Below are 115,343 nucleotides of genomic sequence, written 5' to 3'. Positions count from 1 at the left end.
ATGCTTTCCGTAAAATCTATTTGCTCAAGCATATCCCCAAACTGAAAAGGACGTGTATCCGGATTGATCTCGTCTCCCTGGCCCGGCTTAAAGGTTTGATGATTCCCTTGTCGGCTCTTTTTCAGTTTACCAAAGATCTCTTCCAGACTTTTCTTACGAATGGTTTGCTCAGATTTAGCAGTGATAGAAAAACTGCCACTGGCCGGATCCTCTGATAGATATCCATTCTGTTTCAGATCTTCGATGAAATCCCCCATGCCGTATTCGTTATCGGTAAGTTTATATTGCTTATCGAGTTCATTAAGCCATTGCAGGGCTTCTGAAGCATCCCCATTGGTATAGGTGAGCAATTGCATGAAAAGATTCAACAACTGTTCAAACTTGGTTTGCCCATTCTCATTGGGATCGAAATGTATGAATCGGTGTCCTAACATGTTACTGCAATTTAACAAGCAAAGCAACAGGATGGTTTGCGAGATACGTAAAAGAAATGGTTGCTTTGGCGGCCAGTAAAAGCTTGGGGAAGATGATTTGAAATGATATATCCACAATCAGCGCATAAAAAAAGCCCTCTAAATTGAGGGCCTTTTTATTGGAATTTTTTATACTATTTCTGAGCGGCAGAATCAGCAGCCATCATTTTACCCGGAATTTGTAATCGTGGGTTATACATGGTTTGCATTTGCGAGATCGCCTGAAGATAATTCTCAGATCCGCGTTTTTCCGGCTCCATTAATTCAGCTTTGCGACCTGTCAGCGAATTATAGAATTTTATTTGCTGCTCGAGGTCTTTTTTAACAGAATTTGCCACTTTATTGGCCAGCGTACTATCGCCTGCTAAATAACATGCTTCCAGGAATAATAATGAATTTCTATTGTGCAGGTTTCCTCTGCTCGCCATACCGTAAGGCATATTTTCATCCAGCATCATTTTATCGATCTGGTTCAATACTTTTTTCGCTTCATCCTTACGATTCTTACTAGCCAGATCCAGTGCCAGATCCGCATAAGCAGAACGCAAACTATTCAATTGACGACGATTTTCTTCATCAAAGTAAACGCCCGGTACATTGGCACTACCAAACTTGAACTTATTGGTCACTTTATCGAGCATATAATCCGTATTCACGCGATCATTCTCAACAGGAACCAATCTGTAGGTCAAGCCATCTCTACGAAGAAATGTTTCGAATCCGATATTCTCAAGAGATGGTGAAGTGAAATAAATCGGACGCTGCCATTTATTAGCGGCAATGATATTCAATACTGCCAGATCATTCTTCATCAGGGTATTTCTACCGATCTCAAAACGAAGTTCATTAACGATGCTGTCAGTAGCATTCGCAGTTCCGTTTTTAATAACATCTTCACGACTTACTGGCAGAGATACTTTTTTTACCGGATAGCTATAGTTATTGTCTGCATTATCCGCTCCTACGTAATTCTTCATGAGATCGTACAGATCATAATAACGATTCTCCGGAATATTCGGATCAGGTCTGTATTCGATATAATCACGCTTTCCTCCTTCGATTTGCTCTGCTGTCCATATCACATCTATTGGAGCGCTTTCATTCACTTTGTATCGCAGCTGATTGATGTACCAATCGATTCCCAATAAGCTGTAGTTGATGACTCTCACATCTCTTCTCACACCTTCCACTTCCTGCGCATACCAAAGCGGGTAAGTATCGTTATCACCGAACGTAAATAAAATCGCATTAGGTGCACAGCTTTCAAGATAGTCGCGGGCCATATCCGGCGCTACTGTTTTTTTACTTCTGTCATGATCATCCCATTCTTGTTGTGCCATTAGAACAGGAACTGCGAGTAAGCAAATGACCGTTGCAAGCATAGCACTGAGGCTGGCTTGCTTCACAGCCTTGCTTAACCAATCTCCTACTTTCAGTACGCCCAATCCGATCCATACTGCAAACGCATAAAAACTTCCTACATAAGCATAATCACGCTCACGAGGCTGGTATCCTGGTTGATTGAGGTATAGTACGATCGCAAAACCTGTGAAGAAGAACATCAGGAAGTTCACACCGAAATCATCCCCACGCTTCTTGTAATGGTAAAACAGACCTAATAATCCCAGGATCAACGGAAGCGCAAAAAGTTTATTATTGGCTTTGTTATTCTTTAAAGAATCAGGCATCAGACTCTGATCACCATAGATAGCTTTATCAATGAAAGAGATACCGGTGATCCAGTTACCATCACGAACATTGCCGGTGAACAAACCTTGGTTATCATTTTGTTTACCTGAGAAATTCCACATAAAGTAGCGGAAATACATCCAGTTGATCTGATAGCCAAAGAAAAATTTGACATTATCAGCCTGTGTTGGTTCACGTTCCCAGCTACCGTCATTCATTCTGTTGATCCCTAAATAAAATGCATAGTAGTCCTGATGATTCTGATCATTATTCAGATCCCAAACACGCGGGAAAACCATTTTATCTTCTGCAGCAAATACATATCTACGGTCTTCACCCAACTCAATGTATTTATCTCTTGCTTTTTGATAGCGCATGCCGGTAGACTTAAGATCGATCGGACGAGCAGTAAATTTCTGTCCATACAACAATGGAAAATCTCCATACTGCTCACGACCCAGATAACCTACTAAGCTGATCGGATTATCTACATTATACATGTCTACCGATGGATTGGCATTACTACGGATCATGGTTGTTACGTAAGTACTGTAACCGATCAGCATAAATGTGATACACCATAATCCCAAACGTAAGTAAGCCCAGTTTTTACGAGCAGCATATTTTAATCCGTACCAGATCAATGCTGCCAATAACAAAAAGAAAAATGCAAATCCTGAGAAGAAGGGCAATCCGAAACCGTTGACAAACCAACGATCAAAAGTACCTGCAAACTTCACTGTATATTGGATAACACCTACCTGTACTGCACCTGTGATCACACATGCCAATACAAAGAAAATATAGATGCCGCCATAAATGGTTTTCTTTTGTTTATTCAATCCTTCTACCAAGAATAAAAGTCCAATGGCTGCAGCTGTACCCAGGATCATCAATCCCGCGAGTGTGCTGTCCATAGACGGATTTCTTTCCGATACTTCTCCTTTAGCTGCAACGAGTGCACCGATAAATGCCAATACACCGCCTATTGCTACCAAACGTAAGAACCATTTACGCAACAATTCATATTTGAAATTTTCACGCTTACGGAAATAATAAACCATGACGATCGCTGGAATGGTCAATAGGTTTAGTAAGTGTACACCAATGGATAATCCCATCATAAAGAATATGAAGACGATCCAACGATCGGCGCCAGGTTCATCTGCATGGTTCTCCCATTTAAGGATGGCCCAGAATACAATGGCAGTGAAGAAAGAAGACAATGCATATACTTCACCTTCTACAGCACTATACCAAAATGAATCACTGAAAGTATAAGCCAGTGCACCTACAACACCTGCACCCATGATACTCCAGAGTTGACCGCCATGAATGGTATCAGTAGTTTTAACATTGATGATTCTGCGTGCAAAATGGGTAATGGTCCAAAACAAGAATAAAATGGTAAAACCACTGGCCAAGGCACTCATGACATTCACTGCTTTTGCAGCAGCCATGGGGTTATCGCCAAAAACGATGATAAATATGCGACCCAATATTACAAACAGCGGAGCGCCGGGAGGGTGCGGAATCTGCAGTCGAAAACAACTGCTCACAAATTCACCGCAATCCCACAAGCTGCCACCAGCTTCTGCGGTTAAAATATAAACGGTACAGGCAATAAAACATACTACCCAACCCACCAGATTATTAATACGGGTAAACTGCATATTGGTTTTGGTTTTTAAAGACTGGCAAACATACCTTATTAATGCTAAAATTGAAAATGAGAGCGGGGGAATCATTTTTTTTAAGAAAATGTTATCAACCCAGTGATTTCATGTCTTATTCACTGCTTTTACGACCATTTGCGGGCACTTCACCATCTGATCAAAGTTTTTACACGGGTCATTCAAAATACCATCAAATCCGCTTTCCTTCCTACCTTTGCTCCCCATGAGTCAGAAGCGTAGCGTTGCATTTCATACATTAGGTTGTAAACTGAATTTTTCAGAGACTTCTACCCTTTCCCGTATGCTGGAACAGGAAGGCTTTGAAAAAAAAGAGTTTGATGATCTGGCAGATGTGTATGTCATCAATACATGTTCTGTAACAGATAATGCTGATAAAGAATGTCGTCAACTTGTCAGACGCATACAACGCCGAAGTCCGGAGAGTTTTGTGGTCATTACCGGATGTTATGCACAATTGAAGCCCAAAGAAATTGCTGAGATACCCGGTGTAGACTTAGTATTGGGCGCAGCGGAAAAATTCAATATCGCTTCTCATATTCAAGAACTGTCCAAAGGAGATCCTACCCGTATTTGTAGTTGCGATATTGATGAAGTCAGTGGATTCAATGCTTCCTTTTCACAGAATGACAGAACAAGGACCTTTCTCAAGGTACAAGACGGCTGTGATTATAACTGTTCATTTTGTACCATTCCTATGGCAAGGGGTAAAAGCAGAAGCGATAGTATCGAGAATGTGATCAAACAAGCAGAAATCCTGGCCGGCAATGGGGTCAAAGAAATCGTATTGACAGGTGTTAACCTTGGCGATTTTGGAAAGGGGCCGGATGGAGGCAGACATCAAGAAGATTTTTATACGCTGATCCAGGCATTGGATCAAGTGAAAGGCATCGAACGTTATCGCATATCATCCATTGAGCCGAACTTACTGACGAATGATATCATTGCTTTTGTATCGAACAGCAACAAATTCATGCCGCATTTCCATATACCCTTACAAAGTGGCAGCAATGAGATCTTAGGATTGATGCGCAGACGATATAAGCGTGAGCTGTATGCTGAGCGTGTAGCACTCATAAAAAAACTGATGCCCCACTGCGCAATTGGCGTTGATGTGATCGTTGGATTTCCCGGTGAGACTGACGCACATTTTCAGGAGACCTTTGATTTCCTTCATTCATTGGATGTATCCTATCTACATGTATTTACTTACTCCGAAAGAGATCATACCAAGGCATTGGAAATTCAACCTGTGATCCCGATTCCGGTTAGAAACGAGAGAAACAAAACATTGCGCAATCTCTCTTATATGAAAATGCAATACTTTACGGAACAGCATAACGGACAAACCCGTAAGGTGTTATTTGAAGCATTTGAAAAGAACGGAATGATGGAAGGATACACTGATAATTATATTCGTATCACAACTCCATACAGAAAAGAATGGGCCAATGAGATCGTGGATTGGAAGATCCAGTGAGTGATAGGTGGTGAAAAATAAATTGACTTTATTTCCTTTTTAAATTTCTGCTTCTCACAATGGTGATAAATATTCAGCAGGAAACTCAACCACCATCACTTGTCCTAAACTCTCGAGTTTAACATAGACTTTCTTCTTACCACCTCTGATCACAGTACCTTCATTACCCATGAATACCCCGTGGTTCACCATGATCTTCATTTCTGCCTGATAACCCTCTTCACTTAAGATAGCAAGACTTGCATCTTTTTCTGCGAGGTATTTTTTGATGGTCATCACTTCTTCATCCTTGATAACCGCCGGCTTACCGAGATAATAAACAAAATTTAAAACCCCTTCTGTCATTAAGACTTTGGTGCGTTCTGAAGGATCAATATGCACAAAAACGTAGGATTTAAAAAGAGGATCTTCAATGATCTTTTTTCGATCACTCCACTGTCGCTCAATTTTCTGAAGGGGGCACCAGCTCTCAATTCCTTTGCGCACTAATAAACTATCGATTTTTTTCTCCCATCTGGGCTTTGTATATAAGGCGTACCATTTTTTCTCGGGTTCCATGTGCTCACTTATATCTTTAAAAAGAAACAGGCGCTACAACCGTAGCGCCTGCAAACATAATAAAATCATTGTTATTTTACAGCAGCAGTAGCTTTTGTAAATTCTGATGCCAATCCACTAAGCACTTTCACAGTTTCGCCGATATGCATATCTGATTTGAGTGCTTTTAACCAAGCCTGGTAACGCTCTCCCTTATTCTTGTCTGGATTATTGAAAAATTTATCCTGATCAATTGTAGGAGGAACTATATTCATTTCTTCTTTAAGTCTCAACAAAGTATTATTCTGAGAAACAGTAGAACGAATTCTTTTTTGTAAGGACTTGTATTTATCAACATTCAGACTGGCGGGCTCTTCATTCAATTTAGAAAGCCAGATCAAATTGTCTTTTAAGAGATTCAGCGAAGAATTCTCTTTTACGCGTTCATTTTCTGCTTGTATCACACGATCATGTCCATAATCTTTATGCCAGGTCAGATAAGTAGCTTTTTGGATCTGATCCCAAGGCAAAGCATGAGGAACATCTTTCTCACGAATCTTTAGATACTCATAACTATCCGGAAGCACAATGTCCGGTTCAATCCCTTTTAGTTGTGTAGAACCCCCATTGATTCGATAAAACATCTGGAAAGTGAGTTTAACTGCACCCATATCTGTTCTACCACTATTGATATCTACTACATTACCAAAAGGCACTGTTTTCTGTACGGTTCCTTTTCCATAAGTAGAAGTACTACCAATCACCACACCTCTTCTGTAATCCTGAATTGCTCCTGCAAAGATCTCACTGGCAGAAGCACTCAGTTCATTCACAAGAACTGCCAATGGACCATCATATAAAGTACCCGGACGCTGATCACCATACACATTGGCCTTACCATCTCTATCACGCACTTGTACAACAGGACCCTGATTGATGAACAACCCAACCATCTGAATCACTTCGTACAAAGAACCTCCGCCATTATTACGCAGGTCGATCACTAGTCCGTTGATATTCTCTTTTTTTAATTTGATGATTTCTTTTGCGACATCATCAGAACAACGATTCCCATTTTCTCTTTCGTAATCCGCATAAAATTCAGGCAACCAGATATAACCGATTTTCTCATTGCCTTCATTTACGATCGCACTTCTTGCAAATGTTTCGTCCAATACGATCTCATCTCTTTGCAAAATGATGGTTTTAATAAGTCCGTCTGATTTTTTAACTGTCAAACGAACTTCTGTTCCTTTATTTCCACGGATCAATTTAACCACATCTTCGGTAGCATAACCGGCTACATCCACAGGTTCAGCCGTTCCTTGCGCCACTTTCAATATCACATCATTCACAGACAACTCTCCCGATTTAAATGCAGCACCACCCGGTTGTATGGAAGCGATCTTCACTCCATAATCATCTTCTGTTAATTGGGCGCCTATTCCATAAAATCTTCCGCTCATTTGTTCATCAAAAGATCTTTTCTCAACCGGAGCGAAATAGTCTGTATGGGGATCCATCAAACTGGTCACAGAGTTAATATAAGTGTTGAAGCGCTGCTCTTCTTTGATTGTACTTTTGATGCGATCAAATCTTTTGTTCATCGCTTTGAGTACTTTTTCACGGGCTTCTTTTTCTAAAGCTTCGTCTGATTTCACTTCGAAATCTTTCTTCCCTTTATTTTGTTCACGCTGGTCTTGCAATTCAACAAAACGCTCGAGTGTGTAATATTTCAATAATTTTCTCCAACGATCTTTTTGTTCTGCTTCATTGGCTGCATAGCCTAATTTATCACTGTCAAGCATAGCTGTTTCATCCACAGTGAAATCGAAAGGCTTTGATAAAATATCTTTGTACAAGGTCGCAACAGCATTCAAACGTTTCTCATAGATAACACCTGCTTCAGGTGCAAATTTGATCTCCGCACCTTTGATCTCATCATCCAGATTCAATTCATGTTTCTTCAATGCATTGATGTCTGACTGAAGAAAAAAAGATTTATCTCCATCCAGGTCATCTAAAAATTTCTGGAATAATTTTTTTGAGAAATCGTTATTGATATTTTTCGGACTATAATGCTGGGACTCTAACAATGATCCTACTGCCGACAATAATCTTTGTCTTTGAGAAAGTACGACATCAGTATAATCTGAGCCCGTATAACGGAATGCGAAAAAAAGCGCACCGAACAATACGACGGTGAGCAATAACAACCCTTTTCTACTCTTCATAAATTCCTTGAATTTTTGCATGATTCTTTCCAAAAATAACTGAAAACAGCTCTCCTTCCGCTCTCTGTAGAACCAATTAACAAAGGTTTTGATGAACGGTCGTTGTAAAAAAAAGGGCATTGAATGATGTATAAAATGTTGTTTTACCCTATTTTTGCACTCCCATAAAAACGGAGAGCGTAGCTCAGTTGGTTAGAGCGTCAGTTTGTGGCACTGAAGGCCGTGGGTTCGAGACCCATCGTTCTCCCCCTAGAAAACCTATAAGTTAACACCTTATAGGTTTTTAAATTTCTACACATGAGTTATATCCTTTTTCTGATCCCTGTAATTTCTGCATTTATTGGCTGGTTCACCAATTGGATCGCCATTAAAATGCTGTTTCACCCAAAAGAACCTAAAAAGATTTTGGGTATTACCATACAAGGCATCTTTCCAAAAAGACAACAACAATTCGCTGAAAAATTGGGCAAACTGGTAAGTCAGGAACTGCTCTCCTTTGCTGATATCGAGCAAAAGTTGATCCATCCTGATAATATTCAGAAGCTAATGCCCGTGGTGGAACAACATATTGAACAATTCCTGCGTCAAAAACTGGCTGAGGAAATGCCCGTGATCAGTATGTTCATTGGAGAAAACACGATCAAACAACTAAAGGGCGTTTTCATGAAGGAGTTGGAAACCCTGTTTCCCGTGATCATGCAACGTTATATGGGTCATTTACAACAGGAATTAGACCTGGAAAAGATCGTTATTCAAAAAGTTGCCTCATTTTCAAGCGATAAGCTGGAAGACATTCTTCAATCCATTTTATCCAAAGAATTCCGTTTTGTGGAGTTGGTGGGTGCAGTTTTAGGTTTTATCATCGGTTTATTACAAGTTTTATTGACCCTTTTAACATAGTCACCGAATAAAACTATGGTATCACCGAGAATACCCCTGTTACTGGTACGCTGGCTTCAAACTTTACCCCTTTAAAATTGTCTTACTACCGTCTGTATAAACAAACGACAGTTCCCAAATCATAGATGCAACTTTGCATCAGAATATTTCAACATATCATCATGAGTAAATTATTTACATTTTTCGCCTTCATTTTTGTGACTTTTTCCGCTGCTGCCCAGTTTCCGGGAGCCAGAATGGGAGGTGCAGGCGGCCCAGCCAATTTGAATGTGGGGCATTTTTATGGAAAAATCGTTGATAGCAAGACCAATAAGGGTATTGAAGGCGTGACCGTACAGATTACAGGTAATAAATTCGATACCGTTGCTAAAAAGATGGTTGAAGCAGTCCTCAATACTCAAATCACACGTGCAAACGGTGATTTCAGCTTTGAAAACCTTCCCATTTTTGGCAATTTTAAATTGAAATTCAGTGCTTTAGGCTATGCTAACCTGGTTCAAACAGTTACATTCGGCATCAAAATGCCTGCTCGCGGCGAAAGCCCCAATTTTCAGCAAATGGCAGGGATGACCGATAAAGACCTAGGTAATATCAAAATGGAAGCTGATGCTACCGATTTGGGGAATGTTACCGTTACTTCTTCGGCCAAACCTCAATTTGAAATGGGGATCGATCGTAAGATCTTCAACGTAGATAAGAACCTGGTGAGTGCCGGACAAACTGCTACAGAAATCATGAAAAACATTCCTGCATTGAATGTGGATGTAGATGGAAACGTGACTTTACGTAATGCAGCTCCAACGATCTTCATCGATGGACGTCCGACTACCATTACATTAGATCAATTACCGGCAGATATCATTGACAAAGTAGAATTGATCACCAACCCTTCTGCGAAATTTGATGCATCAGGCGGTAACGCCGGTATCTTGAATATCGTATTGAAGAAAAATAAGAAAGTAGGTTACAATGGCGGTATCAGATCTGGTGTTGATTCTCGTGGAAGAATCAATTTAGGCGGTGATATCAATATTCGTCAAAACAAGATCAACGCTTTTTTGAGTGGTACATACAACCAGCGTAAATCGATCACCAATACCATGAATGACAGAGATAATCTGTTCGCTACACCTAGTAGCTTGTATATCGTAGGTAAGGGTATTAGTACCGGTTTCTTTGGTTTCTTCAGAGGTGGTTTGGATTTTCTTGTAGATAACAGAAATACCATTTCAATAGCTGCCAACTACAACAGAGGGCAATTTGATAACACAAATACACAAAGAGCTGATTCAACTGTTGGAGGTGTATACACTTCTTACAATGACATCATCAACAATAGCCGTAGCAATTTCCAAAACTTTGGAACACAACTGAGTTACAAACACAACTTCACACGCAGTGGTGAGAATATCTCTGCTGATGTAAATTTTAACTCAAGCAAAAACGACAATAATTCGTTTGTGAACACAAGTACTTTTAGAACTGATAACAGTATCAAGTTCCCTGCTTTATTACAGCAGACATTGGGTGATGGTACCAATAAGTTCTACACTTTCCAAACAGATTATGAGAACCCATTGACAGAAAGCACCAAACTGGAATTGGGTGGTCGTGCTGCTATCCGTGATTTCGGAAATACCAGCAATCAGTTCAGATATGATTATAATACGAACAAATACACATTGATTCCTTCGATCAGCAATCGTTATAAATTCAATGACGCAGTATATGCCGCGTATGTATCATACAGCTTTAAAGTGAAAAAATTCAGTTACCAGTTAGGTTTGCGTGCTGAAAGTTCTAACTATACCGGTACCTTATTGAAAACAACCGGAGCAGATTCTGCTCAATTCAAAGTAGATTTTCCTTTGAGTTTGTTCCCAAGTGCGTTTATCACTTACAAGGTTAATGATAAGCAAGACCTTCAGTTTAACTACTCACGTCGTGTTAACAGACCTAATTTCTTCCAGTTAATGCCTTTCCCTGATTTCTCTGATCCTCAGAATATCAGTGTTGGTAACGCCGGATTAAAACCTGAATTCACCAACTCATTTGAGCTGTCATACAACAACGCATATAAGCGTGGTGCGAATTTTCTGGTAACAGGTTTCTTTAAATACAGCACAAACCTGATCACTCGATATTCTTATACCGGTAAAAATGAACTGAATCCGGCTGATACCAATCTGGTATTCTATAACTCATTCATCAATGCGGATAACAGCATCATTTATGGATTGGAACTGAGCAATAAAATGCCGGTGACCAAGTGGTGGGATTTAACATTAAGTGCGAATCTGTTCAGTGCTAAGATCAATGCAACAATTCCTGGTCAAAACATCAGCAATGATGCTAGAGTGAGCTGGTTTGCCAAAATGAACAGTGCATTCAAAGTTTCTAAAGGATGGTCTATTCAGTTCAGTGGCGACTATCAAGCGAAAACCGTATTACCTCCGGGAACCGGTGGTGGTGGCCGTGGCGGTGGTGGAATGGGTGGTGGTATGATGTGGGGCGGTGGTATGCAAGGAACTGCTCAAGGTTTCAACCTGCCTCGTTACGGATTTGATTTAGCGATCCGTAAAGAGTGGACCTGGAAAAACGGACAAAGCGGTTCTGTTACACTCAGCATGAATGATATTTTCCGTACTCAATTATTCGAGTCTTACAGTGAAAGTAATTTCTTCCAGCAAACCAGTCAGCGTAGAAGAGATCCTCAGGTTTTACGCCTGAACTTCAACTACCGCTTCGGCAAGTTTGATGCCGCTTTATTCAAGCGCAAAAACACCAAAGCTGATCAAGGTGGTGGAATGGATATGATGCAGCAGTAAGAACAGATAAACCCTGAAATAAAAAATGTCCAATATCGAAGTGATATTGGACATTTTTTATTTTAGCAAATCTTCTCTTGATGATTCAATATGCTACAATGATCATTGTTATCTATTCTTACCTGTCAGCATTGGTACGAAAGAGAATTCTTCAAAAGCTTCTTCCTGAAGAGAACCATCTTGCAATTTGGTCAATCGAAGCATCCGTTGGTTTTCGCCTTCATCAACCGGCAACACCATTACACCTCCTACTTTTAATTGCTGCACCAGTTTCGGAGGAATAAATGGAGCAGCGGCCGTAATCAGTATTTTATCATAGGGTTGAAATGCAGGTAAGCCTTCAAAGCCATCTCCAAAGAAAAATTTCAGATTCGGATATTTCATTTTGAAGACATAGGAACTATGTTGATCATATAATTTTTTTTGTCGCTCAATGGTGTACACTTTTGCTCCCATCTCAGCCAGTACCGTAGACTGGTACATACTTCCTGTCCCGATCTCCAACACTTTCTCCATCTTACTCACTTTCAATAATTGAGTCTGATAAGCTACCGTATACGGCTGTGAAATGGTTTGCCCTTCCCCTATTGGAAAAGCACGGTCCTCATAAGCAATTTTATCAAAGGCAGAATCCAGAAAAAAGTGGCGGGGTATATTGTTCATTGCGTCAAGCACAGCCTCATCAGTAATTCCCTTATCACGAAGTAATTGAATCAACTGACGCCTCAATCCTTTATGCTGGTATGTATCTTCTAGTTTTGGTTTCATAAGCGTTACGAATATACTGTTTCCCTATGGCTGTCCGTTCTGTTTTCCTCCGCTGTGAAAAGAAAAATCAAAATGATAATTTTCCCACATATTCATGTGATGCGAAAAACCTTTAATAGACAAATAAAACCGCAGATACAAAGCACTCTTTTGCAACAACAAGCCATGCTTAGCATTGCAAAAAAATAACATGAAAAAGATCATAGCATTATTAAGTATCGCAGGTTTCCTGGTGGCTTGCGAAAAAGAGACCACCAAGCCAACCCCTTACACACCACCCGCTAGCAGTTTTAAAGCTACCATTGCCGGCACTCAAGCTTTTATACCTGATACTGTTATTGCTACTTCGGAGCAGTTGGTACAAGGTGGTCCATTTATGTTGAGAATCTCTGCTGAGAAAAAAATCAATGCGGATAGTAGCACACTGATTCAATTTATTATCGAAGATTTTACAAGAGATAATTATACAGAAAATAAAACGATCACCCTTAGCACGAATAGACCCGCCTACTTTATGGAAGTGAATGATAAAGTAAATTCAACACGTATACAATACCATTTTTCTCAGAGTGGCACTTTATTCTTGAATAAGATCGGTGCAGATTACATCAATGGAACATTCCAGTTTACTTATTTCACATTCGACCAGTACGGCGCTAAAACAGGTGAGTTCCCCATCCAAAACGGTGAATTCAAATATTTAAAGATCAATCGAAAATAAAGTGTTGAAACAGACCAGGTCAATCATTAAGATCTTAACCAATTAAAATAAATGAAAAGGGCATCTGCTATTTAGATGCCCTTTTCATTTATTTCAATTTCATATCAGCGATGATTCGATCAATCTTCTGTTGCAGTGATGCATAAGTTGCATCAAAGTCAGCTTTATTTTTCAATGCAGTATTCACACTGAAATAAAATTTGATCTTAGGTTCTGTACCGGAAGGACGCGCTGAGATCTTACTGCCATCTTCTGTAATGAACTGCAGTACATTACTTTTCGGCAGATTGATGGTCCACTCTTCACCCGTAACCAGATTCTTACCTTTCTGAAGATCGTAATCCAATAATGTGATCACCGGAGAACCATCAATAGAAGATGGAGGCTGATTTCGGTAGTTCTCCATCATTTCAGCGATCTCTTTTTGTCCATTCATTCCCTTCTTGGTGATACTAATAAGGTTTTCATAGTAAAAACCATACTGTATGTACAATTCGATCATTTTATCGAATAAGGTTCTGCCTTTTGCTTTTTCATAAGCTGCCATTTCACACATCAAAGCAACTGCACTGACAGCATCTTTATCCCGGATCTTATCTCCGATCATCAAACCAAAACTCTCTTCTCCACCGATCACATAGTTTTCTTTTCCTTCTTTCTCTTTGATCAATTCAGCAATCCATTTAAAACCTGTAAGAACATTATAACAAGCTACCTGATTTTGTCTGGCCACTTCATTGATCATCTCAGAAGTTACGATCGTAGAGATCACCATATCATTTGGCTGAGCGATCCCTTTTGTTTTACGGGCTTCGATCATATAAGCAAATGCAAGTACTGCGGTCTGATTTCCATTCATCAGTACCCACTCACCTTTGTGATTTTTTACACCGATCCCTACCCTGTCTGCATCAGGATCCGTACCCAATAAAATATCGGCATCCATTTCTTTTGCTTTTTGCAAACCGATACTCATGGTTTCACTTTCTTCCGGATTTGGATAGATCACTGTTGGAAAATTACCATCTGGTTTAGCTTGTTCTTCTACCACTGTTACATTGGTAAATCCGAACGCTTTTAAAACATCCGGCACCAATGTTATACCCGTTCCATGTATGGGCGTATATACAATCTTCAGATCATGTTGCGCTGCGATCACGTCGGGATAGACACTGAGACCTTTCACCATTTTCAGATAGGCCTGATCCATATCAGCACCCATCAGCGTAATATTATTCTCTCCGCCTTCCCACAATACTTCATCAACACTGGTAATGGCTTCTACCTCTTTGATCACGTTTTTATCATGTGGTGGCACTAATTGTCCCCCATCATTCCAATAGGCTTTGTATCCATTGTATTCTTTAGGATTATGCGATGCTGTACATACGACCCCTGCATGACATCCTAAATGTCTGATCGAAAAACTCAATTCAGGAGTTGGTCGTAACGCTTCAAAGAGAAATACTTTGATACCATTGGCAGCGAATACATTGGCAGTGGTTTCAGCAAAAAAACGGCTGTTATTGCGGCTATCATGTCCAATAGAGACTTTGATCTCCTGATTCGGGTATGTCTTTTTCAAATAGTTCGCAAAGCCTTGTGTGGCCATTCCGATCGTGTATTTATTCACACGATTGGTACCCACACCCATGATACCTCTTAATCCACCCGTACCAAATTCAAGGTTACGATAAAAAGCATCTGCCTGCTCATCAGCCGGCATCTGTCGAATAGCTTCCTTGGTTGTCTCATCATAGTTACCTGAAAGCCAGGTATTCACTTTCTCTTGTATTCTAGCATCCATATAAGGCGGATTTTGAAATGATTGCTTTGATTGTTGAGCAAGTTTATCAATATTTTCCCAATTTTCATGGGTAAACATGCAGGTGGAAAGGATCGTCAGATCACAAATCCTTATCTCAGGAAATATATGCGCCTGTCACCTCACCATCCTTTACTTCTACTTGAATATGATCTTGCAGTGTTGTAGAAACTGACAACCCAACATAATCAGGTTTAACAGGAAACATTTTGTGCATCCTTTCTACTAGTACAAGGGTTTGAATGGTTTTAGGATGATAATTGAGTAAGGGTTTTAGTGCAAACAACAGGGTTCTGCCACTATTCGTGACATCATCTGTGATCACCACATGCAATCCGGTAAAATCGATGGGGGCACTTACAGTCACTTCCATTGGAGCTACTTTGTCCAATGTAATGGAAGCAGTCTGTATATTATTGGATATATATTTTTTCAGATGCTCAGCGATCTTTTCTGCGATCACCATACCACTGTTCCGAATACCCAAAATAATCAGAGGTGCATCATCCCCATTTAATTGTTCAGCCAATTCCAATGCCATCCTGTGCAGCTTACGTGCTGCTGCATCCTTGGTTAGGATATAATTCCGGTTACTCATACCTGTGATTTATGTTCAAATGTAGGAACATTAAAAGCAATCAACAATCCCATTTGCAACCAAGCAAAACTGCTATCTTAGCACCTTAAGACCGATTGTATGCAATATCTCCAGCAAATCCTTTTTGTGGCCCTGGCCGCCGTATCCATTTGGTTATTCGCTCGTAAAGCAGGGCAAATACGACGTAATATTTTTTTGGGGAAAGAGGAATCACTCAATGATCAACCTGCCCTACGCTGGAGAAACCTGTTACTACTGGCATTAGGACAGAAAAAAATGTTTTCGAATCCGTTGGTCGCGATCATGCATTTCGTGATCTATGCCGGATTTATCATCATCAATCTGGAAGTATTAGAGATCGTATTGGATGGTATCTTAGGAAAGCATCGATTGTTTGCAGCGCCTTTGGGGTCATTGTACAATTGGCTGATCAATGCATTTGAGTTCTTGGCGGTAGGTGTGATCCTGGTCTGTATCGTTTTCTTATCGCGTAGAAATATCCTCAAACTCAAACGCTTTATCAGTAAAGATTTAAATGGATGGCCCAGATCGGATGCAAATTATATCCTGATCACAGAGATCATTCTCATGAGCCTTTTCCTGACCATGAATGCAACTGATCTTGTATTACAGGCAAGAGGTGATAGTCATTACCCGTCCACCGGTTCATTTTATTTCTCCGGATTACTGAGTCCCTTATTCTCCGGTTTTGCGGATAGTACACTGATCGCTATTGAAAGAATTTGTTGGTGGTTACATATTGCGGGCATTTTTGCATTCCTGAATTATTTACCCTATTCAAAGCACTTACATATCATGCTGGCCTTTCCGAATGCTTACTATGCCAGACTGGAATCATCCGGTAAAATGAAAAATATGCCAAGTGTGCAAAATGAGGTTTTGTATGCGATGCAGCCTGAACTTGCCCCCACAGATGCCGCTCCTCCCGCACGCTTTGGCGCTAAAGATGTGTTTGATCTGAGCTGGAAAAACCTACTTGATGCATACAGCTGTACTGAGTGTGGCAGATGTACTGCAGCTTGTCCGGCCAATACCACCGGTAAGCTCCTAAGTCCCAGAAAGATCATGATGGCAACACGTGATCGTCTGGAAGAAGTTGGACGTAATATTGATGCAAATAAATCTTTCCAGGATGATGGAAAATCATTGTTGCACGATTATATCTCTGTAGAAGAATTAAGAGCTTGTACCACCTGTAATGCTTGCGTGGAAGAATGTCCGGTAAGTATCTCGCCTCTAGAGATTATAACAGAATTACGCCGATCCCTCATCATGGAAGAAAGTAATGCTCCACAGGAATGGAATGGCATGTTCAGCAATACTGAAAACAATTTCGCTCCTTGGAAATTTTCTCCGGAAGAAAGAGATCAGTGGGCAACACAGTAAGAAGAATTCAGAAATATCAAACGCGGAATCAGCGTGTAACACAAATAAGATTGGTCATCCTTTCTTAATTTCTGATCCCTTATTTCTCATTTTATTAAATGGCTATGACACTTTCCGCTTTCCCATTCTCGATTACTGATTTTAGCGCTATAGACCCTGAGATACATCAAGGCATCACAGGTTTTGCAGAATGGAGAATTTTATACAGGGATGATATCCGTATCAGGCTGGTCACGTACTCTCCTAATTATTTAGCGGATCATTGGTGCAACAAAGGGCATATCATTTTCTGTGCTGAAGGCGAAATGGAAACAGAGCTTGAGAATGGAGAAAAGCATTTACTCAAAAAAGGACAACTATACACTGTAGGAGATAAAGCAGATGCTCACCGTTCTTATTCCGAACATGGATGCACCCTTTTTATTGTTGATTAGATCCATGGTTTATACAACATTCTGTATAACTGGATCAATGCTGTAATGATGAATATAACACCCATGATCTTATTCAGGGTTTTATTGCTGGTATTGTTTTTTTTCACCAGCCAATTTCCCCCATGGATATACAGTGCCAATCCGCCAATGGTTCCTACCCCCGCACCAATCGTAAAAACATGAAAAGCTGTAGCCGTAACAGGGAGTACCTCCGTTTGGATCATCGTAGAAGTCCACAAGAACCAGAAAGGTATTTGAACAGGATTTAAAGCACTCATGGTAAGTCCGAGCAAGAACCGATGTAGTTTATTGTCCAAAATCACCGATCGCTCTTCTTTGGATTGCTTACGTGCAGAGATGAATGCCAGTACCCCTAAGACCAAAAAAAGCAATACCGTGATCCACCCGAGAGCGATGAACCAATTGCGGTGCTGTATGACCCAATCCATCCCCGTAAGGGCAAACCGCAGGTAGATCATTTCAACAATAGCAACGCCGATCGCATACATCCATGCTTTCTTAGCCCCTTCCTGGATACAGATCTGAGTAGCGGTAAAACTCATGTTACCCAATGGGAGCTGCCCAAGAAAACTGATCAGACATGCAACCAAAAAGATGTATACCATAGTCCGGCTCTAAAGTTCAAATGTAAGGGTCACAAGATACATCCGCAATCAAGCAGAATCAATAAGATTTCTATCAAAGGAAAAAGAACCTTTCAAACATCCTATTGCGGTATAAAATGTTAGCCATAAATTTACGGCGCAACGATTTACGGATTCATTTATATAACCGCTGGTACACAGCAATAACTGAACGCATATGAAAGTGATGACCATGGCAGAAATGGCAATGAATGGCGAAAGTCCTGAAATTTTATTTTGGGTAGGTTGTGCCGGTAGTTTTGACCAAAGGGCGCAAAAGATCACCAAAGCTTTTGCTTCTATTCTGGATAAGGTAGGTATGCGTTATGCCATTCTGGGAAAAGAAGAAGCCTGTACCGGAGATCCAGCGCGCAGAGCAGGCAATGAATTCCTCTTTCAAATGATGGCCTATCAAAACATTCAAGTCCTGAATGGATATGGCATCAAAAAGATTGTAACCACTTGTCCGCACTGCTTCAATACTTTAAAAAACGAATATCCTGAGTTAGGCGGTAATTATGAGGTCATCCACCATACCACACTGCTGCAACAACTCATAGATGAAGGGCGTATTCAACTCAAAGAGGGCGGCGCTTTTAAAGGAAAGAAAATATCCTTTCATGATAGCTGCTATTTAGGACGCGCCAATAATATTTATGAAGCCCCTAGAAAAGTATTGGAAGCCTTAGATGCCGAACTGGTTGAGATGAAAAGGTGCAGAAGTAAAGGCTTATGCTGCGGTGCAGGAGGTGCTCAAATGTTCAAAGAAGACGAACCCGGCGATAAGCGTATCAATATTGAAAGAGCCGACGAAGCCCTAGCGACAGGAGCTGGATTCATTGCTGCTGCTTGCCCGTTTTGCAATACCATGATGACCGATGGTGTGAAGAATCGTGAAAAAGAAAATGAAGTGGCGGTGTTAGATGTAGCAGAGCTTGTTGCGCAGAGTATGGTTTGATGGCAGATAGCAGATGTCTGATGTAGGATTGCGGATTTATTATTTTCATAGTTTGATATATAATATGACAAGAGTGCCGTCATTTTTTATTAAGTCTACAGAACATTTGCGATGGCGTAATTTTTCATGGAAAAGAATGTGCGTAATTAGCATAGCTCTCTTTATTTTTCTCATTAGCTGGCGTTTATTATTTCTCGATGATTCAGCAAAAGAACTCACCCTCCCTCGTTTAATTCGACATATTATAGTAGCTATGTTTATGGGATTCTTTTCAGCTTTCTCTAAGCCGGAAGAAAAAGAATAACCCAATCAAATATCTGACATCTGCGATCTGACATCAGAAATCCGACATCAGACATCAGAAATTCCTCTCTATCTTTGCACTATGGATCTCAACTATCGGTCATTTATTCCTCAGGATTTCCACGACAGTTCTAGGGTCTGGATATACCAATCATCACGCCTGTTTTCAATGAGTGAAGCTTTTGAGCTGGAAAGCATGTTCAATGATTTCACCACCCAGTGGCTGAGTCACGGTACACCTGTAAAAGGGTATGCAAATTTGTTTTTCGGACAATTCATTGTCATCATGGCTGATGAAACAGCTACCGGCGTCAGCGGATGTAGTACAGATAGTTCAGTAAGAATGATCAAAGAGATCGAAGCACGCTTTAAAGTGAATATGTTTGATAGACAACAACTGGCATTTGTTGTAAAAGATAAAGTTCAGTTATTACCACTTTCTCAACTGAATTATGCATTGGACAATGGATTCATTCTTCCGGATACTATATATTTCAATAACCTGGTTGCAACTAAAAAAGAATGGATGGATAACTGGATGATCCCGGTGCAGAATAGTTGGCTGGCATCTAAGATGAAAGTGAAATAATCAATTGAATTACACTCCACGCGCCTTTTTAATAGCATCTTGTTTTTGCTTATCGCTTAGTTGAGATTTTTGTACAACCTTATTCAACTGATAGCTAATGGCAACTCTGAAATTGCGAGTATTGCTGGAATTGAAACTTTCTAAGTTGAAATTGGCCCCATAAGTATAATTGGTAAATCGTTGAGGCGTAAATGGATCGATCGCATTGAAACTTAAAATAAGTCTGCGATCAAAGAATCGATGTTGTACACCCAGATTCATGTTCACATTACTTCTGCTTCTACCCTGTGGATTGGCGAAATTACTGAACCGAACACTCCCTTCAAATGTCAACACATTACTGGGTGTAAACGTATAATTCAGACTGCTATAAAAGCTACTCCCATCACGATACCGATACAATTTCTTTTCTGTTTCGCTGTATTTGTTCATCGTATACCCCATACTGGTATTTACGCGCAATTGCTTGCTAAATGTATATCCGCCCCATACACTTGCTTCATATTCACGTCTGTCAGCAATATTCAACCAACTCACTTCTGTCTTTCCATCTCCTACCAGGTTACGAATAGAGTTGAATACATCTTTCAACCGGTTATAACCTAAGGAAGTATTGATATAATATTTGCCTTTGATCCAACTCATGTTCCAATCAATATTATCTGATAAAGTGGGACGCAAATAAGGATTACCAAAACGTAAATTATAAGGATCACTATAATCAACATTCGGATTCAATTCCCCAATTCCTGGTCTGCGAATAGTTGCCCGATATACAATAGTAGAGTTGAATGATTTATTGAATTCTTTTCGCAAGGATATATTGGGCAGTAAGTTCCAATACCCATTATTCACATCTGCACTATTGCCCTTGATAAAAGCAAAACCCATTTCTGTATGTTCTGCCTGCACCCCTGCATTCAATCTCCATCCTTTACCGAATGGCAATCCAAATCCTGCCCTTGCTGTGAAAATATTTTGACGGAATTCAAAATCATTACTAAGCAGATCATTCGGAATGAAGACTCCGTCTGATTTTCTAAGAAAACTTGTGTTCAGGGTATTATGAAAGAAGGATCTGTTATAAAATACACCGGTAGAAAAATTAGCTCCCTTCTTTTTTAAAGGCTTATTGTAATCAGCCCGAATAGAAGCTGAGCGGTTGAAATTATCAAAGAACTGAGACTGGGTAGAATCAATGCCGGTAGCAGAAAAATCAGGATTCAGGAATTCCTGGAAGAATGCCCTGTCATTGTTGTTCTTATTGGCATTTACATTCAGGATCATACGAATGAATTCTGCCGGATTTTTGGCTTTATGCGTATACGATAAAGAAGCATTATGCCCATAACCCTCCCCCTCACTACCATTGGTTCGTGTGCTATTTCTATACACTTCCTTATTGCGATTGATATTGACAAACGTATTTATACTTTCATTGTCGTAATAACTCAGGTTACCTTGATAGGTAAAATTCAGTTGGTTTTGTTTGTTCAACTCAAAATCAGTTTGAACACGAAGATTGGGTCTTAGATTTTTATTTTCGAATGAACCGGTCGTATTAAAATAGTTGATCGAATCACGATAGATGTTTTCTCGTTTAGAATAACTATCCCCTGTTAAAATACTTCCGCCTAATCCAGCGGTGATATTGATAGAGAAAGGTTGTGTCCGATAACTTGCATTGGCTGCTAAATTCCCTTCTCCTCTTGTTCCCACGCTAAGTGTCGTTCTGCCTACCCAACCGATCTTTCCTTTCTTGGTAACAATATTGATCACTCCTCCGGTCTCTGTTGCATACTGAGGCGGTGGATTGGTCATGATCTCAATCTTTTCAATACTACTTCCGGGCAAACTCTCAAGAAGATCCTGTAATTGTTGTGCATTCAATTCTGTAGGCTTATCGTCAATGAGAATACGCGGTTCTTTTCCTTTCAATAATATTTTACCGGTTGGATCATTATTCACCAATGGCATATTCTTCAATAATTCAGCAGTACTTGCTCCTCCACTCAATGCACTTTCACCAACATTGTACGTGATCTTATCATCCTTGTTTTCAATCAAAGGTTTTTCTGCATATACAATCACTTCATTCAAAGCACTTGCGGCATCATTGAGTTTAATATCTCCTAAATTGAAATCATATCTTTCAGGGCGCAGATAGATACTGTCAATATTCATCTGTGCAAAACCAACCATGACCACACTGATTCGATAATAACCCAGTGAGAGCTTACTGAACTCAAAAGCTCCATTTTTATCCGCAACGGTTGATGATTTCCTTGTAGTATCACTCAGATCTTTTAATTGAACTGATGCATATGCCAAAGGTTTGCCTGTCTTGGCTTCCAGTATATTGCCAATAATGAGTCCCAACTGTGCGCGAGATTTCTCAGGTGTATTCTGAGCCGTAAGTGTGAAGGATAGTAAGATTCCTATCCCAAAAAGATAAATTCTCAAGGTCTATCGATTGCTGGAGAACAAATTAAAGATTAATAGGTTATTATTGGCGAAATTCTATACAATTGGCCCTATCTCCTCAAAAATCGGCGGATAGGACATTTAAATGGATATAATTACCGTTAAACTATGTACACGATTTTTGGTATCCCCAACTGCGACACCGTTAAGAAAGCGATCAATTGGTTAAAAGAAAATAAGATCGACTATCAGTTTCATGATTATAAGATCTCCGGTATAGACGCCCCCACTTTACAATCATGGACCGAACAGGTGAACTGGGAGATCATCTTTAATAAAAGATCAACGACCTATAAAGAACTGCCGGCCTCCTTACAAAAGTCTATCACAACCGCCGCTAAAGCGATCCCGGTAATGCAAGAACATACCAGCATCATTAAGCGACCCGTAATCGTCAAAAAAGGAAAAGTTGTGGCGGTGGGGTTTGATGAGAAAAAATACGAAGCAATATTTGGTTGATAGTCCATAGTCCATGGACCATGGACTATGGACTATGGTCTATAGTCTATTTCAACAACTCTCTAAGCTTATCCTGTAAAGCCTGAGCACGTAGGTCTCTGGCTATGATCTTTCCATTGGGATCGATCAACATATTGGCGGGGATACCTTGAATATTGTACATCTTCGCAACTTCATTATCCCAGTATTTCAGATCACTTACATGGGTCCAATCCAGTTTATCTACCTTAATTGCTTGTAGCCAGTTATTTTTATCCTGATCTAACGAAACACCTAGTACCGTAAAATTTTTGTCTTTATAGGTATTGTAAGCAAGTACAACATTGGGATTTTCTTCCCTGCAAGGTCTGCACCAGCTCGCCCAAAAATCTACCAATACATATTTCCCTTTGAAAGAAGATAAAGAGATAGGCTTACCATTCACATCTTTTTGTGTGAAATCAAGCGCCTGTGAGCCCACACGACCAATTTTTGATTTTGTGAGGGTTTGTGCAATCACTTCTGCATAAAATCCTTTTTGCACGATGGGTTGTAAATCATTGTATCGGGCTTCCAACTCATCCAAATCTTCGTACAATGGTCCTACTGCGAATAAAACAAATGGACTTACAGGAGATGCAGCATTGTTTTTTATGAACTCTGCAGCAGTAGCGAGTAATATGGCTTTATTCTGATTGAAAACATTGATCAATGAATCTCGTTTTCCTGTAGCAGCAGATTGTTGATTGATGGTATTAGCGAGCGCATTCAATTTGTCTTTCAGCGGATTGAACTTTACACGAAAACGTTCATAATCCTTCTGAACGGCAGAACCACTGATAACAGCTGCTTCCAGATTGCTGATTTCTCCATCCAGGTTAACAGCATCATTCCCGATGAATAAATCAAGTTTCTCATTCTTCCCATTGAATCCGATCTGTACCAATTCCGGATGAGTCAGTTTCCCCTTTAGTGTAAACTGCCCCTCTTTTGCGGTAGCGGTGGCAATGGTTTGGCCGGTAACACCATTGATCAGAAAAACAGTTGTATTATCTGATAACCCTTTCAGTATGCCTTTGATCTCATAACTATCAACACCCACTTGTGCCAGTATACTCAGGGGCATGAATAATAAAAAAAGTAGTTTTTTCATGTTATCTCGAATGTCTTTTTTTCAATATATCGATGACAGACTGTAATTTATGACCTTTGGCGTTAAGCAAAAGTAAATAATGGAATAAGAGGTCTGCGGCTTCATTTAAAAACAACTCTTCATTGTCATCTTTTGCTTCAATTACTAACTCTACCGCTTCTTCACCTACTTTTTGTGCTACTTTATTGATCCCTTTAGAAAAGAGTTTAGCGACATAAGACTCATCCGGCGAAGCTTGTTTACGTAAACGAATGATATCTTCAAGGTATAAGAGAAAGTCTTCACTATGATTTCGCTCGCTCCAACAAGTATCTGCTCCGGTATGACAAACAGGTCCTACCGGATGCGCCTGGATCAATAAAGTATCCTGATCGCAATCGACTGCCATACTTTTCAGTTCCAGAAAATTACCGCTTTCCTCACCCTTGGTCCAGAGTCTGTTTTTACTGCGACTGAAGAAAGTAACTTTCCCTGTTTCTTCCGTTTTGGTCAATGCTTCCTGATTCATAAAGCCCAACATCAATACTTTATGGGTAGCGATATCTTGTACGATAGCAGGTACTAATCCATCTGCATATTTTGAAAAATCCACTTTCATAGTTCAATTATTTTATACTCCTCGATTTGCTTATCCTTCATAATGCTATATCCAATGTCTATGATTCCTTATTGCCTGACCGGCACTCCATTTTCTGCAAGATACTGCTTCAATTCCGGTATCCCTATTTCCTTGAAATGAAAGATACTGGCTGCCAGTGCGGCATCAGCCTTCCCTTCTTTAAATACAGTTGTGAAATGTTCCATCGAACCTCCACCCCCGGATGCAATGACCGGAACCGGTAAAGCTTCTGCCAGTTGTGCGGTGATATCCAGTGCAAATCCTTGCTTGGTTCCATCATGATTCATAGATGTAAGCAGGATCTCACCGGCACCCAGTGCTACTCCCTTTTTTGCCCAATCCAGGCAAAGGGTTTCTGTTTTTACGCGTCCACCATTCAGGTATACATACCAGTTGCCATCATCTTCCTGACGGGTATCGATTGCCAATACCACACATTGTGATCCGAACTCCTTAGATAATTCTGCGATTAGTTCCGGTCTTTTAAATGCAGCTGTATTTACAGATATTTTATCTGCCCCATTTTGCAGCAATGCGCGTACATCATCTACACTACTGATACCACCACCCACCGTAAAAGGGATATTGATCTTGTGTGATATTTTATTGACCAACTCACTCAATGTTTTTCTTTTTTCATTGGTAGCGGTGATATCCAGAAACACCAATTCATCTGCGCCAGAAGCTGCATACAAGGCCCCCAATTCTACCGGATCCCCTGCATCTCGTATATTTTCAAAATTGACCCCCTTAACAGTGCGGCCATCTTTGATATCTAAACAGGGTATGATTCTTTTTGTCAGCATCTTTTAAAATTGATTTCCTGAAATCTTATCCTCTGCTAATCTTTTGTTCTGCTTTCTCTGTGTTACAAAGATTCACAAGAAGAAAGAAGAATAAGAGGTTACGCAGAGACTTAATACATTGTATTCATTGATTTAGGCATTAAAAATAGACAACTCATTCAATGTGATTCTATTTTCATAAATGGCTTTCCCAACGATTGCACCTTTGCACCCGATTGCTTGTAACTGTTCCAGATCAGCAAGATTGCTTACCCCTCCACTAGCAATAAAATGAAGGTCAGGAAATGCATCAATAATTTTCTGATACAAAGCCACGGATGGACCTTCCAGTTTCCCATCCTTACTCACGTCTGTACAAAAAAGTTGTGCGATTCCGTGAGCATGGTTTTGTTGGATAAAATCCAGGATATGGATCTCAGTTGTCTCGAGCCAGCCTCCAATCGCAATTTTTTCATCTTTAACATCCGCACCCAATAAAAATTTAGATGCTCCATAGGTTGATAACCATGCTACAAATGTCGCTTCTTCTTTTACGGCTAAACTACCGATCGTAGCATATGCTGCACCGGAGTCAAAAACAATACGCAGGTCTTCTTCTTTTTTTATTCCACCACCAAAGTCAATGACCATATTGGTTTTAACAGTCAACTGCTCTAGTATTTTCCAGTTCTTTACAGCCCCTGCTTTTGCACCATCGAGATCTACCAGATGTAATCTTTGCAACCCAGCATCCTGAAATTGCAACGCTACTTCCAATGGATTTTCATTGTATATCGTCTTTTGGGCATAATCACCCTGTGTAAGTCTTACGCATTTTCCATCAATAATATCTATGGCCGGTATGATTTGCATGTCTCGATTTATAAGGTTAAAAAGTTCTTTAGTATTTGCTCTCCCACAGTCGCACTTTTCTCCGGATGGAATTGTACACCATAAAAATTATCCCGGTGTAATGCTGAGCTATACGGTTGAATATAATCTGTTGTTGCGATGGTATGATCACCCTTTGCAGCATAATAACCATGCACAAAATAACAGAAGCTATTTTCGGGAACACTTTTAAAAAGAGTGGTAGAAAGATCACTGATAGTATTCCAACCGATCTGAGGCACTTTCAGTCCTGCTGACTTCTCTGGCTGAAACAACTTCACCTGTTCATCAAAAATACCCATACAGGTTGTATCATTCTCTTCTGAATGTTTACACATCAGTTGCATACCCAGACAAATTCCTAATACCGGCTGTTTCAACTCTTTGATCAACAGATCCAGCGATCTGGATCTCAGATAATGCATAGCAGTACTTGCTTCCCCAACACCCGGAAAAATGACTTTATCTGCCGAACGAATCAATGCATGATCATCCGTAACAAGTGCAGAAGCCCCGATTCTTTCTAGAGCGTATTGAACAGACTGAATATTACCTGCATTGTATTTAACGATCACTACATTCATAATACTTGTTTCAAAAATTCAGTGGTCAATGATTGAATATCTCCGGGCTGCGCTAATGCCTTGATATAGGCCGAACCTATGATCGCTCCATTTGCATATTGGCAGGCAGCATCAAAAGTAGCTTTGTCTTTGATCCCAAATCCTACCAATACCGGATTACGGAGTTGCATAGCTTGCAAACGTTGTAAATACACGGTCACCTGATCAAAATCTTTTTCATTACCCGTAGTAGCTGATGAACTTACTGCATACAAAAAACCACTGCTCAATTGATCAAGTTTTTGTATCCGCTCAAAAGAGGTCTCAGGTGTCACTAAAAAAATAAAATCAAGCCCGGCTTTTCGGATCATATCGCCATAGATGGTTTCATACTCGTACTCCGGAAGATCAGGAAGTATCAATCCGTCCACACCTACCGCAGCGGCATCATCGCAAAATTTCTGGAACCCATATTGTATCACAGGATTCATGTATCCCATTAAGATCAGTGGTATTTGCGTTTTCGAACGGAGAGCTTTTAATTGATCAAATAACACTTCGATACTCATTCCATTCTGTAAGGCTTGACTACTACTAGCCTGAATTATTGGACCATCCGCTAATGGATCACTATAGGGCATCCCTAATTCGATCAGATCGGCGCCTGAGCGCTCGAGAGAAAGTATGACATCCATTGTACTATTTAACTCAGGATAACCTGCAGTACAGTACACATTCAATACCCTTTCTTTTTTTACACCAAACAATGCTTGTATTCTACTCATAATGTTGGACTGGTAAAAATTATAGTTGCTGCATATAAGTGGAAAGATCTTTATCACCTCTTCCACTCAGGCAAATGACTACTACATCTGTTGGTTTAAGATTTAGTTTACTTAATACAGCAAATGCATGTGCTGTTTCCAGAGCAGGAATGATTCCTTCTGTTTTACTGACATGGAATGCCGCTGCTAATGCTTCTTCATCTGTAGCAGACAGAAATACACCTCTTCCACTGGTAAACAAATGCGCATGCAAAGGGCCGATTCCCGGATAATCCAATCCAGCAGAAATACTGTGTGGCTCTATTACTTGTCCATCTGCTGTTTGCATCAACAGACTCTTACTGCCATGCAAAATACCCGGCTTCCCTAATTGAGTAGTGGCTGCACTCATACCCGACTGAATACCATGACCGGCAGCTTCCACCGCTACTAATTGAACGGATGGTTCATCTAAAAAATGATAAAAAGCGCCCGCTGCATTACTTCCACCTCCAACACAGGCGATCACATGTGTTGGCAATTCTTGACCTCTTTTATCTTTGAGTTGTTTTCGCGTTTCAGCACTGATCACACTCTGAAATCTGGCAACCATATCCGGATAAGGATGCGGACCTACTACACTTCCAATAATATAATGTGTATCATTGGGATGATTGATCCAATCACGTATTGCTTCATTGGTAGCATCTTTGAGTGTTTTACTGCCACTCGTAGCAGGCACCACTTTAGCTCCCAACATTTTCATCCTTGCTACATTGGGTGCTTGTCTTTCAATATCTTTTTCACCCATGTACACAATACACTCCATCCCTTTCAATGCACACACAGTAGCAGTAGCTACACCATGTTGTCCAGCGCCTGTTTCTGCAATGATCCTGGTCTTGCCTAATCTGCGTGCCAGCAATATTTGTCCGATCGTATTGTTGATCTTATGCGCTCCTGTATGACAAAGATCTTCACGCTTCAAATAAATAGTGGCATTGAATTCTTTACTCAATCGTTCTGCAAGAAACAATGGCGTAGGTCTGCCAACATAGTCGTGCAACAGCTCATCAAATTCTGCTTTAAAAATAGGATCATTCATAATAGACAGATACTGTTCACGCAGCTCTTCTACATTACGATGTAACATTTCAGGGATATAAGCTCCTCCAAATTGTCCGTAATAACCTTGTACATCTGGGTTCTGAAAACTAGTTGTCGCCATCACTTTATGGTTTTGATCTCATTTACAAATTTTTCTACTACCTGCATATCTTTTAATCCGGGAATGGTTTCAAACTTACTGTTCACATCCAAGCTGAACAGATCCTTTGCAACCGGGTCCTGAATAAATGCTTTGATATGCTCAACATCATCCGGACCTATTCCTCCACTGAGGAAAAAAGGCTTATTGATATGTAATCCTTTTAAAACCGACCAATCAAATTTCTTTCCTGTTCCTCCATAACCCGCACCTTCTGTATCAAATAAAAACATGTCTGCGATATCCTGATAATCTTTGATCTTCCAAAGCACCTGATCATCTTCTCTTAAACGAAATGCTTTGATCACGTCAATATAGTCTGCCACTTTCTCACAATACTTGGGTGTTTCATCACCATGTAACTGTACCATCTGCAATCCACATTCATCTACAATCTCTAACAACTCTTCAACAGGAGCGTTCACAAAAACACCCACTTTATTAATATGTTGACCTCTGATCTTTTTGATCTCCGGTCTGGGCATATGCTTGAAGATATACCTGGGTGATTTATGGTAGAAAATAAATCCGGCAAACTCAACACCTATCCTATCAAGATGTTTGATTTGCTCCATTTGTGTCATGCCACAGACTTTGATACGCATGTTACCTTGCTTTTAGTTGATTGACAAAATCAGCAAAAGCAATCGAAGGATGGGGCTCTTTCATGAAATTTTCCCCGATCAAAAAACCGCTGAACCCGGCTTCGCGTAAAGTTACGATAGTATCTACATTACTAATACCACTTTCTGCTATTGCGGTCTTACCGGCCGGAATTTGCTTGATCAGCTGCAATGAAGTATTGATATCTACTTCAAAGGTTTTCAAATTTCTGTTATTCACTCCAACCATATCTACCATATCACTGATATGATCTAATTCTGTCTCGTCATGAATCTCCAACAGCACTTCCAACCCTAATCCCTTGGCACAGGCGCCCAACTGATTAACTGCTGCGGGTGTTAAACATGCCGCGATCAGTAGTATTACATCTGCACCCATTGCTTTGGCTTCATATACCTGATACGCATCGATCATGAAATCCTTACGCAGAATGGGTACTTGTTGTATGCGTGCTCTTTGAAGATCGCCTACACTTCCGCCAAAAAAATCTGTATCTGTCAATACAGAAATACCTGACGCGGCTGTTGCATAAGCAGCAGTCACTTCTTCCACACTGGCTGAAGCATTGATGATCCCTTTTGAGGGCGACTTTCGCTTGAACTCTGCAATGATACCGGTGCGTGTTTCATCCCCTAAAAAAGAAGATAGCGATAGTGTTGGTCTTGAAAAGAAAGTCTGTTGCGTAAGCGCTTCAACAGATATCTTATCTTTTGCAGCAAGCACTTCCATTCTTTTCTTCGCAACAATAGTGTCCAATATATTCATGTTATTGCAGATTGATCAGTTGTTCTAATGTTTGATAGGCTTTTTTGCTTTCCAGACTTTCTACTGCAGCTGCATAAGCATCATCATAATGCTGATAATGGCCGGTTCCGAATAAAGCCATTGCAGCATTCGCTAAAACAACGGCATTCTGCGCCCAGCTTCCTTCTCCTTTGATGATTTTTACAAATAGCTTTGCCGCTTCTTCTGCAGTATTACCACCATAAATATCTTCCGGCATCACCATTCGTTTACCTAATTGCTCCGGTGTCAGGATTCGCTCTCCCTCATTTGTGATCACTTTCGTATCATTTGTCAAGGATATTTCATCATAACCATCCAAACTATGAATAACAGTAAATGCCTTTCCTGTTTCCTGTAAGAGATAATTATAAATACGTGCCATCTCTAAATTATACACCCCGACCAACTGATAAGCTGGCGCTGCCGGATTCACCATCGGACCAAGCATATTAAAAAAAGTACGTACCCCAAGTTGTTTGCGGATCGGTCCCACCACTTTCAGTGCCGGATGAAAAAACGGAGCGTGCAGAAAACAAATATTGGTTTGATCCAATTCCTGATTCAATTCATCTACATTGTTTTTAAACCGATATCCCAATTGCTCCATCACATTTGAGGCACCACTTACCGATGATGCTCCATAGTTACCATGCTTGGCCACCTGATGTCCTGCACCGGCTACAATAAAACAAGATAAGGTAGAGATATTGAACGTGTTTTTACCATCACCCCCTGTTCCCACGATATCCATTACTGAACGACCCTTCAAATCAGCAGGTACACACAACTCAAGCAATGCATCTCTGAACCCTTGTAATTCTTCAATGGTGATGCTTCTCATGAGAAACACTGTAATAAATGAAGATATCTCTGCATCATTGAATTGTCCGGCAGACATTTGCAGCAAAATCTCTTTCGCTTTTTGACGACTCAAAGTTTTATGTTCAAATAAATATTGTAATATCTTTTTCATAATGTTGAATGATTCTATTTTACTCCTCATGATTGTTTTAACCAGTTCCGCAATATCTTTTCTCCTTCTGGCGTGAGAACACTTTCAGGATGAAACTGCACGCCTTGTACATCGTATGTTTTATGTCTCAACGCCATGATATAGTTATTCTGATCTCTTGCCGTCACTTCCAGTTCATCAGGAAATTCATCATCACTGATAACCCAGCTATGGTAACGTCCAACGATCAAATCATTTTCAAATCCCTGAAAAACATCATTGCTCCTTTGTTGACCGCTGAGCAATTGCAATTGAATAGGTGTTGCTAAACCATGATATACAGTGGTCAGGTTCACCAGTTTACCCCCAAAAGCTTCTCCTATGGCCTGATGCCCCAAACAAACACCCAGTATCGATTTTTTTGCAGCATACGCTTTGATCAAAGGCAATAGCAATCCTGCTTCTGATGGTATGCCGGGACCGGGAGATAAAATGATCTTATCAAATTCATCCACCTTATCCAGATCGATCTGGTCGTTTCTGAATACTGTGACTTTATCGCCCAATATCTTCTCCACCAGATGAACCAGGTTATATGTAAATGAATCGTAATTATCGAATACTAGTAGTTTCACGCTTGCTGTTTGATTTTTTGATCTTTGATTTCTTGATTTCTCATTTCACCTTTCAATTTTCAGTTTTCATCTTATCTCCCTAATTCTTCTGCGATGCCGATTGCTTTTTTCAAAGCACCCAGTTTATTATTCACTTCCTGCAACTCACTTTCCGGACTAGATGCTGCTACAACTCCTGCTCCAGCCTGATAATACAAAGTATTGTTCTTGCTCAAAAATGTACGAATCATGATGGCATGGTTACAGGTACCATCAAATCCCATAAACCCGATCGCACCACCATAATAAGATCTTGCTGTTGGTTCATACTGATCGATCAGTTCCATGGCTTTGAACTTAGGAGCTCCACTTAAGGTTCCTGCCGGAAAAGTTTGCGCCATCAATTGAAACGGGTTATACCCTGTAGGTACTTTACCTACCACTTCACTGACCAGATGTATCACATGACTGTAATATTGTACTTGTCTGTAATGGCTCACTTCCACATCCGTACAAGCTCGACTAAGATCATTTCTTGCCAGATCAACTAACATCACATGCTCAGCATTTTCTTTGGCATCTTTTAATAATTGTTCCGCCATATGCTGGTCTGTTTCATCATCACCGGTTCTTTTAAAAGTTCCAGCGATCGGATGTACAATGGCTTTCCCATTTTGGATCACTAATTGAGCTTCAGGAGAAGAGCCAATTAATTTATATTCCCCATAATCAAAAAAGAAAAGATAAGGAGATGGATTGACGCTACGTAGAGCACGATATACATTGAATTCATCCCCCATGAATTGTTGACTAAATCTTCTGCTTAACACGATCTGAAATACATCCCCACGCATACAGCTTTGAATACCTTGCTGTACCATTTCTTTATAAGACTTATCAGAAAGATTGGATACTTCCTCTCCTTTTGAACGAAATGGATAAACAGGTACGTCCTTACTTCTTATCAAAGATTCAACTACTTGTATCTCAGATTCAATACCTGCGATCTTATTCTCACAGATTAGTAATTCATCTTTATAGTGATTGAAAACTATGACATACTGATACAAACGATACCGCATCAATGGAATCATTTGCTCTTCTTTCAATGTCTTTTGTAATGGAACCGTGTCAAAAAATTGTACCGCATCAAAACAAGTGTATCCAAATAATCCCTGAGCAAATTGTGCTTCTTTCTCAGTTGTTTTTTGAATATCAAATCGCTGCATGAAATCCCAGAGTTTAGCGGGAACAGATGCTTTGTCTTGGATACTCATTTTTTCAGGTTGCTGTGCCGGCAATTTGCATTCCATCGTTTCACCCGATCTGATCTCAGCACCTGCAATGGCATTGATACAAATAAATGAGTAGCTATTCTCCGCAGCATGATGATCTGTACTCTCCAGTAAAATGGTATCCCTAAAACGATCTCTGATGCGCAGGTAAATTCCTACCGGTGTAAACACATCAGCCAGCATTCTTTTAGCCTGAGTCTGAACGATTATTTTTTTCATTTGATCCTTTTTATTCCGGTCGCCCCGGATACATTCAACAAAAAACCCCGACAATATCTGTCGGGGTTTCTGAATATGATTCATACAGTATTGGCAATGCCACTACAATCCCCGATCGGAGTTTGTATGCCACCACCACTGAATATTGTTATTTCTTTTCATTCTGATGCAAAAATGGGGCGGACGGCTTACACAAACAAATTTTTTTTTACCCTTTGTCTGGGTTATTTTCCATGAAAAGCCAATACGGATGAACAAACAAGTCATTTTTCGCGTGTTAATCTTGCTGATCCTCATTCCGGGAGGCATTTTCGCAAATTCGAAAGATTCTTTTCTCCTCATCCAAGCCGATCGGCTTTTTGATGGCGAGCAAATGCATACCGGATGGGGCATTCTTGTATATCAAAACAAGATCATTGCAGTAGGAGAAACTTCAACATTACCATCCAAAACACCGTTAAAGAAGATCGAATTAAAAGGAAAAACCCTGCTACCCGGACTCATTGAGGGGCATTCACATTTGCTCCTGCATGCTTATAATGAAACCAAATGGAACGATCAGGTTTTACATGAATCAGAGGCTGAAAGAATTGTGAGAGCTGTTACACATGCAAAAGCTACATTGATGGCGGGATTTACGACTGTCAGAGACCTTGGCACGGAGGGTGCAGGTTATGCAGATGTGGGACTTAAAAAATCGATTGAAAAAAATATCATCCCGGGTCCGAGGATGATCATTGCAACCAAAGCTATTGTAGCTACCGGTAGTTATGGGCCTAAGTTGGAAAATACTTCACATCAAATCATCAGAGGGGCTCAAGAGGCAGATGGAGCTGAAGGGTTGATCAGAGAAGCCAGGAATCAGATAGGGAATGGTGCAGATCTGATCAAAGTATATGCAGATTACAGATGGGGATTGAATGATCAAGCCGAACCTACATTTACCCTGCAAGAATTGAAAACATTGGTGGAAGTTGTTCAAAGCAGTGGTAGAAAAGTAGTGGCACATGCAAGTACAGAAGAAGGCATGAAAAGAGCCGCCGAAGCAGGCGTTTCAACAATAGAACACGGAGATTATGGTTCTGCAGCAGTATATGATATCATGAACCGAAATAAAGTAGCCCTTTGCGCCACCTTAAGTGCCCCGGAAGCCAATGCCAGCTATAATGGCTGGGACAAAAAGACCATGCCTCCTACTGACAGGGTCACCCAAAAAAAGAAAAGTTTTAAACTAGCATTGGAAAAAGGTGTTACTATATGTTTTGGAGGTGATGTAGGCGTATTTCCTCATGGCGATAATGCCCGCGAAATGGAGCTCATGGTTGAATATGGCATGAAACCTGTAGCAGTATTAAAAAGTGCTACTTCGGTGAATGCAGATGTTTTTGGTTATAACGACCAGATCGGACGATTAAAGACCGGTTTATTGGCGGATATTATTGCGGTAGATGGAAATCCGGCAGAAAAAATATCAGCGATGAGAAATGTCTCTTTCATCATGAAAGATGGTACTATTTATTTACAATGATAAAATCCTATTACTATGAAATACATGAAACAACTGAGTCTGGTTTTGATTCTGATCTCATGGACGATCACAGGATTCACAAACACCAATGATAATCCTGATGCCGTTCTAGGTGTATGGTTGAACTCATCAGGTAAAGGACAAATACAAATCTACAAGCAAGGCAATAAATACTATGGCAAATTGATCTGGCTGAAAGAACCCAATGATGAACAAGGAAAACCAAAATTAGATGTCAATAACCCGGATAAAAATGCAAAAAATAAACCTTTGCTCGGATTAGTGATACTTCGTGATTTTGTACATGATGACGGTGAATGGACGGGTGGCAGAATTTATGATCCGCAGAATGGTAAGGATTACAAATGCTATATGAAGCTGAAAGACCCGAAAACTTTAAATGTTCGTGGTTATATTGGCATCTCAATGTTGGGAAGAACAGAAGTATGGACACGCGTGAATCCATAAAGTGAGACAAACACTTCACATATTTGCAGCACATGTCATTAATCAGCAACAATGGGATGCATGCGTCTCCAAACATTCCAATGGACTGATCTATGCCCAGTATGATTATCTGGATCGTATTTGTGATCACTGGAGCGGGTTGGTAATTGGTGATTATGAAGCTGTTATTCCGTTGCCGTGGAGAAGAAAATATGGGTTTCGCTATTATTATATCCCTCCATTCATTCAGCAGTTGGGATTTATTGGGGACACTTCCTTATTGAAATCGATACAAGAGGAATTGATACGAAAGATCAGAAGTTATGCTTGGTATGGCGATCTTCATTTCAATTACTCCAATCATTTACTCGCTTCAGAATTACATTGTAAAAATAGAACCAATTACATCATTGATCTGAACAGGAATTATGGCGAGATCTACAAAGACTATCAGCCTGATTTAAAACATATACTGGATAAGACTTCCGGCACTACTCTACAGTATTCGAAAGAGAATGTATTAACTGATACCATTCGTCATTATCAACAACAATATGCTGAACGAATGCCGCATTTATCACTGGAGGATTTTGCGCGGCTTAATGAGTTGTGTAAATTTTATATGGATAGAGGTCAATGTATTCTCCGCTCTGCAAGATCAGAAGAAGGCTTGATCTTATCAGACACCTTACTGCTAAAAGACAATAAGAGGCTGTATCATTTATTGAACACTACTTTCCCGGATGGAAGAAAGGTAAATAGTAATCATTGGCTTTTGGATCAACTACTAAAAGAGTTCTCAGGGCAGGACCTATTGTTTGATTTCGAGGGTTCAGATTTACCCGGAGTAAAAACATTTTATAAAAAATTCGGCGGGCATGTTCAGCCTTATTTCCATTACAGAAGAAATATCTGGCACTGAGGTATTTAACGTTGAATCATCTGCTCAGCCATTTGCAGATCTTCTGGTCGGGTGATCTTGATATTCGTATACTCTCCTTCGATCAAAAATACTTTTTTACCTGCTGCTTCCACTACGGTTGCTTCATCTGTAAATGATGTCTGATATGATTGTTGGAATGCAGGCAATAATAAGTCGCTCAAGAATGTTTGTGGTGTTTGGATGATTCGTACCAGATTTCTATCGGCAACGTAATGCCCCTCTCCTTCTACAATACGAATACTATCCGTAGCTGCAACCGCAGGGATGGCACTGCCTTTTTCCAAAGTTTGTTGAAAACATCTTTTGATCAGTTCGCTACTTAACAAACAACGAACACCGTCATGCACAAATATTACGGCAGGTTCTTTGATCAATGATAACCCGTTTTTCACTGACTGAAACCGGGTATCACCGCCAGTTGTGATGGTGACTCTATCAGAAGCTTGTAAAGTTTGAACGATCTTATTTCCTTCTTCTTGATGTTCAGCGGGTAATACCAGAATGATTCGAAGATCATCCCAGGTCATGAGAAAACGCTGAAGTGTATGCCATAGAATGGGTTTCCCATTCAGTAACAGGAATTGCTTGGGAATGGATGCACCCATTCTTTGTCCTATTCCGCCGGCTACGATCACAGCAATTTTTTGCATGGCATTCTTAGTTAAAAAAAGAGGAGCCACAAATGTAGCCCCCCTTTTTCTCATGTGTATCAGTCTTACCAAATATAATTATTTGTAGATCAAAACCTCATTTCTACCGGTACTATTTTTTACCCCCCGGTACATGCCTGCACTATTAAAAACCATGGCAGCATTTCCTTTGGCGTCCACACCGATCATGCCACCTTCACCCTGTAGTTTCATTAGTTTATCATGCACTACGATTTCCATTGCTTCCTGTAAACTATATCCTTTGTATTCCATCAAACAGCTCACATCATAGGATGCCACTGTTCTGATGAACATTTCACCATGTCCGGTACAGCTGATGGCACAGGTTTTATTATTGGCATAAGTACCACTGCCGATCAATGGGCTGTCTCCGATGCGACCATACTTTTTATTGGTCATACCTCCTGTTGAAGTAGCACCGGCGATATTGCCATGTATATCACAGGCAACGGCGCCTACTGTTCCGAATTTTTTATCACGCATCAATTCTTCCAATTGATGGTTGGTATGATCAAGTGAATAATTATCAGAATCGCGAATGGCTTTCCATTGATCATAACGGAACTGAGAGAAGAAATATTCGTCCGGCTCTAATTTGATCCCTTGTTTGATTGCAAAATCATTTGCACCCTTCCCACTCAAGAAAACGTGATTGCTGTTACGCATCACTTCTGTAGCTAATTCGATCGGATTTCTGACATTGCGAACGGCAGCAACAGCACCGGCAGATAGATCAGATCCATCCATGATGGCAGCATCCATTTCCTGTAATCCCTTTTTAGTAAATACAGATCCACGCCCGGCGTTGAAGAGTACATTGTCTTCCAATACTACGATAGCAGCTTTCACAGCATTCACAGCAGTTCCACCCTTTTCAAGCACTGCATAACTGGCGTTCAAAGCTTCTTGAAGACCTTCCTGATAGGCTTTCTCCAGTTCAGGGGTCATATCCTCTTTCAAAATGGTACCGGCACCCCCATGTACAACTATGGTAAAATTATCTGACATAACTATCTCGTTTAAAAGCACCCGAAATTAGTTATTTAGCTAACTGACAAAATCGAATTGTTTGGAAGGAATGTTAGATAGGATTTAATGAAATGTGAGGTTTGTTGAATGGGTACTGGGTGCTGGGTGCTAGGTATTTAGTATTAGCAACCAAATCGTTTGACTTTTCACTTCCCTCATCATTCTCCCAGCAATACCTCACACTCTTCCAACAATCGGTTACGATCAATGGCGGCCGTGCCAACCTGTTCGCAGACTAATCCACCGGCGATATTGGCCATTTCGGCTGCGAGGTGCATATCACGGGTTGCGGCATAGCATAGTGAGGTTACAGCGATCACGGTATCCCCTGCTCCGCTTACATCTGCGATGTTACGGATATGCGTTGGAATGATCTTGTGAGAGGTCTCATCTTGATAGAACACCCCTTTTTCAGAAAGTGTGATCAATGATATTTGATGATGTAGATGCTGTTGTAAACGTTCATGTATTTGTTGCAGAGACGACAGATCAATATGGTCTACTGATAGATTCAAACCCTCTTTTACTTCCTTTAGATTGGGTTTGAAAATAGTGACCTCTTTATATGAAAGGAAGTTCTTCTTCTTGGGATCTACAGCAATGATCACATTCCTTTCCTTGCACAAAGCTGTTACTAATTGAATAATTCTCTCTGTGATGACCCCTTTGTTATAATCTTCAAAAATGAGTACCTGAGGTTGTTGTTGATCCAAGCAATTTTTTACTTGTTCGATCAACAGATTTTCAGTTGCCTCATCAATATCAGTTGTGATCTCTGCATCCAATCGCATCATTTGCTGATTGCGACTCATGATGCGGGTTTTGTTTGTTGTTACTCTGTTATTGACTGAATGGATATAAGATGTATCAATATTTTTCTCTTTCAACAATCGTAACAATTGTTCTCCATCACTATCAGCACCAATGATTGATATCATCGTTGTTTTAGCACCTAATGATGCGGTATTCAGTGCCACATTTGCGGCACCACCCACCCTCAATTCTTTGTTTTTCAAAGCTACTACCGGAACAGGCGCTTCCGGAGAAATACGATCAACGGAACCCCACCAGTAAGTATCCAACATCACATCTCCAAGAATGACTACACGGATCGATTGAAATCCCGTAAATAATTGTTCGAAATTCATCAGGCTTCTTGTTTCTTATTTCGTACTGCAAGATAATACAAAGGAATTCCAATCAATGTAATGATAAGACCCGGCCATGTAAAATTAGGCTTGTAAACGATCAGCAATACGCAGAAAGTGATCCCCATCAACATATAAATAGCCGGCAATACGGGATAACCAAAAGCTTTATAGGGACGATCTATCTCAGGTCGCTTTTTACGAAGAATAAATATACCGGCAATGGTCAACACATAAAAGATCACCACGATAAAAGAGACCATATCTAACAGATCACCATATTTTCCACTTAAACATAATAAAGATGCCACCACACACTGTGCCCATAAAGCCCACTCTGGCACTGCATTTTTATTCAGTTCGCCGGCTTTTTTAAAGAACAATCCATCCTGCGCCATGGTATAATACACCCTAGCACCTGCAAGTATCAGTCCGTTGTTACAACCAAACGTGGAGATCATGATCATAACAGCGATGACATAAGTTCCGATGTTTCCAAAGATCAGGTTAGATGCAGATACAGCTACTCTGTCCTGAGGAGCATGAGCAATATCATTCAATGGAAGTACGCTTAAGTACATCAAATTGGCAGCTACATAGATCACGGTTACGATCAGTGTTCCAAGAAAAAGACTCAGCCCGATATTACGTTGCGGATTTTTAATTTCACCTGCGATGAATGTAACGTTATTCCATGCATCACTACTGAAAATAGAACCTACCATAGATGCGGCGATCGCGCCAAATGCAGCTACACCAAGCACTGCAGTGACGCTATTATCACCTGAAATATTTTTCATTGTCCACGCATCGGTCCAATTCGCATTCCAAACTTCTGATTTAGCTGCGAGTAAAAAACCAAATACGATCAGGCCGAACAGTGATAATAGTTTAGTCACTGTAAAAGTGGTTTGAATCAGTTTACCACCCTGTACTCCTTTTGTATTGATATAGGTAAGAAAGATGATGATCGCGATGGAAACAAATTGTGCAGGATACAATTTCACAAATCCGATCTGTGCCAGCATGTTCTCATCGGTCATCTCTAATGAAGGAAAGAAATAACCTGCGAATTTACTAAAAGCCACACCTACTGCTGCGATCGTACCTGTCTGAATAACAGAAAAGAAACTCCATCCATAGAGAAACCCTGTTAACTTATTATAGGATTCTTTGAGGTATACATATTGTCCACCTGCTTTGGGAAACATGGCACTCAGCTCTCCATAACTCAATGCGGCAGTAAGGGTCATAAATCCGGTGATCAGCCAGACTGCAATGAGCCAACCGGCGCTACCTACATTACGTGTAATATCTGCACTCACAATAAAAATTCCTGAACCGATCATGCTACCCGCTACGATCATGGTGGCATCTAACAGTCCAAGCGTTGGTTTAAAGGAAGGGTTATTATTATTCATATGGCGATTTGTTCAAGAGGGAAGATAGGGAAAAAAGCTACAAGCGGCAAGCTGTAAGCTTCAATTACAAGATACAGGCAACAAGATTATGTAGGCCTCCTATAAAAAAAAGCAGGTGAATTTGAGATTCACCTGCTCTGCTTGAAATTATCAATTACCTGAAGCTTACAGCTTGCCGCTTTTAGCTTTAAGAGACTAGTTCTTTTTCTTATATCGCTCATTCAGTCCTTTGATCACATCCGCTGTAATATCATAGGCTGCATCTTTGTAATAAAAGGCGATAGACGCATCATTGTTACCAACGATGAAAGCGTATCCTTTAGAAACATTGTACTCTTTCAAATAATCACTGATCTTTTGTCTTACATCCAGCATTTTTTTCATGCTCTCATCCTGCATTTCATTATTCATCATCTGCTCTTTGCTGTTGTAGGTCTTCTCCATCTGCATGAGCTCCTGTTGCTTACTGTTTAGCTCAGCCTGTGTCATGGTTTGAGCTGAACGCTGAAGCTCCTGGTATTTATCAGCAAAAGTTTGCTTTAATTGATTCAGTTGTTTACTGTTTTCTTGTGCCTTTGCTTGTATGGAATTGCTGACTTCTTTGTAGTAATCGAAATGTGCTTCAATAGAATCGATCTCAAAGTAAGCGATCTTAAAATCACCCTGAGGAACGGCTTTGGTTCCTGAAGCACTTACTTTCCCATCTTTTGATCCTGAAGAAAAATGCAGATAAAATAAAACAGCCACTGCGATAACCAACACCACATTCAATCCGATGGTAAAATTTTTCATGTACTAACGTTTAGATAATAAAATTAAAGTCTTTTGTTCCCACAACCTTTTAGGGGCAACAAGATTAACAATAAATATCAGATTACAAAAACAGTGTATAAAGAACTCAATGTATACCTGAAAAAAAGTAGGAAGTTTTCACTTCCTACTTTAACATTTATTCAAAAGATCGGACTGCGATCTTATTCCTCATCATCAAAGCTCATCGCTTCGCGGGTAGTGGCCAGTACTTCGTACTCTTCCTTACTTCCTACGATCAGGTTTTCGAACTCTTTCTGTCCGGAACCGGCAGGGATCAGGTGTCCGGTGATCACATTCTCTTTCAGACCCAGCATAGCATCGGTCTTACCTTGAATGGCTGCCTGACTCAGTACTTTAGTTGTTTCCTGGAATGACGCAGCTGAGATCCAGCTTTGTACACCCAGTGATGCTTTTGTGATACCCAGTAATACCGGTGTAGCGGTAGCTGGTTTTGCATCACGTACTTCTACCAGTTTCTTATCAGCTCTGCGGAGGATCGAATTTTCTTCTCTCAATTCACGCAGTGTGATGATTTGTCCGGCTTTGAGCTTAGTGCTTTCACCTGCATCAGTTACTACTTTCTTATCATAGATTCTGTCGTTCTCTTCGATAAAGTCGAAGCGATCTTCCAGATCCTCCTCCAAGAATTTAGTATCTCCGGCATCAACGATCTCCACTTTCTTCATCATCTGACGAACGATTACTTCAATGTGCTTATCGTTGATTTTTACACCTTGTAAACGATATACTTCCTGGATCTCATTCACTACGTACTCTTGTACAGCGAATGGACCTTTGATCGCAAGGATATCTGCAGGAGCGATTTGTCCGTCAGACATTGGTGTACCTGCTTTTACGAAGTCACCATCCTGAACCAGGATCTGACGAGTCAATGGCACTAGGTATTTTTTCACCATACCGTCTTTAGACTCTACGATGATCTCACGATTACCACGCTTCACGTTACCAAATGCAACCACACCATCGATCTCACAAACGATCGCAGGGTTACCTGGATTACGAGCTTCAAACAATTCAGTTACACGAGGTAGACCTCCCGTGATATCTCTCAGCTTACCGAGTACACGTGGGATCTTCACCATTACCTGACCGGCTTTTACTTCATCACCTTCTTCAACAGAAATGTGTGAGCCAACAGGTAAGTTGTATTGTTTGATCTCTTTACCTTCTACGATAATGGTAGGGATCTTGGTCTTATCCTTGGTTTCAATAACCACTTTCTCGCGGTGACCTGTTTGTTCATCAGCTTCATCACGATAAGTAATACCATCGATCACATTCTCAAAACGGATCTTACCATTTTGTTCAGCAACGATTACGTTATTGAATGGATCCCATGTACAGATCACATCCCCCTTCTTCACTTGTTGTCCGTCTTTCACACTCAATGTAGCACCATAAGGAACGTTGTTCGTGATCATCAAGCGATCATTCTTCACATCCATGATCCTTACTTCACCGGTACGACCGATAACGATCTTCACTTTATTGCCTTCATTGTTCAGTGTTTCAACGGTACGCAGACCATCGAACTGAATGGTACCATCAAATTTTGCTTGCAGACCTGATTCAACAGAAGCAGAACCTGCCACACCACCCACGTGGAACGTACGTAGTGTCAGCTGTGTACCTGGTTCACCGATAGACTGTGCAGCGATGATACCTACAGCATCACCTCTTTGTGCCAGGTAACCTGTTGCCAGATTCTTACCATAACATTTCACGCACACACCGCGCTTGCTTTCGCAAGTCAGTACAGAACGGATCTCTACTGTTTCGATACCTGCATCTTCGATTGCTTTTGCATCATCAGAAGAGATCTCTTCACCTGCAGTGATGATCAACTCATCAGTTACAGGATGGTATACGTTATGCAATGAAGTACGACCTTCAATTCTATCTGCCAGTGGTTCGATCACATCTTCATTATCTTTCAGTGCAGTTGTTGCAATACCACGAAGTGTACCACAATCTTCTTCACTGATTACCACATCTTGTGATACGTCCACCAGACGACGAGTCAAGTAACCCGCATCCGCTGTTTTAAGGGCCGTATCCGCAAGACCTTTACGCGCACCGTGTGTAGAGATGAAGTAATCCAATACGTTCAGACCGCTTTTGAAGTTTGACAGGATCGGATTTTCAATTACCTCACTTCCGGTACTACCACTCTTACGAGGTTTAGCCATCAGACCACGAATACCTACCAGCTGCTTAACCTGTGTTTTACTACCACGGGCTCCGGAATCCAACATCATGTAAACAGAGTTGAATCCCTGCTTATCATTTTGCATTTCACGGATCAGTGTTTCAGTGATACGTGTATCCACACGGCTCCAGATATCAATTACCTGGTTATATCTTTCGTTATTGGTGATGAGACCCATGTTATAGTTCTCCCACACTTCTTCCACTTCTGCTTTTGCATTCTCCAACAGTTCATTTCTCATATCAGGAACGATCAGATCATTCACGTTGAATGACAGACCACCACGGAAGGCCATACGGAAACCGAGTGTCTTGATATCATCGAGGAACTTCGCTGTTTTAGGAACGTCTGTGATCTTGATGATATCACCGATGATCTCTCTCAGACTTTTCTTGGTCAACAATGCATTCACATAACCTACTTCAGCAGGTACATGCTGGTTGAATAAAACGCGACCTACAGTGGTATCGATCAATTTTTTCACCAACTGACCACCTTCACGCACGTTCACTTTCACCTTGATGTTAGCATGAAGATCTACACGCTGTTCGTTATAAGCGATGATCACTTCATCCATGCTATAGAACGCCTTACCTTCTCCTCTTACGATTTCAGTCTCAGTGGTTTTCTTACCCTTAGTGATATAGTACAGACCCAATACCATGTCCTGAGAAGGAAGGGTGATCGGTGTACCATTCTGTGGGTTCAAAATGTTGTGAGAGGAAAGCATCAACAATTGTGCTTCCAGTACTGCGGCATTGCTCAATGGAACGTGTACCGCCATCTGGTCACCATCGAAATCGGCGTTGAACGCTGAGGTTACGAGTGGGTGAAGTTGGATCGCTTTACCTTCTACTAATTTTGGCTGGAAGGCCTGGATAGACAAACGGTGCAACGTTGGGGCACGGTTCAACAATACAGGGTGTCCTTTCAGAATATTTTCTAAGATATCCCAGATCACAGCTTCTTTACGGTCAACCAATTTCTTAGCAGACTTCACTGTTTTCACGATACCTCTTTCAATCAATTTACGGATCACAAATGGCTTAAAGAGTTCAGCAGCCATATCTTTTGGCAAACCACACTCATGCATTTTGAGTTCTGGTCCAACCACGATCACCGAACGACCAGAGTAATCCACACGCTTACCCAACAAGTTCTGACGGAAACGACCTTGTTTACCTTTCAGAACATCGGATAATGATTTCAGCGCACGGCCACCTTCTGCTTTCACCGCATTTGATTTACGGCTGTTATCGAACAGTGAATCGATGGCTTCCTGTAACATACGTTTTTCGTTACGCAAGATCACTTCAGGAGCTTTGATCTCTAACAAACGCTTCAGACGGTTGTTACGAATGATCACACGACGGTATAAATCATTCAGATCAGAACTCGCAAAACGACCACCATCCAAAGGAACTAACGGACGCAGTTCAGGTGGAATAACAGGAATGTATTGCATTACCATCCACTCAGGACGGTTAGTGATTCTTGTACTTGCATCACGGAATGATTCAACAACGCTCAAACGCTTTAAGGCATCTGCTTTACGCTGCTGTGATGTTTCAGTAGCTGCTGCATTACGCAATGAGAAACTCAATCCATCCAGATCGATTCTTTCTAACAAAGCATGTACCGCTTCAGCACCCATTTTTGCGATGAACTTTTGAGGATCATCATCAGGCAGGTACTGATTGTCTTTTGGCAAATTATCCAGAATATCCAGGTACTCTTCTTCTGTCAACAGATCACCCATGTTCAGGTTCTCTTTCACACCACCCTGGATCACTACGAAACGCTCATAGTAGATGATGGTCTCTAATTTCTTAGAGCTCATACCCAAGAGGTAACCGATCTTATTCGGTAAGCTTTTGAAATACCAGATATGTACAACAGGCACCACCAGTTTGATGTGGCCCATGCGTTCACGACGAACTTTCTTTTCTGTTACTTCTACACCACAACGGTCACAAACGATACCCTTGTAACGGATACGCTTATACTTACCGCAGGCGCATTCATAATCTTTTACCGGACCGAAAATTCTTTCGCAGAATAAACCATCACGCTCTGGTTTGTAGGTACGGTAGTTAATGGTTTCAGGCTTCAGTACTTCGCCAAAACTTCTTTCGAGGATACTGTCCGGAGATGCCAGACTGATGGTGATCTCGGAGAATGTTGATCTCGGGCGATTGTCTCTTTTTATGGCCATATTTTTAAGCTTCAAGCTGCGGTCCGCCGCGGCGGATGCAAGCTTTGTTTTTAATTATTATGCTAAAAATTTATAAGCAAGCTGCAGACTTCATGCTTGTAGCTTGAAACTTGCAGCTTGCGGCTTATTAATCGAATTTCAGATCCAGACCCAAACCTCTCAGTTCATGTACCAATACATTGAACGATTCAGGTACACCGGCGCGAGGGATATTATCTCCCTTCACGATGGCTTCATAAGTCTTGGCTCTTCCGATGATATCATCAGACTTCAGTGTCAACAATTCCTGGAGGATGTTAGCAGCACCATATGCTTCCAGTGCCCATACTTCCATCTCACCAAAACGCTGTCCACCAAACTGTGCCTTACCACCCAACGGCTGTTGTGTGATCAAGCTGTATGGTCCGATCGAACGTGCGTGCATCTTATCATCTACCATGTGGTGTAGTTTGATCATGTAGATCACACCCACAGTGGCTTTCTGGTGGAAACGCTCTCCGGTTTCACCATCATACAGATAAGTATGTCCGTTTCTAGGAATGCTCGCATCTTTACAATATTGCTCGATCTCATCAGTGCTTGCACCATCGAAGATCGGCGTAGCGAATTTCACACCCAGACGTTTACCGGTCCAGCCCAGAATGGTTTCATAGATCTGTCCCAGGTTCATCCTTGAAGGTACCCCCAATGGATTCAGTACGATATCAACCGGTGTACCATCTTCCATAAATGGCATATCTTCAGCACGAACGATCTTCGCAACGATACCTTTGTTACCGTGACGACCCGCCATCTTATCTCCCACTTTCAGCTTACGCTTCACAGCAAGATATACTTTAGCTAATTTCAATACACCTGCAGGTAACTCATCACCAATAGAAATGTTGAACTTCTCACGCTTGTAACGTCCCAGTTCTTCATTGTAACGGATGCTATAGTTGTGCAATAAAGTATTGATCAGATCATCTGTTTTAGCATCGCCTGTCCAACCCAACGGATTCACATTCTGATAATCGATGGTGCTCAGGTTCTTTTGATTGAACTTAGCGCCTTTACCGATCAGCATTTCACCAAAGTTGTTGCTAACACCTGCAGAAGCTTTGTCTTTCAACAAGGTCTGCAACTTATCCAACAACAGTTCTTTGATAGATTCTGTGTTCTGCTGGTGTACTTTTTCTACTTTCTCCAACAATGCTTTCTCACGGATCTTACCATTCTTATCTTTCTTCGCGCGCTGGAATAGTTTTTTATCGATTACCACACCTTCAGTTCCGTTCGGAGCTTTCAGAGAAGCATCTTTTGCATCACCGGCCTTATCACCGAAGATCGCACGTAAGAGTTTCTCTTCAGGAGTAGGATCAGATTCACCTTTTGGAGTGATCTTACCGATCAGGATATCACCTTCTTTGATGGTGGCACCGATACGGATAATACCATTCTCATCCAGATCCTTGGTCGCATCTTCTGATACGTTCGGGATATCCGGAGTCAGTTCTTCTTCACCCAATTTTGTGTCACGAACTTCCAGTTCATATTCATCGATGTGAATAGAAGTGAACAGGTCTTCGCGAACTACTTTCTCACTAATAACGATCGCATCCTCGAAGTTGTAACCCTTCCATGGCATGAATGCCACTTGCAGGTTACGACCCAATGCCAGTTCACCATCTTTGGTTGCATAACCTTCAGTTAAGAAGTCACCCTTCTTCACTTTCTGTCCTTTCTTCACAGCAGGACGAAGGTTGATACAAGTGGCCTGGTTGGTTTTGATGAATTTAGTAAGCTTATATACTTGCAGATCATCATTAAAGCTGATGAGTCTGTCAATATCATTTCTGTCATAACGAACATGGATCTCATTCGCATCAACGAACTCAACCACACCATTACCTTCTGCGTGGATCTGGATACGTGCATCACGAGCAGCTTTACCTTCCAAGCCGGTACCTACGATAGGCACTTCCGGACGGATCAATGGTACAGCCTGACGTTGCATGTTCGATCCCATCAGCGCACGGTTGGCATCATCATGTTCAAGGAATGGAATCAGTGAAGCACTCAGACCTACGATCTGATTGGGTGCTACGTCCATGTATTCCACCTCTTCTTTATCTAAGATCGGGAAGTCACCAGTTTGACGTGATACCACTTTATCTTCTGCAAATTCACCTTTGTCATTCAATGGTGAATTACTCTGCGCGATCTTCGCAGTATCTTCTTCTTCTGCACTCAGGAAAGTGAGTTCTTTCATGTTCACTTTACCATTCGATACTTTACGATAAGGGGTTTCAATAAAGCCCATATCATTGATCGTAGCGTGTACGCAAAGTGTAGAAATCAAACCAATGTTCGGTCCTTCCGGAGTTTCAATGGTACACAAACGACCATAGTGTGAGTAGTGTACGTCACGTACCTCGAAACCGGCACGCTCACGACTCAAACCACCGGGTCCGAGTGCGGAGATACGACGCTTGTGCGTGATCTCACTCAGTGGGTTGGTTTGATCAAGGAATTGAGACAACTGAGAAGTTCCGAAGAAAGAGTTGATCACAGAAGAAAGTGTTCTTGCGTTGATCAGATCTACCGGAGTAAATACCTCATTGTCACGAACGTTCATACGCTCACGGATGGTACGGGCCATACGAGCCAGACCAACCCCGAATTGAGCATACAACTGCTCTCCTACGGTACGAACACGACGGTTGCTCAGGTGATCGATATCATCGATCTCCGCCTTCGCATTGGTCAGACGAACCAGGTATTTGATGATCTCAATAATATCCTGCTTGGTCAATACTTTCTTGGTCAGCGGATAATCAAGGTTCAGTTTACGGTTGATTTTGTATCGACCTACTTCACCCAGATCATAACGCTTATCAGAGAAGAATAATTTATCGATGATACCACGAGCAGTTTCATTATCCGGAGCATCAGCACCACGCAATTGGCGATAGATATGCTGAACCGCTTCCAGTTCACTGTTCGAAGTATCTTTATTCAATGTGTTGTAGATGATCGCATAATCACCACCCACATCTTCCTTCTGAATGAATACACTTTTGATCTCCATTTCGATGATGGTAGCAATTGCTTCCTCATCTAAAACGGTATCACGCTCCATCACGATCTCGTTACGCTCAATGCTCACTACCTCACCGGTATCTTCATCCACGAAATCTTCCACCCATGTTCTTAATACACGAGCAGCGAGTTTTTTACCAACGTGATTGGCAAGTGTTTTCTTATCGGCTTTCACTTCATCGGCCATACCGAAGAGTTCCAGAATATCCTTATCAGTTTCGAAACCGATAGAACGTAACAAAGTTGTTACAGGGAACTTTTTCTTACGATCGATGTAAGCATACATTACATTGTTGATATCGGTAGCAAATTCCATCCATGCACCTTTGAAAGGAATCACACGGGCAGAATAGATCTTGGTACCGTTCGGGTGTACTGATTGTCCAAAGAACACACCAGGAGAACGATGCAACTGAGATACTACTACACGCTCAGCACCATTGATCACGAATGTACCACGGGGAGTCATGTAAGGAATATTACCCAGGAACACATCCTGAACGATGGTCTGGAAATCTACGTGCTCTTCATCATTACAACTTAAGCGCAGTTTTGCTTTTAAAGGCACTGCATACGTAAGACCACGCTCCATACACTCATCAAGTGTGTAACGTGGTGGATCAATAAAATAATCCAGGAATTCCAGCACGAAGATGTTACGCGTATCTGTGATAGGAAAGTTTTCCTTGAATACGCGGAAGAGACCTTCATTGTTACGCTTATCAGGCGTAGTCTCTAACTGAAAAAATTCTCTGAATGATTCTAACTGGATGTCGAGCAGGTCAGGAGCATCAGCCAAATGTTTAGTTTTACCGAAGCCGACCCTGTTGTTCAATGTAGTTGTAGACATATGTATGTAAAACCGGTTTTGATACGATAAAAATTTGGGGAGAATGGTGAGATTCTCTTAACGTACAATCGGCTCATTCATCATCCAAACGTCAATGATAAAAATGTCCACCCGCTAATTGGCCCAAAAATAAGGATGGCAAAGGTAGGAAACCGGAAGGCATCCGCAAAAACAAATTTTAGGGGGATCGGGGTATTGGGGTATTGGGATATTGGGTGATCGGGTAATCGGGAGATCGGGGTGCTGGGACTGATGCCATTAGAAGGAGACATCCCTCTATTCCCAATACCACCCGATACCCCAAACTCCCAATTACCCGATCACCCGATCACCCAATACCCCAATACCCCGATCTCCCGACACCCCATCCCTACCAAATCCTAGCCCGCTGAGCGGCCGGACGGTAGAGCTTATGCTTTTCAGTGACTCCAAAAGCCTGATAAAAAGGCTCAAAATTGGCCAATGGGCCGTTTACCCTGAATTCCTCGGGACTATGGGGGTCGGTCGTGATCCTGGTTCTAAGACTTTCCGGGCGGTCAACGATTCGCCAAACCTGGGCATACCCTAGGAAAAAGCGTTGATCAGGTGTGAACCCTCCTATTTTCTCAGCGCTTTGTCCTTGCTTGGTCAGTTTGAAGGCATCAAAGGCAATCGCCAATCCACCTATATCTGCCAAGTTCTCTCCCAGTGTAAGTGCTCCATTCACATGCAAACTATCTAATACTGTGTATGCATTGTATTGTTCAATAACACCCTTTGCTTTAGCAGTGAACTTTTCAGCATCTGTTTTGGTCCACCAGTCGGTCAGGTTTCCTTGCGCATCATATTGTCTACCCTGATCATCAAAACCATGTGTCATTTCATGACCGATCACCATTCCGATCGCGCCATAGTTGATCGCATCATCTGCTTTTAGTTCAAAGAATGGAAATTGCAAGATACCCGCAGGAAATACGATCTCATTAAAAGTTGGATTATAATAAGCATTCACAGTGGGTGCTGTCATTTGCCATTCGGTCTTATCAACAGGTTTACCAATTTTAGCAATGCTTTCTTTGTAATCATGCTTGGCGATGCTGCGCATATTGCCATAGAAATCACTGCGACTGATCTTCACATCATCATAAGATCTCCACTTATCCGGATATCCGATCTTTTTCATAATCGCAGCTAATTTCTCTTTTGCTTTTTGTTTGGTGGTATCACTCATCCAATCCAACTGAGCAATGCGTTTGTCAAATGCGATCTGCAGATTATTCACCAACTCATCCATTCTTTTTTTGGCTTCAGCCGGAAAATATTTTTGAACAAAGATTTGTCCGAGCAGATCCTTTAATCCATCATCTGTTCTACTCACCATTTTCTTCCAGCGATCTTCCTGCGTTTTAGCACCGGAGAATAATTTATTGAAAGCAAAACGTTCATCTACAAACGCTTTACTCAACAATGAGGCATTAGAAGAAATATAATCGAACTTCACTTTGCTCTTCCATACATCAATGGGTTGAGATGCCAAGAGTGTACTGAGTGTTTTATAATAAGCAGGCTGCGCCACATTAATGCTGTCTGTTTGAATTCCCATTTTAGCAAGCGATGCTGACCAACCAATGTTGGGTGATATTTTTTCCAGATCACCCACAGACATTTTGTTGTAGTTCTTGATCGGATCACGCAACTCAACAGGCGCCAGATGAGATACGGCAATAGCCGTCTCTAATTTTAATACTGCGGCTGCTTGTTGTGCTGCCAGCGTTTTATCAACACCGGTGAGTACAAAAAGATTGGTGATATGCGCTACCAGCTTCTGACGCTTTTCTACAGTAGGTGCATCTGTTTTGGTATAATAATCTTTTTCAGGAAGGGTTAATCCTGTTTGGTATAAACTCAAAATATTTTTACTACTGTTCCTTTCATCAGCACCAATATAAATACCCAGCAGATCGCCATCTCCTTCAGTATAACTGGAAGCGAGTAAGCTGATGAGCTCTTTATAATCTTTGACCGCCTCAATTTTTGCCAGCATCGGCTTGAGAGGTTCATAGCCTGCTTTCTCTATTGCAATAGTATCCATACCACTGGCGTAGAAGTCTCCTACTTTTTGCTCGTTACTCCCTGGTTGATGATCTGTTTTGGCTGAAAGCTCGTCAAGGATGGTTCTCATTTTTTTGAGGTTCTCATCATAGAGGGTAAAAAAGCTACCCCATCCACTCTGGTCATCAGGGATCACACTATTCTTCACCCATGTGCCATTAGCATACTGAAAGAAGTTATCGCCCGGATGAACTGTGGTATCCATACCGTCTGCATTAAAATAAGCAGACTGATCTGTGTTGGTTTTACAGGCAGCGAAAATGAGACTCGCTCCTACTAATAAAGTGGCAAGTTGTTTCATGGTGAAGTTTTAGTAGCTATAAATATTTGAAATTATTGGGGGATGGCAAAACCATTTAAAATAAAAATTGCTCTGTTTATAAAAAAATGTCAGTGAGAGCGCAGTATGAACAAAGAATACTGCTGTTAATTGAATTTTCGTAACATGCTTACAGCTTTTTCGTTCTTTTAAAAAAAGCTATGAGACCTGTTATTACACTTATTATAATTTTACTCTTTTCGCAAAGCTTATATGCACAAGATTGCACATGTAAAGAACTATTAGACTCAGCCATCATAAAAACAGAATCAAACTATGCCGGATACCAGCATAAAATCAATGCAAGGAATCGCGCATCGTACAATAATTTTAAAAAGGGACTTTTGTCAGTTGCAGATCGAACTTCATTTTTAGACTGTTATGATATTTTAAATCGTTATGTCAAATATTTCAATGATGGTCATTTATTTATTTCAGAATTTCCAAGAGCTACGGCAGCTCAATCCGATAGTTTAGCTAAAACCCATCCACGATATGTAACTCAAGGTACACCTGTTGCTAAGCAACCGGATCAAATAGAAGGGGTTTGGCAAAACGCAAAAGAGCAGTTGGAAATAGTTCGCATTACAGATAAAAAATTTTATGCTGTGATCAAAAAAACAACCACAGCCAGATGGCAGGAAGGAATGATTAAAATGGAGATCACTAAGGGGCAGAACAATAAGTATAGCATACTTTTTTACAATCCCGACTTCACATTTTCTCGATTCTCTGACATAGGTATCTTCAAAAGATTGTTATTAGGGTTTGGATCGAATAAATATGTAAAACTCGAGGAGAATGATCCGGAAATGAATTACATACATGTCAACAAGCCAGAGCAACCTTTTTTTAAAGTAATAGACAAGGACAATGTTCTACTAACAGTCCCTTCTTCTCTTATTAGTCAATATATCGTTGACAGCATTTTAATGAAGAATAAGAATCTGATCGTCTCTGCAAAAAATTTTATCCTTGATTTAAGAAGTAATACCGGCGGAAATTATATGTGGAATGGAATTCAAATGTTGGCAAATACCAAACCGTACCTAGATAAAAAAGATCCTACTAAAGATGATTTTTTAATGCTTGCTTCTTTAGACAATGCAGCTTATTTTGAAAATTTTAAAAATTTTGTGAATGGAGATACTGCAGGTATTGGTTATTATACCAGACTCACAAATAAGATCAAAAATAATTTGGGAGCAACAATAGGTTTTTCATTTTATAGCGCCCGACCAAGCGACACCTCTCAACAAACTATTCTCCCTAACCCCAAAAATGTGGCTATCATTATAGACAAAGGAGTAGCAAGTGCTGCAGAAGCTGTTATTAACTCCTTGAAATCATCTAGCACTAAGGTTATTGTTTATGGAGAAAATTCACATGGTATGATCGACTATGTAAATGTGAATACGATTCGATTAAAGTTTATAGGCAATAAAAGATATTACTTTGGCTATCCTACTTTTTATAGCCCTGACATGTTAAAGAACCCCATTAACCCAACCGGAATCAAACCCGATGTCTATATCCCCAATAAAGTGAGAAATTGGATTGAGTGGGTGATAGACGACTTAAAAAAGAAAAAGGGATAATTTCTCCGGATTATTCTATAAGTATTTCCAAGGGTTTAGAATTGACCAGTAGCTAAAATCACACTCATAACATATTTGTGTGATTTTGGAATGGTTACTATTTACCGTTGTAACTATTCGGACGGCAATCCGTATACACTGACAAGAAAACAAAACACTATGTCAGCAGAACTACAACAGTTACAAAAACAAATCGCCCGGATGCGATGGTACATGTTTATGGTATCCGGAGTATTATTCACTTTACTGCTTTTTGCCTTTACTTATCCGGAACAAAGCTTTGGCATTATCAGAGCTAAGGGCATCATTATTGAAGACAGTAGCGGAAGAGACCGTATTCTCATAGGCGCTCCTATTCCCTTTTCAAAAGACCGTGTCAGGAATGATACCAATATGGTAAGAAAACATTGGGCCAAACGATTTGGTAGTGGCAACCAATACATGGAATGGTATAAGAATTATTATCATGGTGCAGAGGGAATGGTAGTCATGAATGAACATGGTTTTGACCGTGTATTATTGGGTGATAAACTCGCCGATCCCAATATTGGAAAAAGAATGTTTGAGAGCTCGGGTGTTTTGTGGAATGATAAAGAAGGATGGGAATTAGGTGGAGCCGGCGTCAATACAACTAAAGATGGAAAGTCCAGATCAGTGATGGGTGTAGATGATAAAGACGGAGAAGCTGTTCATATAGTAGCCCTTGAGGATGGCACCAAAGGATTGATCATTGGAGGTGAAAATGGAAGGCTCATGATCGGCATGTCAAAAAAAGACGGACAATGGTTTCAGAATAAACAAGCATTTACCGGTATTAAATACTTTGACAATAATGGCAAACTGATTTGGGAGCAGCAGATGAACACAAGCTTAAAAAAGTAGCAACATAGCATACATTGTAAAATGCTTTGGTAAAGCATTTTACAATGTATGCAAAACAAAATGTCAGTTATTCAGTTTTATTTTTTCTTCAATAAAAACCTATTAAAGGTTTAAAAAAGATAATGAAAATAAATTTGTAAGGTCCAAATATAAAATCAAACAGTAACTCATCTTACTCTTGACCTGATTCATCTTCCAACCTTTTTTCCAATAGTTTCTCATAGTGATGAGATCAACAGATTTCACTTGTATAATCAATCAATTATGAGAAACTATTTTCGATTCGGAGATTACACTTTGTCTCCATTAAAAACGAATTCTTTTAGTTACAATCCAGGTTTATGGTTCTTCTGTACAATCAGACACAAACTCATCATACTTGCAGTTTTTATAAGTCTTAGCCATATGTCTGTACAGGCACAAAAAAGAAACATAACGATTCATTCAACACTGACAGATAGTATCACAAACGCTTCTGTACCCTTTGCGACCATCAGGATTTTCACAGGCGAAAAGCTAAAAAAACAAATCAGTAGCTTAGTTAGTGATCAAACCGGTTCATTTACAATCAACTTAACAGTATTCAACCGAGCTGCACTTTATTTGGAAGTGTCACACAATAATTATCACACCAAAGTGGTGGAACTTGACTTTCCATCCGAGAGGGATAGTATTCTCCAAATATCAACGATACCATTGATCAGTAGTATTCATAGTTTGGAAGAGGTCATTGTAAAAACAAAGAAACTTTTAGTTGAAACTAATCCGGATGGCATTTCATTTAATGTTTCCGGAGATCCTTCCTTAGAAACAGCACTGGCTATAGATGCACTTAGAAAAACTCCGTTTGTATCTATTACTGGCAATGAACAGATCTCTGTAAATGGTAAACCAACGAAAATATTAATGAATGGTAGATCTACAGGTATTTTATCTAATAATCCGGCTGCAGTACTAAATGCCATCCCCGCCAACCTCATCAAAAAAATCGAAGTCATCACCAATCCTTCTGCCAAATATGATGCGGAAGGATATAGTGCTGTTATTAATATCATTTCAAAAAAAATATCTGGCTACTCATTTTCGAATGGTGTTCACTTCTCAACAGGGGCTGTTTCGAAAATATCAGTAGTCCCGTCTGGTAGTTTTAAATTCGGAAAATTCGGTTTAAACTTTTCTGGAGGACATACGGAATCCAACGAGATAGTATGGTCTGAATCTTATTACCAATCACTAGACCGAACTGCCGCCTACTCAAAGAGAAATATTCATTCCATTGGGGCTACCAGCAAAGGGTTACAGTGGGGTTCATGGGAATTAAGCTTGGATATTGATAGTGTTACCTACATAAGCGGCTATGGAGGTATAGGAGGAAACAGTAACAGACCTAAAGTTGCTGAAAATGTACACATCTACGACAACAACAATGTGATACTTACCGAGGGATTCTTTAAAACCAATAAAAATATCAGCAGTCCGTATGGAGATGCGGGGTTAGATTTTATAAAATTATCCAAGAAAACAAAAAGACAACAATTTAGCATCAATACAAACTTACAATGGAGTGATTTTCGTGATGATGCCATAAGTGATCAAATCAATAAAGGAGCAAACAATCGATTTGTCCTTAATAACAATTATTCCAAGAACAGACAATTCACTGTGCAAACTGATTACAATATACCCCTTACTCCCTATCAATCATTGGATATTGGCGCTAAAGTAATATTCAGAAATGCCACTTCAGATTACCAAAGTTTTTTGCGCAGTGATATCAATACTCCTTACATCAAAGATATCCGGAATAGCGACTACTTTACTTATGAACAACAAGTAAGCAGTATGTACCTGGTATATAGATTGAACTTGAATAGAAAAAACACAATACAACCGGGCATCAGACTTGAGCATACAAATTTACAGGGACGTTTCATTGATCATCAAACTAGTATACAACAGTTGTATTCAAATATATTTCCTTCGTTAAGTTTTGCAAGGAACTTAGGAAAAGGGATGTATCTGAGAACTTCATTTTCGAAAAGAATCAGCAGACCTGGTATCAAATATTTAAACCCATTCATCAACAACTATGACTCATTGAATATTTCCTTTGGCAATCCCAATCTGCAGCCGGAATTCACCAATAGTTATGATATAACATTCTCGATCAATAGACCTACTTATAACATATCATTTTCGGCAGGATATGATAAACAAAAAGACTTAATAGCACCGCAAATGAGTTTTGATGTTTTATCAGGCGTAGCAAGCAATACATATAACAATCAAGTAAAAGCGGACCGGCTTTCTGTTTCATCATTTCTTTCGTACGATAAAGGAAAATTTTCAGGCAATCTGGTCTTAAATGGATATTACTACAACCTGAAAAATAAAAGCACGAAAACTGTCTTGAATGAGGGGTTTACAGGACGTATTCAAATGAATGTATTTTTTTTCCCCTCACCAACGATCCGACTTTCGTTGAATAGTTCACTCATGTTCCCTACGATACTTCCACAAGGGAGCACCAACAATTTCCTATGGTACAGTGTCTTTTTAGATAAATCCTTTTTCGGGAAAAGGTTATCGCTTGTGTTAGGCGTAAATAATATTGCTGAAAAATATTATCATAAAAGAACAATGCTGACAGTACCCGGCACTTTTAAAAATACTTCTATTGAACATTTGCCCTATAGGCTTTTCCAAGTGGGTATTATATTTCGCATCAATAAACTCAAAGAAAATGTTTCCAGAAAAAGAGGCGTATCGGTGGATGATATTAAAAACTAAGTAGATCTTATGATCGCTAACAGCATTTTCAATAATAGAGTGGTAAGTAAACAACCTCTGGGTCTATCTACTAAACGATTATACCCGTTTAAAATCTCTCATCGTAAATAAAAACATCAATGGATCAATATGATCGCAGCGTGTGTCCTATAATTTGAAAGGCATAAAAAAAGCCGCTCCAAAGAGCGGCTATATTTTGTGGTTAACACTAAAGCGGGTGAATTACTTCACTTCAACTTCAGCACCAGCTTCTTTCAGCTTAGCAACGATATCGTCAGCTTCAGCTTTAGAGATACCTTCTTTAACAGGCTTTGGTGCACCGTCAACCAGGTCTTTTGCTTCTTTCAGTCCAAGACCAGTCAATTCCTTAACGATCTTAACTACGTTCAGTTTGCTAGCACCGCCGTTAACAAGAACTACATCGAAAGATGTTTTCTCTTCAGCAGCAGCAGCTCCACCGCCGTCGCCAGCAGCAACTACAACTGCAGCAGCAGCTGGTTCAATACCGTAATCAGCTTTCAATACATCAGCTAATTCCTGAACTTCTTTTACTGTTAAGCCTACTAGTGTTTCGGCTAATGCTTTTACGTCTGCCATTTTGTTTCAATTTTTTCCGGCTTCATATCCGCCTAAGCGAATCCGTCGGATGGTTTAAAAAAATTTGATTTTATTAAGTTGAGATATTGAAAACTCAATCCCTCAGTTAATACGTTTAATTATTCAGCGCTAGCTGAAGTTTCTGCTTGCTTCTCGTGGTGGTGCAATAAAGCAGCCAATACGCGCTTAGCAGGAGATTGCAACAATCCGATCACTTCACCGATCAATTCATTCTTCGTCTTGATCTGAGTCAGTGCTTTCAGGTTGTTATCACCAGCATAAATATCACCGTTGATGAAAGCTGCTTTTAACACTGGCTTTTCGCCATTGCTTTCTTTACGGAAAGAACTGATGATCAGAGCTGGTTCTTTCGGATTCTCAGAGAACAACAATGCAGTTACATTGTGCAGAGAATCGTATACACCTGCATACTTTTCAGCATCCAGTGATTCCAGAGCCTTGCGGATCAAAGTGTTCTTAGCCACTTTCATTTCAACCTGCTTATTAAAGCAAGTACGGCGTAATTTAGATACTTGCTCTACAGTGAGAGACTCTGTATCAGTGATGTAGAAGTTATTGTATTGGGCGAATTTCTCTTTTAAGAGCTCAATCACCTCATTTTTTTGATCTTTTGTCATATCTGATCTTTTTTATAAACCCAGGTCATTTCCCGACAACGTCGAGATCACTAGGAATTAGTTCATTAATGATTTGGTGTCTAAAGAGATACCAGGGCTCATGGTGCTGGCCATGCTAATACCTTTCAGGTAAGTGCCTTTAGCAGAAGATGGCTTCAGCTTGATGATTGCATTGATCAGTTCAGCACTGTTCTCTGCGATCTTCTCAGGAGCGAATGATACGCGACCGATAGAAGCGTGAACGATACCCGCTTTATCTACCTTGAACGCGATCTTACCACCTTTTACTTCATTCACAGCTGCTGCTACATCGTTGGTAACAGTACCTGTCTTAGGGTTTGGCATCAGGTTACGAGGACCTAATACTTTACCCAACTTACCGATCTTCGGCATTACAGCTGGAGTAGCGATGATCACATCGATATCTGTCCAACCACCTTCGATCTTTGTGATGAACTCATCCAGACCTACGAAGTCAGCACCTGCTGCTTTCGCGTCTGCTTCTTTATCAGGAGTACAGAGTACCAATACTTTCTTGGTCTTACCAGTACCGTGAGGCAATGATACAGTACCACGTACTTGCTGATCTGCTTTCTTAGGGTCAACACCCAGACGAATATGCAGGTCAACAGAGCTATCAAATTTGGTACAGTTGATTTCTTTTACGAGTGCAGAAGCTTCCTTCAGGGAATAAGCTTTGTTCTTATCCACCTTGGCTGCTGCTACTTTTCTTTTCTTAGTCAGTGACATTTTTTACAGTTTATAAGGTGAATAATTAATTGTTTTCCCAAGGGGCTTTACCTTCTACAGTCAATCCCATGCTGCGGGCAGTACCAGCAACCATGCTCATCGCACTGTTCAGTGTGAATGCATTCAGGTCAGACATCTTGTCTTTCGCGATTGCTTCAACCTGATCCCAGGTTACTTTACCTACTTTTTGACGGTTACTTTCTTTAGATCCTTTCTGAATCTTCGCAGCTTCCATTAATTGAACAGCAGCTGGAGCGGTTTTGATGATGAAGTCGAAAGACTTATCCGCGTAAACAGTGATCAAAACAGGAACTACTTTTCCCATTTTGTCTTGGGTTCTAGCATTGAATTGCTTACAGAACTCCATGATGTTGATACCCTTCGAACCAAGGGCTGGACCTACGGGAGGTGCTGGATTGGCTTGTCCGCCTTTAACCTGCAACTTCACATAGCCGGTGATTTCTTTGGCCATTGCTTTTTGATTTAATTGGTGATAACGTCTCGCCTTATGGCGGAACTCCCAAACTCAATCATTCTTTCGAAAAAAGAACTTTTGGGGCGGCAAAGGTAGGGAGATGAAGGGGAATTTCAAAGAAAAAGAGAGGAAAAGCTACAGGCTTCAAGTTACAAGCTGCAAGCTCAAAATAGAAATATATCTAATCAATTGATAATCAAATAAAAAGGTGCGGCTCCTATGAGCAGCACCTTTTTATTTCTCACTTGTAGCTTGCGGCCTGAAGCTTGTAGTTCAAAGCTTACAGCACCAATATTCCCGCCGCCTGTATCACGATCTCCTTCTTGGGTTCTGTGATCTTGGCAATCTCTTCTTTGCTTTTACCCGCATCTTCCGCATAATGCTTCAGCTGTTTTACGGATGTGGTGGTCAGCGTACCTACTCCATCGATCACTACTTTCTTACCATTCAGTACAACAGGTACTGCAAACTTGTGATCTTTCATTTTTACCATCAAATTACCATTCGGTGATTCAACCTTGATCCAACATCCCTCTTTCTGACATACCTCTTTCACAATACCAATGATCTTTCCTTCCAGTGGTTTTCCGTCTCCTCTTGATTCAAGTAATTTTACATATTGCTCCATACTCACTGCATTCTCAGCAGTAGTTACTTTACCAAAAGTTGCACCCGCATCAGCAGGCACTTGGGGTGGCTGGGCACTCAGCGTGTTTACAGTAAGAATTAAGGAAAAGGCGATCAATAACTTTTTCATACTCCCTTTTTTATTATTAATGAATTGGGTAATTATTATACTGATACAAAGATAGGATCATCTATTTTAAAGTTTAGTGCCGTTGGTCATATTACCCATATCCTTGCCTCCTCAGTTTTGTATCATATTGAAATCCATAAAGAAACTACGAAAACAGATCATCATTATTTTTTTGAGCGCGATTTTCATATTAGACGCATTACTCTTCGTATTTATTTTTTCTTTCGTCTGCCCCAAAACCTAATGCCAATTCTTTGAGTTGATAAGTAATTCGACGGATAGGAATATCTCTATAATTAGATAGTACAATAACAGTCAGATCATCATTACGGTAATAATGAAAATTGGAAATAAACCCATTCATGGTACCACCATGTCTGATCAGGTCTCCACTACCCTTTCCTTCTTGTAAACTTTGATAAGGTTGAATACGGAAGCCATAGCCATAGTAACCCCAATCTTTTCCTGCTCCATCAAACATTGTTGAGAGACTTCGTCCGTTGATTAACGCTAATCGAGTCAGCTTTTTTTTCCACTTGAAAAGATCAAATACTGTTGAGTAGATATCTCCTGCTCCAAAAGCATACGCAACTGAATTATGCACCCTTCTAAAAATCCCATTCACTTTTCTATATCCGATTGCCCTGTTAGCGGGTACATCTATCAACCGCTCTATACCTGTATACTGCATCTCCGCTTTCTCAAAGATAGATTGCTGTAAATACTGCTGATAATTTGTACCTGTTACTGCTTCAATAATCATAGCCAATAAAGCAAAATTGATGTTCGTATACTGGTATTTTTCACCCGGCTTAAAACTTCTTTTGGATGTATTTATTATCGTAAGTAATTCTGCCGGAGTAATATCCATTATTTCATACTTAGTGAGGTTATCAAAACTTGCTTCAAGCCCAGACTGTTGTTTCATCAAGTGATGAATGGTCACCCCATCTGATAGCTCTTTTTTTAACCCTGGCAGATAGATGGCGATGGGAGCATAGAAATCCACTTTTTCCTCTTCTACCAGTTTCATCATCGCAACTGCTACAAAAGATTTAGTTAATGATCCGATTAAAAATTGTGTACGAATTGTATTGGGTATCCCCTTCTCAACATCAAACATCCCATATGCAGCATGATGTATCACTGAATCCCCTTTAGCCACTAGTACTGCTCCTTGGAAATGAGTATCGCTTAGAATGGATTGCATATAGGCTTCCATCCTTTCATTTTTAATTTCACGGACCAAATGACTATCATCCCTTTCACTATTTACAGATTCGAGATCCATCGAAAACAAAACGCTGGCAATTTTCCATTCATCATTTTCTTTAATAAGCCCCCAGCTCTCCTTTCCCCAATTTCCTTTTTTACCATTCACCCAAAAACTATAATCAAATGTTACAGACCCAACCGATTCATCTGTCACTATCACGGGGTTGCGAAATTTTTCTTCTTTAAACCCTGATGCAGAGACAGACCTGAACCATGTTTTATAGTCAGACACTTTGTATCCCAATGCTTTTTCATCTTTCTGCAGTCGTTGCTTTTGTGTAACGGGTTTCCATACACCTACCCATGTTACAGGAACATCGGCAAAAAAAGAATACATACTAACTGAATCACGGGTTTGAATGGCTTTCATAAACCTGCTTAAAAGCACATTAATTTTTTTATGATCACCAGAATGGTCTTGCGATTTTCCACTAACATGTATCCCCAATATCAAAAAGAAAACGATGTAGAGACGACTGAGATTTGTGTAATATTTATTCATCGTATGTATTTTTTCTTTGACCAATAGCATATCCATAAACGAGTTCTTTTAATTTAAACGTGATATCAAGAATTCTTAGATTTCTATAATTGTTTAAAAGAATAATTGTCAAATCATCTTTATCATAATAGTGGTAGTTAGCGCAGAAACCGTTCATTACACCACCGTGTCTGATAAGTTTTCCGGGATCAGTAAACATATCATACCTCATATATGATTGGGTGCGAAAGCCATATCCGTAATTCCCATTTTCCTTTACTCCTCCATCGAATAGCAGATCCTTACTTTGATTTGACACAATCCATCCATGCTGTAATGCATAACCCCATGTAAACAGATCACCAACCGTAGAATACATATCAGCAGTTGCAAACGAATAAGAAATTAAATCTTCGATCCTTCGTACTTTACCATCTACGAGCCTATACCCATTTGCCTTGTGTGGAGCAGGACTAAAAAGATGACTTATTCCCGTTGATGATAATTGCAAGGGGGTAAATAAATGTTCTTTCATATACTCCTCATAGTTCTTTCCGGAAAGCTTCTCGATGATGAGCCCCAAAAGCATAAAATTCAAAGATGATATTTCGAATTTCATACCCGGCTCAACTCGTCTTTTTGTTTTATTGATCAGCGCAAGTAATTCTTTAGGACTAATCTCCATTAACTGGTATTTAGTTACTGAATCAAGATTAATAGCTAGTCCGGATTGATGTTTCAATAATAAATGAACAGTTAATCCTTTGGCGAGATCTTCTTTTAGTTCAGGCAGGTAATTAACAACTGGCGCAAAAAGATTTAATTTGCCCGCTTCTACCAGTTGCATAATTGCAATACTTACAAATGATTTACTAAGCGATCCCAGCAAGTACTGTGTGTTAAAATCAATAGGTATATTTTCTTCCCGATTGCGCTTGCCGTATACAGACTTATGAATAATTGTGTTACGTTTTACGATCAGGGCTACTCCCTGAAAATTCGATGTATCTACAAGACTACTTAGGTATTGATGTATCTGGTCATGCAGTATTTCTTGAGTACTGTTGACTTGCTTTATGATATCAATGGATCGTATATTTTTAATACCGCCGGTACGAAGAAAAGTTTGACCACTCACCGTATTCACCACTAGAAGGAAGATCATCACGCGAAAAATCAACATGTAGGTTATCGTTTTGGCAAATCTCTATATCAATCACACCATGATTGCAGCATATTCTTCGAAACGGGGCCTATCGAAGACAAACAATACATATTCACTTGAGCAACCGAAACGCATCATTTTGTATGCGATTTCCGCTATTTCGTCTATAATGGCTGACCGGATAATAACATTTTTCTATTTTTATTGATATCACTTACCTGATGAAATTGAAAAAAGAAAACAGATACGTATTACACATTCTATTCTGGCTGATCATTTATATTGTATACCTCACTCAATATCTATTCAATGAAAGATCGGATACACTTAGACATCAATTCAGTACATCAGAAAGGGCAGTTACTGTTTTCATTCATCTTCTAGCAGTTATAGCAGTCAGTTATTTAAGTACTGTTAGAGTACTTCCTTTCCTACTCGACAAAAAACAAATCATACGCGGCATCGTTGAGCTGTGTATCGGAATTTATACAATTGCAATACTTAACAGGGTTTTAGTCATCTATGTACTAGAACCGATACTAGGGGGGAATTTTGGCGAGCAGGAATCGATATGGAAAATATTTAGCCAGTTTTCAATACTATTGAACTACTACATCATTAGCATAGTTTCCGGGGCGCTGCCATTTATCATTTTTTATCTGTTGATAGATAGACAACGTATTTTGAGAAAGCAGGCAGAGATCGAAAAAGAAAAGATAAGCGCTAGATTAGAAGCGCTTAAAGCACAGATCAACCCTCATTTCTTGTTCAACACCCTGAATAATATTTATTCTCTCGCCATTCAGCAATCTACTGAAACAGCATCAACCATTGACAAGCTTTCACAACTACTTGACTACCTATTGTACAGATGTAATGCCAGCTATGTTTCTTTAGACAATGAAATTCAGTTTCTTAGAAATTATCTTGATCTTGGCAAAATGCGATTTGGCGATCGTTTAAGTATTCAATTTTCACATGAAAAAGATCAACAATACAGGATAGCTCCATTGTTATTAGTTCCTATCATTGAGAACATGTTTAAACATGGGGCTGAACAAACTACAGGGCCTATCATATTTTGTATCACATTAAAAGCTGAAAACAATCAATTAACTTTAATAACCACTAATAATTTCATGTCCGGTGAAAATAAGGATACGGGTATTGGCTTGACAAATCTCAAGCAAAGACTTGAGATACTTTTTCCCGATTGTTATTTGTTAAGGGTAATAGATAGAAATGAAATCTTTGAAGTAAAAATGCAGGTTCCATTGGTATGAATGCAACATGTTTAATTGTAGATGATGAACCCCTGGCTATTCAATTATTGCAGAAGCATGTTCACGAATCAGGGTTGCTGGAGCTGAGTGGCTCTTGTTCAAATGCTATGGAAGCCGCCGCTTTCCTTAGAATCAACAAAATTGATTTACTTTTCCTCGATATCCAGATGCCTAAATTGACAGGCATAGAACTACTCAGAATACTAAAACCTGCACCTCCAGTAATTTTCACCACCGCATATCGAGACTATGCAATGGATGGCTATGAACTCGATATAGTTGACTACCTGTTAAAACCCATCAGTTTTGAGCGCTTTATGGCCTCAATAGAGAAATTTTACAGAAGATGGAATCATAATGCTGCTGACGATGTACAGAAAATACCATTACAATCACAAAAAATATTACTGCTTCAATCCGGTACAAAAACCTATCAGGTAAGTGAACCAGATATTCTTTTTATCGAAAGTTTTAAAGATTATATCCAACTTCATTTTATTGATGGAAAAAAACTGATGATCAAATACAGGATCGGACAGTTGGAACAGGAACTATCTTCTGATTTTTTGCGTGTACATAAATCGTATATCGTTCATAAAAAGAAGATTACCATTTTTAGTAATCACCAGATTGAATTAGGCAGTTTCTCTGTTCCAGTTGGAAATCATTATAAAGGAGTTTTGGAAGACTTACTAAAGAAATAAAATCCATCTATGCGGTTAGCAGGACTTCGGCTTATTGGTAAACAATTCAATTACAGTATCCGATAAAAATTTCAAGTAATTTTGACGACTCATCTTTTACTATGGAAAATGCTTCATTATTAGGCAAAGTCATTATCAGTACTCCAGATATCAATGATCCCAACTTTGTCAATACTCCTATTCTATTAGTTGAGCATAATGACAGAGGTGCTGTTGGTTTCGTTCTTCATTTTCCATTGAAACGAAATCTGAATGAACTGAGTGAGTTTATCAATTACCCACCTATTCCTATTTTTATTGGCGGTCCTGTAGATCAGGAGAATCTTTTCTTCCTACATCGGAGAGCCGACTTGATTGAAGGTGGATTATGGATCAAAGATGACCTGTATTATGGAGGCGATTTTCAACAGGTATTGATGCACTTAAAAAACCAAACACTTACTGAAAAAGATATTCGTTTATTCATTGGCTATGCCGGATGGGATCCTCAACAATTGGAAGATGAGATCAAAGAAGGAAGTTGGATCATTTCAGAACATCCCACTTCTTATGTGTTTGATTGAGAAATATCATTTTCAATAAATTGAATCGCTTTTGTGATGCCATCCTCTTCTTTTAAGCGGCGGGCAAGCTCTTCTGTAGATGTGTAAAAAGTTGAGTTATGTAAAAGCTCCCTTACCTTTTCATTCAATATCTTTTCGTTTATTTTTTTTAATGGAACAGGTTTAACACCCCAACCATTTTGATGCACTATATTTCCCCAAAACAGCTGATCACCAAATGGATAAAGTATTGGGCAAATGAACATAGGTTTACCTGCGCTTAAGCAGGCAGCGGTTGTTCCTACACCTCCATGATGGACAACTGCTTTTACATAGGGTAGCAATACACTGTGAGGTGCTGCGTGAATCACTTTCACCCCATCAATAATCTCAAGATCATTGGTATCATTCAACCCCCATCCCTTAATTACTAGAACCCTGATTTTTTGTTGGACAACAATTGATCTGATCAAATTTGTAAGTCCAACTTTATTTTCGAACGGCATACTGCCGAATGTTATAAGCAATGGGGGTTCTCCTGATCGTAGGAATTGGACTAGATCTTCGTCTAGAGATTGTTGACTTTCATCCAACCAAAATCCAGTAAAATAACTATTTGAAGGATAATCATCAGGCCTAGGCAATACATGTTCGCTTATTCCATATAAGGAAGGGAGTGATGGTTTTACAAATATGGCTGATAGTCCTGCTTTCTCGCGAATAGCTAAAATGGGCTTCTTCCACATTTTTAATCCCAGCTCAGTCAAACGATAAGTAAATCTATTCATCATTGACGGCAATCCCAAAGCACTGAAAACAGGATTAGGAAAGGCTTTAGTAGGTTCCCCTGCAGGAATCACATCTGTTCTGATCATTTTACCAGGAAATCGATCAGCGAAATAGTCACAGAGTGTTTTAATATGGAATAAGACTTTATCGTTTTCTTGTGCAAGTTGATAAAAGGTTTGAAATGCATCACTCATCTTGGGAAAGATCGTATCACGTAAATACCTCTTCATCCGAAAAGGATTCTTCATGATTTTTTTTGCATCGTCTGATTCAATCAATTCCTGAAAATCAATCTCAACAGGTACAAAACGCAGTCCATAAGAAGTCACCAGCTTTTCAAAATTTTTGGCTGTGCTTAATACTACATCATGCCCACGTTGCTTTAGCGCCTGACCAAGAACAGCATAGGGTTGGACATCACCTCTGGTGCCCAAGGTAAGGATAGCGATCTTCATGAAAAATATTTATGATTGATTGTTTTCTATGAGTCGCTATCGTCTCAAAAATATTAAGCTTGTAATAAAAAAAAATTCAAGCACCTAACAAAGTCTGTATGTCAAACTTCTGCATTTTTAAAAATGCCTGTATGACACGAGGTCCTTTTTCAGGATCGCTCATTAATTGAGGCAGCATAGATGGAACAATTTGCCAAGAAACACCAAATTCATCTGCCAGCCAGCCACACATATCATAACGACCATTTTTACCCAATGTTTCCCAGAAATAATCGATCTCTTCCTGAGAATCGCATTCCACTACAAAAGAATTACCTGGCGAAAAATCATAATCGTGTTGGAGCGTACTACTCATGGCATTCATGATAAATCCATTGAGTTTGAATTGTGCAAATAACAAACTGCCATCAGGCATCCCTGCTTGAGGTGGATATGCCATATCCATTAATAACATAGATGGTTTGAACACAGAAGTATACTTTTCTCTCGCAGCATGCACCCAACTATTTTTCGAATTCACAAACAAGAGGTTTGGAACGATCTTTTGTGGACTATTGATCGCTTCGACATCCAGTTGCCAGTTCACACCAAAACGATCTTCGATCCAGGCATAACGTGGACTCCAGTCATATTTATCCAAGGGCATCATTACTTTGCCACCTTCTTTCAAAAGATCATATAATCTTTCGATTTTATGTTCGCCATCGCAATACACAAAATAAGAGATGGCCGGTGTCATTACATATTTGGGGCCGCCATTCAACATCATAAAGGTCATACCCCCTATCTCAATACGACTAACAATAGCGTTCGAGTCTAGTAATTTTGCATCGTCAAATACATTACAATAAAAGTTTGCAGCTTCTGCGGCATTGTTATTGAACCACAAACAAGGATAGATTGTTCTTTTCATACAGGTTGAATAAACGGTGAATATTAATGTTTACCAATTTTCTTCATTAGATCTTCCAGATAATCGATTTGCATTTCTTGTATCTCCAATAATTTTTTATTTTGGTGCACCAACAGATGATCGATTTTCTCACTCAGTAATTTGATCTCTAATTCTGCCTTTAAATTGATCTTATAATCATGCTCGGCTCTTTGTCGGTCTTTCTGTTCTTGTCTGTTCTGACTCATCATGATAACTGGCGCCTGTATGGCTGCAATACAAGAAAGCATTAAGTTCAATAAAATAAACGGATAAGGATCAAATGCTTTATTTGCGAGTATCCAAACATTCAAAATAATCCATCCCGCCAAAAAACAGAAAAAAGAAATGATAAAAAACCAGCTGCCGCCAAATTCGGCGATACGATCAGCTAGTCTTTGTCCGATCGTTACATTTGTATCTATTTCCGGTTCAATATTCTCTGCGTAAATCAGATTGTCTTTCATAGCCTGCATAACATCCTTATCCAGTAAAGCCAACTCTCCTTTTTCCTCCTCCACTAATTGAACCAGGTAAAGTCTTCTGTACTTATTCAGTTCTTCTAAAGAGATGCAGCTCTCATTGGTAAAATCAGGATATTCAGTTCGTATCAAATCAAAGATCGCAGGGCGGATCTCATGACCTCGAATCAATTCAAATTCCCGGATTGGCTGTTTAGTAAAATGACTGATCGGCATGGCTATTTGTTTAACTGATGATTGTTGATAGATTCAATATGCAAAGCGTATGTCTCTCACATCAGTTAACAATTTAAACAATTATTTTCCAACAAGTATCCCATACGCATCAGGTATACTAATTCCTTGGAATCCATGGGTCAAACCATACATCAATAAAAAAATCATAATTACCCCAATAGACAGAATGATCCCTGATTGAATGCCTGCATCCTTATGCCTACTTTTCATCTTCTGATAATGAATCGAAGCGAGGTGTGCGAAAAATGAAAATATGGCTAAAGAATAATAAGGAATAAAGAATAAGTTGACTGGGAAATGATTCAGTCCTGCTGCACCAAAATAAAAATTGGTATCTAATTCCAAGATGAATCTGCCTACCATCATTGCTGATAAATGAATCACAAAAAATATTGCCAAGTATAACCCTGACCACAGTTGTAATTTTTCATAAAAACCTTTCGCGGTTTTATATTTTGATCTGTAGAGTTGTAACCCAGAGTAGATCTGAACACCGACAGCAGAGAGTAAAAGTATTTCTGCAAAAATGTTACGATAGATTTTTCGCAACTGAGTCATCATGTCTATATGCTTTTCGATGCTGATCAGACTAACTGTATGGTTGATCAAATGAAGCGTCACAAACAAGGCGATCGTCACACCGGAATAATAATGAATTCTTCGGGTAAGCATATGTGTAAGGGTTAAGCAGAAAAATCGAAGTTACTCAACCCGACAAAAAGAGCCTTACCACTCATGTATCGATAAAAAAAGGCTATCCGGAGTGGATAGCCTTTTCATTATTTAAGAAGAAAAATCTTAACTCAGTTTTTCTACCTGCATATAGTTCAATTCTACAGGTGTAGAGCGACCGAAGATCTTTACAGTTACTTTCAATTTTTTCTTTTCATCATTCACTTCTTCGATCACGCCGTTGAAGTCGTTGAAAGGACCTTCAATGATCTTGATGGTTTCTCCGATAATGAATGGTTCACTCATGGTAACACCCTGATCATTCATTTCATCTACCTTACCCAACATCTTATTCACTTCACTTTTACGAAGAGAAATGATATTTCCTTTAGAACCTTTACCATCTGTCAGGAAGTGCATGACGTTACTGATATTACTGATGTGCTGAACCATGTCATCATTCAGTTTGCCATCCAGTACTTCCATCATCACATAACCGGGGAAGTAGTTTTTTTCGCGCATCACTTTCTTACCATTCTGCACTTTGTATACTTTCTCCATGGGAAGGAAGATCTGCTTGATCACTTCTTGCCAGCCACTGCGGATAATATCTTTATCTAGATACTCTTTTACCTTACGCTCTTTACCACTCACTACACGCAAAACGTACCACTTGGTATTATCCTGTGGTGTTTCTGTGGTTTCAACAGTGTTATTATCGACTACTGATGCTTCCATGTTCTGTTACTTGAATAATGAATAAACCAGTTTCAGCAACTGATTGCTGGAGAAATCCATCACCCAAACCAATGCGGTGATGATCACAGTAGCTACCAGTACAATAACGGTACTCTGCTGAAGTTGTAACCATGTAGGCCAGGTCACTTTCTCCATCAGTTCCTGATAGCTTTCTTTGAAGTATGTGGTGATTTTGTTCATGTTCTTTGGTTTATGGTCCATGGTCGATAGTCCATGGTAAAACTCGTTTTCCTGACCATGGTCTATGGTCTATTAACCATCAACTTATCTCAGCACGGGCACTAGGATTCGAACCCAGATCAAAGGTTTTGGAGACCTCTATACTAACCGTTGTACTATGCCCGTAGAAAGCTAAAAGCTATCCGCCAGAGACGAACAGCTTTTAGATTATGTATGCAAATATAGTAAAAAAACCTATTTGCTTGAAGCTAAAAGCTTGCTGCTTATAGCTTATTTGATGATTTCAGTAACCTGACCGGCACCTACTGTACGTCCACCTTCACGGATAGCGAATTTCAGACCTTTCTCCATCGCGATCGGCTGGATCAGTTTTACAGTAAGGTTGATGTTATCACCAGGCATTACCATTTCAGTTCCTTCTGGCAAAGTAACTTCACCAGTTACGTCAGTAGTACGGAAATAGAACTGAGGACGGTACTTATTGAAGAATGGAGTGTGACGTCCACCTTCTTCTTTGCTCAGTACGTAAACCTCACCTTTGAAGTCAGTGTGTGGAGTGATAGAACCTGGCTTACAGATTACCATACCACGACGGATATCTTTCTTTTCAATACCGCGGAGCAACAGACCTGCGTTATCACCAGCCTGACCTTCATCCAACAGTTTTTTGAACATTTCAACACCTGTTACAGTAGAAGAAAGAGGAGCATCCATCAGACCTACGATCTCAACAGCTTCACCTACTTTAATGATACCACGCTCGATACGACCTGTAGCTACAGTACCACGACCAGTGATCGAGAATACGTCTTCTACAGACATCAGGAATGGCATATCTACTGGACGTGGAGGCAATGGAATGTAAGTATCTACAGCTTCCATCAGCTCTTCAACGCATTTAACCCATTTTTCTTCACCAGCCAAAGCGCCAGTTGCAGAACCTTTGATGATTGGAGTGTTATCACCATCGAAACCGTAAGAAGATAACAGTTCGCGGATCTCCATTTCAACCAGCTCCAATAATTCAACGTCATCAACAAGGTCAACCTTGTTCATGAATACTACGATACGAGGTACACCTACCTGACGAGCAAGCAGGATGTGCTCTTTTGTTTGTGGCATCGGACCATCGGTAGAAGCCACTACCAGGATCGCACCATCCATCTGGGCAGCACCGGTAATCATATTCTTCACATAGTCAGCGTGACCAGGACAGTCAACGTGCGCATAGTGACGGTTAGCAGTTTGATATTCTACGTGAGCAGTATTGATAGTGATACCACGCTCTTTTTCTTCAGGAGCGCCATCGATCTCATCATACTTCTTAGCCTGTGCCAGACCTTTCTTAGATAAGATGTCCGTAATGGCAGCAGTCAGGGTGGTTTTACCGTGGTCAACGTGACCAATAGTACCAACGTTTACGTGAGGTTTCTCCCTCTTAAAGGTCTCTTTAGACATTTTTATCGGTTTTTAGTTGTGTTTTAAAAATCTAAGGCTTTCGCCACTTGTTTATTTTTTGCTTATCCGCCCCTGCGAATCACATTTCATACATCACTTTGAGCCGTTAGTGAGAATCGGACTCACGACCTCTTCCCTACCAAGGAAGTGCTCTACCACTGAGCTACAACGGCTTTTATTCTTTTCAGCTGTTGTCTTTTTTTAAGAACTCACGACCTTCCCGATTGCATCGGGATGCTCTACCACTGAGCTACAACGGCTTATTTTTCAGCTGTTGTTTCTTTAAAGAACTAAAAAGAGCGGGAGACCAGGCTCGAACTGGCCACCTATAGCTTGGAAGGCTATCGCTCTACCAAATGAGCTACTCCCGCTTAAGTCTTTTTCAAATGCTTTTAAGAACTTTTGAATGCTGTAGCAATGTTTTCATTACTACTTTATTCCGTGGGCAGGAGAGGATTCGAACCTCTGAAGTCGAAAGACAGCGGATTTACAGTCCGCCCCATTTGGCCGCTCTGGAACCTGCCCTTTTCATTTGCTGCTGACCGAAATCAAAAGCAAAATGAAAATGAGCCGAAGATGGGACTCGAACCCGCGACCTGCTGATTACAAATCAGCTGCTCTACCAGCTGAGCTACTTCGGCTTGTTTACCTTTTGTTCAGTAGTAATTCGTTTAAAGGTCCGCGACCTTCCCGATTCCATCGGGATGCTCTACCAGCTGAGCTACTTCGGCTTGTTTACCTTTTGTTCAGTAGTAATTCGTTTAAAGGTCCGCGACCTTCCCGATTTCATCGGGATGCTCTACCAGCTGAGCTACTTCGGCTTGTTTACCTTTTGTTCAGTGGTAATTCGTTTAAAGGTCCGCGACCTTCCCGATTTCATCGGGATGCTCTACCAGCTGAGCTACTTCGGCTTGTTTACCTTTTGTTCAGTGGTAATTCGTTTAAAGGTCCGCGACCTTCCCGATTTCATCGGGATGCTCTACCAGCTGAGCTACTTCGGCTTGTTATTTAAAAAGCGGTCAATTCGAGCGGCAAAAATCCAATTCTCTGACCTGCTTTTGCTGTAAAAAATACAAAGAACTACCCTTTTTTGGGATGGCAAAGGTAATGGAAAACTTTATTCAGCAAAATTTTGATTGGAATTTTTTCGGGTAGTTATTAACAAGTTGGGAAAGCTGCATGCTTCAAGCCGCAAGCTTCAAGATTTTGAGTGCCAATTGTAGCTTGCAACTTGTGGCTTACCGCATAAAAAAACCCCGGCTTTTGACCAGGGTTTTTGAAGTTTTTTAGGCTGCTAATTTTTCTTTTTTTCGTTTGATCTGTGATACAATGGATTCCATGGCCGAGTCGAAAGACTCTTCGAATGACTTTGAGGAGGCTTTTACAAAAAAATCATGCCTCGGAACATGCACTCTTATCTCCACGATTTTGTCTTTGATCGTATGCACTACATTATCCAATTTCAAGAACACATCCACTTTCAAAATTCGATCATGAAAAGTGTTCAATTTTTGGAGTTTACGCGAAACATACTCTACCAATTTGTCATCTGCATCAAAGTGCACTGTTTGAATGTTAACGTTCATAGCAACTCACGTTTAATCGGTGAAAAAATTATTTGAAAGAACTTATTTCTGAAGTCATTTTGCAGTCTTCCTGCTTTTCTTTTCAGCACTTACAAGTTAATCTTTTCCGTTCACAAAAAGAAGAAAAAAATGGTAATTTTTTGAGCAGATATTAAGATGACAAATGACTGTTGACAGTTGACAGGAATTCAAGGTTTTAGGTATGAGGATTGACGTGATTTGTGGGTTGAGATGGTTAGTGGGCCTGGGCAATAGTCCATAGTCCATGGTCCATGGTCGATAGTCCATAGGTTATTGTTCATCGTCAGTGGGGGATGGATAAAAAAAATCGCTAGTGGATACCAATACCTACACCTGCTTACTATTCGCAACAAACCATAAGCTATGGACCATGGACTATACCCCCCTCACGCCTTAGGATGCGCCTTCTTAAACACTTCTTTTAATTTCTCAATCGTATTATGTGTATACACTTGTGTAGCGGCGAGACTGCTATGACCTAATAATTCTTTGACTGCATTCAGGTCGGCTCCATTATTCATCAGGTGCGTAGCAAAACTATGCCGGAGAATATGCGGACTTTTTTTCTGGATGGTGGTTACTGCAGCGAGGTACTGCTTTACAAAAGCATACACTTGTCTGGGTTGCAGCGACTTACCCTTTTCTGTTTGAAACAATTTAGGTCCTGCAACAGGTTTGTCTTTGATATAAGACTGTAAAGCTTGCACCAGATCCTGGGATATTGGAATGATCCTTTCTTTATTCCCTTTACCCAATACCTTGATCTGAGATAAAGACGCATCCAGTTGCGATTCCTTTAAGCCGATCAATTCACTCAAACGCATTCCTGTGCTATAGAACAACTGCATGACCAACTTTTCGGTTCTCCCCTTCCAATCATCTGAAAATTCTACATGATCGAACAAAGTGCGGATATCTTTTTCCTCGACAAAGACCGGCAGTCGCTTATTCAACTTTGGTGAAACGATGGTGGTCATTGGCGATTGCGCAATCACACCATTCTTCAACTGGTATTTAAAAAAAGACTTGAGTGCGGATATCTTACGGTTCAAACTTCTGCTCTCCATTCCATCCTCTTTCATTTCTGCTAACCAACTGCGAATGAACATGGGTGTTATTTCAGGAACTGACGGTCCATCAAACTGACTGGATAGATACGCAAAGAACTGCTCCAGATCCGTTTGGTAAGAAATAAGCGTATGCTGGGAATAGCGCTTCTCGAAACGCAGGTGATCTAAAAAAGGTTGTATGACCGGGTAGACAGATTGGGACATAAAAAAAGTAGCCTAAAGTTACAAAACTCAGGCTACTGAATATATTCGGATGAAAGAAGGTGATTATCCTTCGATCTTGCCGCTTGCGATCTGCTGCTTATAGATGGCTTTCAACACCTCACCACGACGTCTAACTGACGGCTTAGTGAATGCCTGACGCTCTCTTAACTGTAACAATACTTTGCTCTTTTCGAACTTCTTCTTGTACTTCTTGAGTGCCTTGTCGATGTTTTCGCAATCTTTTGAATCAATGATAAGCATAACGATTATACCTCCTCGGGTGTTTTTTAGGAGTGCAAAGATAGAGGTATCATGATAAATATGCAAATCCTTTTGAAAATTTTTGATCTTTGATTTCTTGAATTCTTGATTTCTCGTTTGGGCTTTTCGGATTAAATCAAAAAATCAAAGATCAAAAAATCAAAGATCCATCTACCTTGCGCTTATGTTTACAGGAATCATAGAATCTATTGGCAAAGTCGTTTCACTAGAGAAAAACGGATCTAATATCAGTTTTTGGGTAGAATCCCCCATTTCCGGAGAATTGAAGATCGATCAAAGCGTGAGTCATGAAGGCGTTTGCCTGACCGTTGATCAGCTTACCCAAGGACAGCATAGGGTTACCGCGATTGAAGAAACCCTGAAAAAGACCAATCTATCCGGCTGGCAGCCGGGCAGCATCCTGAATCTTGAAAGATGCATGGTGATGAATGGACGCCTGGATGGACATATCGTTCAAGGCCATGTTGACTGTACCGCTACTTGTACCGAAAGAAAAGAACTGGCAGGGAGCTGGGAGTTCCGCTTTCAGATACCAGAAACCTATGCTCACCTGATTATTGAAAAAGGTTCCATTTCAGTAAATGGTACTAGTCTGACTTGTTTTGCTATCACCAACAATAGTTTCAAAGTAGCTATCATTCCTTACACTTTCGAACACACCAGTATCCAACAGGTGATGGAAGGCAGTGTCGTAAATATTGAATTTGATATTCTGGGGAAATATATTGAGCGGATGAGGGAGTTGAATAGATGATGATTTCAAATCAAAAGTCAAAAGTCAAAATTAAAAGCTAGATCTCGGTTTTGACTTTTGGCTTTTGATTTTCAATTATTTACAATGTCTTCCCTTTTAGCGCTGCTCCCACGGCCTGGTCCATGGCTCGCTCAGCAAAAGGCCTGGTTATTTCATTTAACTCTTCTATCTTACTCTGTATCAAGTTTTTATCTTCCATAGTTAAAGCCAATTGAAGCGCCTGCATCGCATTCGCAGTGGCTAACATTTCTTCTTTGGTCATCAAATCCGGGTTCTTGGCAATGAATTTTTCCGTCACTCCCAATATCTGCTCTCCTTCAGTTCTGGCTTCCACCAAAGCCCTGGTCACCATATCATCCTTGGCATGAGTGATGCTATCCAGCAACATTTGTTCAACTTCCTGATCGGTCAACCCATATTGCGGTTTCACTTCAATACTTTGTTCTACGCCGCTACGTAACTCTTTGGCTTTCACTACTAAAATACCATCTGCATCTATTAAAAATTGAACTTCAACCTTAGGCAATCCTGCTGGCATTCCCGGAATACCGGTCAAATTGAACTCAGCCAGCTTTCGATTATCCTTTACCAGATCTCGCTCCCCTTGGTACACGGAAATACGCATCCCACTTTGTCCATCTTTATGGGTAGTATATTGTCTGCCTACCCGCGAAGGTATTTTAGAGTTTCTCGGAATGAGCACATCCATTAGTCCACCCATGGTTTCGATACCCAGACTCAAAGGCGTGATATCCAATAACAGAAAGTCTGTATTGTTTCCAGCCAATATATCTGCCTGAACTGCCGCACCCAAAGCAACTACTTCATCAGGATTCACTTCATCGTTCACAGGCTTACCAAAGAAAGTACTTACCGCCTCTTTAACAGCCGGAACACGCGTACTCCCTCCCACCATCACCACTGTGTCAATATCGTTGGTTTGGAGTCCGGCGTCGGTCATGGCTTTTTTACAACAATCGATCGTTCGATCGATCAAAGGCTGGATCAATGAGTTGAATTCATCTCTAGAAAGACTCAATTGATCACCATTCAACTCAGCCTGAAACACAGTATGATCACTCAAATATTTTTTAGCTTCCTCGGCTTTCAATCTTAATGATTGTGCTAATATTTTATTGATTTTTAAACCATTATGATCAATACCTACTTTTTTTATCCAATGTTGAACAATCGCTCTATCCAAATCATCACCACCTAAATAGGTATCACCATTGGTACTCAGCACTTCAAAAATGCCATTTGCAATTTTCAAAATAGAAATATCAAATGTTCCGCCTCCTAAATCGTAAACAGCGATCGTTTTCTCTTCGTACTTATTGATTCCTAAACCGTAGGCCAGACTTGCAGCCGTTGGTTCATTAATGATCCGCAAAACATCCAATCCGGCCAACTTACCCGCATCTCGAGTTGCCTGACGTTGCGCATCATTGAAATAGGCAGGAACAGTGATGACCGCTTTGTTCACAGGCGTTTTAAGTATATGTTCAGCTCTTTCTTTTAACTCTTTGAGAATGAATGAAGAAAGATCAATTGGAGAATAAAATTTATCCCCTACCTGTACTTTGACCAAACTCTCTGTATCATCATCAATGACTTTATAGGTGAAAAGATCAGCATGCTCTTTTACATCTCTATAGCTTTTACCCATTAGTCTTTTAGCACTGAAAATGGTATTGGCAGGATCGGTTTCCAAATACTGCTTAGCGGCCTCTCCCACTTCAGGATTACCAAATCCATCGAAATGCACCACACTAGGCACCAAGCTGCTGGAATTGAATTCCTTTAAAGCAACCGGAACCTTGCTTTCCGGATGTATGATCGCCACCAGACTATTGGTGGTACCAAGGTCTATCCCTACGATCATTTCAGCCTGTTGTAAACTACCTGTTGCAATATTGATCCCAATCTTTGCCATTATTCCTTATTTGAACCGCAAAAATACACCATCGGAACAGAGAAATAAGGAACCGCCGAGTCAGGAATCAGAAAGTATCGGAAATCATAAACGGTTTAGGGCTGATAGTCCATAGTCCATGGCTTATAGTAAGAAAAGCCACTTAAATAAGCAGAATCTTTACCCATTAGAGAAACACCTCAAAATATTGACAATTCACCATTCACCATTGACTACTCACTACTCACCACCTCAGTACCACTCACCCAATCATGCAGGGGCTTACCCAGGATGGGGATGAAAAAGAGGTCGATGACCGTGATTCTTGTGAGGCTGCGCAGGAGGATACGCCAGAAAGCGGCTCTTTTACCTTCTTTATTGACCACTTTGGAGTAACTAAGCCATTTCGCAGGGCTCTTTTGGAAGATGGTCTCAAAAAAACTATAGTACACAAACAAAGTCCCGAAAAATATCCATCCGAAATTCAGATATGGATATCCCCAATAACGAACGTAAAAAGTCCAGCCCTTGTTCAAGCCGATGGCCAAGAACAAGATCACCACAGTGTCGATCAAAAAATTCAGGGTACGGGTACCTTCACCAACTTTTCGCATGGTGCAAAATTAGTGTGTAGTGAGTAGTCAGTAGTGAGTTTTTTTATCCTTGACTTCTTACTCACTACTGACTACTCACTACTCATTATCTTTGCCGCAAATCGACAAAAGATGACATTAATTGAAGAGCTGCGTTGGAGAGGAATGATTCAGGATATCATGCCCGGAACAGAAGAGCTATTACAAAAAGAAATGGTTTCCGGATATATTGGATTCGACCCCACTTCTGATAGTTTACATATCGGCAGTTTGGTTCCTATATTATTATTAGTGCACTTACAGCGTGCCGGACATAAACCCATGGCATTGGTAGGTGGTGCTACAGGTATGGTAGGCGATCCTACCGGAAAAAGCGAAGAGCGTAATTTATTGAGTGAAGAAGTATTGCTCCACAACCAGGAAGGTGTTCGCAAGCAATTAGAAAAATTCCTTGACTTTGATCCAGCGAAGCCAAACGCTGCCGTGATGCTGAATAACTATGACTGGTTTAAAGATATCAGCTTCCTAAGCTTTATCCGCGATGCCGGTAAGCATATCACTGTTAATTATATGATGGCCAAAGACAGTGTGAAGAAGAGATTGGAAGGCGAAACAGGCATGAGCTTTACAGAATTTACCTACCAGTTGATCCAGGGCTACGACTTTTATTGGTTATACCAAAACAAAGGATGCAAACTGCAGATGGGTGGCAGCGATCAGTGGGGTAATATCACAACCGGTACAGAATTGATCCGTAGAAAAGCAGGCGGCGAAGCTTTTGCGTTTACTTGTCCATTGATAAAAAAATCCGATGGAGGTAAATTTGGTAAAACTGAAAAAGGGAATGTATGGTTGGATGCCAAAAAAACATCCCCCTACCAATTCTACCAATTCTGGTTGAACGCCAGCGATGAGGATGCTAAGACCTGGATCAAAATATTCACCCTATTACCTGTTGCAGAAATAGAAGCATTGATCGCAACACATGATACAGCTCCACATCAACGTGCATTACAGAAAAAACTAGCAGAAGAACTGACCTGCTTTGTTCATAGCAAAGCAGATTATGATTTTGCAGTAAAGGCTTCTGAGATCCTTTTCGGAAACGCCACTACAGAAGTTTTGCAAAGCTTAAGTGAAGAGCAATTATTGCAGGTAATGGAAGGTGTTCCTACCGTTGAGATCAGCAAAGCACAATTGGATGCAGGGTATGATCTTGTCAGCTTCCTTGCTGAGACCAATATCTTCCCCAGCAAAGGAGAAGCCCGCAAAATGTGGCAGTCTGGAGGTGTTGGGTTGAATAAAGAAAAAATTTCTTCAGAAAAAACATCCCTTACTAGTGCTGACCTGTTGCAGCATAAATACCTGTTGATACAAAAAGGGAAAAAGAATTATTTCCTCGTAAAAGCGATTTGATCCAATTAACAGATAAAAGCTACTACTCATAGCACAAGAGCAGTAGCTTTTTTTTGGATCTTATAATTTGTTCCAGAAGGCTTTCAATACTTTCAGGTCTGCTTCAATATGATCGGTCATGGTTGAATGTCCGGCAGCAGGTATCTCTTCAAATACAGCTCCCTTTATCAATCGCTGATAACTTTTCACTGTTGAAGGACGTGCAGCATCATATTGTCCGGTCGTAAATAAAACCGGCACTTTGATCTTCTCCAGATCGGGTGTCCGATCATATGCTTTCAAATTGCCGGTAGCCATGAACTCTTCCGGCCCCCACATATGACGATACACTTGCAGTGACTGTAAACGAAGTGAACTGTCTACATAAGGAGATAAAGGTTGTTTCCGATTGTAAAAATTACTGTAGTAAACTGTGAGTGCATTCGCCAGCTGTACCGAGTCCTGCCGCACTCCTTTTCGAAAATTTTGTAAAACCTGTGCAGTACTATCGGGTAATTGCATCATCAATGTATCAGCATCAAGCATCCAGTTCTTGGTACGTAAACAAGGACTTGCCAATACAACGGAGCGAATATTTTCAGGATGCTGCAAATAAAAATCGGTGGCTAGCATGGTACCGAATGAATGTCCATAAAGATCAAAGGTTTCGATCTTCAATGCTTTCAACAATGCAGATACCTGATCAACATGTGCTTGCATATTCATCAAGCTGGTATCCGAGAGCTGATCAGAGCGCCCGCAACCCAATTGATCAAAAACGATCACCGTACGTTCTTTTGACAAAGAATCCGCCAATGGAGTCAGGTAATAACTGGTAAAACCCGGACCGCCATGCAGCATTACAACAGGAATACCATCACCACTACCCCATACACGATACCATATCTTCCCTCCCTTCACTTCAACAAATCCTTCATGAGGTGTAAGTGTTGGCGCTGATGTTTTATCGGCACAAGCAAACAGCATCAGCGTCATCATCGCAAAGAGGAAATAATAAATAATACGTGTCATAATAGCTGGATATTGTATTGACTATAATGGATCATTTGATTGTTTTTAGTTTCTCCCACATTTGCTCAGCCACCAGCTTGTTACCTATATCATTCAAATGCACACGATCATAAGTAAGAATTTTAGCATCCTGATTATTGGGGTTATGGGCTTTGCTATAATTCAAGAAAGCTGCGCGCAGATCAACCAGTGGTAAACTGTTGTCGCTGGCATACTTTCTGATCCAATTACTGTAATGATTCAATTCACCATCCTGTGGATTTGTTCCATCATATCGTTCACCGATCACAGCAGGAGTACAAAGAACCACTTGAATACCCGCTGCTTTTAGTTTATTGACGATGGCCTGGTAGAATGTTCCAAACTTATCATAATCAGTACCGGTTCCCATCATGCTCTTGTGCCAGATATCATTCACACCAATATATATCACTACGATCTGAGGTTGTAACTTCAGCACATCTTCTTCCATCCGTAAAAACAAATCGTACACTTTATTCCCACCAATACCTTTACCGATCAATTCATACTGGCTAGACTTATCCTCATTCCGAATGATATCCTCTATGACCCGAATATATCCATTCGGCTTTACGCCCAACTCTGTAATGGAATCACCAAAAAATAGGATCTTCTTTTTCCGATCAGAACGATACGCAGACAAAACAAACATTGCTGCAATGAATAGTGTGAAGAGGATGAGTTTGTTCATGTTTTAGGTGCTGGGTACTGGGTTATGGGTTTGCAGGTGATCAGGTTATCGGGTAATCGGGTTATTGGGCTCCTATTAACCATTAGCTATGATCCATAAGCCATAAGCTATGGACCATGGACTAATAAACATCCGTCATCACAGGTGTGGTGCTGGCGCCCATTTGTTCAACAAAGGTTCTTTCTTCAACCAGGTATCCGTTTCCTTTGGCACAAAAATGAACTTTCAGATTTTCAATGGTGATCGGATTACCTTCCGGTATATCGGCCATATTGCTGTGACGGATATCATGTCCGTCCACAATGATCACAGGTCCACTACCGATGGCTTCCATTCTATTTCCCTGTGTGATCAACATTCCGGTATCTTCTCCCAATCCAATGCCAATACAGGATGGATTCGCTGCAACTGCCTGTGCCAATCTTGCAAAACGACCACGCTTTTCAAAATGAGAATCAAAGATGACATTATCCATGAATGCCAATCCGGTTGTGATTTTCACTTCCCCTTTTAAATGGGCACGGGTAGCATTCCCCTCATAGATCATGGTATTACTCATCGCCATAGCACCGGCAGATGTTCCTGCAATAACAAAACTTTCTGACTGATATCTTTCATGAATGGTCTTCAAAAAAACAGTACCCCCGAAAATAGCAGACAGTCTGAGCTGATTACCACCACTGAACATCACCCCTGCACATGTACGAATGCGCTCCACATAATCTGCACGCATGGCATCTTCGCGATTACGAATATGTAAGAGACCAATATCCGTGCATCCGATCTTCCCAAAAGCATTCAGGTAATTTTCTCCTACCTCATAAGGAATGGTAGAAGCCGTGGTAACCACTTCTATTCGCGAATGAATTCCGCCGATCTCTTCTACGATGCGACGCAGAATTCCCAATTCAAAAAAATTGAGGTTATTACGATGAAACTCTCCTTTTTCAAGATCGGTTCCTTTGTCTTCAGCTCCGCCTATAGCGATCAGTTTACCTTTAGGAATACGCATTCAGTAGAAATTCTTTCCAAACAAAAATAAGTGATTTCAATGGCTAAGGCTTACCCAAAAATGTGCTATATTGATCATCTTCCCTAATGGGTATTCTCTGTGAATAAATAAGCCAACCAAACTGTTTCTATGAAAATTGAAGAGATCAAAGTCCTGCGCGGACCGAATTACTGGAGTGTTCGTCGCCCGAAACTGATCCAGATGAAATTGAATCTGGAAGAACTGGAGCAAAGACCTACCAACACCATTGATGGCTTTCGGCAACGCCTGGAATCCCTTTTTCCTTCTATGTATTCTCATCGTTGCAGTGTTGGTAAACCGGGTGGATTTTTTGAGCGTGTAGATGAAGGAACATGGATGGGACATGTGATTGAACATATTGCACTGGAATTACAAACCCTGGCAGGCATGAATTGCGGATTTGGCAGAACCAGAGGTACCGGCAAAGAAGGAGAATACCATGTCGTCTTCAACTATATGGAAGAAGATGCAGGTGTTTATGCCGCCAAAGCATCTGTTCGCATTGCACAATCATTGGTAGATGCTGTTGCATATGATTTATCGGAAGACATTCAACGCTTGCGTGAGATACGCGAAGACACACGCTTGGGGCCTTCAACCGGTTGTATCGTGGAAGAAGCTGCTAAACGAGGCATTCCTTATATCCGCTTGAACAAACAAAGCCTGGTACAATTAGGCTATGGAGTACACCAAAAAAGAATCCGTGCCACCATTGCAAGTACTACATCAAATATTGCAGTAGATATCGCTTGTGATAAAGAAGAAACCAAAAATCTATTAGAAGCTGCAGAAATACCGGTACCCAAAGGAACCGTCATCAGAACCGAGGCCGGACTAGAAGATGCAGTTGCCAAGTTCGGTTATCCATTAGTGATCAAACCGATTGATGGCAATCATGGTAAAGGTAATACCACCAATATCACCACCTGGGAAATGGCACTCAAAGCTTTTGAAGCTGCCAAACAATACAGTAGATCCGTGATCGTTGAAAAATTTATTACCGGCGTCGACTTCCGCGTATTGGTGATCAACTACAAATTTGTGTGTGCTGCATTAAGAACTCCTGCATCAGTCATTGGAGATGGTGTGCATACCATTCAATGGCTGATCGATGAAACCAATAAAGACCCTCGCCGTGGTTATGGACATGAAAAAGTATTGACACAGATCACGATCGATCAGTTCACACAAAAAATGTTAGATGAGAAAGGATACACTTTAGACACCATTCCACCCAAAGATGAATTGGTATTACTGAAACCTACTGCCAACCTTAGCACAGGTGGTACTTCTACAGATGTAACCGATGAAGTACATCCGGTCAATATTTTTCTCGCTGAACGAATTGCCAAGATCATTGGATTGGATATCTGCGGTATTGATATCATGGCTCCGGATCTGCGCGCACCTATTTATGAAAATGGAGGTGCCGTACTGGAAGTCAACGCAGCTCCCGGATTCCGTATGCATATTGAACCTGCAGAAGGACTGCCCCGCAATGTGGCAGAGCCTGTGATCAATATGTTATTCCCCAAAGGTTCTGATGGACGGATTCCCATCATTGCTGTTACAGGAACCAATGGCAAAACCACCACTACCCGACTCACCGCACACATATGCAAAACAGCCGGACGAAAAGTAGGTTATACCACGAGTGATGGCGTATACATACAGAATCAGCTGATGATGAAAGGTGATTGTACCGGTCCACTCAGTGCCCAATTCGTACTCAGAGACCCTACTGTTGATTTTGCGGTATTGGAATGCGCACGTGGAGGTTTATTAAAAGCAGGACTGGCATTTCAGCATTGTAATGTGAGTATCGTGACCAATGTAACTGCTGATCATCTTGGTCTCGGTGGAATTGATTCTCTCGAACAAATGGCAAGGGTAAAAGCAGTGATTCCGGAAACGACATTCAATCATGGCTTTGCCATCCTCAATGCTGATGACGATCTAGTGTATAACATGTACAAAGGTCTAAGTTGTAATGTAGCCTATTTTAGTATGGACGAAATGAATCCACGCATACAGGAGCATTGTAATAAAGGAGGCTATGCGGTGGTATTTGAAAATGGGTATGTATCCATCCTTAAAGGCACATGGAAAATACGCGTGATCAAAGTAAGTGAGATCCCCATTACTTATGGCGGGAAAGCGGTCCATAATATCATGAATACCCTACCTGCCGTACTGGCGACCTATTTGTTTAAAGACATTAGCATCGAAGATATCAGAACTGCACTGACCACATTTGTTCCTTCACCTTCACAAACCCCGGGCAGATTGAACCTGTTTGAATTCAAACATTTTAAGTTCCTGGTAGATTTTGCCCATAATCCTGCAGGATTGGAACTGCTCTGTGATTTTGTGGGGAAAATGGATGGTTTCCCGAAAGTGGGTATCATCAGCGGAACCGGTGATCGTAGGGATGAAGATATTCGGGAATTGGGAAGGATCTCGGGCCGAAGTTTCGATGAGATCATCATCCGCCAGGATAAAAACCTACGGGGTAGAACAGCAGAAGAGATCGTAAACCTCTTGGTAGAGGGCATCAATGATACCAAAGGAAAAGATATCCCTTTGACCATTATTTATAATGAAAAAGAGGCCATCATGCATGCCTATAATACTGCCAAACCGGGTTCTCTGATTACCATCATGTGTGATGTAGTGGCGGAAGCGCTGGATTTAATTAAGGCGCTGAAAGAAAAGGAAGATTTGAATGAATAAACTTGTATACTTTTTAATTCCGATCAATGATTGATCGGAATTAAAAAGAAAAGTTCATACCAATACCCAACACATTTAATCTGTCAGAGCCTTTAAGACTACCAGACTGATAACGCATTAGTAACTCGTAGTTACCAAAATCATAGCCAATACTTTGCGAGTAAGTAAAATTCACATTTGAATCTGTTGCTGATGCAGCTCCATTCTTTGCTTTAAGAGTATAGAGACCTGCTCCAACCTGACTTTCAAGAAAAACTCTTTTTATATCATGTCTGTATCCTAACATCAGCGGTATGATTGTATATTGCGAACTCACTCCCGGCACTAAAGTTTTGATTCCAAAATTTTGATACCCGATACTCAACAAAAGGTGACCCGGACTTTTAAAACTATAAGATCCTTTAAGGCTACCTCCAATTCCGGTATTAGCTACCTGAGAAAAATTTCCCAATGGAAATGAGACTTCAGGAACGATCCTCAGCTCAAATTGTTGCGGTCTTTGACCATAAATTTCAGATTTGATACAAACAAACAATAACAAAAGAAAAATATACTTTTTCATAACTACTATGTTTTGAAAATGATGATTAGAATATAAGTTATACTTTATTGGTCAAATAATAAGATCAGAAACGAAAACCTGTTGAGTACCGAAGAAATGGATAAGTCCGAGTAAAATCAGGATAATCCGCATAGTTTCCTTGCAAACTGAAATGCCCAAGCTCTAATGTAAAAAATAAATTTTTCCGAGGCTCGTACCTCACTTCATTGGTAACAGTATTTAAGAAAAAGTTAGATCGATTTCCATTCAGTGTTTTAAACCAACCGCCACGGTATTGGAAATTGAGAAATAATACATCATGAAAACTAATCTCAGTTCCCGCATGATACCCAATACCCGGACCATAATCATAGTTTCTACCTTCTCCATAATAGAGATATACATCCGGTACAGCAGCCAATGCTATGACACTTCCTCCGATAGTTGTTCTTAGTTTGTTTCGAGGATTTTTTTGCTTCCAGTCAGACAATACTGTAAAGCGAAAACTTTGAGCGCCATATTCGAATGCATTATTTTTGAAAAAATCATAATTCATACTGATCAGTCCCATACTCTTTGCACTCATCTTCCATCTACGTATGTAACCCGTCACCATTAATGTATTGAGGTAGCCAGAATCAGAAGCACCTACCTCTGCTGACATATTAAAAGCACTAAAAGGAATCACAGAAGCTTCATCCGGATTACCATATAGCAATCTTAATCGCATATAAAACTCGTTATTTCCTCTTCGCTTTAAAAAATCAGAAGACCTTTCGCTAAAAAAACGCCCACCATAATCTACAAAAGCATTCACCAGTTTTGTACTTGAATCTCTTGTTCTAAATGGTTCAACACGTCCCCATTTACGATTCAGAATTCGGTTTAATCCATTCATCGGATTGATGATTAACCCAAGTACTTCTTGTGTTGTTCTTTTAAATCCTCTTGCTGAGGGGTCAATTAAAGAGTTAGCAAGTCGGTGAGTCATTTCACCTAAAGAAATACCACCTAAGCTTGTATTAATAAAGTCATTCGGTGCAGGAACATGTGTTTCCCCTGCTATTTCCCAAAACAAACTACCAGAAAAAGCTGCAGGAGCCGATTGCCAGAATGAATACCCATTACTTCTGAATGCATTGAAATACAAACTTCCATGAAAAGGGTGTGCAAATTGATTGGTTTGAAATGAATTATCATCCCATTCCCATGAAGAAGGATTTACGTTGTTCGATAAACTCTTGAACGAAATTTTCGCAAAATCAGCCTTTCGTACAAATCGATTAATAGACCATGGAATTGCCTGTGTTATAAAAAGTTCCGAAGTAGCCCTAATAGCTTTACGTTCTCCTATGATTATATCCTGAATAGCTGGCTGAAATTTAGACGAGTCAGGAGATACCGATGGATTAATTTGCGCTGTTGCTATCAATAGCATCCCAAATAAATGCAGAACCAAAAAGAACCCCCTTCGGATCAATAATATTCTTCTGCGAAAAATGTAATTACTCACAATACAGCTCTTTTGTTTTGACTGAATGATAACTGGTATACTATACCTACCCCTATCATTGTAAGTTTTTCAACACCCGCATTCTTCAAATTGCCCTGCTGGTATTTAGCGAACCAATCGAAGTGGGCAAAATTGAATCCGAATGTCTGAGCCCAAGTAAAATTGGTTTCTGACTTACTCAACGATTGTCCACCACCACTTACTTTTATAGTATAGATTCCGGTTCCGATTTGTGTTTCTGAATAAAATTTTTGGATGTATCTCCTGTAACCAAATAAAACTGGCACAATGGTATAATCAGATGAGTAGCGAGGATCAATAACATCATTTTTGATTTTGAAATCTGAGTAAGAAGTCTGAAATGTAAATTGATCACCGGATTTAACAGATAATAATCCTTTGATCAGCATACCCTTACCCAGCTGGTATACCTTTGAAAAATTTCCGGTTGGCAATCCTAATTCTAATCCGGCTTGTATTTTCCATTTACTATTTTGAGCATTACCGTTAGAAACATAAAATAATGCGGTTCCCAATAAAGCAACCAAGTAGCATTTGTTTACAAGTCGTAAAAGCACTCTATTCAATGTCATAATTTTTTTTGATATCCTCTAATGTTTTATGAGCTTGTATATATGCTTCCTTTAACCGATCAATCATTGCCAAGAAAGATTTCTTGTAAAATAATCTGTCTCCAATTGCATGATTTAAGAACGCCTTACCTGATGCAGTTAAAGGGACTGCTGATTCCATGGATTTCCGAAGAGCTGCAAAATCAAACAGATTAAAATAGAACCTTTGATTAACAACTTCCGTATTCATGATATTTCGCTGTAGTTGAAACTTTCGTATGGACTGATCATATCGCATAATAGCTGTAGCTACTACACTTTTCCTAATCAACCTAAGTCCTGCTCCACTTTTTAATTGCTGAATCGTTCTATCATCATAAGAAAAATCTTGGAATCCTTGAACGTCTGTCCATAATCGATAAGCTGTTCTCGAATCTGATAAAACTTCGGGAGATGCTAATACATCCATTAAGGTATCCATTTGCCTTACCTGACTTTCGTAGTCAGATAATAAAATGTTGATTTGTGCTATATCTGATGTAATGTCCTCTACAATAGAAGAAATATATTCTTCTTCGTATTCATGCTCAACAACACTATGAACTTTCATTTCCGCAAAAAAGCCACAGAGTACAGCTAAAAAAAGCATGAAAAATTCTTTAAGATTTGCTTTCCAGCCAGATCCATGTGAACCATGATGACGATGAACTTCCATATGTAATAGTTATCTTATGATAAAGATGATTTAAGCAATGCTTGATTACCGAATGCTTTCTATTTCAAACCTACGCATCGCTTCCCCTTCAACCATTTTATAGGTAATGAATCGATATATTGGATAACCTTCTTTAGATTTTCCTGCTAATGGAAATCGTCTCATCAGCCTGTTTTCCAGAATTCGACATTCATCATGACCACGATATTCTTTGAAAACTTCAGCATTATCCCGTAAGTCAGGCATAGCAATCATACTCATCGACTTCATTTTATTCACTGAAAAACCGATCACTTGTACCGGTTTATCTCGCTGCGGTGTAGAAGTATAAATAAGTAGTTCAGGAGATCCATCTGCATTCAAATCTTCGATCTCAGCATCCATGATCTCTTGATCCGTTAAAGGGGTAATGTACGGTGCAGCATGATGCTTCAATCCTACGGTTGTAACCGTCAAAAGAGGAATACTATCAGTACGAATAGAACGTACTTCGAAGAATATATTTTGTAGTGAGAGGTTTTTTAGAAAAATGGTTTTATCAACCTGTTGTTCATCTAGAGGTTGGGCTTGTCTTTTGTATTTTCCGGCAATAGAGGCGCCTCCAGAACAAAAATACCCCAACATCATTTCGTCTGCCTCTGATGGGGCACGAATGATTAAATCGGATGCACGTACAATAAAATAAATGGTAGCACCATTTACCTGAGCTGTAAGTGTCGAATCATCAAGTATAGTGGCATTTGCATCGAAAGTGCAGGTAGCTTTTTTTTGATCAGCTCTTGATCTGACAGACACATGCACGGTACTGTCATTGACCAAAGAGGTTACAACGCCAACCCAATCATACCCTTCTGCTCTTTTTACATAAGCATCATCTACGAAAAAGCCAGCCCATCTTTCAGCAGAAGATATTTTTATAATTTTACCTTTCTGAGATGCGGGGTTAGTGCAGCCAATCATCAATAGGCCAAAAAGGCCAATTAGGGGTTTTATGCTCATGTGCCGGGTTTAGCAGTTATGTCGATTGTAAGCCCTGTTACTAGACTCAATATAACATAAATTAAAATGCAACCATCATTCTGTTAATCTATTCAAAGTTCATTTTTGGAATTAGTTGGCAACGGTAAAATCCGTCTCAAAGACACGATCAGTCAAAAAATGACCGAAATCTGTACAGGGAGTAATAACGCCAACTTTTGCAATAAGCTGGCCATCAATCGAAGTTCAAAAAGCTGGGCTTAACCGACGAAAAAGCGCATCAACTCCTAAAAAATTTTGGAACAATTGATATCCTCCCCTATTTTTGCACCCCATTCAGAAATGAATAGGTCGGATTGCCCGATAGTATAAGGGTAGTACAACTGATTTTGGTTCAGTATGTCTTGGTTCGAATCCAGGTCGGGCAACGAAAAAAGAAAGCCTCACAGCAATGTGGGGCTTTTGCTTTATGGCTACTCCTCGAAGTAAACTTTTGGAAAGTTTCGGAACTTTCCAAAAGTTGTATACCACTACTTACCATTAGCAATAATTAATTGTTCGTATGCAATTTCTATGGTGTCCACGGCAACTTCATTACCATCAGACTTAAGGTCAGTACTACTGATCTTGGTTGGCCACGCATTATTCAATTGCCATTGCATAGTTACCTTCCCATTTTCATCAAGTAATTTAATTAGCACCGTTCTTCTTTTAATAATGTTCATCTTAATCTCATTGTACCAATCCCAAAAAGTGTTGTCGTTAACAAATACTCCTCTTTTCATAGTGATGTTTCCGTATTTGACAATACCAGGCATTTTTACGGTTGAGAAAAGAGGACTGTTACTCTTACGATATTCAATAACTTGGCTTTCGGCTTCCATACCGGATACTTCTTGAAAAACAACACCTTTTAATTGTGTTCCCATATCAACTTCAAATCTGAACTTTGGCAAAGGCCATGTAGCGCCTTGTTTGCTACCGTCATCTGCTGACATAACTATTTATTTTTTATTAATTAAAATGAGTGCATAATTGATTATAAGATTAACTAGATCTTGTAGTTATTCTTTCTCCGAAAGGAGTATTTCCACCTTTTTACCCATGCTCTCCATAGAAGCAGTTTCCCACATCATCTCCCGAAGTATGAGAAGATGAACTTCTTTATATTTTGACATGTTGCAGAAAAGAAAAAGCTTTTACTACTGTCGTTTCAATTTTATAAAAGGAACCTTCAATAAATACCAAAAGCTTTGTTGCTGATCTGTATCAAATTCTCTAAGTCCTGGTTTTATTCCCTCAACAGGTTTATAAGTAAATGTGCCAAATAATCTGTCCCATAAAATAAAAATATCAGCAAAGTTAGAATCGGTATAATGCTGATCTTGGTCGTGATGTATTTTATGAAGATTAGGTGTTGTGACTACAAGCCCAACTGTTCTGTCTAACCACTGGGGGAAACGTAGGTTGGCATGTTCTAGGAAAAACAAAGGTGTTACAATAAAAAAGTATAGACCCAGTGTAACCAGATCGAGCCCAAAAATACCGGCAGCTAGAATATTGCTACTGCCAAACCAAAGGAAGGTTTCAATCGGGTGTCCCCGAAAATTAGTGGAAGCATCCATCTTTGTATCGCTGTGATGAACACGGTGAAAACGCCACAAGAAAGGAACAATATGACCAAGACGGTGAAACCAGTAAGAAACGAAGTCGAGCATTGCCACACCCAGGATAAGTTTTAACCAATAGGGCATATCTAGCATATAAAACAACCCAATCTGCCGACTGTTGGTCCATTCAACACAGAACACAACTACATAAGCCCATAAAAAATTAAGACCCACAAAAATTATCCCTAAAAGAATATTGTTCCCCCAGTGTGTGGTTCTGTTAGTAGTTTGAATCTGGTTTTCAAAAAAATATTCAAGACTGTAAAACAAAACAATGAGTCCAATAAGAATATAGTTGGGGTCTATTGCCAGCAGTTTTTGTAATAGTTCCATCGTAAAAATTTATGCAGGTGATGAATTATTAAGCCCCACTTTTTCTTCATTGCAGAGACTACTTTTTGGATGTTCTCGGTAGCTCTCTCGCAGAGTACGCTGCGACCGCTCACACTTATGAAAGTTAATCATAAATTTTCACGATTGATCCTTCTGTAACAAATTAGTAAGCTTAAAAGCAAATGATACCCCTAGCTGTGTAACGCGCATGATCCCCTCCTACCGCAGGAGACCATGCGTAGAACCTCTTTTTATTTTGACACTCTGCGGAGAAGGAAAATTATTTTTATTCTCCATCTCAATAGTACAGATATACAGATTTAAAACCCTACTGATGGAACAACTCATCAAATGAATTTTCGCACTATGGATACAACAAATACTTTTTCCTCATCTCCTTATACGCACTCAATCCCAGTTCCCAGCTTTTACGGATCTCTTCTTCTGATACTCCATTGATCACCTGCTGTCTGAATTCACCCACCCCTATCTGCACTTCAATAGAATTCATCTGATCACTCAATCTTTCAAAAAACTTTTCTTTATAAGGATGTGCCTTATACAATTCCAATATCCAACTGATATTGATCTTTTTACTTTTTCGAAGTTGCTCAACATCATAATTACGCAGATCCAATCCATAACAAACCTGATCCATGAAAAGCGGTTTTTCAGCCATCCCTTTGATGCTTGTGGGCGTATAAGAAAATGAGTAAATACCTTTTAACTCAGGACTCCCCAACACTGTAAACGGAAAATACGTACCTCTTCCATGATTCAAATACACCCCTTCAAACATACAGGTCGATGGATACAACATAATGGCCTGTTGCGTATTCAAATTTGGCGATGGCTTTACCGGCAATGTATAAGGCATATCATGATCATAATTGGCTACGGGTATGATACGAATATTACACTTCATCTTATTCGTAAGCCATCCCTCACCATTCGCCATCAATGCAAATTCACCAATGGTTAATCCATGCGACATGGGTATCGGAAACATCCCAATACCGGATCTATATTTCATATCCAATACAGGACCATCTACCAAATAGGCATTAGGATTGGGACGATCAAGTATCAACAATTCTTTTTCATTTTCAGCACAGGCTTCCATCAAACGAACAAGAGCATTGATATTGGTATAGAAACGCACCCCTACATCCTGTACATCATAGATCATGATATCTACATCTGCCAGGTCTTCTTTACTCGGTTTGTTTTTTTTACCATACAATGAAATAATGGGAATACCTGTTAATGAATCTGTTTCATCAGATACAACCGTACCTGCACTGGCATTACCACGAAACCCATGTTCAGGACCAAATACCTTTACAATATTCACACCCAATCGCTGTAAACTATCTACCAAATGTGTTGTACCAATAATAGTCGTGGGATTTGCCAACATTGCAACTCGTTTGCCTTTCAATAATGGCAAATACAAATGTGTTTGATCTGCACCTGTTAGAACGGCCTTTGCTGCAGATATTTCAACCCTCGCTACTAATACGGAACTACTCATGACCATGAGCATCACAATGATCCATTTCTTCATATGGTGTGTATTGAATGATAAATATAGGTACAACTACAGCTTAGGCAACCTACCGCCCGAAAATATCTCAACACACTATAAATCCTTACCCTAAACACCTAATACCTATCACCTATTACCCAGTACCTAGCACCCATACCCCACCCCCCACCTAAAGATACCCAGGGGATACGGAGGGGATACCCTATACATACGGTAGTCTAATCCTTATCTCACTCAAATTCGATCTTAAAAAAAGAGTTTTTGGAACTAAAGTATTGAAAGTCACATATGTTCACAGTATTCACATGAACCCTGTGAACCTCATCACCCATCATCAGCAATTATGTTTGCACAGTATACTACAAGTGCCCTATACAAAAGCATAAGCTTGGCACTCTTACACTAATTATTTAATTTGTTATTGATACAACAACGAATGACACCCATGAAAGCACTGTTTTATTGTTTACTACTAAGTTGCCTGTTAATGGGTTGCGACAAATACTCGGAAACAGTAATCGAACCAAGCACTTGTAAGTTTATCAATTACTGCTATTTTGGTGATTCTACTGCTACATTAGGCGAACTTTCTAACAGCTATATCTTGGTTGCCTTTGACAGTAATGCTACCGAAAGTCAGATCAGAAGTTTTATCCGATCAGAAAAAGAATTTGATTCCACATTTACGTATACGCTATACGGTAATACAGCTCCTTTGAAATTCAAGCAATCGAAGGATTGTCAAGATATAACAGCATTCATCGCAACATTACAGAAAGACCCGATGGTTACCTTTGTACACTACACCATGAAAACAGATTGCAGTTATACGTTTATGCCCATACTTGCTTCGCGTTGCGTGAACACTTATAGTAACTTTTTCACCGTTAAGATAAAAGATGCCAACGACTTAACTGATTTACATACCATGATAAAGTTGACCGGCACCAAACTAGTTGAGCAAGATCGCTTCTCGCCTCAGTGGTTTACGTTAAAAGCCGACAAAAATTCGAAAGGAGATGCATTGCATATGGCCAATCATTTCAAAGAATCAAAATTGTTTGAACGTGCTGAACCTAAACTCTTGAAAATACCTGTAGAATGATAGACTCAACATCTTTAAATTGTTAGATAGCAGGAATAACAATTTTTGCTACAACTTCTGCGATCAACCAAGCAAACAACTATGCCAAAAAATAAATTAAACAACGCTACACAAACTGAATTACTGACAATACTACATGCTCGTTTCATAAAAAATGAACGCCGACATAAAGACATGGATTGGAAAAAAGTGCAAGCCAGATTAGAAGCACACCCTGAAAAATTATGGTCGCTCCATGAAATGGAACACTCAGGTGGCGAACCGGATGTGATTGCATACGATAAAAAGACCGACACTTATTTATTTGTTGATTGTTCTGCCGAGAGTCCAACAGGAAGAAGAAGTGTTTGTTATGATCGTGAAGGACTTGAATCCAGAAAGGAACATCCACCCAAACACAATGCGATCGACATGGCGAAGGAAATGGGTATTACCCTTTTAACAGAAGAGCAATACCGCTTCTTACAAAGCATTCATCCTGTTGACCAAAAGACTTCCAGTTGGTTATTGACCCCCGCTAACATCCGCAAAGAAGGTGGTGCGATCTTCGGCGACTACCGATACAAACAGGTCTTCATTTATCACAACGGCGCACAGTCTTATTATGCAGCTAGAGGATTTCGAGGAGCCGTAAGCGTATAACTATTCTTAAAGAAACAACACGTTATTAATTTGCTTAACTTACTTGTATGAGAGTACTCATACTTATTATGTTCTGTGCCATGGTGATTTGCCTATCAGCTCAACAGACCTCGATCATTGTGTTAGGGAATGTTCAGGATGGTGGCTCGCCGCATATTGGCTGCACTAAAAAATGTTGCAACGCATTATTTCAAAAGCCGGACCCAACAAGAAAAGTAACAGCATTGGGTATTATTGACGCCAGCAGAAAAGCCGGCTATCTGATGGAAGCTACACCTGATATCATTTCTCAATTAAAGTTGCTGAAAGAATATGGGCAATCAGACAGTGAAATGCCCAACGGTATCTTCCTGACACATGCACATATTGGACATTACAGCGGATTGATGTACTTGGGAAAAGAAGCCATGAATGCATCACAAATACCGGTGTATACAATGCCCCGCATGAAAATATTTCTGGAACAGAACGGTCCCTGGAGTCAATTGGTGAATCTAAAAAATATCACGCCTAAACATATTGAGAATGGCGTAGCGGTTACACTGAGCACTGACCTTCAGATCATCCCTTTTCAAGTACCTCATAGAGACGAATACAGCGAAACCGTTGGCTATAAGATCATAGGACCGAATAAAAAAGCACTCTTCATTCCGGATATCGATAAATGGGAAAAATGGGAGAAGGATATCCGTCAATTAATAGCAGATGTAGACTATGCATTCATTGACGCCACATTCTTTGATGCTGAAGAGATCAATAACAGAGACATCAAAGAGATACCACACCCATTTATCATTGAAACCATTCGGTTGTTTGAAGCCATGCCCATTGAAGAAAAGAAAAAGATCTATTTCATTCATATGAATCACACCAATCCGGCCTTATCAAAAGAAAGTGCTCAAACAAAACAGATCTTACAAATGGGATTCAATATTGCCCGCTTTAAAGATGTTTTTAAATTATAAGCTCATGAAACAATTGCTTCTTTTCATCTCTTTTTGTCTATCGGCCCATCTGTATGGACAGTCAGTAAATCCGGAAGAAAAATTAGTTTTACAAAAAGTGAATCAGTTTTTTGAAGCATTAGAGAAACAGGATACAGTGCTTTTAAAAAGTATTGTCATACTGGATGGACAAACAACATCTATCCGTACGCAAAATGATAGTTTGTTGATCAGAACAGCTGCATTCAAAGACAGAATGAAGAGTTTCGTGAACCCACGGTCAGTAATCTATGAAAAAATGCTTTCGGCAGAAGTCAAAGTTCATGGTAGAATTGCCATGGCATGGGTTCCTTATACCTTAAGCATCAATCAACAATTTAATCATTGTGGTATTGATGTGTTCACTTTCTTTAAAACCAATGAAGGGTGGAAGATCGTATCACTAGATTATTCGGTAGAGCCATCGGTATGTCTTGAAAAGATGTAGACATCAACTTACCTTCAACTCAAATAAACTCACTTTATCCAATTGATAATGATTCGGCAGTCCACTGGTATCTTTCAACTCTACCATTCCTAAGAAAGTAAATCCACTTTCCTGATAATGCCGGATCAATTTTTGATTTTCTCCGACAGTATCCAGGCGAACATAACTTCTATTATTATCTTTCGCATATTGTTTCGCCCATCTGACGATCTCTTTTACCAAATGTCTGCCACGAAAAGCGGGTACGGTTGTAATTCGATGAATATAAATGGAAGGGTCACTATCTTTCTCTTCCCATATTTGGGGATCATTCCAGGTAATGGCCCAGATACATGCTAATTCACCATCGATCAGCATTTTCCATTGTCTGCCCTCTTCTATCTCTTGTATCACCATATCCCGGTCAAACTCAGGAAAATGAACAGGGAAGCGCTCTTTCATGTATTGTGCAGCCATTCTATACAGACCAAATATGGTTTCAATATCTGATAAAGTGCTATTCTTGATTTCCATGTATCAAAAATAGTAAGCACATAGATTAGCTGTTACCTCGAATGGATAAATGGTAAAATGATGGCTGAAAGAAACCAATCAATGATTAAGACAATATGGATAAACAACGACGTAGACTATCTTTCCAATCATGTAAAACCACGTCATAGTTTTTAGTAATTGCTGCAATTTCCATCACTGAGTAACCCGGACGTTTTGCCGGTGTAGGATATTCAGCCGTAGTGATGGGTTCAATCAAACAAGTCAAACCGGCAATATCTCGAATCGCCTTGGCAAACTCATACCAATTGGTTTCTCCGGTATTACTATAATGAAAAATACCTGTATGTAACTGCCCTTGTTGAGATGCATCAACAATTTTCATAGTAGCTTCAGCCAGATCAGCTGCATAGGTAGGACAGCCTCGTTGATCGGCAACTACTTTTATTGCATCTCGCTCTTTCATCAGACGCAGCATGGTCTTCACGAAATTATGTCCATAAGAACTATATACCCATGATGTTCTGATCACAATAGTAGATGCATGATTCTCCAAAGCCAACTGTTCTCCTACTCTTTTGGTATACCCATAATAATTCACCGGATCTGTAGGCGCGTCAGTTGCGTAAGGTGCTATCCCTTTTCCATCAAATACATAATCTGTAGAAAAATGGATGAGTATGGTTTTATGAACACGACAATGATGAGCGATTTGTCCAACAGCAACTGCATTGATGCGATAAGCCAGATCTTGTTCCGATTCTGCCTTATCTACTGCAGTATACGCTGCACAATTAATAAAATAAGCCGGTTGATATGTTTGAAAGAAATCTGAGATTGATCGTTCATCTGCAAGATCCAACTGACCTCTATCCGTAAAAATAAAATCAAAGCTATTAGAATACGTAAGAGACAATTGCATCAACTCCCAACCCAATTGACCATTCTTCCCAGTTACAACAACTAATGGCTTCTGCATATTTACTGATTGATGAATTCTTTTGGCTGCTTGGTCCATTCTTCTCTGGGCAGGTTCTTAAAATATGCGTAGGTCATTTTCAATCCCTCTGCTCTGTCGATGGTAGGCTCCCACCCTAGTAATTGTTTTGCTTTTGTGATATCGGGTCTGCGTTGTTTTGGATCATCCACAGGTAATGGTTTATGAACGATCTTGACACCTGCACCTGTCAGTTTCAACACTTCTTTTGCGAAATCCAACAAGCTGATCTCATTCGGATTCCCAATATTTACAGGCATACTATAATCACTCATTAATAACCGATAGATCCCTTCAACGAGATCATCGACATAACAAAATGAACGCGTCTGACTTCCATCACCAAACACTGTTATATCTTCTCCGCGTAATGCCTGTCCGATAAAAGCAGGCAACGCTCTGCCGTCATTCAATCGCATACGTGGCCCATAGGTATTGAATATGCGAACAATTCTAGTCTCAACACCATGATAGGTATGATAAGCCATTGTGATAGACTCCATGAAACGCTTGGCTTCATCATACACGCCTCTTGGCCCTACCGGATTCACATTACCCCAATACTCTTCTGTTTGTGGATGTACCAGTGGATCACCATAAACTTCACTGGTGGATGCTACCAAAATTCTCGCCTTTTTGGCTTTAGCCAAACCCAAACAATTGTGCGTACCCAACGCCCCTACTTTTAAGGTTTGAATCGGTATTTTCAGGTAATCGATCGGACTGGCAGGAGATGCGAAATGGAGAATATAATCCAAATGTCCTGATACATGAATGAACTTGGTTACATCATGATGATGAAATTCAAATTCAGGCAACTTGAGCAGATGAGCTATATTATTCATATCCCCGGTAATCAGGTTATCCATGCCAATCACATGATACCCTTCACGAATAAACCGATCACAAAGATGTGATCCGAGGAATCCGGCAGCTCCGGTAATGAGTATGCGTTTCTTTTCCATATAAAAAAGTCCATGGACCATGGACCATGGTCTGTTAACTATTTTCGTCCAATACTTTCATAATGGAATCCTAATCCAGCCATCTGTTTTACATCAAATAGATTTCTTCCGTCGAAGATCACTTTTTGTTTGAGCTTGGTTTCAATCATTTCAAAATCAGGTGTACGGAACTCACTCCACTCTGTTGCAATGATCAATGCATCTGCATTATTCAATGTGTCATACTGACTTGATGCCAATTGTATACGATCACCTAAATGCTTGCGCACATTCGGCATTGCTTCAGGATCAAAGGCAGTGATGGTAGCCCCTTGGGTAAGTAAGGCATCGATCATTTCCAAAGCCGGTGCTTCACGGATATCATCTGTATTGGGTTTAAAAGATAATCCCCAAAGTGCGAAATGTTTTCCGGTTAACTGATCACCGAAATATTTACGGATTTTATGTACCAGATGTAATTTCTGATGCGCATTTACTTTTTCAACGGCTTCTAAAATATTGAATTGATATCCTACTTCAGCAGATGACCTGATCAATGCCTGTACATCTTTCGGGAAACAACTACCACCATAACCGATACCCGGGAATAAAAAACGTTTACCGATTCTTTCATCACTACCGATGCCTTTACGTACCATGTCCACATCAGCTCCCATCTTCTCACACAACTGAGCGATTTCATTCATAAAAGAGATCTTCATCGCAAGAAAAGAGTTCGCTGCATACTTTGTAAGTTCAGCAGAACGCTCATCCATGTATATGATCGGATTACCTTGTCTTACAAAAGGAGCAAAAAGATCGCCCATGATTTTTCTGGCTCTTTCCGAATCAGTACCCACCACCACTCTATCAGGTTTCATGAAATCATCTACTGCCACACCTTCGCGAAGAAACTCAGGATTACTAACTACATCAAACTCACCTTTATAATGAACTGCTATCGCCTGTTTTACTTTATCTGCTGTGCCAACCGGAACCGTACTTTTATCAACGATCACTTTATACCCCTTCAATATCTTTCCTAAATGATCTGCTACGGATAATACATATTTGAGATCTGCAGCTCCGTCAGCACCCGGTGGTGTAGGCAATGCCAGAAAAATAATATCTGCTTCCTGAATCCCATCTTCAAGGCTGGTGGTAAATTTCAACCTCCCTTCTTTCAGGTTACGAAGAAATATTTTCTCCAATCCGGGCTCATAGATCGTGATCTCTCCACTCGCTAATTTCTCTACCTTTGATTGATCAATATCCACGCAAGTAACTTTATTGCCTGTTTCAGCAAAGCAAGTTCCTGTAACCAATCCAACATATCCGGTTCCTACAACAGCTATTTTCATCCCTTATCTGTTTACAAAATTTAAAACGTGACGTACAATATATTCCAGTTGTTCTGTTTCCATTTCGGTATGAACAGGCAATGATACCACACGCTCTGTCAGCCAATCGGTCGTATCTAACTGATAATGCGGTAAAGCAAATGACTTGAACATATCCTGCTTATGTCCGGGTACAGGATAATAGATCATCGATGGAATATTTTGGGTTGCTAGGTAAGCTACTAACTCATCTCTGTTCACATCATTGAGTACCAAAGTATACTGATGATATACATGATCACTATATGAAGCGACAAATGGTGTAATGATCTTCTTGTTTCCTGCAAACGCCTTATTATAAAAAGCGGCTACTGATTGTCTGGCTGCATTATATGCATCTAGTTTCGCCAATTTGATATTGAGAATGGCTGCCTGAATCGTATCTAGACGAGAGTTACAGCCTACTACTTCATGGTAATATCTTTTTTGCTGACCATGATTGGCTACCATTTTCAGTTGCTTTGCCAATACATCATCATTGGTAAAAATAGCACCGCCATCTCCGTATGCACCTAAATTCTTACTGGGATAAAAAGAAGTGGCCCCAATAGTACCCATGGTTCCCGTTTTCTTTTTTGTTCCATCTGAAAAAGTATAATCACATCCAATTGCCTGAGCATTGTCTTCAATTACATACAGATTGTATTCTTTAGCGATGGCAAGTATTTCTTCCATAGGTGCTGCATGTCCATATAAATGCACCGGCACAATAGCTTTGGTCTTTGGAGTAATGGCCTTACGGATCGCCTCCGGATCAATACAAAATGTTTTGGGGTCTACTTCTACAAATACTGGCGTGAGTTTTAGCAATGCCACTACTTCAGTCGTTGCGATATAGGTAAAGGAGGGTGTAATAACTTCATCGCCCGGTTGAAGATCCAACGCCATCATGGCAATTTGCAAAGCATCCGTACCATTGGCACATGGGATCACATGCTTGACGCCTAAATATTGACTGAGAGATGTAGCAAAATCCTGTACGGCTTTACCATTGATATAAGCTGCACTATTTAATACTTCCTGAATGGCAGCATCGACCTCTGTTTTTATATGTTCGTACTGAGTACGGGTATCAACCATTTGTATGGGTCTCATATTCAAATTCCTTTCACTGCAAAACTACTGTAAAAATGTCTGAAATGGCTTTCGGATTCAACATCACCCAAATGGGTTTTAGTTCTTAATTTGTGCCCATAAATCATTGTATTTGCGACTCCTCTATCGTTTGTTCGTATGGCTTTACCCCAAAGCTGCATGGTTGCTGTCTTTTTACAACCCAAAAGCAGCCTTATGGGTAAAAGGAAGGAAACATCAATTCAGGAAACTGCACTCCGTATTTCATAAAAATGATCGACCGGTAGTATGGATGCATTGTTCTTCATTGGGTGAATTTGAACAGGGCAAACCACTACTTGAATCTATCAAACAGCAATACCCACATTATTTTATTCTTGTCACATTTTTTTCTCCATCGGGTTATGAGATCCGCAAGAATGATCCCGTGGCTGATCATATCTGTTATTTGCCGATGGATCGTCCGTATACTGCCCAGAAATTTTTAAATATAGTACAACCGGCATTGGTTCTTTTCGTGAAATATGAATATTGGTTTTATTATCTGAATGAGATCAAAGAAAGAAACATTCCTCTTCTCCTGATTTCAGGAGTATTCAGAGAGGATCAGCCTTTTTTCAAATGGTATGGAACTTTTTATAAAAAAATGTTACAATGCTTTACACATCTCTTTGTGCAGAATGATTCATCCTTTCTACTCTTAAAGCAAATTGAAACTGAACATAAAGCATCGATCAGCGGTGATACACGTTTTGATCGTGTAATTCAGATCGCAGCGGGTTTTTCTTCTTTTGAACTGATCGAACAATTCTGTCATCAGCATCCGGTGATCATTGCTGGCAGCACCTGGACAGAAGATGATGAAGCACTGGATCATTTTGTAAATCATCATCCTGACATCCGTTTTGTCATTGCACCGCATGATATTGATGAAGACCGATTAAAAGAATGCGAGAAATTATATACCCATACCATTCGCTATTCCATGCTGAAAGAAACCAAACAAGTGCCGGAAAATGTGCATGTGCTGATCATGGATAATATGGGAATGCTCAGTAGTATTTATCGCTATGCTACCATTGCCTATATTGGCGGAGGATTTGGTGATGACGGTATTCACAATGCTTTGGAAGCAGCAGTATTCTACAAACCTATTGTATTTGGTCCTGTATATGAAAAGTATACAGAAGCCATAGAACTCATAGAAAGAGAAGGTGCATTTAGTATCGATGATGCATTGGAACTGGAAGAGCAACTATCCATACTGCTCAAAGATCCCAATCTATTAAAACAAACAGGACAAGCATCTGGAGATTACGTACAACAGAAATCAGGGGCGTGCAATAAAATCATGGATTATATTCAGGCAAATCGTCTTCTGACCAATTGATCAAATAACTTGACCGCTTCACAACCTTCATCCCATCCCATTTTTACCTTTAATTCACGTTCGATCCAATATTGAGCTTCCGGATAAATAGAAAATCCGTTGATGGTCTTCATGCTTCGCTCATACATACTTTCATCGCCTCTGAAAAGTTCATTTACGAACAGATAACGATCATTGATACCTACTGCTTTTCTTAGATCACGAACTGGTGCTGATTGTAATACCGTTGCTACTTCTGTCTTCTCTTCTCTCAGTCTTTCATTGAGCTCGGGTTGTTCAAACTTGGCCACCAATATCTGATTCAACTCATAGACTTCTTTACCACCCGGTGAAGCTTGATGAACCAAAGTAGGTATTTCAACAGGTATGTTGACCGGCCAATTGTTATCATGAACAGCAGATTCCTGAGGTTCTGCAACAACTTCATCTTGTGAAGGGATCTTGGGTAAGGAAACCTCAGTATCCATAAACGTTTCCACTGCAGGAATCGAAGTAGATTTTGTCTCGAATGAGCCGGGCATAACGACTGAAACCTTTCCTTTAAGGGGCACAGGATTTTGCTGCAACTGGGTTTGTAACTCAGCGAGTAATAAGCGGGTATTCATTAATAAAGTGGCAGCATCCGCTCCCTGCTCCAACTGCTCTTTGAGCTTATTGATTAAAGTGCCTACTCTTTCCATAACAGATATGGGGGTTTGATGGCGTTAAGGCCTGCTCAAGTTACAAAACGTATTTCAAACAAGGATATTATGTTGGCAGTCATTTTATTGCCATCCACCACCCAATGCCCGATAGAGATCTACCTGCGATAGGAGAACATTCTTATAGGTAGCCACCGATTCCAGCTGTGTTTCCAGCGCCCCCTTTTGCGCTGTTATCACTTCCAGATAAGAGGCATAACCTGTAACATATAGCTCCCTTGCAGTTTTTACCGCTGACTCCAATACCGATACCTGCTTTTTCTTGAGGTCAAACAGATCTTTATTATTGCTGATCGCACTCATACAGGTTACCACTTCCTGATATGCTCTGAATACTGATTGCTGGTAATCAAACCAAGCTTCTCCTTCTGTGGCTATGGCTTCTTTTAACATTCCTTTTAATCTGCCTCTATTCCATACAGGACCGCTTACACTTCCTAAGATGCCATAAGCAATAGATGCAGGTGTTAACATCATCGATGCATTGAATGAATTGAATGCGGTATACGGTGTGATATTCAGAGAAGGAAGGAATGATTTTTTGGCGGCCCTTACATCAAATCCTGCTGCCATCAGCTTCAACTGCGAGGCCTGAATATCCGGTCTACGAATCAATAACTGGGATGGCAAGCCGGTATGTATAGCAGCCAATACCGATTGAGAAAAAATAGGGACAGTTCTTTTGATCGGCTGTGGCAAGCGACCTAATAACAGATTTAATTCATTTTCTGTTTTGATAACACTTTGCTTCAATCCCACAATATAACTTCGGGTAGTGTATAACTGTGATTCAAATTGTTGTACCGCAAGTTCAGTTGCCCGACCTCCGCTCTTTTGAATTTTTACCACTTCCAATGCATCTTCCTGTAAGCGCAGATTCTTGTTCAAAATATCTAACTCGCTATCCAATGCAAGCAATTCATAATACATGGATGCAACCTGAGCTGCCAATTGGGTCGTGAGCCATTGTCTTTCTTTTTCTGAAGCATAAGATCGAGATAAAGCCGCTTTTTTTTGATCATTCAACTTACCCCATACATCCACTTCCCAGTTACTTCTGAAACCAAGGAAGAGATCCGGCGTTAATACAGGTATACGCTGGTCCTTGTTAATGTTGGGCGATAGATTGGTATCAAAATTGCCCACCCCATCAATGGTATATTTCCCGAACTTATTAAAGCCCCCTGATGCTACAGCATCCAATACCGGGAGTCTTGCATTATGCGCCATTTGTAATTGGGCTTGTGCCATCATGATCCTTCTCAAGGCCTTTTGTATGTCCGGATTATTTTCAATAGCCGTTTCGATCAACCCATACAAAGTGGTATCACTGAAAAATGTTTTTAGATCCAACTGTGCAAGACTTACGGTATCTTTTTTATCCGCGAAAGAGTTGGGCAATTCAATTTCTTTAAACCGATTGGCCTCTTTAGGTACTGCACAGCTTCCCAATAAAATGATGGCCATAATCATCATAATGACCTTGTTATTAAAAGTATATTGATTCATAATGAATGTCGTTTATTGATCACTGAATTGTTCTGTATTCACTTCTGATACGCTGATTGGTTCTGTTACTGATTGACATTTCGTACGTTCAGATAGCACTGCAAACAGGTAATAAAGTCCGGGTATAACCAGCACACCGAAAATGGTACCGATCAACATACCACCCGCCGCTGCTGTACCAATAGATCTGTTCCCCATTGCTCCTGCACCGGAAGCGATACACAAGGGTATCAAGCCGGCAATGAATGCAAAAGAGGTCATCAATATTGGGCGTAATCTGGATACAGCTCCTTCTATTGCTGCATCGGCTATCCGATGACCCTGCTTGCGTCTGAGTATCGCAAATTCAACGATCAGAATTGCATTCTTACCCAATAATCCGATCAACATGACCAAGGCTACTTGGGCGTAGATATTATTTTCCAATCCGAATAATTTCAAGCTTAAGAAAGCGCCGAAAATACCTGCAGGCAATGATAGGATCACAGATAAAGGCAATAGAAAACTCTCATATTGTGCGGCTAACAATAAGTACACAAACAACAAGCAAATACCAAATATGAATACAGCCTGATTTCCAGAAAGTATTTGTTCACGTGTCATTCCTGACCACTCATAACTAAACCCTTTGGGTAATAATTCACCTGCAGTTTGTTTCAGTTTTTCGATGGCTTCACCACTACTATACCCTGCTGCTGCATCACCTGTGATCAATGCGGAAGTATACATATTGTAACGCGTCAACTGTTCCGGACCAAAGACCCTTTCCAATCTGATAAAAGTGGAATAAGGAATCATATTACCCTTGTCATTCTTCACATATAAATTCAGCAGATCTTCCGGCTTAGTTCGGTATTGAGGATATGCCTGCACCATTACTTTGTACATCTGACCAAAGCGAATAAAATTGGTAGCGTAATAACTTCCGATCAATGTCTGAAGGGTACTCATGGCATTCTCCACCGTCACTCCTTTTTTTGCTGCCATATCCTGGTCTACATGTATCAGGTATTGTGGAAAGTCAGGATCGAAGCTGGTAAAAGCAGATCCGATCTCTTTTGTTTTTTCAAGAGAATCGATCAGATCATTCGCTACTGCAGCAGTTTGTTGCAGATTTCCGGTTCCTGTTTTATCTAATATCCGCATTTCAAATCCACTCGCATTCCCAAAACCTGGCACTGTAGGGGGCGGAAAAAATTCAATGTCTGCATCTTTGATAAAAGCAGTTTTTTCTCTGAGCTGTTGTATCAATTGATTGACAGATACCGATCTTTCTTTCCAGGGTTTCAGGTTGATCATGGCCATGCCATAAGAAGCTCCTGCTACTTCAGTGACCAGGCTATATCCCGCTAATATTGAAATATTCTCGATCGCTTCAATGTCTTTTATAGCTTCTTGCATTTGCTGCATTACAGATTCAGTTCTCTCAACAGTTGATCCAGGCGGTGTAGTTACATTCACATATACCATTCCCTGATCTTCTGTTGGAATGAAGCCACTAGGAAGAATAGTAGATATGCCCCAGGTTGCCGCAAAGAATACGACCAGTAATGCCATCGTGACCATTCGCTTGGTAACAATGGCACCAATAAGTCGCTGATATTTTGAAGAAGTGCGATCATATCTTTTATTAAACCCGTTGAAGAATTTAGCTAAGAGATTCTTTTTCTCACGAGCAGGTTCGTGCTTCAACATCAAAGCGCATAATGCCGGTGTAAGTGTAACAGCATTGATCCCTGATATCACAATAGAGATCGCAAGTGTTAGCGAGAACTGCCGATAAAATACACCTACCGGACCTGAGAGAAATGCTACCGGCACAAACACTGCAGACATCACCAATGTAATAGCGATCAATGCGCCGCTGATCTCTTTCATAGCTGCAATGGTTGCATTGAGAGGAGTCATGTGATGCTCCGCCATTTTTACGTGCACGGCTTCAACCACTACAATGGCATTATCAACCACTATACCAATAGCAAGTACCAATGCAAATAATGTGAGTAGGTTGATGGAAAATCCAAGCATCTGCATAAACGCAAGTGTGCCGATAAGCGCTACAGGCACAGCCAATGCAGGTATCAAAGTAGAACGAAAATCTTGCAAGAAAATGAATACTACAATGAATACCAGGATGAATGCTTCCACCAAGGTTTTGAGTACCTCTTTTATAGAGGCGTCCAAAAAGCGAGATACGTCATAAGCAAAATTATATTTCATACCCGGCGGAAAAGAACTCTGCTGCAATTCAGCCATTCGTTGCTTGACGTTCTTGATCACATCTCTTGCATTCGACCCCGGTCTTTGTTTCAACATGATGGATGCAGATGGCTTACCATCGGTTTCAGATACCATGCTATAAGTCATCGATCCGAATTCAACATCTGCGATATCTTTTAATCTAAGAACAGATCCATTCTGTTCAGCTCTGATCACAATATTTTCATATTCAGGAGCACTCGCTTTCTTACCGGTATAACGAAGTACATATTGCAAAGAGCCGGCATCCATACCAGAGCTCTCCCCTGTTTTACCAGGCGCTGCCTCTACATTCTGATTTCGGAGAATATCTACAACCTCATTGGCAGAAATATTATAAGCAAGCATTTTATCCGGCTTCAGCCAAACACGCATGGCATATTCTTTTGAACCCATGATCTCAGCAAAACCAACCCCATCAATTCGCTTAAGCTCTTGCAGAATATTGATATCCGCAAAATTGTAAATGAATTTTTCATCTGCTGTGGAATCATCACTCATGATATTCAAGTACAGCAGCATACTGTTTACTTCCTTCTCTGTAGTAACGCCCGCCTTGATCACTTCTTCAGGCAATTCATCCAATACAGTGGTCACACGGTTTTGAACATTCACTGCTGCCTGATCAGGATCGGTACCTACTTTGAATGAAACCGTAATCAATGTGATACCGTTATTACTCGATACTGAAGACATGTATGTCATGCCAGGAACACCATTGATGGCTCTTTCCAATGGAGTGGCCACAGCTTTGGCACAAACTTCAGCATTGGCACCAGTGTATTTAGCAGTTACAGTTACAGAGGGAGGAACAATATCGGGGAACTGGGTTACAGGCAAGGTAAATAATGCGAGAACACCCAGCAGCGTAATCAATAATGAAATGACAAGCGACAATATGGGTCGCTTGATAAATATATCAAACATGGGATGGATTATTTTTTGTAAGCAATCATGTTAGCAGCAGTGATCATCTTAGGTCGGATCTTGATACCGTCGCGAATATTCTGTACACCTTCGTATACGATCTTTTCGCCCGCCATCAGTCCTTGTTCTGCTATATAAAAATCTGCAACGCGCTTACTGTAAGTGAAGCCACGCATCTTAACAATATTATCTGACCCCACTACAAAAACGTAGTTCTTATCCTGGATTTCAAATACAGATTTTTGTGGGATCAGCATCGCATCTTTTACTTCACTCACCAATCGAACTTTCCCCGATGCACCATGTCGTAATAATTTTTCAGGGTTTGGAAATCTTGCTCTGAAAGCAATGGCACCGGTATTTTCATTGATCTCTCCATCCACCGTTTCAATCCGTCCTTCCTGACGATATTTTGTTCCATCAGCCAGTATCAATTGAACAGGAACATTTTTATGGGTTTCTGACATCCCCTTTTTGATGCGCAAGTACTCACTCTCTGAAATATGGAAGTATGCAAATACATCATGAATATCTGAAATGGTTGTCAGCAAAGCGCCCGGATCGATCATACTTCCGATCTTCAATGGAATACGATCGATGATACCATCAAAAGGAGACCTGATATTTGTCAGAGATAACTTATTTTGGGCACTTGCCTGTAACGCCAATGCCTCTTCTACTTTAGCATTTGCAGCTTTTAGTCTGGCAGATGCCAGATCATATTCTGTTGCAGAGATCACTTTCTTTTCTACCAATAATTTTGTCCTTGAAACTTCAAGTTCTGCAGCTTTTGCTTCAGCTTGTGCATTGGACACATTGGCTTTTGCTCTTGCCAGATCGGTTGTGTATTCCAGATCATTGATTTGAAAAAGCAGTTGACCTTTCTTCACACTTTGTCCTTCATCCACAAAAATCTTCTCTAAGAAACCATTGACACGTGCTCGTATCTCTACATTTTTTACTGCTTGTATGTCAGATACATAATCAACCAGTAGCTGTGTATCTGTTTTTGTGATCTCAAGAACAGGTAAAATCATATCCTGTTCTTTTAGCCCTTCATTATTTTCAGATTTACAAGAGAAGAATAATAATATGCATACGCCCATTACAGGTAAAATTGATCTCATTTCACTCGTTTAAATTGATGAATAGTTCTAATCATGTGCACGCTTCACTGAACAGGAAGCAAAAAAGAAAACGGAAACCGAGTGAAGATCAAAATGGCGTAAGCCTAAAAAGAAACCCGTGGAATACCCCCGTGATCGGTGATCGATACTGATTGGTATGATGCAACAGATCAACCGTCGGAGCGACTGCCAAAGAAACCGGATTTTTAGGCTGTTCTGCAGCTTTAATGCGCGGTGTGGCAATACTTTTACTATGTGTTCTGAAAACACTGTAATGAACCCCTGTTTCTTCGTTGTTGGGTATATTATCAGAAAGACCATGAATGCGCTCTAACAGAAACTCAATGAGCGTGAAAGATTCGGTCTTATTAAACCTTAGGTCATCTGCATCGGCAGTGGTCTCTACCGTTCTTAAATGACACCCGGGCCTCGCCGTCACTATATTAGCGAAGGAGATCAGCAGCAGTAATACAAGAAACTTTTGTAAGATAGTTTTCATGCCTAATTTTCTACTTGCTTTTTCCGGGCTTAGTTTGTTTGTAAAATGCGAGGCAAAAATATGAAAATAAGTCTCGATTAGACTAATTTGCCCGCCTTGATTCGTTATTTATATGTTTATTGAACCAAATTTAACAGGTGAGCGCAGAGGCTGGATCGAAGTTATCTGTGGAAGTATGTTCAGCGGCAAGACCGAAGAATTGATACGTCGCTTAAAGAGAGCCAAGATCGCTAATCTGAAAGTAGAAATATATAAACCTGCCATTGATGTTCGTTACGACGAAACACAGGTTGTAAGTCATGACGCCAATAGTATACAAAGCACTCCAATTGAAAATTCTCAAACCATCTTATTGATGGCACAGGATGTAGACGTTGTAGGTATTGATGAAGCTCAGTTCTTTGATGCAGAGATCATGCATGTATGCGAAACACTGGCATTAAGAGGTACAAGGGTGATTGTGGCAGGTCTGGATATGGACTATTTGGGAAGACCATTCGGTCAAATGCCGAATTTATTGGCAGTGGCAGATTATATTACGAAATTACATGCCATCTGTATGAAGTGTGGCAATATTGCTAATGTATCTTACAGAAAAATTGAAGGGGATGGTCAGGTCTTATTAGGCGAGAAAGAAACCTATGAACCCCGTTGCAGAAAATGTTTTCATGAAAAGTAGTCGCACGATATTGTCTTTGGTTAAAAAAGATCTTTTGCTGGAAATGCGACAGCAGTACACCTTATATGGTATCCTGCTCTATGTAGCTTCTACCATATTTGTGGTGTATTTATCGATGGGGCAACCGGATGATACCGTTTGGAATAGTTTATTTTGGGTGATCCAATTATTTGTTTGTGTTAATGCTGTTGCCAAAAGCTTTTTGCAGGAAAGCAAGGGTAGAATGTTGTACTTCTATTCCATAGCAGGACCCGTTGATTTTGTTTTATCCAAACTGCTATTCAATCTGCTGTTAATGTTGTTGATGAGTTTGCTCAGTTTGGGAATATTTGCAGTTCTATTAGGCAACCCCTTAGAAAACTTTTTGACCTTTACTGCGATCGCTTGTTTGGGAGGTATGAGCTTGAGTCTCGTGTTCACTTTTTTAGCCGCTATTGCCGCCAAAGCTCAACAACAAGCGGCGCTTATGGCGATCATGGGATTTCCATTGATCATTCCTCAACTATTATTATTGATGAAAATTGCTGGCACCGGATTCTCTGATGTAATTCAAGCCGGCTGGTGGCAGATGGTGCTCATGTTGGTTGGATTAGATATCCTCGTGATTGCACTAGCTGTCATCTTGTTTCCTTTTTTATGGAAGGACTAATTTTTTGATTTTTGATCTCTGATTTTTTGAATTAAAATCAGAGATCAAAAAATCAAATATCAAAACCTCAGGTGTCTTACTGTTTGTCCTTTATTGATCAGTTGTTTCAGAGAGTCGATACCGATCTTGAGATGTCTCTCTACATAATCAGCTGTTACTTTTTTATCACTGGCTTCTGTTTTTACGCCTTCCGGAATCATGGGTTGATCGCTGACCAATAACAATGCACCGGTTGGAATTTTATTAAAGAAACCAACTGTGAAGATGGTAGCTGTTTCCATATCGATGGCATAGGCCCGCACTTTGGTGAGATAAGATTTGAATGCATCATCATGTTCCCAAACCCTTCTGTTCGTGGTATAAACGGTCCCCGTCCAATAATCTACTTTATAGTCTCTGATGGTTGTTGAAATGGCTTTCTGCAAGGCGAATGCCGGCATTGCCGGAACTTCTGGAGGAAAATAATCGTTGGATGTACCCTCTCCTCTGATGGCTGCAATCGGTAAGATCAGGTCGCCGAGTTTATTTCTTCTTTTGAGTCCTCCACATTTCCCAAGGAATAAAACTGCTTCTGGTGTGATCGCAGTTAATAGATCCATGATAGTAGCTGCGCCCGGACTACCCATTCCAAAATTGATAATGGTGATGCCATTTGCCGTGGCACATTGCATGGGGCGATCGGCTCCAACAACCTTAACCTTGTTCCATTTCGCAAACATGGTCACATAATTGCTGAAGTTGGTCAGCAGGATGTACTTACCGAAATTCTCTAATTTCTCCCCGGTATACCTGGGGAGCCAGTTGTTCACAATTTCCGCTTTCGTTTTCATAACATAACTATTTTGATGGCCTGCCGGTTATCTTTGAACAGGTTAATTGGCTAAAATACAAAAAATCAATTCTATTTGCAAGTAGTATGATCAAAATAAGCTACCCCTCCTATTCTTTTAAAATTGAAACCAGAGAAGGCAAGGAGTATATTTTTGATCCGTTAAGGAAAAAATGGATACGGTTGACCCCTGAAGAATGGGTGCGACAAAACTTTCTTCAGTATCTGTTGCAGGTCATGAATTATCCGGCATCATTGATAGCGATCGAGAAGGAAATACAAATGGGGGAACTCAAAAAACGTTTTGATATTCTTGTTTACAAAAATGATCATCCCTGGCTACTGATAGAATGTAAGGAAATGAATACACCCATCGATGAAGTGGTGATGCAACAATTATTGCGTTATCAAACTGTTGTTCAGGCTTCGTATTTGATCGTTACCAATGGTAATGATACCAGGGGAATTGGGAGAGAAAATGATCAACTCATCACGCTGAATACGATCCCTGTCTATCAATAAAAAATGTCTGATATCGGATTGAAAAAATCAAATCAGACATCAGACATTTCAATTTAAACATTCCTATTATGGGAAGATACCTAACTCAGCATAAGATGTACCTACTTTATTGATGGCACATACATACGCAGCGGTACGCATATCTGGAATTTCAGGATTATTCTTCCAAATCTCCATGATCTCGCGTGTTGCAGTGATCATGGTTTCTTCCAATCCGCTATGCACCAGATCTACTTCTTCTGGACCATGTAAAATGAAAGAACGTTCTTTTCCTGAAACCTGCTTACCTGTGAGCTCCTCGATTTGTCCGAGGATATGGTTATTCATATTTTCAGTAAAACGTTTTTCCATACGTCCATAACGAACGTGACTCAGGTTCTTTAACCACTCAAAATAAGACACGGTTACCCCACCTGCGTTCAGGTACATATCAGGAACAACCAGTGTACCTTTTGCAGCAAATATCTCATCTGCTTCCGGAGTTAATGGTCCATTAGCAGCTTCACCAATGATCTTTGCTTTTACACGAGGAGCATTGTCACCATTAATAACATTTTCAAGAGCGGCTGGGATCAGGATATCACATTCTAATTCCAATGCATCAGTACTTTTCGCAAGATTGGTTGCACCCGGGAAATTCAGGATCGAACCAGTCTTTTTTCTGTGTTGGAATACTTCTTCTTCATTCAATCCATCCGCATTGAAAATAGCACCTTCATATTCAGCGATTGACACTACTTTAGAACCAGCTTCACGGAAAAATTTAGCAGAATGGTAACCCACATTACCTAAGCCTTGTACCACTACTGTTTTGCCTTCAACACCAATAGAAAGACCCAGCTTTTTCATTACATCAGGCATATTACATACTTCGCGAATGCCATAGAAAACTCCCAATCCGGTAGCTTCTTTTCTTCCGCGAACACCACCTTGTGTAACGGGTTTACCGGTTACACAACCTGCTGCATCGATCTCACCAGGTTTCAGGGATGCATAAGTATCCACGATCCAAGCCATTTCACGTTCACCGGTTCCGTAATCAGGAGCAGGTACATCGATACCAGGACCGATGAAATTTTTCTTCACCAGTTCAGCGGTATAACGTCTTGTGATTTTTTCCAACTCATAAGCACTGTGGTTACGAGGATTGATCTTGATACCACCTTTACCACCACCGAATGGTACGTTTACAATTGCACATTTGTAAGTCATCAAAGAGGCAAGTGCCATCACTTCATCCTGATTCACTTCTTCGCTGAAACGAATACCACCTTTACAAGGAGATTTGTGCTGCGAATGTTGTACACGGTAAGCTTCAATAACTTCAATACGGCCATCATCCATTTTTACCGGAAAACGCATACTGTAAATGCTGTTACAGGCTTTGATCTGTTCGAGCAAACCTTTCTCCCACTTGGTAAATTTGGCCGCTTTATCAAAACTTCTCTCAACACTTTGAAAGAAGCTATACGGTTTGTGATCTGACATGAGCTAATCGTTTTTGTTTTTAACGTTTATGGTTTAGCTAATAGTTAATAGTCTATAGACCATGGTCCATGGACTATGGTCTATTATCTTTTCTTCTCCAGTTTACTGATCTTTTTATCCAAAGATGCTACGTAGATGAACAATCCAATGATGATCGTAAGTACTACTGCCATCACTACGTATATTTTTCCATTGCTTCTCATTACATCGGTTTCAGCGGCTACTTCTTGGGCTGATGCAGCCATATTGAATATTAATATGGCGACGAATGTATATAGGGTTTTCAGTAGTTTATTCATGAATCAATTGTTGTTCTTTTAAAATTTCATATCGGATACGCAAAGTGCTGATCCATACACCCAGTAAGGTCCAACCGATCACTGCCGGATAAAAAACTGAACGCATATTGGCATCCATATCTTTTCCATTCAAACCCGGATTTCCTTCACTGCCTTCTCCACCCGGATGAAGGGATTCCGTGAGACGAGGTAATATCCAGAGTGTGGGAAAGAGCATGAAAAAGGCAAAAATATTATACACAGCTCCGATCCTTGCTTTCTTCTCCTCTTCATTCATACTTCCACGTAAAACAAAGTAAGCCAGATAGATCAGCATAGCGATCGCTGCTCCGTTTTGTTTCGGATCGCCACTCCATGGACTTCCCCACTGGTAGTTGGCCCAGATAGCTCCGGTAGTAAGACCCAAAAAACCAAAAATGGTACCGGTAACAGCGAAAGCAGATGAATAAAAATCATCTAGTTGATTTCTGCTGCGGAGATATTTAATAGCGTATACAACAGAGACACCCAATAGGATCATCATAGCAAACCACATGGGTACATGGAAAAAGAAATTACGGATAGACTCCTGTAATCGGTCATCCAACTTGGGTATTTTTACCAGAAACCCATAGGAACAGGTATAGAGCAATAAAATAACAGCTAATATCTTCCACCAGACTTTTCGAATCATGATCGGGTTTTTACAGTTTTCCCTAAACACCAGTCAAACTAACAACTGTTTGCGCAAAATTAGGTGAAAGCCCATCAATATGTCAACGGAATTGGAAAATATTATCCCCCGAAATCTGTAACAACAGTTTTAAAAGAGGGGAAAAATCCGTACCTTTGCCGACTTCATAAAAAATCATGCCGTAACATGAAATTATCTCAATTTAAGTTCGATTTACCCCTTAACCTTATTGCCCAGCATCCGACCAAGAAAAGAGAAGACAGCCGATTGATGGTTGTTGATCG

104 protein-coding genes, 7 tRNA genes and 1 pseudogene (2 of these 112 only partly in view) are annotated in these 115,343 nt (G+C 40.2%); 33 read left to right on the top strand and 79 right to left on the bottom strand.

Annotated elements, in window-relative coordinates; translation table 11 throughout:
• Positions 1-434: the 5' end (the start) of a VWA domain-containing protein gene (locus ABXG83_RS01395; protein ID WP_353549709.1), read on the bottom strand. The gene continues 664 nt to the left of window position 1, outside the view; the window shows 434 of its 1,098 coding nt (coding positions 1-434); it begins with the start codon at positions 432-434; the stop codon falls past the left edge of the window.
• 173 nt (positions 435-607) lie between these two features.
• Complete coding sequence (locus tag ABXG83_RS01390) at positions 608-3,835, bottom strand: DUF2723 domain-containing protein (protein ID WP_353549708.1); 3,228 nt, start codon at positions 3,833-3,835, stop codon at positions 608-610.
• Between the two features lie 226 nt (positions 3,836-4,061).
• On the opposite strand from ABXG83_RS01390, the gene mtaB reads away from it, so the two are divergent.
• The gene (mtaB, locus tag ABXG83_RS01385; RefSeq protein ID WP_353549707.1) at positions 4,062-5,336 is read left to right on the top strand and encodes a tRNA (N(6)-L-threonylcarbamoyladenosine(37)-C(2))-methylthiotransferase MtaB; all 1,275 of its coding nucleotides are present in this window, start codon (positions 4,062-4,064) and stop codon (positions 5,334-5,336) included.
• Between the two features lie 54 nt (positions 5,337-5,390).
• Here the strand turns inward: mtaB and ABXG83_RS01380 are convergent, their stop codons facing one another.
• On the bottom strand, positions 5,391-5,894 hold the full coding sequence (locus tag ABXG83_RS01380) for a UpxY family transcription antiterminator (protein ID WP_353549706.1): 504 nt from the start codon (positions 5,892-5,894) through the stop codon (positions 5,391-5,393).
• 71 nt (positions 5,895-5,965) lie between these two features.
• Positions 5,966-8,107 carry a carboxy terminal-processing peptidase gene (locus tag ABXG83_RS01375; RefSeq protein WP_353549705.1) on the bottom strand — a complete coding sequence of 714 codons (2,142 nt, stop codon included), beginning with the start codon at positions 8,105-8,107 and terminating at the stop codon, positions 5,966-5,968.
• A 173-nt stretch (positions 8,108-8,280) separates the two neighbouring features.
• Here ABXG83_RS01375 and ABXG83_RS01370 point away from each other — a divergent pair.
• From ABXG83_RS01370 to ABXG83_RS01360, 3 genes are all read left to right on the top strand, one after another.
• A tRNA-His gene (locus ABXG83_RS01370) sits at positions 8,281-8,354 on the top strand.
• A gap of 50 nt (positions 8,355-8,404) precedes the next feature.
• Positions 8,405-9,007, top strand: a complete 603-nt coding sequence (locus ABXG83_RS01365) for a DUF445 family protein (protein ID WP_353549704.1) — start codon at positions 8,405-8,407, stop codon at positions 9,005-9,007.
• A gap of 161 nt (positions 9,008-9,168) precedes the next feature.
• Complete coding sequence (locus ABXG83_RS01360; protein WP_353549703.1) at positions 9,169-11,835, top strand: outer membrane beta-barrel family protein; 2,667 nt, start codon at positions 9,169-9,171, stop codon at positions 11,833-11,835.
• A 108-nt stretch (positions 11,836-11,943) separates the two neighbouring features.
• On the opposite strand, the gene ABXG83_RS01355 is transcribed toward ABXG83_RS01360, so the two are convergent.
• On the bottom strand, positions 11,944-12,603 hold the full coding sequence (locus ABXG83_RS01355; RefSeq protein ID WP_353549702.1) for a protein-L-isoaspartate(D-aspartate) O-methyltransferase: 660 nt from the start codon (positions 12,601-12,603) through the stop codon (positions 11,944-11,946).
• A 190-nt stretch (positions 12,604-12,793) separates the two neighbouring features.
• Between ABXG83_RS01355 and ABXG83_RS01350 the strand changes: the two genes are divergently transcribed.
• On the top strand, positions 12,794-13,324 hold the full coding sequence (locus ABXG83_RS01350) for a hypothetical protein (RefSeq protein WP_353549701.1): 531 nt from the start codon (positions 12,794-12,796) through the stop codon (positions 13,322-13,324).
• Positions 13,325-13,412: 88 nt separating this feature from the next.
• Here the strand turns inward: ABXG83_RS01350 and ABXG83_RS01345 are convergent, their stop codons facing one another.
• Both ABXG83_RS01345 and ABXG83_RS01340 read right to left on the bottom strand, forming a co-directional pair.
• Complete coding sequence (locus tag ABXG83_RS01345) at positions 13,413-15,131, bottom strand: phospho-sugar mutase (RefSeq protein ID WP_353549700.1); 1,719 nt, start codon at positions 15,129-15,131, stop codon at positions 13,413-13,415.
• Between the two features lie 115 nt (positions 15,132-15,246).
• Entirely contained in the window at positions 15,247-15,747 is a 501-nt protein-coding gene (locus tag ABXG83_RS01340) for a phosphoribosyltransferase family protein (protein ID WP_353549699.1), read from the bottom strand.
• A gap of 99 nt (positions 15,748-15,846) precedes the next feature.
• On the opposite strand from ABXG83_RS01340, the gene ABXG83_RS01335 reads away from it, so the two are divergent.
• The gene (locus ABXG83_RS01335; protein WP_353549698.1) at positions 15,847-17,154 is read left to right on the top strand and encodes a (Fe-S)-binding protein; all 1,308 of its coding nucleotides are present in this window, start codon (positions 15,847-15,849) and stop codon (positions 17,152-17,154) included.
• Between the two features lie 104 nt (positions 17,155-17,258).
• The gene (locus ABXG83_RS01330; RefSeq protein ID WP_353549697.1) at positions 17,259-17,588 is read left to right on the top strand and encodes a DHCW motif cupin fold protein; all 330 of its coding nucleotides are present in this window, start codon (positions 17,259-17,261) and stop codon (positions 17,586-17,588) included.
• On the opposite strand, the gene ABXG83_RS01325 is transcribed toward ABXG83_RS01330, so the two are convergent.
• Positions 17,585-18,214 (bottom strand): LysE family transporter, encoded by a 630-nt coding sequence (locus tag ABXG83_RS01325; RefSeq protein ID WP_353549696.1) that lies wholly within the window; start codon positions 18,212-18,214, stop codon positions 17,585-17,587. The genes ABXG83_RS01330 and ABXG83_RS01325 overlap by 4 nt on opposite strands.
• A gap of 196 nt (positions 18,215-18,410) precedes the next feature.
• Between ABXG83_RS01325 and ABXG83_RS01320 the strand changes: the two genes are divergently transcribed.
• Positions 18,411-19,190 carry a (Fe-S)-binding protein gene (locus ABXG83_RS01320; RefSeq protein ID WP_353549695.1) on the top strand — a complete coding sequence of 260 codons (780 nt, stop codon included), beginning with the start codon at positions 18,411-18,413 and terminating at the stop codon, positions 19,188-19,190.
• Positions 19,191-19,662: 472 nt separating this feature from the next.
• The gene (locus ABXG83_RS01315; protein WP_353549694.1) at positions 19,663-20,082 is read left to right on the top strand and encodes a hypothetical protein; all 420 of its coding nucleotides are present in this window, start codon (positions 19,663-19,665) and stop codon (positions 20,080-20,082) included.
• 9 nt (positions 20,083-20,091) lie between these two features.
• Here the strand turns inward: ABXG83_RS01315 and ABXG83_RS01310 are convergent, their stop codons facing one another.
• Positions 20,092-22,545 (bottom strand): outer membrane beta-barrel protein, encoded by a 2,454-nt coding sequence (locus ABXG83_RS01310; RefSeq protein ID WP_353549693.1) that lies wholly within the window; start codon positions 22,543-22,545, stop codon positions 20,092-20,094.
• A gap of 129 nt (positions 22,546-22,674) precedes the next feature.
• Here ABXG83_RS01310 and ABXG83_RS01305 point away from each other — a divergent pair, with 129 nt between their 5' ends.
• On the top strand, positions 22,675-23,025 hold the full coding sequence (locus tag ABXG83_RS01305) for an arsenate reductase (RefSeq protein ID WP_353549692.1): 351 nt from the start codon (positions 22,675-22,677) through the stop codon (positions 23,023-23,025).
• 46 nt (positions 23,026-23,071) lie between these two features.
• On the opposite strand, the gene ABXG83_RS01300 is transcribed toward ABXG83_RS01305, so the two are convergent.
• The 12 genes from ABXG83_RS01300 to ABXG83_RS01245 all read right to left on the bottom strand — a co-directional run bounded on the left by ABXG83_RS01300 (position 23,072) and on the right by ABXG83_RS01245 (position 33,536).
• A complete protein-coding gene (locus ABXG83_RS01300) occupies positions 23,072-24,157 on the bottom strand; it encodes a TlpA disulfide reductase family protein (RefSeq protein WP_353549691.1) in 1,086 nt (361 codons plus the stop codon).
• A gap of 1 nt (position 24,158) precedes the next feature.
• Positions 24,159-24,755: a bifunctional phosphoribosyl-AMP cyclohydrolase/phosphoribosyl-ATP diphosphatase HisIE gene (gene hisIE, locus ABXG83_RS01295; protein WP_353549690.1), complete on the bottom strand. Its 597-nt coding sequence runs from the start codon at positions 24,753-24,755 to the stop codon at positions 24,159-24,161.
• 68 nt (positions 24,756-24,823) lie between these two features.
• The gene (gene hisF / locus ABXG83_RS01290; RefSeq protein WP_353549689.1) at positions 24,824-25,582 is read right to left on the bottom strand and encodes an imidazole glycerol phosphate synthase subunit HisF; all 759 of its coding nucleotides are present in this window, start codon (positions 25,580-25,582) and stop codon (positions 24,824-24,826) included.
• A gap of 132 nt (positions 25,583-25,714) precedes the next feature.
• Entirely contained in the window at positions 25,715-26,434 is a 720-nt protein-coding gene (gene hisA / locus ABXG83_RS01285) for a 1-(5-phosphoribosyl)-5-[(5-phosphoribosylamino)methylideneamino]imidazole-4-carboxamide isomerase (protein WP_353549688.1), read from the bottom strand.
• 8 nt (positions 26,435-26,442) lie between these two features.
• The gene (hisH, locus tag ABXG83_RS01280; RefSeq protein ID WP_353549687.1) at positions 26,443-27,036 is read right to left on the bottom strand and encodes an imidazole glycerol phosphate synthase subunit HisH; all 594 of its coding nucleotides are present in this window, start codon (positions 27,034-27,036) and stop codon (positions 26,443-26,445) included.
• Entirely contained in the window at positions 27,033-27,800 is a 768-nt protein-coding gene (gene trpA, locus ABXG83_RS01275) for a tryptophan synthase subunit alpha (protein WP_353549686.1), read from the bottom strand. The genes hisH and trpA overlap by 4 nt, the downstream gene beginning before the upstream one ends.
• A gap of 19 nt (positions 27,801-27,819) precedes the next feature.
• On the bottom strand, positions 27,820-29,007 hold the full coding sequence (gene trpB / locus ABXG83_RS01270; protein WP_353549685.1) for a tryptophan synthase subunit beta: 1,188 nt from the start codon (positions 29,005-29,007) through the stop codon (positions 27,820-27,822).
• Positions 29,007-29,651, bottom strand: a complete 645-nt coding sequence (locus ABXG83_RS01265; protein ID WP_353549684.1) for a phosphoribosylanthranilate isomerase — start codon at positions 29,649-29,651, stop codon at positions 29,007-29,009. Before ABXG83_RS01265 ends, trpB begins: the two co-directional genes overlap by 1 nt.
• A gap of 1 nt (position 29,652) precedes the next feature.
• Positions 29,653-30,435, bottom strand: coding sequence for an indole-3-glycerol phosphate synthase TrpC (gene trpC, locus ABXG83_RS01260; protein ID WP_353549683.1), 783 nt, complete (start codon positions 30,433-30,435; stop codon positions 29,653-29,655).
• A 1-nt stretch (position 30,436) separates the two neighbouring features.
• Positions 30,437-31,429, bottom strand: coding sequence for an anthranilate phosphoribosyltransferase (gene trpD / locus ABXG83_RS01255; protein ID WP_353549682.1), 993 nt, complete (start codon positions 31,427-31,429; stop codon positions 30,437-30,439).
• 26 nt (positions 31,430-31,455) lie between these two features.
• Positions 31,456-32,043: an aminodeoxychorismate/anthranilate synthase component II gene (locus ABXG83_RS01250; RefSeq protein WP_353549681.1), complete on the bottom strand. Its 588-nt coding sequence runs from the start codon at positions 32,041-32,043 to the stop codon at positions 31,456-31,458.
• 71 nt (positions 32,044-32,114) lie between these two features.
• A complete protein-coding gene (locus ABXG83_RS01245; protein ID WP_353549680.1) occupies positions 32,115-33,536 on the bottom strand; it encodes an anthranilate synthase component I family protein in 1,422 nt (473 codons plus the stop codon).
• A gap of 250 nt (positions 33,537-33,786) precedes the next feature.
• On the opposite strand from ABXG83_RS01245, the gene ABXG83_RS01240 reads away from it, so the two are divergent.
• Genes ABXG83_RS01240 through ABXG83_RS01230 form a run of 3 tightly spaced genes read left to right on the top strand, consistent with a single transcriptional unit; the run spans position 33,787 to position 36,433 of the window.
• The gene (locus tag ABXG83_RS01240; RefSeq protein WP_353549679.1) at positions 33,787-35,064 is read left to right on the top strand and encodes an amidohydrolase family protein; all 1,278 of its coding nucleotides are present in this window, start codon (positions 33,787-33,789) and stop codon (positions 35,062-35,064) included.
• Positions 35,065-35,079: 15 nt separating this feature from the next.
• On the top strand, positions 35,080-35,532 hold the full coding sequence (locus tag ABXG83_RS01235) for a DUF2147 domain-containing protein (RefSeq protein ID WP_353549678.1): 453 nt from the start codon (positions 35,080-35,082) through the stop codon (positions 35,530-35,532).
• Between the two features lies 1 nt (position 35,533).
• Complete coding sequence (locus ABXG83_RS01230; RefSeq protein WP_353549677.1) at positions 35,534-36,433, top strand: hypothetical protein; 900 nt, start codon at positions 35,534-35,536, stop codon at positions 36,431-36,433.
• A 5-nt stretch (positions 36,434-36,438) separates the two neighbouring features.
• On the opposite strand, the gene ABXG83_RS01225 is transcribed toward ABXG83_RS01230, so the two are convergent.
• The 8 genes from ABXG83_RS01225 to ABXG83_RS01190 form a co-directional block, all read right to left on the bottom strand.
• Positions 36,439-37,104 (bottom strand): 2-C-methyl-D-erythritol 4-phosphate cytidylyltransferase, encoded by a 666-nt coding sequence (locus ABXG83_RS01225; protein ID WP_353549676.1) that lies wholly within the window; start codon positions 37,102-37,104, stop codon positions 36,439-36,441.
• 78 nt (positions 37,105-37,182) lie between these two features.
• Entirely contained in the window at positions 37,183-38,133 is a 951-nt protein-coding gene (locus ABXG83_RS01220) for an isoaspartyl peptidase/L-asparaginase (RefSeq protein ID WP_353549675.1), read from the bottom strand.
• Between the two features lie 179 nt (positions 38,134-38,312).
• A complete protein-coding gene (locus ABXG83_RS01215) occupies positions 38,313-39,302 on the bottom strand; it encodes a bifunctional ADP-heptose synthase (protein ID WP_353549674.1) in 990 nt (329 codons plus the stop codon).
• On the bottom strand, positions 39,302-40,723 hold the full coding sequence (locus ABXG83_RS01210; RefSeq protein WP_353549673.1) for an amino acid permease: 1,422 nt from the start codon (positions 40,721-40,723) through the stop codon (positions 39,302-39,304). Before ABXG83_RS01210 ends, ABXG83_RS01215 begins: the two co-directional genes overlap by 1 nt.
• A gap of 195 nt (positions 40,724-40,918) precedes the next feature.
• Positions 40,919-41,515 (bottom strand): OmpH family outer membrane protein, encoded by a 597-nt coding sequence (locus ABXG83_RS01205; protein ID WP_353549672.1) that lies wholly within the window; start codon positions 41,513-41,515, stop codon positions 40,919-40,921.
• Positions 41,516-41,697: 182 nt separating this feature from the next.
• Positions 41,698-45,981: a DNA-directed RNA polymerase subunit beta' gene (gene rpoC / locus ABXG83_RS01200; RefSeq protein WP_353549671.1), complete on the bottom strand. Its 4,284-nt coding sequence runs from the start codon at positions 45,979-45,981 to the stop codon at positions 41,698-41,700.
• A 127-nt stretch (positions 45,982-46,108) separates the two neighbouring features.
• Complete coding sequence (gene rpoB, locus ABXG83_RS01195) at positions 46,109-49,912, bottom strand: DNA-directed RNA polymerase subunit beta (protein WP_353549670.1); 3,804 nt, start codon at positions 49,910-49,912, stop codon at positions 46,109-46,111.
• A 370-nt stretch (positions 49,913-50,282) separates the two neighbouring features.
• Entirely contained in the window at positions 50,283-52,304 is a 2,022-nt protein-coding gene (locus ABXG83_RS01190) for a M13 family metallopeptidase (RefSeq protein WP_353549669.1), read from the bottom strand.
• Between the two features lie 179 nt (positions 52,305-52,483).
• On the opposite strand from ABXG83_RS01190, the gene ABXG83_RS01185 reads away from it, so the two are divergent.
• The 3 genes from ABXG83_RS01185 to ABXG83_RS01175 all read left to right on the top strand — a co-directional run bounded on the left by ABXG83_RS01185 (position 52,484) and on the right by ABXG83_RS01175 (position 57,592).
• The gene (locus tag ABXG83_RS01185; RefSeq protein ID WP_353549668.1) at positions 52,484-53,920 is read left to right on the top strand and encodes a S41 family peptidase; all 1,437 of its coding nucleotides are present in this window, start codon (positions 52,484-52,486) and stop codon (positions 53,918-53,920) included.
• A 159-nt stretch (positions 53,921-54,079) separates the two neighbouring features.
• On the top strand, positions 54,080-54,802 hold the full coding sequence (locus tag ABXG83_RS01180) for a hypothetical protein (RefSeq protein ID WP_353549667.1): 723 nt from the start codon (positions 54,080-54,082) through the stop codon (positions 54,800-54,802).
• 405 nt (positions 54,803-55,207) lie between these two features.
• Positions 55,208-57,592 (top strand): TonB-dependent receptor, encoded by a 2,385-nt coding sequence (locus tag ABXG83_RS01175; RefSeq protein ID WP_353549666.1) that lies wholly within the window; start codon positions 55,208-55,210, stop codon positions 57,590-57,592.
• A gap of 222 nt (positions 57,593-57,814) precedes the next feature.
• On the opposite strand, the gene rplL is transcribed toward ABXG83_RS01175, so the two are convergent.
• The 7 genes from rplL to ABXG83_RS01140 form a co-directional block, all read right to left on the bottom strand.
• Positions 57,815-58,189 carry a 50S ribosomal protein L7/L12 gene (gene rplL / locus ABXG83_RS01170; RefSeq protein ID WP_133475421.1) on the bottom strand — a complete coding sequence of 125 codons (375 nt, stop codon included), beginning with the start codon at positions 58,187-58,189 and terminating at the stop codon, positions 57,815-57,817.
• Positions 58,190-58,308: 119 nt separating this feature from the next.
• Positions 58,309-58,827 (bottom strand): 50S ribosomal protein L10, encoded by a 519-nt coding sequence (gene rplJ / locus ABXG83_RS01165; RefSeq protein WP_353549665.1) that lies wholly within the window; start codon positions 58,825-58,827, stop codon positions 58,309-58,311.
• Between the two features lie 57 nt (positions 58,828-58,884).
• Positions 58,885-59,577, bottom strand: coding sequence for a 50S ribosomal protein L1 (gene rplA, locus ABXG83_RS01160; RefSeq protein ID WP_353549664.1), 693 nt, complete (start codon positions 59,575-59,577; stop codon positions 58,885-58,887).
• Between the two features lie 25 nt (positions 59,578-59,602).
• Positions 59,603-60,049: a 50S ribosomal protein L11 gene (gene rplK / locus ABXG83_RS01155; protein WP_353549663.1), complete on the bottom strand. Its 447-nt coding sequence runs from the start codon at positions 60,047-60,049 to the stop codon at positions 59,603-59,605.
• Between the two features lie 283 nt (positions 60,050-60,332).
• Positions 60,333-60,809, bottom strand: a complete 477-nt coding sequence (locus ABXG83_RS01150; protein WP_353549662.1) for a DUF4920 domain-containing protein — start codon at positions 60,807-60,809, stop codon at positions 60,333-60,335.
• Positions 60,810-61,008: 199 nt separating this feature from the next.
• Positions 61,009-62,454: a serine hydrolase domain-containing protein gene (locus ABXG83_RS01145; protein WP_353549661.1), complete on the bottom strand. Its 1,446-nt coding sequence runs from the start codon at positions 62,452-62,454 to the stop codon at positions 61,009-61,011.
• A 124-nt stretch (positions 62,455-62,578) separates the two neighbouring features.
• Positions 62,579-63,748 carry a serine hydrolase domain-containing protein gene (locus ABXG83_RS01140; RefSeq protein ID WP_353549660.1) on the bottom strand — a complete coding sequence of 390 codons (1,170 nt, stop codon included), beginning with the start codon at positions 63,746-63,748 and terminating at the stop codon, positions 62,579-62,581.
• 203 nt (positions 63,749-63,951) lie between these two features.
• Here ABXG83_RS01140 and ABXG83_RS01135 point away from each other — a divergent pair, with 203 nt between their 5' ends.
• The 3 genes from ABXG83_RS01135 (at position 63,952) to ABXG83_RS01125 (ending at position 66,280) form a co-directional block, all read left to right on the top strand.
• A complete protein-coding gene (locus tag ABXG83_RS01135; protein WP_353549659.1) occupies positions 63,952-65,013 on the top strand; it encodes a sensor histidine kinase in 1,062 nt (353 codons plus the stop codon).
• A complete protein-coding gene (locus ABXG83_RS01130) occupies positions 65,010-65,717 on the top strand; it encodes a response regulator (RefSeq protein ID WP_353549658.1) in 708 nt (235 codons plus the stop codon). Before ABXG83_RS01135 ends, ABXG83_RS01130 begins: the two co-directional genes overlap by 4 nt.
• A 101-nt stretch (positions 65,718-65,818) precedes the next feature.
• Positions 65,819-66,280 carry a YqgE/AlgH family protein gene (locus tag ABXG83_RS01125; protein WP_353549657.1) on the top strand — a complete coding sequence of 154 codons (462 nt, stop codon included), beginning with the start codon at positions 65,819-65,821 and terminating at the stop codon, positions 66,278-66,280.
• On the opposite strand, the gene ABXG83_RS01120 is transcribed toward ABXG83_RS01125, so the two are convergent.
• The 13 genes and pseudogenes from ABXG83_RS01120 to ABXG83_RS01060 all read right to left on the bottom strand — a co-directional run bounded on the left by ABXG83_RS01120 (position 66,265) and on the right by ABXG83_RS01060 (position 72,863).
• Positions 66,265-67,242, bottom strand: a complete 978-nt coding sequence (locus ABXG83_RS01120; protein WP_353550750.1) for a glycosyltransferase — start codon at positions 67,240-67,242, stop codon at positions 66,265-66,267. The two genes, ABXG83_RS01125 and ABXG83_RS01120, sit on opposite strands and share 16 nt — an antisense overlap.
• Before the next feature lie 45 nt (positions 67,243-67,287).
• A pseudogene (locus ABXG83_RS01115) lies at positions 67,288-67,503 on the bottom strand (glycosyltransferase); the annotation flags it as partial.
• 76 nt (positions 67,504-67,579) lie between these two features.
• On the bottom strand, positions 67,580-68,416 hold the full coding sequence (locus ABXG83_RS01110; RefSeq protein WP_353549656.1) for a VOC family protein: 837 nt from the start codon (positions 68,414-68,416) through the stop codon (positions 67,580-67,582).
• Between the two features lie 23 nt (positions 68,417-68,439).
• Positions 68,440-69,132 (bottom strand): DUF1003 domain-containing protein, encoded by a 693-nt coding sequence (locus ABXG83_RS01105; protein ID WP_353549655.1) that lies wholly within the window; start codon positions 69,130-69,132, stop codon positions 68,440-68,442.
• 81 nt (positions 69,133-69,213) lie between these two features.
• Positions 69,214-69,825 (bottom strand): hypothetical protein, encoded by a 612-nt coding sequence (locus tag ABXG83_RS01100; protein ID WP_353549654.1) that lies wholly within the window; start codon positions 69,823-69,825, stop codon positions 69,214-69,216.
• A 126-nt stretch (positions 69,826-69,951) separates the two neighbouring features.
• Entirely contained in the window at positions 69,952-70,563 is a 612-nt protein-coding gene (gene nusG, locus ABXG83_RS01095; protein ID WP_353549653.1) for a transcription termination/antitermination protein NusG, read from the bottom strand.
• Positions 70,564-70,569: 6 nt separating this feature from the next.
• Positions 70,570-70,764: a preprotein translocase subunit SecE gene (secE, locus tag ABXG83_RS01090; protein WP_178889891.1), complete on the bottom strand. Its 195-nt coding sequence runs from the start codon at positions 70,762-70,764 to the stop codon at positions 70,570-70,572.
• 93 nt (positions 70,765-70,857) lie between these two features.
• Positions 70,858-70,929 (bottom strand) — tRNA-Trp (locus tag ABXG83_RS01085).
• Positions 70,930-71,034: 105 nt separating this feature from the next.
• On the bottom strand, positions 71,035-72,222 hold the full coding sequence (gene tuf, locus ABXG83_RS01080; RefSeq protein ID WP_353549652.1) for an elongation factor Tu: 1,188 nt from the start codon (positions 72,220-72,222) through the stop codon (positions 71,035-71,037).
• Positions 72,223-72,323: 101 nt separating this feature from the next.
• Positions 72,324-72,395 (bottom strand) — tRNA-Thr (locus ABXG83_RS01075).
• A 125-nt stretch (positions 72,396-72,520) separates the two neighbouring features.
• Positions 72,521-72,593: transfer RNA gene (locus ABXG83_RS01070), tRNA-Gly, on the bottom strand.
• Positions 72,594-72,664: 71 nt separating this feature from the next.
• Positions 72,665-72,747 (bottom strand) — tRNA-Tyr (locus tag ABXG83_RS01065).
• A 43-nt stretch (positions 72,748-72,790) separates the two neighbouring features.
• Positions 72,791-72,863, bottom strand: a tRNA-Thr gene (locus ABXG83_RS01060).
• Between the two features lie 63 nt (positions 72,864-72,926).
• Between ABXG83_RS01060 and ABXG83_RS01055 the strand changes: the two genes are divergently transcribed.
• The gene (locus tag ABXG83_RS01055) at positions 72,927-73,289 is read left to right on the top strand and encodes a hypothetical protein (RefSeq protein WP_353549651.1); all 363 of its coding nucleotides are present in this window, start codon (positions 72,927-72,929) and stop codon (positions 73,287-73,289) included.
• A 219-nt stretch (positions 73,290-73,508) separates the two neighbouring features.
• Here ABXG83_RS01055 and raiA read toward each other — a convergent pair whose 3' ends face one another.
• The 3 genes from raiA to rpsU form a co-directional block, all read right to left on the bottom strand.
• Positions 73,509-73,808 (bottom strand): ribosome-associated translation inhibitor RaiA, encoded by a 300-nt coding sequence (gene raiA / locus ABXG83_RS01050; RefSeq protein ID WP_353549650.1) that lies wholly within the window; start codon positions 73,806-73,808, stop codon positions 73,509-73,511.
• A 407-nt stretch (positions 73,809-74,215) separates the two neighbouring features.
• Positions 74,216-75,103 carry a site-specific tyrosine recombinase/integron integrase gene (xerA, locus tag ABXG83_RS01045; protein WP_353549649.1) on the bottom strand — a complete coding sequence of 296 codons (888 nt, stop codon included), beginning with the start codon at positions 75,101-75,103 and terminating at the stop codon, positions 74,216-74,218.
• 63 nt (positions 75,104-75,166) lie between these two features.
• Positions 75,167-75,364, bottom strand: coding sequence for a 30S ribosomal protein S21 (gene rpsU, locus ABXG83_RS01040; RefSeq protein WP_133475437.1), 198 nt, complete (start codon positions 75,362-75,364; stop codon positions 75,167-75,169).
• Positions 75,365-75,548: 184 nt separating this feature from the next.
• Between rpsU and ABXG83_RS01035 the strand changes: the two genes are divergently transcribed.
• Positions 75,549-76,139, top strand: a complete 591-nt coding sequence (locus tag ABXG83_RS01035) for a riboflavin synthase (RefSeq protein WP_353549648.1) — start codon at positions 75,549-75,551, stop codon at positions 76,137-76,139.
• 79 nt (positions 76,140-76,218) lie between these two features.
• Here the strand turns inward: ABXG83_RS01035 and hscA are convergent, their stop codons facing one another.
• Together hscA and ABXG83_RS01025 are read right to left on the bottom strand one after the other, a co-directional pair.
• Positions 76,219-78,075, bottom strand: coding sequence for a Fe-S protein assembly chaperone HscA (gene hscA, locus ABXG83_RS01030; protein WP_353549647.1), 1,857 nt, complete (start codon positions 78,073-78,075; stop codon positions 76,219-76,221).
• A gap of 212 nt (positions 78,076-78,287) precedes the next feature.
• Complete coding sequence (locus tag ABXG83_RS01025; protein WP_353549646.1) at positions 78,288-78,668, bottom strand: RDD family protein; 381 nt, start codon at positions 78,666-78,668, stop codon at positions 78,288-78,290.
• Positions 78,669-78,779: 111 nt separating this feature from the next.
• Between ABXG83_RS01025 and tyrS the strand changes: the two genes are divergently transcribed.
• Positions 78,780-80,063 carry a tyrosine--tRNA ligase gene (gene tyrS / locus ABXG83_RS01020; RefSeq protein ID WP_353549645.1) on the top strand — a complete coding sequence of 428 codons (1,284 nt, stop codon included), beginning with the start codon at positions 78,780-78,782 and terminating at the stop codon, positions 80,061-80,063.
• A gap of 60 nt (positions 80,064-80,123) precedes the next feature.
• On the opposite strand, the gene ABXG83_RS01015 is transcribed toward tyrS, so the two are convergent.
• From ABXG83_RS01015 to ABXG83_RS01005, 3 genes are all read right to left on the bottom strand, one after another.
• Positions 80,124-81,074, bottom strand: coding sequence for a proline iminopeptidase-family hydrolase (locus tag ABXG83_RS01015; RefSeq protein WP_353549644.1), 951 nt, complete (start codon positions 81,072-81,074; stop codon positions 80,124-80,126).
• A gap of 31 nt (positions 81,075-81,105) precedes the next feature.
• The gene (locus ABXG83_RS01010) at positions 81,106-81,786 is read right to left on the bottom strand and encodes a GDSL-type esterase/lipase family protein (protein ID WP_353549643.1); all 681 of its coding nucleotides are present in this window, start codon (positions 81,784-81,786) and stop codon (positions 81,106-81,108) included.
• Positions 81,787-81,907: 121 nt separating this feature from the next.
• Positions 81,908-82,798 carry a cyanophycinase gene (locus ABXG83_RS01005; RefSeq protein WP_353549642.1) on the bottom strand — a complete coding sequence of 297 codons (891 nt, stop codon included), beginning with the start codon at positions 82,796-82,798 and terminating at the stop codon, positions 81,908-81,910.
• A gap of 129 nt (positions 82,799-82,927) precedes the next feature.
• On the opposite strand from ABXG83_RS01005, the gene cphA reads away from it, so the two are divergent.
• Complete coding sequence (gene cphA / locus ABXG83_RS01000; RefSeq protein WP_353549641.1) at positions 82,928-85,552, top strand: cyanophycin synthetase; 2,625 nt, start codon at positions 82,928-82,930, stop codon at positions 85,550-85,552.
• Between the two features lie 40 nt (positions 85,553-85,592).
• On the opposite strand, the gene ABXG83_RS00995 is transcribed toward cphA, so the two are convergent.
• From ABXG83_RS00995 to ABXG83_RS00975, 5 genes are all read right to left on the bottom strand, one after another.
• The gene (locus ABXG83_RS00995; protein ID WP_353549640.1) at positions 85,593-86,114 is read right to left on the bottom strand and encodes a hypothetical protein; all 522 of its coding nucleotides are present in this window, start codon (positions 86,112-86,114) and stop codon (positions 85,593-85,595) included.
• Positions 86,115-86,178: 64 nt separating this feature from the next.
• On the bottom strand, positions 86,179-87,606 hold the full coding sequence (locus tag ABXG83_RS00990; protein WP_353549639.1) for a DUF3943 domain-containing protein: 1,428 nt from the start codon (positions 87,604-87,606) through the stop codon (positions 86,179-86,181).
• Complete coding sequence (locus ABXG83_RS00985) at positions 87,603-88,154, bottom strand: hypothetical protein (RefSeq protein ID WP_353549638.1); 552 nt, start codon at positions 88,152-88,154, stop codon at positions 87,603-87,605. The genes ABXG83_RS00990 and ABXG83_RS00985 overlap by 4 nt, the downstream gene beginning before the upstream one ends.
• Before the next feature lie 31 nt (positions 88,155-88,185).
• Positions 88,186-88,893: a hypothetical protein gene (locus ABXG83_RS00980; protein WP_353549637.1), complete on the bottom strand. Its 708-nt coding sequence runs from the start codon at positions 88,891-88,893 to the stop codon at positions 88,186-88,188.
• 45 nt (positions 88,894-88,938) lie between these two features.
• Positions 88,939-89,892, bottom strand: a complete 954-nt coding sequence (locus ABXG83_RS00975) for a hypothetical protein (protein WP_353549636.1) — start codon at positions 89,890-89,892, stop codon at positions 88,939-88,941.
• 336 nt (positions 89,893-90,228) lie between these two features.
• On the opposite strand from ABXG83_RS00975, the gene ABXG83_RS00970 reads away from it, so the two are divergent.
• A tRNA-Gln gene (locus tag ABXG83_RS00970) sits at positions 90,229-90,299 on the top strand.
• A gap of 102 nt (positions 90,300-90,401) precedes the next feature.
• Here ABXG83_RS00970 and ABXG83_RS00965 read toward each other — a convergent pair.
• The 3 genes from ABXG83_RS00965 to ABXG83_RS00955 all read right to left on the bottom strand — a co-directional run bounded on the left by ABXG83_RS00965 (position 90,402) and on the right by ABXG83_RS00955 (position 93,441).
• Entirely contained in the window at positions 90,402-90,869 is a 468-nt protein-coding gene (locus ABXG83_RS00965; RefSeq protein ID WP_353549635.1) for a phage tail protein, read from the bottom strand.
• A gap of 204 nt (positions 90,870-91,073) precedes the next feature.
• The gene (locus ABXG83_RS00960) at positions 91,074-91,874 is read right to left on the bottom strand and encodes a sterol desaturase family protein (RefSeq protein ID WP_353549634.1); all 801 of its coding nucleotides are present in this window, start codon (positions 91,872-91,874) and stop codon (positions 91,074-91,076) included.
• Positions 91,875-92,238: 364 nt separating this feature from the next.
• Positions 92,239-93,441, bottom strand: a complete 1,203-nt coding sequence (locus ABXG83_RS00955) for a DUF1343 domain-containing protein (RefSeq protein WP_353549633.1) — start codon at positions 93,439-93,441, stop codon at positions 92,239-92,241.
• 427 nt (positions 93,442-93,868) lie between these two features.
• Between ABXG83_RS00955 and ABXG83_RS00950 the strand changes: the two genes are divergently transcribed.
• The 4 genes from ABXG83_RS00950 (at position 93,869) to ABXG83_RS00935 (ending at position 96,601) form a co-directional block, all read left to right on the top strand.
• Complete coding sequence (locus ABXG83_RS00950; RefSeq protein ID WP_353549632.1) at positions 93,869-94,528, top strand: hypothetical protein; 660 nt, start codon at positions 93,869-93,871, stop codon at positions 94,526-94,528.
• Between the two features lie 81 nt (positions 94,529-94,609).
• Positions 94,610-95,170 (top strand): DUF4256 domain-containing protein, encoded by a 561-nt coding sequence (locus ABXG83_RS00945; protein WP_353549631.1) that lies wholly within the window; start codon positions 94,610-94,612, stop codon positions 95,168-95,170.
• Positions 95,171-95,217: 47 nt separating this feature from the next.
• Positions 95,218-96,135 carry an MBL fold metallo-hydrolase gene (locus ABXG83_RS00940; RefSeq protein WP_353549630.1) on the top strand — a complete coding sequence of 306 codons (918 nt, stop codon included), beginning with the start codon at positions 95,218-95,220 and terminating at the stop codon, positions 96,133-96,135.
• A gap of 4 nt (positions 96,136-96,139) precedes the next feature.
• Positions 96,140-96,601: a nuclear transport factor 2 family protein gene (locus tag ABXG83_RS00935; RefSeq protein ID WP_353549629.1), complete on the top strand. Its 462-nt coding sequence runs from the start codon at positions 96,140-96,142 to the stop codon at positions 96,599-96,601.
• 3 nt (positions 96,602-96,604) lie between these two features.
• Here the strand turns inward: ABXG83_RS00935 and ABXG83_RS00930 are convergent, their stop codons facing one another.
• From ABXG83_RS00930 to ABXG83_RS00910, 5 genes are all read right to left on the bottom strand, one after another.
• Positions 96,605-97,114, bottom strand: coding sequence for a GNAT family N-acetyltransferase (locus ABXG83_RS00930; RefSeq protein ID WP_353549628.1), 510 nt, complete (start codon positions 97,112-97,114; stop codon positions 96,605-96,607).
• An 85-nt stretch (positions 97,115-97,199) separates the two neighbouring features.
• On the bottom strand, positions 97,200-98,072 hold the full coding sequence (gene rfbD, locus ABXG83_RS00925) for a dTDP-4-dehydrorhamnose reductase (RefSeq protein WP_353549627.1): 873 nt from the start codon (positions 98,070-98,072) through the stop codon (positions 97,200-97,202).
• 2 nt (positions 98,073-98,074) lie between these two features.
• Entirely contained in the window at positions 98,075-99,055 is a 981-nt protein-coding gene (locus tag ABXG83_RS00920; RefSeq protein WP_353549626.1) for a UDP-glucuronic acid decarboxylase family protein, read from the bottom strand.
• A 38-nt stretch (positions 99,056-99,093) separates the two neighbouring features.
• Positions 99,094-100,395, bottom strand: coding sequence for a UDP-glucose/GDP-mannose dehydrogenase family protein (locus ABXG83_RS00915; RefSeq protein ID WP_353549625.1), 1,302 nt, complete (start codon positions 100,393-100,395; stop codon positions 99,094-99,096).
• Positions 100,396-100,398: 3 nt separating this feature from the next.
• A complete protein-coding gene (locus tag ABXG83_RS00910) occupies positions 100,399-101,529 on the bottom strand; it encodes a DegT/DnrJ/EryC1/StrS family aminotransferase (RefSeq protein ID WP_353549624.1) in 1,131 nt (376 codons plus the stop codon).
• A gap of 112 nt (positions 101,530-101,641) precedes the next feature.
• On the opposite strand from ABXG83_RS00910, the gene ABXG83_RS00905 reads away from it, so the two are divergent.
• A complete protein-coding gene (locus ABXG83_RS00905; protein ID WP_353549623.1) occupies positions 101,642-102,898 on the top strand; it encodes a glycosyltransferase N-terminal domain-containing protein in 1,257 nt (418 codons plus the stop codon).
• Here ABXG83_RS00905 and ABXG83_RS00900 read toward each other — a convergent pair.
• The 5 genes from ABXG83_RS00900 to ABXG83_RS00880 all read right to left on the bottom strand — a co-directional run bounded on the left by ABXG83_RS00900 (position 102,871) and on the right by ABXG83_RS00880 (position 109,920).
• Entirely contained in the window at positions 102,871-103,578 is a 708-nt protein-coding gene (locus ABXG83_RS00900) for a hypothetical protein (RefSeq protein WP_353549622.1), read from the bottom strand. The two genes, ABXG83_RS00905 and ABXG83_RS00900, sit on opposite strands and share 28 nt — an antisense overlap.
• A gap of 84 nt (positions 103,579-103,662) precedes the next feature.
• The gene (locus ABXG83_RS00895) at positions 103,663-105,108 is read right to left on the bottom strand and encodes a TolC family protein (protein WP_353549621.1); all 1,446 of its coding nucleotides are present in this window, start codon (positions 105,106-105,108) and stop codon (positions 103,663-103,665) included.
• Between the two features lie 12 nt (positions 105,109-105,120).
• Positions 105,121-108,294, bottom strand: coding sequence for an efflux RND transporter permease subunit (locus ABXG83_RS00890; RefSeq protein WP_353549620.1), 3,174 nt, complete (start codon positions 108,292-108,294; stop codon positions 105,121-105,123).
• A gap of 8 nt (positions 108,295-108,302) precedes the next feature.
• Positions 108,303-109,421 (bottom strand): efflux RND transporter periplasmic adaptor subunit, encoded by a 1,119-nt coding sequence (locus ABXG83_RS00885; RefSeq protein WP_353549619.1) that lies wholly within the window; start codon positions 109,419-109,421, stop codon positions 108,303-108,305.
• An 88-nt stretch (positions 109,422-109,509) separates the two neighbouring features.
• Positions 109,510-109,920 (bottom strand): hypothetical protein, encoded by a 411-nt coding sequence (locus ABXG83_RS00880; RefSeq protein WP_353549618.1) that lies wholly within the window; start codon positions 109,918-109,920, stop codon positions 109,510-109,512.
• Between the two features lie 112 nt (positions 109,921-110,032).
• On the opposite strand from ABXG83_RS00880, the gene ABXG83_RS00875 reads away from it, so the two are divergent.
• Positions 110,033-110,599: a thymidine kinase gene (locus tag ABXG83_RS00875; RefSeq protein ID WP_178888053.1), complete on the top strand. Its 567-nt coding sequence runs from the start codon at positions 110,033-110,035 to the stop codon at positions 110,597-110,599.
• On the top strand, positions 110,589-111,248 hold the full coding sequence (locus tag ABXG83_RS00870) for a heme exporter protein CcmB (RefSeq protein ID WP_353549617.1): 660 nt from the start codon (positions 110,589-110,591) through the stop codon (positions 111,246-111,248). Before ABXG83_RS00875 ends, ABXG83_RS00870 begins: the two co-directional genes overlap by 11 nt.
• A 59-nt stretch (positions 111,249-111,307) precedes the next feature.
• Here the strand turns inward: ABXG83_RS00870 and ABXG83_RS00865 are convergent, their stop codons facing one another.
• Positions 111,308-112,078 (bottom strand): AMP nucleosidase, encoded by a 771-nt coding sequence (locus ABXG83_RS00865; protein WP_353549616.1) that lies wholly within the window; start codon positions 112,076-112,078, stop codon positions 111,308-111,310.
• 86 nt (positions 112,079-112,164) lie between these two features.
• Here ABXG83_RS00865 and ABXG83_RS00860 point away from each other — a divergent pair, with 86 nt between their 5' ends.
• Positions 112,165-112,599: a type I restriction enzyme HsdR N-terminal domain-containing protein gene (locus tag ABXG83_RS00860; RefSeq protein ID WP_353549615.1), complete on the top strand. Its 435-nt coding sequence runs from the start codon at positions 112,165-112,167 to the stop codon at positions 112,597-112,599.
• A gap of 66 nt (positions 112,600-112,665) precedes the next feature.
• On the opposite strand, the gene ABXG83_RS00855 is transcribed toward ABXG83_RS00860, so the two are convergent.
• From ABXG83_RS00855 to ccsA, 3 genes are all read right to left on the bottom strand, one after another.
• Positions 112,666-114,087, bottom strand: a complete 1,422-nt coding sequence (locus tag ABXG83_RS00855; RefSeq protein WP_353549614.1) for a Glu/Leu/Phe/Val dehydrogenase — start codon at positions 114,085-114,087, stop codon at positions 112,666-112,668.
• 83 nt (positions 114,088-114,170) lie between these two features.
• Positions 114,171-114,386 (bottom strand): CcmD family protein, encoded by a 216-nt coding sequence (locus ABXG83_RS00850; RefSeq protein WP_353549613.1) that lies wholly within the window; start codon positions 114,384-114,386, stop codon positions 114,171-114,173.
• Positions 114,379-115,059, bottom strand: a complete 681-nt coding sequence (ccsA, locus tag ABXG83_RS00845; RefSeq protein WP_353549612.1) for a cytochrome c biogenesis protein CcsA — start codon at positions 115,057-115,059, stop codon at positions 114,379-114,381. The genes ABXG83_RS00850 and ccsA overlap by 8 nt, the downstream gene beginning before the upstream one ends.
• A gap of 186 nt (positions 115,060-115,245) precedes the next feature.
• Here ccsA and queA point away from each other — a divergent pair, with 186 nt between their 5' ends.
• Positions 115,246-115,343, top strand: partial view of a tRNA preQ1(34) S-adenosylmethionine ribosyltransferase-isomerase QueA gene (gene queA, locus ABXG83_RS00840; RefSeq protein ID WP_178888048.1) — the 5' portion only. Its footprint extends 952 nt past the window's final position; 98 of the gene's 1,050 nt are visible here — the first part of the coding sequence; its start codon is at positions 115,246-115,248; its stop codon lies beyond the right edge, outside the window.

It is taken from the genome of Sediminibacterium sp. KACHI17, assembly GCF_040362915.1.
Lineage (GTDB): Bacteria > Bacteroidota > Bacteroidia > Chitinophagales > Chitinophagaceae > Sediminibacterium.
The sequence above is the reverse complement of the archived record's forward strand: the minus strand, read 5'-3'. Positions and strand labels throughout refer to the sequence as shown.

Bases quoted from the DNA above. Each gene is read 5' to 3' on its own strand.
- ABXG83_RS01390 (WP_353549708.1), bottom strand. From the start codon at position 3,835: ATGCAGTTTACCCGTATTAATAATCTGGTGGGTTGGGTAGTATGTTTT.
- mtaB (WP_353549707.1), top strand. From the start codon at position 4,062: ATGAGTCAGAAGCGTAGCGTTGCATTTCATACATTAGGTTGTAAACTG.
- ABXG83_RS01380 (WP_353549706.1), bottom strand. From the start codon at position 5,894: ATGGAACCCGAGAAAAAATGGTACGCCTTATATACAAAGCCCAGATGG.
- ABXG83_RS01375 (WP_353549705.1), bottom strand. From the start codon at position 8,107: ATGAAGAGTAGAAAAGGGTTGTTATTGCTCACCGTCGTATTGTTCGGT.
- ABXG83_RS01365 (WP_353549704.1), top strand. From the start codon at position 8,405: ATGAGTTATATCCTTTTTCTGATCCCTGTAATTTCTGCATTTATTGGC.
- ABXG83_RS01360 (WP_353549703.1), top strand. From the start codon at position 9,169: ATGAGTAAATTATTTACATTTTTCGCCTTCATTTTTGTGACTTTTTCC.
- ABXG83_RS01355 (WP_353549702.1), bottom strand. From the start codon at position 12,603: ATGAAACCAAAACTAGAAGATACATACCAGCATAAAGGATTGAGGCGT.
- ABXG83_RS01350 (WP_353549701.1), top strand. From the start codon at position 12,794: ATGAAAAAGATCATAGCATTATTAAGTATCGCAGGTTTCCTGGTGGCT.
- ABXG83_RS01345 (WP_353549700.1), bottom strand. From the start codon at position 15,131: ATGGATGCTAGAATACAAGAGAAAGTGAATACCTGGCTTTCAGGTAAC.
- ABXG83_RS01340 (WP_353549699.1), bottom strand. From the start codon at position 15,747: ATGAGTAACCGGAATTATATCCTAACCAAGGATGCAGCAGCACGTAAG.
- ABXG83_RS01335 (WP_353549698.1), top strand. From the start codon at position 15,847: ATGCAATATCTCCAGCAAATCCTTTTTGTGGCCCTGGCCGCCGTATCC.
- ABXG83_RS01330 (WP_353549697.1), top strand. From the start codon at position 17,259: ATGACACTTTCCGCTTTCCCATTCTCGATTACTGATTTTAGCGCTATA.
- ABXG83_RS01325 (WP_353549696.1), bottom strand. From the start codon at position 18,214: ATGGTATACATCTTTTTGGTTGCATGTCTGATCAGTTTTCTTGGGCAG.
- ABXG83_RS01320 (WP_353549695.1), top strand. From the start codon at position 18,411: ATGAAAGTGATGACCATGGCAGAAATGGCAATGAATGGCGAAAGTCCT.
- ABXG83_RS01315 (WP_353549694.1), top strand. From the start codon at position 19,663: ATGAGTGAAGCTTTTGAGCTGGAAAGCATGTTCAATGATTTCACCACC.
- ABXG83_RS01305 (WP_353549692.1), top strand. From the start codon at position 22,675: ATGTACACGATTTTTGGTATCCCCAACTGCGACACCGTTAAGAAAGCG.
- ABXG83_RS01300 (WP_353549691.1), bottom strand. From the start codon at position 24,157: ATGAAAAAACTACTTTTTTTATTATTCATGCCCCTGAGTATACTGGCA.
- hisIE (WP_353549690.1), bottom strand. From the start codon at position 24,755: ATGAAAGTGGATTTTTCAAAATATGCAGATGGATTAGTACCTGCTATC.
- hisF (WP_353549689.1), bottom strand. From the start codon at position 25,582: ATGCTGACAAAAAGAATCATACCCTGTTTAGATATCAAAGATGGCCGC.
- hisA (WP_353549688.1), bottom strand. From the start codon at position 26,434: ATGCAAATCATACCGGCCATAGATATTATTGATGGAAAATGCGTAAGA.
- hisH (WP_353549687.1), bottom strand. From the start codon at position 27,036: ATGAATGTAGTGATCGTTAAATACAATGCAGGTAATATTCAGTCTGTT.
- trpA (WP_353549686.1), bottom strand. From the start codon at position 27,800: ATGAGTAGAATACAAGCATTGTTTGGTGTAAAAAAAGAAAGGGTATTG.
- trpB (WP_353549685.1), bottom strand. From the start codon at position 29,007: ATGGCGACAACTAGTTTTCAGAACCCAGATGTACAAGGTTATTACGGA.
- ABXG83_RS01265 (WP_353549684.1), bottom strand. From the start codon at position 29,651: ATGCGTATCAAAGTCTGTGGCATGACACAAATGGAGCAAATCAAACAT.
- trpC (WP_353549683.1), bottom strand. From the start codon at position 30,435: ATGAATATATTGGACACTATTGTTGCGAAGAAAAGAATGGAAGTGCTT.
- trpD (WP_353549682.1), bottom strand. From the start codon at position 31,429: ATGAAAAAGATATTACAATATTTATTTGAACATAAAACTTTGAGTCGT.
- ABXG83_RS01245 (WP_353549680.1), bottom strand. From the start codon at position 33,536: ATGAAAAAAATAATCGTTCAGACTCAGGCTAAAAGAATGCTGGCTGAT.
- ABXG83_RS01240 (WP_353549679.1), top strand. From the start codon at position 33,787: ATGAACAAACAAGTCATTTTTCGCGTGTTAATCTTGCTGATCCTCATT.
- ABXG83_RS01235 (WP_353549678.1), top strand. From the start codon at position 35,080: ATGAAATACATGAAACAACTGAGTCTGGTTTTGATTCTGATCTCATGG.
- ABXG83_RS01225 (WP_353549676.1), bottom strand. From the start codon at position 37,104: ATGCAAAAAATTGCTGTGATCGTAGCCGGCGGAATAGGACAAAGAATG.
- ABXG83_RS01220 (WP_353549675.1), bottom strand. From the start codon at position 38,133: ATGTCAGATAATTTTACCATAGTTGTACATGGGGGTGCCGGTACCATT.
- ABXG83_RS01215 (WP_353549674.1), bottom strand. From the start codon at position 39,302: ATGAATTTCGAACAATTATTTACGGGATTTCAATCGATCCGTGTAGTC.
- ABXG83_RS01210 (WP_353549673.1), bottom strand. From the start codon at position 40,723: ATGAATAATAATAACCCTTCCTTTAAACCAACGCTTGGACTGTTAGAT.
- ABXG83_RS01205 (WP_353549672.1), bottom strand. From the start codon at position 41,515: ATGAAAAATTTTACCATCGGATTGAATGTGGTGTTGGTTATCGCAGTG.
- rpoC (WP_353549671.1), bottom strand. From the start codon at position 45,981: ATGGCCATAAAAAGAGACAATCGCCCGAGATCAACATTCTCCGAGATC.
- rpoB (WP_353549670.1), bottom strand. From the start codon at position 49,912: ATGTCTACAACTACATTGAACAACAGGGTCGGCTTCGGTAAAACTAAA.
- ABXG83_RS01190 (WP_353549669.1), bottom strand. From the start codon at position 52,304: ATGAAACAACTTGCCACTTTATTAGTAGGAGCGAGTCTCATTTTCGCT.
- ABXG83_RS01185 (WP_353549668.1), top strand. From the start codon at position 52,484: ATGAGACCTGTTATTACACTTATTATAATTTTACTCTTTTCGCAAAGC.
- ABXG83_RS01180 (WP_353549667.1), top strand. From the start codon at position 54,080: ATGTCAGCAGAACTACAACAGTTACAAAAACAAATCGCCCGGATGCGA.
- ABXG83_RS01175 (WP_353549666.1), top strand. From the start codon at position 55,208: ATGTCTGTACAGGCACAAAAAAGAAACATAACGATTCATTCAACACTG.
- rplL (WP_133475421.1), bottom strand. From the start codon at position 58,189: ATGGCAGACGTAAAAGCATTAGCCGAAACACTAGTAGGCTTAACAGTA.
- rplJ (WP_353549665.1), bottom strand. From the start codon at position 58,827: ATGACAAAAGATCAAAAAAATGAGGTGATTGAGCTCTTAAAAGAGAAA.
- rplA (WP_353549664.1), bottom strand. From the start codon at position 59,577: ATGTCACTGACTAAGAAAAGAAAAGTAGCAGCAGCCAAGGTGGATAAG.
- rplK (WP_353549663.1), bottom strand. From the start codon at position 60,049: ATGGCCAAAGAAATCACCGGCTATGTGAAGTTGCAGGTTAAAGGCGGA.
- ABXG83_RS01150 (WP_353549662.1), bottom strand. From the start codon at position 60,809: ATGAAAAAGTTATTGATCGCCTTTTCCTTAATTCTTACTGTAAACACG.
- ABXG83_RS01145 (WP_353549661.1), bottom strand. From the start codon at position 62,454: ATGAAAGCCATTCAAACCCGTGATTCAGTTAGTATGTATTCTTTTTTT.
- ABXG83_RS01140 (WP_353549660.1), bottom strand. From the start codon at position 63,748: ATGTTGATTTTTCGCGTGATGATCTTCCTTCTAGTGGTGAATACGGTG.
- ABXG83_RS01135 (WP_353549659.1), top strand. From the start codon at position 63,952: ATGAAATTGAAAAAAGAAAACAGATACGTATTACACATTCTATTCTGG.
- ABXG83_RS01130 (WP_353549658.1), top strand. From the start codon at position 65,010: ATGAATGCAACATGTTTAATTGTAGATGATGAACCCCTGGCTATTCAA.
- ABXG83_RS01125 (WP_353549657.1), top strand. From the start codon at position 65,819: ATGGAAAATGCTTCATTATTAGGCAAAGTCATTATCAGTACTCCAGAT.
- ABXG83_RS01120 (WP_353550750.1), bottom strand. From the start codon at position 67,242: ATGAGTGATGCATTTCAAACCTTTTATCAACTTGCACAAGAAAACGAT.
- ABXG83_RS01110 (WP_353549656.1), bottom strand. From the start codon at position 68,416: ATGAAAAGAACAATCTATCCTTGTTTGTGGTTCAATAACAATGCCGCA.
- ABXG83_RS01105 (WP_353549655.1), bottom strand. From the start codon at position 69,132: ATGCCGATCAGTCATTTTACTAAACAGCCAATCCGGGAATTTGAATTG.
- ABXG83_RS01100 (WP_353549654.1), bottom strand. From the start codon at position 69,825: ATGCTTACCCGAAGAATTCATTATTATTCCGGTGTGACGATCGCCTTG.
- nusG (WP_353549653.1), bottom strand. From the start codon at position 70,563: ATGGAAGCATCAGTAGTCGATAATAACACTGTTGAAACCACAGAAACA.
- secE (WP_178889891.1), bottom strand. From the start codon at position 70,764: ATGAACAAAATCACCACATACTTCAAAGAAAGCTATCAGGAACTGATG.
- tuf (WP_353549652.1), bottom strand. From the start codon at position 72,222: ATGTCTAAAGAGACCTTTAAGAGGGAGAAACCTCACGTAAACGTTGGT.
- ABXG83_RS01055 (WP_353549651.1), top strand. From the start codon at position 72,927: ATGCTCTACCAGCTGAGCTACTTCGGCTTGTTTACCTTTTGTTCAGTA.
- raiA (WP_353549650.1), bottom strand. From the start codon at position 73,808: ATGAACGTTAACATTCAAACAGTGCACTTTGATGCAGATGACAAATTG.
- xerA (WP_353549649.1), bottom strand. From the start codon at position 75,103: ATGTCCCAATCTGTCTACCCGGTCATACAACCTTTTTTAGATCACCTG.
- rpsU (WP_133475437.1), bottom strand. From the start codon at position 75,364: ATGCTTATCATTGATTCAAAAGATTGCGAAAACATCGACAAGGCACTC.
- ABXG83_RS01035 (WP_353549648.1), top strand. From the start codon at position 75,549: ATGTTTACAGGAATCATAGAATCTATTGGCAAAGTCGTTTCACTAGAG.
- hscA (WP_353549647.1), bottom strand. From the start codon at position 78,075: ATGGCAAAGATTGGGATCAATATTGCAACAGGTAGTTTACAACAGGCT.
- ABXG83_RS01025 (WP_353549646.1), bottom strand. From the start codon at position 78,668: ATGCGAAAAGTTGGTGAAGGTACCCGTACCCTGAATTTTTTGATCGAC.
- tyrS (WP_353549645.1), top strand. From the start codon at position 78,780: ATGACATTAATTGAAGAGCTGCGTTGGAGAGGAATGATTCAGGATATC.
- ABXG83_RS01015 (WP_353549644.1), bottom strand. From the start codon at position 81,074: ATGACACGTATTATTTATTATTTCCTCTTTGCGATGATGACGCTGATG.
- ABXG83_RS01010 (WP_353549643.1), bottom strand. From the start codon at position 81,786: ATGAACAAACTCATCCTCTTCACACTATTCATTGCAGCAATGTTTGTT.
- ABXG83_RS01005 (WP_353549642.1), bottom strand. From the start codon at position 82,798: ATGCGTATTCCTAAAGGTAAACTGATCGCTATAGGCGGAGCTGAAGAC.
- cphA (WP_353549641.1), top strand. From the start codon at position 82,928: ATGAAAATTGAAGAGATCAAAGTCCTGCGCGGACCGAATTACTGGAGT.
- ABXG83_RS00995 (WP_353549640.1), bottom strand. From the start codon at position 86,114: ATGAAAAAGTATATTTTTCTTTTGTTATTGTTTGTTTGTATCAAATCT.
- ABXG83_RS00980 (WP_353549637.1), bottom strand. From the start codon at position 88,893: ATGGAAGTTCATCGTCATCATGGTTCACATGGATCTGGCTGGAAAGCA.
- ABXG83_RS00975 (WP_353549636.1), bottom strand. From the start codon at position 89,892: ATGAGCATAAAACCCCTAATTGGCCTTTTTGGCCTATTGATGATTGGC.
- ABXG83_RS00965 (WP_353549635.1), bottom strand. From the start codon at position 90,869: ATGTCAGCAGATGACGGTAGCAAACAAGGCGCTACATGGCCTTTGCCA.
- ABXG83_RS00960 (WP_353549634.1), bottom strand. From the start codon at position 91,874: ATGGAACTATTACAAAAACTGCTGGCAATAGACCCCAACTATATTCTT.
- ABXG83_RS00955 (WP_353549633.1), bottom strand. From the start codon at position 93,441: ATGAAGAAATGGATCATTGTGATGCTCATGGTCATGAGTAGTTCCGTA.
- ABXG83_RS00950 (WP_353549632.1), top strand. From the start codon at position 93,869: ATGAAAGCACTGTTTTATTGTTTACTACTAAGTTGCCTGTTAATGGGT.
- ABXG83_RS00945 (WP_353549631.1), top strand. From the start codon at position 94,610: ATGCCAAAAAATAAATTAAACAACGCTACACAAACTGAATTACTGACA.
- ABXG83_RS00940 (WP_353549630.1), top strand. From the start codon at position 95,218: ATGAGAGTACTCATACTTATTATGTTCTGTGCCATGGTGATTTGCCTA.
- ABXG83_RS00935 (WP_353549629.1), top strand. From the start codon at position 96,140: ATGAAACAATTGCTTCTTTTCATCTCTTTTTGTCTATCGGCCCATCTG.
- ABXG83_RS00930 (WP_353549628.1), bottom strand. From the start codon at position 97,114: ATGGAAATCAAGAATAGCACTTTATCAGATATTGAAACCATATTTGGT.
- rfbD (WP_353549627.1), bottom strand. From the start codon at position 98,072: ATGCAGAAGCCATTAGTTGTTGTAACTGGGAAGAATGGTCAATTGGGT.
- ABXG83_RS00920 (WP_353549626.1), bottom strand. From the start codon at position 99,055: ATGGAAAAGAAACGCATACTCATTACCGGAGCTGCCGGATTCCTCGGA.
- ABXG83_RS00915 (WP_353549625.1), bottom strand. From the start codon at position 100,395: ATGAAAATAGCTGTTGTAGGAACCGGATATGTTGGATTGGTTACAGGA.
- ABXG83_RS00910 (WP_353549624.1), bottom strand. From the start codon at position 101,529: ATGAGACCCATACAAATGGTTGATACCCGTACTCAGTACGAACATATA.
- ABXG83_RS00900 (WP_353549622.1), bottom strand. From the start codon at position 103,578: ATGGAAAGAGTAGGCACTTTAATCAATAAGCTCAAAGAGCAGTTGGAG.
- ABXG83_RS00895 (WP_353549621.1), bottom strand. From the start codon at position 105,108: ATGAATCAATATACTTTTAATAACAAGGTCATTATGATGATTATGGCC.
- ABXG83_RS00890 (WP_353549620.1), bottom strand. From the start codon at position 108,294: ATGTTTGATATATTTATCAAGCGACCCATATTGTCGCTTGTCATTTCA.
- ABXG83_RS00885 (WP_353549619.1), bottom strand. From the start codon at position 109,421: ATGAGATCAATTTTACCTGTAATGGGCGTATGCATATTATTATTCTTC.
- ABXG83_RS00880 (WP_353549618.1), bottom strand. From the start codon at position 109,920: ATGAAAACTATCTTACAAAAGTTTCTTGTATTACTGCTGCTGATCTCC.
- ABXG83_RS00875 (WP_178888053.1), top strand. From the start codon at position 110,033: ATGTTTATTGAACCAAATTTAACAGGTGAGCGCAGAGGCTGGATCGAA.
- ABXG83_RS00870 (WP_353549617.1), top strand. From the start codon at position 110,589: ATGAAAAGTAGTCGCACGATATTGTCTTTGGTTAAAAAAGATCTTTTG.
- ABXG83_RS00865 (WP_353549616.1), bottom strand. From the start codon at position 112,078: ATGAAAACGAAAGCGGAAATTGTGAACAACTGGCTCCCCAGGTATACC.
- ABXG83_RS00860 (WP_353549615.1), top strand. From the start codon at position 112,165: ATGATCAAAATAAGCTACCCCTCCTATTCTTTTAAAATTGAAACCAGA.
- ABXG83_RS00855 (WP_353549614.1), bottom strand. From the start codon at position 114,087: ATGTCAGATCACAAACCGTATAGCTTCTTTCAAAGTGTTGAGAGAAGT.
- ABXG83_RS00850 (WP_353549613.1), bottom strand. From the start codon at position 114,386: ATGAATAAACTACTGAAAACCCTATATACATTCGTCGCCATATTAATA.
- ccsA (WP_353549612.1), bottom strand. From the start codon at position 115,059: ATGATTCGAAAAGTCTGGTGGAAGATATTAGCTGTTATTTTATTGCTC.